A 115,343-nucleotide genomic window follows, 5' to 3' on the forward strand; every position below is an offset into this window, starting at 1 on the left:
TGCAATTCAGCATCTTTGACCATGCGGTCGATTTCTTCATCGGAAAGGCCGCCCGGTTTTTGGATGGTGATGGACTGCTTCTTGCCGGTGCCGAGGTCTTTGGCATCCACGTGAAGAATACCGTTTGCATCGATGTCAAACGTCACTTCAACCTGAGGAATGCCGCGGGGTGCCGGCGGAATGCCGTCTAAGATGAATCTGCCCAGTGTTTTGTTGCCGGACGCCACACTGCGTTCGCCCTGAAGAACATGGATTTCAACGGAAGTCTGATTGTTTGCAGCCGTTGAGAAGATCTGGCTCTTCTTGGTCGGAATCGTTGTGTTTCTCTCAATGAGAGGCGTGGAAACACCGCCGAGCGTTTCAATGCCGAGTGTTAACGGAATAACATCCAACAAAAGAATGTCTTTCACATCGCCTGTTAAAACACCGCCCTGAATTGCTGCGCCGACGGCAACGGCTTCATCGGGGTTGATGTTTTTGTACGGCTTCTTGTTGGTGAATTTTTCAATCAGTTCAACAACGGCGGGCATTCTTGTAGAGCCGCCGATAAGAATGACTTTGTCAATCTTTTCGATGTCTAATTTAGAGTCTTCCAATGCCTGGCGCATAGAGACAAGCGTCTTGTCAAGAAGATCTTCAGTCATCTTTTCAAATTGCGCGCGGGTAATGTCAACGTCCAAGTGGAGTTGGTCGCCGTCAGGCCCGAGTGCGATAAACGGTAAGTTGATGTTGGTTGTGGTCACGCCGGAAAGCTCAATCTTTGCTTTTTCGGCAGCGTCCTTCAAACGCTGGAGAGCGGCAAGATCTTTGGATAAGTCAGTGCCGTGGGATTTTTTGAATTCTGTCACGAGGAAGTCGACAATTCTGTTGTCAAAGTCGTCGCCGCCGAGACTTGTGTCACCGCTGGTTGACAAAACTTCAAAGATACCGTCGCCGATTTCCAAAATGGAAACGTCGAATGTTCCGCCGCCCAAGTCGTAAACAAGAATTTTTTGGTCTTTGGATCCTTCTTCCTTGTCAAGACCGTATGCTAAAGCAGCGGCGGTCGGTTCATTGATAATTCTTAAAACTTCCAAACCGGCAATTGTTCCGGCATCCTTTGTTGCCTGTCTCTGGGCATCGTTGAAGTAAGCGGGAACTGTAATAACGGCTTGGGTGATGGATTCGCCGAGGTAGGCTTCTGCATCTGTCTTCAATTTCTGAAGAATCATCGCGGAAATTTCCTGCGGTGTATATTCCTTGTCGTTTAATGTGACCCTGTAATTTGCGTCGCCCATATGTCTCTTAATAGACTGGACAGTGTTTTTGGAGTTGGAAACAGCTTGTCTTTTGGCGATTTGGCCGACGAGCTTTTCACCTTTTTTAGAAAATCCGACGACAGAGGGAGTTGTTCTGCCACCCTCGGCATTCGGAAGAACTGACGGCTCGCTGCCTTCCATAATTGCCATACATGAATTGGTTGTGCCTAAGTCAATGCCTAAGATTTTTGCCATATATATTCACCTTTTGTTTTTGATTTGTAGAGAATTTACGATTTATTGATTTTTTTTGAATTTATAAATTGGAAATTGAATGGAATGTGTGAAATGACTTGATAATGAAATGTGCGTCTCATTCATCAGGCTCAGTTGAAACCGTCACCGTTGCCGGGCGGATCACTTTGGAATGCAGCGTATAACCGGGTTTGAAAACTTCGACAATCGTTTCTTCAGGGCAATCCGCCATCGGAATTTGCGCGACGGATTCATGAAGATGCGGGTCGAATTCAGTTCCGGGTTCTGAAGATATTTTTGAAAGCCCGCTTGATTCAAGATAATTCATAAATTGGCGGTATGTGTTTTTCACGCCCTCCATCAATGAATCCTTGTCCGCCGATTCTTTTTCGGCAGAAGCAATCGCGCGTTCGAAATTATCGGCGACTTCGATCATGTTTAACATAAGCGGTTCGCTTGCAAATTTCTTAATATCTTCAATATGTTTTTGATTGCGTTTTTTATAATTTTCAAAGTCAGCCGCAAGTGTGAGATATGCAGAAGTTAAATCTTCCACCCGTTTTAATAAGGCGGCGTTTTCTTCCGATAAAGCATCGGATTGGACACCCTCGCTTTGTCCGATGTTGCCATCGGTCTCGGCAGTTGTTCCGCCGTCTTCTTCGGGGATGCATTCTGACATGAAAGAATCGTCTTCCGCCGATTCGGCAGAATCGGATTGAACGGCTTCATCATCATATTCTGTGTGACTCATGTTTTTCATCCTAAATTCCAAAGGAGTAATAATTGAACAAATCATAAATATGTCAAAGGTATATAAAGGTTTCTTGCATCGAGGCAATTTTTTGAAAATAAACGAGCTCGGCTGAAATAATAACCAATGGTTAGTATTCAAATAAGCCAATTTAACTGAACAAAATAAATTAGACAGATTGCATGAATAAAGCCCCGGTTATAATACATGATAGAAATGAAAAATAAGATTTACAGACGAACTGCAAATCAGAAATTTTCAAAGTATTTTAAAAGGATGACAGAGCCGATTAAACAAAATGCAACGGCCACTATGAATACATCCCCGCCGATACCTGCTACAGTTCCGTCGTAAGCCATAAAGACAAATTTAACGAGTGCCATAACCAAAATAGTTAAACAAAACGCAACCAAAAAAGCGACGACGACAGCAGTTGTTCTGCGAACGAAACGTGAATTGAAAAACTCATATCCGATGACGAATAAAACGGCAAAGATTAACAGAACCAACGCGATCGGAATCGGTTGTGCCCCTCGGTCGGAAATCATTCCATAGATACCATAGAGGGAAAAAGTCAAAAACAATGCCATTGCGAGTGAGATTAAAAACGTCCTTAAATAACTGTTTTTCAGTTTATTATTAAATGACGGAAGTGCAGGGAGACTCGATTTATTTTTCTCTGTATATTTTCTCGGCGCTATAAAAACACCACCTATTGAATTGTGTGAAATAAAACTAAAAGCCGGCAAATATGGCGAACCGACAAGTGAAGTAAAGTAATTGATAGAAATACAACTATTAAAAATTTAGCCTTTATATCATTGATTCATTTTTCACTTCCAATCAAGACGGAGATTTTTCAAACGCATTTGGAAAAACAATTCTGCAATAAACTTTAAATCATAAGATATCTTTTCAGAGTCATTATTGCAGACATTCAGGCTGACGGCTTTCATGCCTGCAGTCTTATGAATTCTAATTATTCTTAATTTTATCAATAATTAAACAGGAGATAGAAGATGACTAAAGTCGATAACTGTACAACATGCGGCAAAAATCTCGTCGAAGACGGAAGCGTCAGATTCCCCTGCCCGAAATGCGGCGAAGGAATCGGAAGATGCCAGAGTTGCCGTGTCCTCGCCAACACCTACGAATGCACAAAATGCGGATTCGTCGGACCCTGAGCGAGATTGAAGAGAATTAAAAACATACAAATTATTAAAAAAGGTGAAATTATGAGCGGTGTTGCAGCAACAATTAAAGTTATGCCGGCAGATGCTGACACAGACTTAAACGCACTCAAAGAAGCAATCAAAGCAGCCATCCCTGCAAGCGGAAAACTCAACGGTGAAATCATTGAAGAACCGATCGCGTTCGGCTTAAAAGCATTGATGGTGACCGTCATCGTTGAAGACGATGAAGGCGGCATTGAACCCGTCGAAGATGCATTAAACGAAATTCCCGAAGCGGAAAGCGTGAGTGTCATCAACCTCGACAGAATTTAAGATTAATACAAACCAAATTACTGAAATCGGATTATCCGGTTTCACTCTTTTTTAATTTTTAAGACAGGAAAGAAGACATTCTTTAGTTTTATGACTTTTTTGGAATGGCTTTTATTTATGATTGCGGCATCCGTCGCGCGCGAGACAGGATTTCCCGAAAATATTAAAAGAATAGTCCGATTGAAAATAAAAAGAAGAAAAGAACGAAAATAAAAAAAGAGTGAAGATAAAGAAAAAGCGAAGATAAAGAAGAGTGAAAATAAAAAAGCAGAGATAACAGAAGAACGAAAATAAAAAAGAGAAGAGTGAAGACTCAAAAGAGTCTTCAGTCATGATTTTCGATTTATCATTTATCTGCGTTCGTTCATTTGCGGCGGAGCCATGCCGTTGTAGGTGGCGGCCATATGAGAAGCCGGCGCATCCGGAATTTCACGCGTGACGGTTGCGCGAAGCATGTCATCAATTCTGAGAATCATAATTGCAGCTTCGGTTGCGGCTTTAATTGTGTTGGCTTTAACGCGGTACGGATCAACAACGCCTGCTTCAAGCATGTCCGTGATTTTTCCGGTGAACACATTAATTCCCGCATTTTTGTTTTTCGTGTGTTCGGCGCGAAGTGCCAATGAAAGATCAATGACATCCAAGCCGCCGTTGCGGATAAGCGTCTTCGGGAGTTCTTCCAATGCGTCTGCGTATGCGGAAATGACACGCTGGTCGTAACCGCCTGCCTTCGGGGCGTAAGCGGAGAGGCCGAGTGCGACTGCCATTTCGCTGGCACCGCCGCCGGCAACAATCTTGCCGTCTTCGATGACGGATTTGATGACCCAGAGCGCATCGTCAAGTGCTGTGTCAACGCTGTCAGCGTGCTGAAGCGTTTCACCGCGGACAACAATTGTCGCAACCGTTGAGTTGTGACCGCCGCGAATGTAGGTTTTGCCGCCGCCGTTTCGTGTGTCGCGTTCAAGCAAATCAGCACTGCCCAAATCATTTTCTGTGATTTCTTTAGGGTTGCGGATGATTTTTGCGCCTGTTGCGTAAGACACGTTTTCGATATCTTTTTCTTCCATCGGGCGGGAAACGAAAACATCATGCTTTTCAAGGTATTCCAAAACAGGACCTCTGACAACTTTCGTTGAGAAAACAGCGGTTGCGCCGGTGTCAACGATTTTCTTGGCAATTGCGGTCAAATCGTTTCTTTCGCCGTCAATGATTTTTTGGCGTTCTTCAGGAGAACTGACAACCATGACGGAATTGGCTTTCGTTTTATTGGCAATGATTTCCGTATCCAAAAGCGCGATTTTCGGGTTTTCGATTCTTTTCGGTGCTTTTCTGCTGAGCGCGCCGGTGTTTAACGCGATGCCTTCAATGACTTCGGATTCGTCAATTCTTCTCTGAAGCTCGACAACACGAATAATTTTAGTTCTGACATCCACAAAACCGTCTTCTTCAACGATTTCTGCGGCTTTGACACAAAGGTCTGCTAAGAATTCTTTGTGAACATCAGGTGCTTTTCCGGTAATGGAAGTCATAGCGACTTTCTTTAAGATGTCTGCACGATCGCCTTTTGCCACATCAATAGCAGAGTTTTCCAAAAGCTCAAGCGCTTTGGTTTCGGCGATCCGGTATCCCTTAACAATTGCGGACGGATGAATTCCTTTGCGAACAAGTTTTTCGGCTTTGTCCAAAAGCGCGGCGGAAAGGATAACAGAACTTGTTGTTCCGTCGCCTGCTGTAGATTCAACGGATCGGGCAACTTCGACAACCATTTTAGCTGCCGGATGTTCGATGCCGATGTCTTTTAAGATATTGACGCCGTCATTTGTCATGCTGACTTGACCCATTTTATTAATCAGCATTTTATCCATGCCTTTGGGGCCGAGCGTACTCTGAACAAGACCGGCCACCGCTTTTGCGGCGTTGATGTTCATAAAGAGCGCTTCGTTTCCTTTTGTTCTTTCTTTTCCCGGGTCTAAGACAATAATCGGACCTGTTTTTGCCATTCTTATGTCTCCTGATTTTGAATAATAGAATAATAATTAAAGTTAAAACAAACTTTTCAAGATGCATCGCGATGTTTTAAAAACAAAAATAACTTGAAAAAGATGAAATTTCAGATAGAAATCTAACAAATAACTGATTAAAGTTCTATAAAAAACCATCGGTCTCAAAAAACAGATGAGCGGCAGGTGAAGAGAGTATAAGAGCCGCAAAAGAGCAGTAAAAGAGCCATAAAAAGAAGCGCACAAAAATGATATTTTCATTCATCGTTTTCTCATATTTTTCTTTCATGAAAAAATGAGATCACCGTTTTTCTCAAAATAGATTAAACCCGAAACAACCGACCGCTAATTTACATTCCGAATTGAGTGAAACGAAATGAGGAATGGAAATTTGCGGATTCGTACTCATCCGATACAGCAAAAATGAGAAACAGTTTTTCAAGAAGTTGACTTCATTTACAGCATTTGTTTTACAGCATATATTTGATTTGCAGCGTGCGTCAAGTTTGCGACATTTAGTTTGCTGTGTGCATCCGATTTGCCGTATGCATCCGATTTGCTGTGTGCATCTGATTTGCTGTGTGCATCCGATTTGCCGTGTGCATCCGATTTGCCGTGTGCAGTTGGTTTGCTGCGTGCATCTGCTCTTTCTTAGCACACCCGTTCGCTTACGCGAACGGAACCGCCGTCACCCGTCGTTTGAGTTGCTGCTTGTGTCTGCCTTGCCGCGCGCGAGCCGCTCCAGTCGTATAAAAAATAAAAACGCTAACCCGAAATTATAAAAAATAAAAATCGACCATGAATTATAAAGAAATAAGAAAAAGAAACGAACTCGAATTATAACTCGAATTATAAACGGAATAATTCATATATCAAAGGAAGCGTTTAATAAATCCGATTCATTGAAATTAATCATATTTCTATTATTATTCTACTCTACATTATATCTAAATTCATCTTTCAAATCTGATTCATTATGCCTGTTATTACTGTTGATTCAAAGGATCTGGAGACGCTTTCCGGCATTGACCGGCAGAAAATTATTGACAATGTCTCTATGATCGGTGCCGAAGTCGAACGTGTCGAAGAAGAAACAATCGATATCGAATTTTTCCCAAACCGCCCCGACCTTTACAGCGTTGAAGGCGTTTCTCGTGCAATGAAAGCGTTCTTCGGCATGTCGCCCGGCCTTAAGAAATATACCATTAACCCGCCGCAGATTGAAATCACGATTAAAAAAGAAGTCAAAGATGTACGCCCCGTTCTCGGCTGTGCTGTCGTCCGCGGACTTTCATTCACTTCCGCATCCATTAAGTCACTCATGGATTTGCAGGAAGATCTGCACTGGGCACTCGGTCGCGGCCGCAAAAAAGTTTCAATCGGTGTCCATGATATGACCGGCATTACCGCGCCTTTTACATACACAACAGAATCACCGGACTATGCATTTGTTCCGCTGGATCATACCGAAAAAATGACAATGACGGAAATCTTGGAAAAGCATGCCAAAGGCGTCAAGTTTGCCCACCTTGTTAAAGATATGACCAAATATCCGATTATCAAAGACGCGAACGGAAATGTTTTGTCATTCCCGCCGATTATCAACGGAACCTTGACAACCGTCACCGAATCAACGAAAGAATTATTTATCGACGTTACCGGCACGAGCAAAGAAGTGTACACGGCATTAAATATTGTCGTTGCCGCCCTTGCCGAACGCGGCGGCATTATTGAAGCCGTTAAAATTATTGATGAAAGCGCAAACAAAAAAGAATCGGAAACAATTCTTCCGAACCTGGAACCGTTGGTACAGATTATTGCGCAGGAAGAAATCGAAACCCACCTCGGATTTAAATTATCAGCCGACGAAGTGATTCAATCCCTTGCGAAAATGGGATTTGACGCGACCTTGATTTCGAAAAATCCTGCCGCTTTTGAGGTTTTAATTCCGGCATACCGCGCTGATATTTTGCATAAATATGATGTGATTGAAGACGTGGCAATCGGATACGGCTACGCCAACATTCCGGCAAAGCTGCCCGAAAATTACACAGCAGGCAAATCCAATCCGCTTTCAGTTTCAAGACTTGCCGCAAGCGAAGCGATGATCAGTCTCGGCTACAGTCAAGTTATGCCGTTTACGCTGACGAGCGAAAAGATTCATTTTGAAAACATGCGCCGCCCCGTGACAAACGATGTGACGTACGTGATACATCCGATCAGCGAAGACCAGACAATGATTCGAACAACGATTTTGCCCGGTCTTTTGGAAATTTTAGCACTCAACCGTCACAGAGAATTACCGCAGAAGATTTTTGAAGTCGGCGAAGTGGCTGTCAACGCTAAAAACAAACAAAAAATCGCGGCGGTTTCAATTCACCACGCGGCCAACTTTACGGAAATGTCTGAAGTTGTGGATGCGTTTTTAAGAGAAACGAAAACGGAATACGAAATCAAAGAATCCGACGATCCGGCTTTCCTTCCGGGAAGAGTGGCAGACATTTACGTCGGCGGCAAAAAGGTCGGCGTTTTCGGCGAATTGCATCCCGGCGTTTTAACAGCGTTTGAACTCGGATACGCCGTTATCGGTTTTGAAGCGGATATGTCTTTGATTTTCTGATATATTCCTGACTTTTTTTAATATTTTTTAAAATTTTTATTTTTAAATTGTTTTTTAATTAGATTCTAATTATTTTTAATTATTTACGAATTATTTTCCGGTTATTTAGATAATAATTAAGAAAGCGGCAGCTTTGAATTTTTCAAAGAGAAGCATGGTTGGAAAACGGAAACGGCCCGGATATTTTGTGAAAGTGTTTTTGAAAATATTGTGAAAAATATAAAAAATGAAAAACTCAATTTTAGTTGAATATCAAAAAACCGATAAATAAATAGAAAAACGAATAATGCCGACGAATATCGAAAAAATAATCTGAATTTTTGAAAAGAAAGAAGGATTAAAAGCTGTCGACGGAGTGTGTTTTGGGGATTTCCCGCCGACAAATAAAAAGAATCAAAATGTTGTTGGGGGTCAACATTTTGTTTAACGGTTTGATAAGGATTGTTTTACGGAGGTTGTGTCGTCAGACAAAAAAGTGTAAAACAACTTACGTTTACCTAACCCTATTTCTTTCTAAATATTTCAGGTGTATATATAGTTATCGGATTTTTGAAACCGCCGACCGCTTTTAAAAAAACGATAAAACAGATACAGCAGATTATATGAAAAAGAAGGCATGGGTCAAACAAAAACATAAGCGGTCGAAAAATAAATTGTAATAAAAAATCGAAAAGAAAAAAAGTAAAGAAGAAAAATAAAAGAAAAAAAGTAAAAGAAAAAATAAAGAAAAGAAAAAATAAATTTAAGAAAAATGCTGTCTCCCGACTTCTTCGGCGCGTTGAAGAACGGTTCGAAGCGGCAATCCTGTCTCAGCGGCGATTTGTTTACAATTATCATATTCTGCCGTGACAGTAATAAGTTCGCCGTCGGTGAACCGGGCGATTTTAAACGGAATTTCGTAAGACTTGTTGTCGATTGAAACCGGTATTGAAACAATTTCGCGTTTGACAGACAATCTGTGTTTGGTCGGCATAACGCGAACGCCTAATGATCCGGTTTCCCGAATAATTTGCCGCGCCAATTTTTCAGAATCCCCGACTTTTGAAATGACTTTAATCATGTGAGCCGGGCGACCTTTTTTCATATAAATCGGAAAAACGGAAACATCCAATGCGCCGGCACTCATTAAATTTTCAACCAAATTCCCGAGAACTTCGCCTGTCACGTCATCCACATTTGTTTCCAAGACTTCGATTTGATCTTTTTGAAACGGCAGGCAGCCCGAATAATCAATCAGCGAAGCACGCAAAACATTCGGAGATTCTGTTTCAGCATCACCCGCGCCGTAACCGATGCAAACAGTTTTGCTTGTTTGAAGTTGCGCCGGCGCGGCAAAATGAGATAAAATCGCAGCGCCCGTCGGTGTCAACAATTCACGGCTGCCATCAGAATAAAAAGAAAGACCGCCGGATTTTAAGATTTCAAGCGTTGCCGGTGCCGGAACGGGAAGTTTGCCGTGGCAGCAATTCACAAAGCCGCCACCGACATTAACACCGGCACAGATGATTTCATTGTAAGCGGTTTCGGGGTTTTGTTTGAGATTATAAAAAGCGAGACACACGCCGACAACATCGGCAATCGCGTCGTCCTGACCGGTTTCATGAAAATGTAATTTATCAAGCGGTTTTCCGTGAACGACGGATTCGGCTTCTGCAATGATTTTAAAAACGGCAAGCGCGTTTTGTTCAACTTCTTTCGGCAAGCCTGCGCTTGAAACGATATCGCAGATTTCGGAAAAATGGCGCTCGTTGTTTGGTGAATTTTCGGAAATCGAAACATTTGTCGCGGCAATGCCGCCCTTGTTGACTTTTTCAACAGTCATTGAAACATTGGCAAGCGATTCAATATGTTTTTGAATAAAAGATGCTGGTGCTCCTAAATCAATCAGAGTTCCGAGAATCATATCGCCGGAAGCCCCCGAAAACGGCTCGAAATAAATCGCTTTCATTGATGTTCACCACCGCGTTTGCCGGCTCTTGCCGCTTGCATGCGGTTGGCAATTCTTGCTGCGTATGCGCCGGCAACAAATCCCGCATCAATGTTGACGACACTGATGACGGAACAGGATTGAAGCATAGACAAGAGAGCTGCTTCGCCGTTTGCACCCGCGCCGTATCCGGAAGAAACCGGAAGGCCGATGACAGGCGCATCAATAATTCCCGCAACAACTGTCGGGAGTGTCCCCTCACGTCCGGCGGCAACAACAATCGCATCAGGACGCGCTTCTTTTAATTTTTCCATTTCCAGAATAAGACGGTGATATCCGGCAACGCCGACATCATAAATTTCAATCGTTTTGCAGCCCATTTCTTCCGCTGTCATTTTGGCTTCTTCGGCAACTTTAATATCAACCGTTCCGGCAGAAATAATGGCAACCGTGCCGCCCGTCCTCGGCGGTTCGGGATACGCGTCAGAATGAACAACACAAATTGTTTGAGCGCGGCTTTTTTGGACATGATTCGGGAAAACCGCTTCCAATTTTTCCATTTGGGGTGCGGAAACGCGCGTCACCAAAACGCGGCCGACAGCGTCAACGTGCGCGCGGACAATCGCCGTCAAATCTTCATCCGTTTTGCCCTCAGCCAGCACCGCTTCCGGAACGCCGGTTCGCTTGCAGCGAAAAGTGTCAACACGCGCAACATCCGAAACGGATAAAAAACCCATTGCGCGAATGGATTCCTCAGCCTCTGTTAAATCGATTTCGCCGCGGCGGTATTGCTCCAATATTTTTTGAATATCCATTTTTAAGCCTCAAATATTGATATCAGCCTCATGAATTGAGTCTTTTTTTGACACCAAAATGTTTCGGAAATATAAATATTAGATACTATACCTGATGGTATGATAAAAATTCGCTCGGCCCCCCGCATTTTTATGCGACGGCGCACTTGAAACTTGAAAACAGTGCGCAACTGCTTTGATTTGCTCATGCTGTGTCGTATTATGCCGTGTTTGCCGTGTTGTGCCGTGTTGTGCCGCACTGTGCCGTGCTGCGCTCGTAAACGGGACAAAATTTAAAAAAATAAAAAATAAGTTCGCATTTTTCAAAAAAATAAAAAAGAATTATTTATAGAATAAATCAATCATGATATATTTCAGTAATATTTTCAAAATCAAAAAATAACTCACTGTGATTTTTGTTTCGTATTGTCAATATAAATTATGATAAATAGCGGCGTTTTTTCGTCCTATGGGAAGACTTTTAAAGAAGTGAGATTTTTTAATTTTGTAAATTAAATGTTTAACCGATTTGTTTCTGCAAGATTTCGGAGAAACGATTCAAATTTATCTGTATTTTTCTATTGTATAAATAAAACCGCAGAAAGAGGCTCAATAATTATGTTACCCGCAGAAGATCTCAAGCTTGTTGTTGAAAAATTAGGCCGTCAACCGAACGAATTGGAACAAAGCATTTTCTTGAACCTTTGGAGTGAACACTGCTCCTACCGTTCCAGTTGGCCGCTTTTGAAAAACTTTAAAACGACCGGCGAAAATGTCATTATCGGACCGGGCGATGACGCAGCCGTTGTTAAATTCGACGACGAATACGTCCTTTCCATCGCAATGGAAAGCCACAACCACCCTTCTTATATTGATCCTTACAGCGGCGCAGCCACCGGTGTCGGCGGCATTGTCCGTGACGTGATTTCGATGGGAACACCACCGGTTGCGGTTTTAGCTCCATTCTATCTCGGCCCGTTGGATTCCGAGAAAAACAGATGGATTTTTGATAACATTTTACAAGGCTCGGCCGACTACTCCGAAACAATTAAAGTGGCCGGAATCCGCGGTGAATCTTACTTCGATGAAAGATACAATGGCAACCCGCTCGTAAACGTTGTCTGTGTCGGCCTCGGCAAGAAAGAAAATATCATGACTTCAATTTCTAAAACCGCCGGCAACAGATTTGTCCTCTTCGGCTCAAAGACCGGCAGAGACGGCCTCGGCGGCGCAGCATTCGCATCTGCGGACATGTCAGAAGACGACTCTCCCGCCAGAGAAACAATTCCGTCCGGTAATGCCGAACTCGAAAAACGCGTCATTGATGCCACACTCGAAATTATTGAGAAAAAATTGGTTGAATCCTGCCGTGACCTCGGCGCATCCGGTCTTTCCGGCGCAAGCATCGAAATGGCTGAAAAAGGCGGCTTCGGCTTCCACTTAATTGCTGACAATGTGCCGCTGATGTTTGACAATTTAAACATTAACGAAATTATGCTTTCCGAAACTCAGGAAAGAATGCTGGCAGAAATAAAACCTGAAAACATGGGAACGGTCATGGAAATTATGAAAAAGCATGACGTTCCTGCCGCTGATGTCGGCTGCTTAACCGAAGGCGGCATTTTCAAAGTGGAATACAAAGGAAAAATCGAAGCCGAGCTCCCGGTCGACTTTGTCGTCAGCGGTGTTCCGAAAAGAGAAATGCCTTCCAAAGCACCCGAAGCCAGAAGCGAGGTGTTGATTTCCAAGAAACCCGAGCTTCCGGCCGACATGAAAGCTTGCGTTCTTACAATGCTTTCTTCTTACAACCTCGCCTCCCGCAAATCGGTTTGGGAGAAATACGCCAAAACAACGCTTCCTGCGGTCTGTGGTGAAAGCGGCGGCGATGCCGGCATTATTAAAGTGACCGACAAGAAAGGCGTTGCGATGACTTGCGGCTGTGAGCCTGCCGTCGGCCTTTTGGACCCGTACACCGGCGCGGTTATGACAGTGATTGAAAACGCGATGAATATCGCAGTCAAAGGTGCCACCGGCCTTTGTTTAGCGGACAACCTGAACTTCGGCAATCCGAATAAGCCTGAACAATATTGGTACCTCAAGCAGTCCGTCCTCGGTCTTTCCGATGCCGCTAAAAAACTGAATATCCCTGTCGTCGGCGGCAATGTTTCACTTTACAACGAAAGCGCTGAATTTGACACAGCCATTCTTCCGACGCCCGCAATCGGCGTTCTCGGCATTGTCAGCTTTGAAAAACCTGTCCCGTCCTCCTTCTTCAAAGAAACAGAGGAAACCGTTTTCCTGATCGGCACAACCCAAGCAGAACTCGGCGGCAGCGAATACTATCGTGTCGCAAACATGGAAAACGCAGGAAAAGTCCCGACAGTTCCCGAAAACTACGACAAGATCATTGAAGCCATTGCCAAAGCCTGTGCGACCGGTGATGTGACAAGCGCACACGACATTGCACGCGGCGGCCTTGCAAAAGCACTCGCTTCTATGCTCACCGATGTCGGCGCAGAAGTTGACTTAACAGCCCTCGGCATTGACCGTACTGACGACCTCTTGTTCTCCGAATCCCCGGCCAGAGCAATCCTCACCGTGAAATCAACCGACAAGATTGCCGACATCATGAAAGGAATCCCCTGCGTTGCAATCGGTAAAACCGTCAAAGGCGGCGACCTGAAGATTAAAACAGGAAACGAAGAACTCACATTCACGAAAGCCGAAATTGATGATGCTTCCGCATCCATCGAAAAAGCAATGAAAATCGGCTACAAATACGAATAATTTAGATTCCGTGCGAATCAGAAATAAGATATTGATTAATAGTTTCAATATCTTGTTTCCTTTTTTTCTTTTTCAAAATTAAAATCCGATTAACTTTGTTTTTCATTTTTCAAGAATTACGCATATATGCAATAACATAAAGAGAAGACGCTTTTTGGGAATTATTTAAACCCGACACGACCACCCGCTAATTTTCGTTTTCGATCTGAACGAAGTGAAGAGAGAAAACGGAAGTTTGCAAAAATTGCTCGCTTCGCTCACAATTTTTCATGAGCTGAGGGGAAGTGGTGTTTGCAGAAAATCGCTTACGCGATTTTCATCAGCTTCGCTGAAACCCCAAACAACCACCCGCTAATTTACGTTCCGAACTGAGCGAAGCGAAGAGAGGAACGGAAATTTGCGGATTCATACCCTGCCGATACAGCAAAAACAGAAAAACAACTTTTAAATTAATGCATTTTTTTGTTGCGCCTGTTTGCTACGTTTGTTTTGTTCCCGTGTGCTTTTTTGCTAATGCGATTCGTTTTGCTACATGCATCTGCTCTTTCTTAGCACACCCATTCGCTTGCGCGAACGGAACCACTGTCATCTGCCGTTTGCACTAGTTGTCTGCTGCTATCCGACACCGCACAGTCGCTACCCCCCACCGCGCGCGAACTGCTCCGCTTTTCAATAAATTAAACGAAAAAGGTATTGCGTTTTAAAATAAGAAATAAAGAAAGCAACCGCGTTTTTACAAAAAAGAAAAGAGAAAATGAAAAGAAGCGGGATTATTCAACATCCGCTTCCGCTAATTTTTCAATCAATCTCGGAATCACGACATCGGCCGCGCCTTCCACAAACTTAATGCTGCCGACAACCAAGTGGCCGCCGCCGTTCACACCGCTGCCGATGAGTTCTTCGCGGAGTTCTCGGACGATTTGCGGAATGTTCATTAAGACTTTTTTCGATCTGATGACCGCGAAATCGGGACCGAGCCCGAGCGTGATGACCGGCTTGTCGGGATATTTCTGATTGCACATGATATCGTGGATTTCGCCGGATGTTTTTCCGGGCGGCGGGAACGTGAATTTGTGAGCGAATTTTTCAACGTCAATTGTATTGAGAATCGCGCCGCTTTTGAGTTCCGTCATTTTGACATTCGGAAGACACACTTCAAGCTGATCTTTAATCATGCCTGCTGCCTGGTCGGTGAGCATGTCAATGAGGCGAAGATGCGTGTCGTGGTCGCGAAGGTCTAAGATGTCATCAACAATTCCGACACCGCTTCCGAATTTGAGCCAATATTGTTCATAATCTAAAGACAATGCCATCTTTTTGAGATGTTCAAGCGTGTATTTGTCGGAAACCATTTCGATGTACTGCGCGCACTCGGGTGACTCCGAGCGGTCGCCGACACCGGCAACGGCTGCCAGGTGAACGATTTCATCGCTGACTTCGGGGCGAATCATACGCGCCACTTCCGTACACAGCATACCGGCTGTGAGACCGAAATCGCCGCCGACATGATACGGATTGACGTGCGCAATCAAATATTCGTCTGCCGATTCGTGTGGGTGGTGGTGGTCAATGACAACGACATCCATACCGTACACCTGCGTGTGTTTATATGCCGGAACATCTTCGTCGGTTGATCCGTTGTCCACCATCACAATGAGCGGCATCGGCTGACCGAAGCGGATTTCATCTTCGACCGCATAGGAAACGTCTTTCACGACGTCCATCAATTCGTAAAAAGGCGCCTTTGAAGGCGATCTTCTATAAGCGCGGTGTTCGGCATCGGGACCGCCGGTTTCACGGATAAGCGGTAAAATGGCGCGCTCGATGGCAATCGCGGATGTAATGCCGTCAGCGTCAGCGTGATGGCGCAGAATAATCGGGCGTGAGCGCAAAATTGCTTTTCGGATTTCTTTAGCGGCCTGAAGCATGGCCGGTTTCAATTTTTCCAAAACATCACTTTCGACAAGGAACGGAATATCAGACGCTTTGGCGCGTTCGTCGATTGCGGCTTCAATCTTTTGAATCAAAGCGGCTGTTTCATCGGCCGGCAGCGGTTTCAAACTCATTAATTCAATTTGAATGGCACCGTCGCGAATATTGACTTCGCCGACAGCGGAAACGGCCATTCCGGCATCAATATCCGGATAAGAACGCTGACCGGCTGTTGAAAATCCGGCGCACGGGACAGATCCCGTATCATCGGAAATCGTAAAAATCGTCGGGCCGCCGGTTTGTTTCACTTGAAGAACTTCGCCCGCGAATTTGACGGTTTTGCCGTTGTCTTTTGCCGTCATGTTACCGACAGAGGTCAACGGGAATTCTTTTTCGACTTCGACGAGTTCATATTTGGCAGGTCTTTTCGGAACCAAATCCAATTTCACATCGCGGCCGGAGCGGTTGATGTTTTTAATTTGAATAATAATTTCATCGCCTTTGGTTAAAGAAGAGCAGGCACTGTCAAAGTTTTTCTCATGGAGAAGCCCTTTGATGCCGTCATTGAGTTTGACGAAAGCGCCGAGATTTTCAACAACGCCGTCAACGCAGCCGATGTAAAGCTTGCCGCTTGCCAAATCATTGTAGTCGCAGGAGTTGTCAAGCTTGTGAACGCAACCGGACGACAGACAAGCGTTGCAGATTTCTTCACCGTTGTCATTGAGATACGGAATTTGTTTCCCGCAGCGTGTGCAGTGGTAAATTTCACCTTTTCCGCGGCATTCTTCACATTTTTCTTTTTTCTCGTAAATGCCAGTTCCGCCGCAAGTGTCACAGACACCGCTCACGAAAGAATCAAGATTTTTGTCGGAAAGATCCATCAGATTAATGGATTTCGGCTTTCCCGTGCCGACAACGCCGCTGCATTTCGGGCACGGGCCGGTTTCTAAAATATTGAAACCCTGACCGTAACAGTTAGAACATTTTTCACTCATAATTTTTCACTTGGTGATAAAAAACGGATTTTAGAATATAAAGTATTGCAAAAGAATGTGAAACAAAAAAAAGGAAAACGGAAAGGAAAAAATGAAGAAGAGCAAAAGGAAGAAATGAAATAGATGAAAAGGATTGACATTTCTGATGATTGAAATAGCGCGCGCCGACCAAATCAACGAGATTGCCGAAATTTGGCTGACATCTAACATTCACGGGCAGGATTTTATTCCGGCCGAATATTGGAACCGGCATTTTAAATCGGTCAAAGAAATGCTGCCCGCCGCTGAAATTTACATTTATATCGATAACAATAAAATTGAGGGTTTTATCGGTATTATGGATGAGAAATACATCGCCGGCCTATTTGTTCTGCCGACACGGCAATCACATGGAATCGGGCGTCAGTTGATTGAAGAATGTCAAAAAAGATATCCGTTTTTGGAACTGGACGCTTATTCAAAAAACTCCCGTGCCGTTCACTTTTACTTAAAAAACGGATTTCAAATCATTTCCGAGAAAATTAATGACGAAACGAACGAACTTGAATATCGAATGGTTTGGAAAAAAGAGTGAGAAGAACATTATTTCTTTTGTTCTTCCAAAAGCTGTCGAATTGTTTTAACTTCGGAAATCAGCGCTGACATATCGTTTGAAGAGGCGGAAACCGTTTGTGAAGCGGAAGAAACGGTCGAATCTTCACCGCCCGTGACAGCGGTAACCGGCGGCACGCCGCGAACAAAATCCATAATGAAAGCGCGCAGCGGTTCTGCATCTTCCATTCCGATGATTGAAATTTCAGAACCGGCTTTGCCGCCCGAATTTCCGGCGGTTTGAATTTGAAGATTGGAAATCTTAAAAATTCTCATTACCGGACCTTGAGAAATATCAACATTTGTAATTCTGTTGTACGGAACGATGCCGGTTTTTCTGAACCAGACGCCGCGCCTCCATGTCATTTCAGTGTCATTTAAGTGGTAGACAATGGATTTGTAGTAGAGCCGGACCCAAACGAGAACGAAAGCGACAACAAGAAGCAAAATGATGACAAAAACAGTTATTGCCACGCTCGTGGTGACGTAACTTGTAAAAATTGTCGCGGCTGGAAAAATAAGCCAGCCAAATGTAAAAACATAAAGCACAGCTGTAACGGCAATTGTGTAAATCGCTAAATACGGTTTGTATTGAGGCGACGGTTTAAAATCTTCTTTGAAAGGAATCATATTCATCAACCAGCAATAGATGTCGGTATAATAAGTAGATTTCTAATGAGCCTCATCTTACTTTTTCCACCAAATATGCGCGTACAATCCGTCTTCGGGCAAAACAAGTCCTTTCCCTGAAACTTCTGTCATCTGTTCTTTCAAATAATCTTCAACCAATCGAATCTGCCAATCTTCTGTTGCTGCCAATCTGTCAACATATTCATCAAGCGCTTCTTCAAATGATTCATAATAATGAGAATCTTTCAGCGGCAACACTTCCAAACTCGCATAAATGCCGGTCTGATACAAAGCGTTCCAAACCAAATCGGCAAGCGGGCGACCGTAATAATCTTCGCCGTGGAGTTTTGTCCAAAGCGCTTCACTGATTCTGCCCCACGGCGGATCTGTCAGGAACCAAAAAATATGAACTTCTTTTCGGGCAACATCATTCATTTTCAAAAGCGCGTCTTTCAAATCGGGAACGGACATCGCAAAAGAAGAAACAACATAATCGAATTGACCGATTTCATCGGGAGAAACATCCTCCCAAACTTTCGGAATGATTGAAATGTCAGCGTCAACGCCTTTTACTTTTTTGTATTCCGCAAGTGCCGCGTGCATCGGCGGCGCAGGCTCAACGACAGTCACGTTGCAGCCGGCAGCGGCCAGCGGCACGGCAAGCGTTCCGGGTCCGGCACCGATGTCAAGAACGGTTGAGCCGGGCGGAAACGGCAGGCAGTTGAGCTGATCTTTGACACGCTCGACATTTCCCTGAAGCAGATTTTGAAGCATCTGATCTGTATTTTTTTGAACGGAAAAACGTTGAGCGCCTGTTTGAAAATTCGTCATTTTCTTTTGTTTGGAAAAATGTTCATTCCATTCGTGATTTGCGTTGTTCATATTTTCAAAAAGACATTCGTTGTTTAATACATTTTTGATGATTTGTAACAACTTTGAAATGGAATGCACTCACATTGATAATTGTCGATATAGACAAGTATAAATATCAAAAAAGAATTGAATAAATTAACACATAGACAAATATCAATATGATTTGAAAGGAGAAACAAATTTTGATAGAACAATATCTGCCGCTGATTGAAGAAACGTTGAAATCGTTTATCACATTAGGACTTGAATTATCGATATTATTTTTTGCGATCAGCGGACTTGTCGGTTTGGTTCAGCAATATGTTCCCGAATCAAAAATTAAATCCGTTTTGGGCGGAAAATACGGAACGGGATATATTTTCGCGGTTCTTCTCGGAATGCTGACACCGTTTTGCAGCTGTTCCACAATTCCGGTGCTGCGCGGTTTGATAAAAGCGAAAGCCGGATTCGGCCCGACGCTTACATTTTTATTCACATCCCCTCTTTTGAATCCCGTTGTTGTCGGCCTGTTTATTGCGACATTCGGTTTGAGAGTAACAGTCACTTATGTTTGTATTGCCATCGTTATTGCCATTGTTTCCGGATTCATTTTAAGCAAATTCGGTTTTGAAAAGTATATCATTCCGGAAAATGAAGACGTCCCCGTCAAATGTTGTGATTCGCCGGCCGGGAAAAAGCCGATTACTTTGACAACGGTAAAAACCTGTTGCCCCTCCCCCGAACCGATTGTGATTGATAAAAAACCGACTTTTTGGATGAATGTCAAAACGGCATTTAAAGGAGCGGCAAAACAATTCAAGAATTTATTCCCGTATTTATTGCTCGGTGTTGCGATCGGCTCCGTTATTCACGGTTTTGTGCCGGGAGATTTCATTGCGAAATACGCCGGCGACGATAACCTGCTCGCCATTCCGATTGCGGCAGTCATCGGTATTCCGTTGTATCTGCGTGTTGAAACTTTAATTCCGCTCAGCGCCGCTTTGGTTTCAAAAGGAATGAGTCTCGGGGCTGTCATGGCATTAATTATCGGCGGTGCCGGCGCCAGTCTGACAGAAGTGATTCTTTTGAAATCAATGTTTAAAACACCGATGATAATTGCGTTTTTGACGGTTGTTCTCGGGATGGCCGTTTTTGCGGGTTATTTCTTCCAACTCGTGTTTTAAAAAAGACAAATCTGAAAACAGAATATTAAAAAAAATAACAAAATGATAAACACGGATAGAACAATTATCAATTAATTAAAAAATTAAAAATTAAAATGAAAAAATTAAAAATTAAACAAAAATAAAAACAAAAATAAAAGGAGATAAAAATGACATATTCAACCGCCGAATACGCGTTATTGTTCAAGGCGCTCTCGGATGAAACACGTTTGAGAATTATCAAAATGATTTCGGGAACCGAACTTTGCGCTTGCAATCTGCTGGAAGAATTCAACATCACGCAGCCGACGCTTTCGTATCACATGAAAATTTTAACGGACTGCGGATTGGCGGTTGCCAGAAAAGACGGGTCTTGGATGCGTTATACATTGAACGATGAGAAAGTCGCCGAAATGGCGGCTTTTTTGGCAGACGCCGTTTCAATTCCCGAAAAGGAAGAGAAATGCGGCTGTTGCTGACATAAATATTGAAATAAAATAAATAGAGGGCGAATTGGTTTGTTAAGAGGTGTGTGCTGTGGGAATTGAAAACAATGTGGGAATTGAAAATAGTGTAAAAGAAAAGAAAGAAAAAGCCGGTATCGGTTTTTTTGAAAAGTACTTGACGGTTTGGGTTTTGGCGTGTATGGCTGTCGGCATTCTTGTCGGCAAATTTCTGCCGGCAATTCCCGATACGCTCAATCGGTTTGAGATTGCAAATGTTTCCATTCCGATTGCGATTCTGATTTGGATTATGATTTATCCGATGATGCTGAAAGTGGATTTTCAAAGCATCAAAAATGTCGGCAAAAATCCGAAAGGATTGTTTTTGACATGGGTCGTGAATTGGTTGATTAAGCCGTTTACAATGTTTGCAATCGCCGCTTTCTTTTTTTATGTTGTCTTTAAAGCGCTCATTCCGCCGGAATTGGCAAAAGATTATTTGGCAGGCGCGGTTCTGCTCGGCGCAGCACCGTGTACAGCAATGGTTTTTGTCTGGAGCCATTTGGTGAAAGGAAATCCGGCTTACACGGTTGTTCAGGTCGCGACAAACGACATTATTATTTTGATTGCGTTTGCGCCGATTGTGGCATTTCTGCTCGGCATCAGCGATATTTTCGTGCCGATGGACACGCTGATTTTATCGGTTGTTCTGTTTGTCGTCATTCCGTTGGCGGCGGGGATTTTAACAAGAATGTATGTTCTTAAAAAGAAAGGATCGGATTATTTCCAAAATGTCTTTTTGAAAAAGTTTGACCACATCACAATTGTCGGTCTTCTTTTGACGTTGGTTATTATTTTCGCATTTCAGAGCGAAGTGATTTTGGCAAATCCGCTGCATATTGTATTAATTGCAATTCCGCTGACGATTCAAACATTTTTGATTTTTGCCGTTTCTTACGGCGGCGGAAAACTTTTGAAACTGCCCCATGACATCGCCGCGCCGGCCGCGATGATTGGCGCGTCCAACTTCTTTGAATTGGCAATCGCTGTCGCAATCGCGTTGTTTGGAACAACATCGCCTGTTGCGCTGGCAACGACGGTCGGCATTTTAACGGAGGTCCCGGTCATGCTACTGCTTGTGAAAATCGCGAATCGGACAAAGGATTGGTTTGGAGAAAAAAATAAGAAAGTTAATGAAAATAACTAAAAATTAATGAAAAAAACAATGATGGGACTCATGAAACGGTTTAATCAAAATCAACCGTTCCCTCAATGCCGTCTAAAATTCCCGGCACCAATTCCAAAATCATAACATTTTCGTCGGGAATGTTTTGTTTATTTTTAATATTAAATTCGGCGGCGGAAACAAAGCCGAATCTTTCATAATATTGCGGGTCGCCGACAAGAATGACAGCGGCGTAACCTTCGGCTTTGGCGCGCTTTAAGCTGTCCCGAACCAAATCGGAACCGATGCCTTTGTTGCGGTAATCAATATGAATGGCCAGCGGCGCGAGAAGAAGAATTTCAAACGTGTTTTTCGGCATGGAAGCAACGCCGTGAATGCCGAATTTTGTCAGCATGATGTGGCCAATGAGTTTATCGCCGGGTTCATCGCCTGCATTTTCATCACCTGCATTTTCATAAACAGTGTCATCAATCATGACAAGAGCCAATTCCGGAATATAATTGCCGCTGCTTCTTAATTTATTGATAAAATCTTGTTCAGAACCGTCAGATCTTTTTGCGGTTTGAAAAGCTGTTTTGACAAAATCATAGATTTGCGGGAAATCCGTTTCGGTTTCTTGTCTGATAATCATAAGTTGAAAAGGTTTCCGTGGTATATATTATTTGAGAATTAGAAAAATGGCAAAGGTGATAAACAAAAATCGTCTAATGAATATGGGAATGGAAATAAAGCCAATAAATAAAATTTAAAAAGGTAAAAAAATGATTCACATCGTCAAAGAATATGAACGCGTCGTCATCTTCAGATTGGGAAGATTAAACGGAGTCAAAGGACCCGGACTTTTTTTCACGACGCCTTTTTTAGACAGAACTGAAAAAATAGATATGAGAACAGTAACGATTGACGTTCCGAAACAGGATATTATTACAAAGGATAACGTCACGATTACGGTTGACGCAATTGTTTATTACAAAGTGATTGATCCTGAAATGGCAATTACAGAAGTTGAAGATTACAAATACGCAACGGCCATGCTCGCTCAAACGACCTTACGCGATGTTTTGGGTCAAATGGAATTGGACGAAGTTTTAACACAGCGCGAAAAAGTCAACACGGATTTGCAAAGGCTTTTGGACAGAGACACCGACCCGTGGGGTATTCGCGTTACATCCGTTACCATTCGCGATGTCAGCTTACCCGATTCCATGCTGCGTGCCATTGCCAAGCAAGCCGAAGCCGAAAGAGAGAAGCGTTCCAGAATTATTTTAGCAGAAGGCGAACATATATCGGCAACAAAAATGCGTGATGCTGCCGCTTTGTATGATGAGATTCCGGTTGCAATCCGCCTCAGAGAACTGCAAACACTTTCTGAAATTGCGCGTGAGAAAAATATGATTGTCGTTACAAACACAACCGACACCGGCGATATGATTGCAATGGCAAACGCAACAGCGGCAAGAAAACAAAACCGATAACGTGCCAGACGATAAAATAAAAGATATGAGATGAAAAATCATTTCATATCAATTTCATATTATTTCATAAAACATAATTGAATAGAGCATCCGCTCTTTCTTTTTTAAAAACGAAAAATAAAAGAAATAATGATAAAACGTGGGGCCGGTGAGATTTGAACTCACAACCGACGGGTCTCTCCGAATTGCCGATTTAAACGGCACTCTTACAAACGCACTTCAGCGCTCCAACGGTTCCTCATCGCATCTTCCCGTCGGAAGTTGCTCGGTTGACCCGTTGCTCATCATATATCCGCTGGAGCCCATCGCCCTACCAGGTTAGGCCACAGCCCCTCGACTGTTTTATCATAAATTCTGCCGCCAAAGCAAGCAGGAAACATAATAGGAAATTCAAAAGTAATAAAGGTTTTGAATCTGCGACTGCCATAAACAGAATAATTAAATATAGCCTTAACGGTCATAACAAGTGAAATCGAGTGGTTTTGAAAAAAATAATTCAAAATACGAGGAAAAATTATGGCATTCTGGGAAACATTTACTTGGATCGACTGGATTTTAGTCCTTTTGATCGCCCTTTTCCTGATCATGATCATCAGAAACGTTTACAAACTGATGAAAAGAAGAAACGAATATATGTCGCTTAAAGAAGCGCAAGAGCAATACGCTCAAGAACATAATGAACGCGTTCAATCCAAAGCGCACGCGGTTGACGCGGAATTTGAAGACGAAGATGACGAATAATTCTTCATAAATTTTTATTCTTTTTTATTAATTTAACTCGAAAACGAATTGCTGTTTTGATTTTAGAAAATATCATTTATAAAAATGACAGATTACGGCAAGATTTATAAACACCCTGATTTTACATTAAACATGGTGAGCTCAATGCTTATTGTCAATGCAGTAATCAAAATCAAACCCGGAACGGAAAAGGAATTCCTTGAGAAAGTTCAACCGCTTTTAAAAGCGAGCAGAAACGATGAAGGATGTATCAGCTACGGCCTTTACAAAAGCGCTGAAGAAGAAAACTCATTCATGATGATTGAACAGTGGACAAGTCCGGAAATGCTGGACAAACACACCAAAGAGCCGCATTTTATTAAATTCGGCGAAGACGCGGGACCGCTGATGGCAGCACCGCTTGACATTCAAACTTATCCTGTCGCAGAGTAACAAAAGTGAAGTGCGCAGAATAAAACACTAAATAAAGAATATTTAAAAAACAGTATTGTGAAACACCAATACAAAATTGAAATCGAAAACACTATTAGTAGCAAAAAACGAAAAAAAATAGGCGAGCCGGATTTCTCCGGTTCCGCCTTTTTTTAATTAATTTTGATCTTTTTAATTTTAAATTACGCTTCTTGGATTTTATCTTTGAATCGGGTGTAAGACCAAAGCTGATAAATCAGCACGATCGGCACGAAAATCAAAGCCGCGTAGAACATCAGCGTAAGCGTCAATTCACTTGAAGCCGCCGCGAAAATGCTGACACCGAATTCCGGATTAATTGTCGACTTTAAAATGTACGGGTAAAGCGACACGCATCCCGTTGCTGCGCCGAAGAAAATCGTGCCGAGGTTTGCAACGAATGCAAAAAGCGGCTTATCGGATTTCTTAACCGCCAAAGCGATACAGGTCAAAGCGAAGATAACCGCAATCAACGGAACCGCGTAAAGAATCGGATACACGTTGTAGTTGGCGGCAAATCCGTCTGTGTTGAAGAGCGCGATGATGTAAATCAAAGCAACCACTGCAACGCCGATTGATGTTTTCTTGCCGAAGCCGTTGCATCTTTCCGAAATCTCGCCAGTTGTTTTGTGCGCGACCCAGAAAGCTCCGGAGGTCAAGAAGAACAAAACAAACAGCAACGCGCCGAGCAAAGCATGAACGCCGAAGAGTCCGAGAAGTGTGCCTTCGTAGACGTAGCCCGCATTAATCACCATTCCTCTGAAGAAGTTGGTGAACGCGACACCCAAAACGACTGTGATGAGCAAACTGCCGAGTGCCCAGCCGTAGCGGAACACCTGCTGAAGTTTTGCGTTGTCGTCGTGGTAAATCAGCTCAATGCAGATGCCGCGCAAAATGATTGCGACCAGCAAAAGCATCATCGGAATATAAAGCCATGTGAACATCTTAGAGAAGATGAGCGGGAAAGCCGCGAACGTGCCGCCGGCTGCCAAAATCAGCCAAACCTGATTGCCGCCCCAGAACGGGCCGACGGATTTAGCTGTTTGAAGCGTTTGAGCCATGTTTTTCGGCAAAAAGGCCGCCAGCATTCCTGCACCGAGCGGGAATGAATCAGCGACCAAATAGATTGCCCAAATAACACACCAAAGAACAAACCAAATGTTAATGAGAAGTTCATAATCAAGCATGTTCCTTCACCTCCGGTCCTGCTCTGATTGCTCTGACCATCAAGTAGAGGAAGAGGAAGAACAAAAGCAGGTAGAAGAGTACTAAGAGTCCCATCGAGAAGATGATTTGAACCGCCGGAACAGCGGAAATCGCTTCTCCTGTTCTGTAAAGACCGTACACAATCCATGGCTGGCGGCCGACTTCGGCGACTGCCCACCCGAATGCGATTGCAAGGTACGGAAGCGGAATGCTGTAAAGCATGAGTTTCATGTATTTATTGGACTTGGAAGACTCCAATGTCGGATCTTTGCGAATCAAATAAAGACCGGCCAAAGCTTCCAATATGAAGATGATTCCCAAAATCACCATGATTCTGAAACTGAAGAATGTAATTGCAACCGGCGGCCGGTCTTCTTCGGCAATGTCATTAAGTCCGGTTACCTCACCGTGCGGATCTCCCGTTAACAAGAAGCTGCCCACATACGGAATGCCGATTGCCTGAACAATGTTGCCGGAGTTTGACGGAATCTGAATCAGATACATCGGCTTATCGGATCCGCTTTCCCAAACAGACTCCATTGCTGCGGCTTTGACCGGTTGGACTTCGCCGACATAGTGGCCGTAAAACATTCCGAGACACGGCAAAAGGATTGCTGAAATAATCAAAACGTAAACGCCGAGCTTCATAGATGAGCGGAAGATGTCTACGTTTGATTTTTTGAGCAGGAAGTAACCGCTGACTGCGACCATGAAAAGGGCGGACAGCAAGTAAGCTGCGATGAGCGTGTGAATCAGCATGTACCACAAATACGGGTTTGTCAGAACCGCGCCAAAATCGGAAAGAAGGATTTTGGAACCGTCTGCCGCCATTTCATACCCGACGGGGTTTTGCATGAATGCGTTTGCCGTAATAATCCAAATGGCTGAAATCATGGTACCGACAGAGACCAGAATCATTGAAACCGCTTTAAGAGCGGGTTTTTTGTGGCTGGTAAAGAGCCAAATACCAAAGAATGTAGCTTCCAAGAAGAAAGCGATGAGCGCTTCAAGAGCGAGCGGAGAGGCGAACACGTCACCCATGAATTCGGCGTAAGCGCCCCAATTTGTTCCGAACTGGAACGTCATGGCAAAGCCGGTTACGATACCGAATGCGAAATTGATTTTGAAGAGGTTGCCCCAAAATTGAGCCAACTTTTTCCATTTTTCTTGTTGTGTTTTCCAATATTTGACTTCAAAGCCTGCAACCATCGCGCCAAGACCAATGGTCAACGGAACGAAAATAAAGTGGAAGAAGACAGTGATTGCGAATTGAAGCCGACTTAATAAGACGATATCTTCTATCATAAATGTCACCCTGTTTCAATCATAAACAGCCAATACAAACAATTTTCAATTTACTGAAGTCGAAATTGTATGAATTAAATATATATTCTGAAAAAATATATATCAATTAATATTATGCAGTATACATATTTATATTTGTTTTCGACTTTCGTAAATCATTCCAGCTTAAGAATTTCACATAAATTAGAAATTCTTGCTTAATAGTAATTATTATTGATATATAAATATCTAATCCTTTGATAAAATTAAAAAAGAGAAGACTGAAAAAAGATAAAATTTTGAGAAGTGAATGTCAAAAATTAATAAATTATCTAATAAAATTATCAAAAAAAATAGAATAATAATTCTAAAAAAATTAAAATCATTGGATTAAACATTAATTTTAAATAGTAATTATTCCTATTATCTATTGTAAATTCAGTCCTGAATTTCAACGGCGTCCGGAAAAAAACGATTAAACGGATAATCTCCACATTTAAAAACGAATATTAAAAAAACGAATAGTATTAGAACCCAACCCCAAAAATTCATTCTAAAACGAACCAACCGTGAATATCCAAAGCATTCCGGATGCTTTTTTTAATAATTCAACTTTTTTAAACAAATAATTTAAGATTAAATTTATATTTAACTCTGTATTAAATAAATATGAAATCATCATATTGATGACTCGGAGGAAAAACACATGGATTTTACGTCTTTATTTAAAGCTCCCGAAACAGAAGGGAAAGAAAAACACGTCCCGGTAATTGAACGCGGAAACGGTCACAACGGCACCCACGACAATGTCGTTATTGTGACAGTCGGAAAAGAAACACCGCATCCGAACACGCTTGAACATCACATCGTTTGGATTGAACTCTATGGCATCAAAAAAGAAAACGATCAGGTTGTTTATATCGGCCGCGCTGATTTCGCGCCGACAGTTACCGAACCGGTCGCAACTTTCAAAACACTTGATTTAAAACAATTCAAAGCACTCGGCGCCGTTTCATACTGTAATCTTCACGGTGTCTGGAAGAATACTTTGGAACTCTGATTCCGCCGTGTTTGGAAAACACATTGGACCTTTAATTCACTGTGTTTGGAAATGAATACATAAATCTTAAATTTACTTTTCGATTTTAAATCTGCGGATTTAAAATCATCTTACACTTTTTTTGCCCACATATAATTTTTATAATAATTAGAAGATAATTAATATATTGACACCGCGCTGACCGCTGTGCCGATAAGGAGTTATCGAAATGACAAAAAAAATAAAAATTATAAAAAACGGTCCTTACGAGGTCAGCCCTGAGATTCCGCTGGTGCAGTCCGTTATTGTTGTTGATAATGACGGAACATCAATGAGCTGGAAAACGGGGAAGAAATATCCGGACCAAACCGAACCGTATTATCTTTGCCGTTGCGGGCGTTCTGACAATAAACCGTATTGCGACGGCGCGCATGAAAAACCGGCAGGACTTATGAAAAAAACATTTGACGGCACGGAAGTCGCAACGCATGAAAGCGATGAGAAAAACACGCGCATTTATGAAGGACCCGAACTGACTTTGATTGATGAAGAAAGCTTATGCGCTTCGTTGCGTTTCTGTGACCGCGGCCCGCGTATTTGGGATGCGGTTCTTCATTCCGACAGAGATTATTTGAAACAGATGGCAATCGAAGAATCATGTGATTGCGCCTCGGGCCGATTGACAGTTGTTGACAAAGAGGGAAATGTTTACGAACCGAAATCGGATCAGGAAATCGGATTGGTGCAGGACACAGCGTTGCAAATCAAAGGTCCGCTTTGGGTGAAAGGCGGCATCCCGGTCGAAGGCGCTGACGGGAAGCAATATAAGATCAGGAACCGCATGACACTTTGCCGCTGCGGGGAATCGAAAAATATGCCGTTTTGCGACACGTCACACAGAAGAAGCAAAAACATGTACGGACTTGACAAATAAGAACGGGTTTACCGTTTTATTTTCTTTTATATTTTTCATTTCATTTTCGTTTTCCCTTTCATTTTCGTTTTCATTTTCTCTTTCATTTATTTCATTTTTTCATTCTCTTTTTTATAATTTATTTTTCATTTCTCTTTTTAAAAATTATTTTCATTCATCTTTTTCTTTCTTTTTGAGTTATATTCACTGAAAACGTAAACCATCAAAAATAAATAAAGAGCGGATTATAACAATCGTATTTACCGTAAATATGAATGTATATGGATGACTGTATTCGATTGATTGCGTCATTCTTTTCGAGGAATTTTTATGAAAGTTACGATGGACATTGAATTAAGAGATGAGCCCGGGCAGCTCATCCTGGCGCTTGAGCCTGTTTCGCGCAACAAAGCGAACCTGATATCTGTCTTCCACTACCACAAGACAAATAATGCAACAAAAACAGGCAGCGGCAAAGTTCAAGTCCAGCTTGTGCTTGATGCCAAAAGCCCGGTGATTGCTAAAATAAAAGACGACATGGAAAAAACCGGCATTCGCGTTCTTCGAATCGGCGAAGAAAAATACAGAGAAACGATTACAGTGATTATGATCGGACATGTCGTAAACACGGATATTCGGGATACAATCAGCCGAATTGATGAAACAGGTATTGCCGAAGTGACAGATATGTCGCTCTCCATGCCGGAAATTGATGAACCGACTTCCGCCGCGATTACAATTAACGCTGTCGGAAAAGATGAACTGAAAAAAGTGGTTGCGCTTTTAAAGGAAATTACGAAAGAAAAGGACCTTCTTTTAGTGCTGCCGATTGAACTGGAGTGATGAAAATGAAAACAGTAAAAGCATCAATTATCGGATTCGGATCGATCGGTCAAGGCGTTGCACGCGTTCTTTTAATGAAAAAAGAAGATTTGAAAAAGGAAGGCATTGAAATTAAAGTCGTTGCAATTACGGATTCCAAAGGCGCTGTGATTGATGAAAACGGATTGGATTTGGAGAAATGTTTGGCTGTTAAGGCTGAAAAGGGAACGATTGCCGAAAAAGCGATGACGGGAATTGATGTCGTTAATCAGGTGGAACATGATTTGGTGATTGAAGTTTCCCCGACAGATGTCATTACGGGCGGCGCAGGTCTTTTGAATATGCAAGCGGCTTTTGAAAACGGCAGAAGTGTCGTGACATCGAATAAAGGGCCGCTGACTTTAAAGTTTAAAGAATTGAACGAAACGGCTGAAAAGAACGGATGCGCTTTCCGCTACGAAGCAACTGTCGGCGGCGCGATGCCGATCATCAATTTGACAAAAGAAGTGATGGCAGGCAACGAAATCAGCAGTATCAAAGGCATTTTTAACGGCACCTGCAATTACATTTTAACAAGAATGCTGGAAGAAAAATCCACATATTCTGAAATATTAACCGAAGCGGTCGACTTGGGAATTGCCGAGACCGATCCGACATACGATGTTGAAGGAATCGATACCGCCGGAAAAGTTGTGATTTTGGCAAACGCGGTTTTCGGGATGAACAAGACAATTAATGATGTTGACCGAACCGGCATTACTCAAATTACATATGAAGCACTTGAAATGAGCGCCAAGAACGGCAAAACGATTAAACTCATCGGCGAGGTCAGAAAAGACGGCACTTTAACGGTGTCGCCGAGACTTGTTCCGATCGGACACCCGCTTTCTGTCAGCGGCACGTTGAATGTCGCGTCAATTCAAACAGATTTGGCCGGCGAAATTACGGTGACGGGAAAAGGCGCGGGTTCCATTGAAACCGCCAGCGCGATATTGAGTGACATCATTTCCATTTACAAACAGGACTGAGCGAATAACATGACGCAGTTTTCAGAATTCACCGACATTTGCATTAAAGTCGAAAGCATTCCGGGCTCATTGGAGATGACGGATGTTTTCGCCGATTTTTTAAAAAATGTGGATGATGATGAGCTGGCGGTTTCATGTTATATGATTATGGGCGAAATTTTCCCCGCCTGGACCGGCAAAAAGCTCGGGCTCGGCCCGAATCTTCTTTATTCGGCACTTTCAAAGGCGGCCGGGATATCCCTTGATAAAATCAAAGCGCTTCTTCGCGAAACGGGAGATGTCGGCGAAACAACGTATCGGGCACTTTGTGATGATAAAAAAAGCCAATCGACTTTTTCAAGCTTTTTTGTAGCGGAAGATGATGAGAACGAAGAAGGAAACGGCAGTGCTTGCGGAACGAAAGGACGGTTGTCGATTCGTGAAGTTTATGACCGCCTCAAAGAAATTGCCGACGCTTCCGGCAAAGGCGCGCAATCTCAGAAAATAAAAAGTCTTCAATTTCTGTTTGCCGAGTCTTCGCCTGTTGAAGCCAAATATATTTCAAGAATCGCGCTTGAAGAGTTGCGTATCGGAATCGGTGAAGGAATTGTCAGAGACTCCATCGCCAAAGCGTTTGATGTTCCCGTGAATCAGGTTGAATTCGCATTCATGGTGACCAATGATTTGGGCGAAGTTGCCGCAGCCTCGAAGCGGGGCGGCGCTGACGCGTTGTCTCACCAGAATATTCAGGTCAACCGTCCGGTCAAAATGATGCTGGCGCAAGTGACAACGAGCATTGAAGCGGCTTTTGCCGAATTGGATGAAGCGGCGGTTGAATGGAAATTCGACGGCGCGCGTCTTCAAATTCACAAAAACGGTGATGAAATCGAATTATTCACGCGCCGATTGGAAAATGTGACAAATTCCCTCCCCGATGTCGTAAAAGCAGTGTCTTCCGCGGTGACTGCGGAAAATGCCGTTTTGGACGGTGAAGCTGTCGCGATTGACGAGAACGGAAACCCGCGCCCGTTCCAGGACATTTTACGCCGTTTCAGACGAAAATATGATGTTGAAACAACGTCAAGAGACATCCCGATTCATGTGAATTTATTTGATTTGCTTTATGCGGACGGTGTCAGCTATATTGAAAAACCGCTGACGGAACGAAGACAAAGACTCTCGGATATTGTCAAAACGGATGCAAAAGGCATCAGCGTTGATGAATTACAAATTACAAAAGATCCCGAAGTCGCGGCTGACATTTATCAAGCGGCATTGGCCGCCGGCCACGAAGGAATTATGATTAAAAACCCGACTTCGCCGTATTCGCCGGGAAAGCGCGGCAAAAATTGGCTGAAGAAAAAACCGGTAATGGACACGCTCGATTTGGTTGTTATCGGCGGCGAATGGGGTTCCGGGAAACGCAAAAACAAAATCGGATCCTACGTTTTAGCCTGCTTTGACAACATTAAAAATGTGTATTTGGAAATCGGACGCGTCGGAACCGGCCTCAGCGACGAGCTTTTGGACACTCTGACGGAACAGTTCGCCGACCTGATTGAAGCCGAAGACGGCGTGACGCTGAAAATAAAACCGGAAGTTGTTTTTGAAATCGCTTTTGAAGAAATCCAAAAAAGCCCGAATTATCCCGCAGGATACGCACTCCGTTTCCCGAGACTTGTTCGTGTTCGCGATGATAAAACAATTGAAGAAATCGATACGATTGAAAAAATTGATCGGATGTATCAAGGACAGAAGGAATGAACGCGGTCCGTTTGCGCAAGCGAACGGGTGTGATAAGAAGGCGCAGATGCACACAGCAGAAAAATGCCCCCCTTGCGCGCGCGACGCTGCATGATCTTAAACACGTATTGTAACTTGCCGCGTAATAAAATTATTGAAATTGATAAAAACGAAATCTCATTTTTCTAAATCTTCTTTCGAATATCGAATCAACGGTTTTGACAAATGCCGTCTCGCCGACGGCGGCACTTCATAATATCTCGGACGGATTTTTCGGGGGATATGAATTTCAATTTTGGAATCCGCTTTTGTTTTACATTTTTTGCAACGGAATCCTTGTCCGATTCCGGCCGATTCCATGCGCTTGCCGCAATTGAAACAAATCGGATTATCAAGTTTGAAATCATCGGCGAGTTCCAGGATTTTAATTTTTTCAAGATTCAGCGTTTCATTTTTGAAACTGCCGTAAACACGGATTTCGTCACCCGGAATCAGTTCCCGAATAATATGACGGAAATTTCCGGTCGGCTCGTAGGCGGCACATTCTAAAAGCGTACCGTTTGAATCTTTCAATTTAAAAATATCGTGACCGCCTTCAATTGTTTCAGCTTTTGAATCAACAGTCCCTTCCAGAATATAGGAATGAAGCGGCTGCATTTCTGAAACAGAATGAATTGAATTAATTGAATTAATTGGATTTGTTGGATTGATTGAAATCAGATGAGCATCAGTTCCCTGATTGGTTTGAAAAATTTGAAACCGTTCAACTTCTTCTGAAACAACAAACTCAGCCGCCGTTTTTACCGCGTTAGCGGAATTGCCTCGAATGCCGAATAAAACAGGGTCATTGCCGCCCGGGACACAAACCGGAAACGGTTTTGTCTTTTTATCGTAATCAATCGTATCCCATGTTTCAGGCGTTGTTTTTTGATCGACGGAAATCAGGCTTTCGGGATCAACAAAACGCTCAGGCCCGCCGTTGCTGCCCCAATTTTTCGGCAGGCGGTAAGCCAAATATTCGTAAGTGGATTCCCATCCGGGATTGAGCATTGCGCCGCAAACGGCAAGCGCTCCAATCAAACCGCGGCCGTTTTTCAATGAAAAATGAAAAACGGAATCCGGAAATTCGGATTCAAATTGATTTAAGATCGCGGCCGCTTCTTCAATTTCAATAACATCGGTGACCGCCTTTTTGAAAAAGTCGTAAAGCAGCAGGCGCAAAGATTCCGATTCACACGCGCCGTCAAAAATAAAAACCGCGCCGGGATTTGTTTTTTCACAAGATAAATCAGAATATTCATTGATTTTTTCAGTAACAAAAGAAATCAAATCCCTTTTTGTTTCCGGATTTTCATCAAACATCGAAAAATGAATCCCGAGAGCCGCGTTGCCGCGTGTTTTGTAAGGAATTGTCGGGTTCAGGCGAACAAGATAAGGAAAGCCGTTGACGACCCCGAAAGCCTTCAGCTCCTCCGCCAAAAGCGCCGCCAAATAAGTCGTACACATACCCTCATTTGAATCCGTATCGTCAATTCCAATCAGCATCAGATGTCAAAAAGAACGGCAAATTATTTTTAGATTCTTATGAGCAAAATAGACTGAAAAAAGAAAGACCGAAAAGGAAGGATTGAAAAGGAAGAATTGAAAAAGAAGGACAGAAAGGGATGGAAAATAAATGAAAAAACAAAGCAACCGCCTCCAACGACGCGTTTCACGAGCGTCAGCGAGTGAAAGAAGGAGTTGGAGATTCTTCTCCTGCGATCAATAAAAACATAAGCAGAGAAGATGTAAATTGGAGATGTTCAGCCATTAAAAATGGTTTCATTAACGGAGGGGAGCAATCCGCAATTTTCAATTTCATTCGCTCCGCTCATGAAATTTCAATTGCGGTCGTATTTGAACTTTTCTTCAAATTAAAACAAAAACAAACATCGAATTTGATAATATTTCGATAAACCCGAACGCCCATTTAAATCCTAAAATAAAAAGCGGTTTTTGAATTTGGGTTTTAATCGGCGTTCGGTTTTCATTTTCTTTTGAAAAAACGATGTTTTGGCTAATTGTAAAAACAAAAAATGAAAGTGAAAAATAAACATAGACAAAAAGTAAACGAAAAAACCCGAAAAGAAAAAAGAAAAACAAAAAGAAGAGAATTGAAACAAATGTTTCAATTCGAATCGGTTTCAGATTAAAACAACAATGAAGACAATGTCACATTGTCCGGATAGTAAAGGGAATAGCTGTTGATTTCGGCCAGTTCCGCTGCTTTGTCGGCGGCGACATAAAGATTGCCGTAATCGTCAATTAAACCGTATTTCAAAGCGTCTTCGCCGACATAAACTCTGCCGTCGGCAAGTTTTAAGACTTCTTCACGCGTCATTCCGCGACCTTCTGCAACATCGTTGACGAAAGTATTGAAACTGACATCAATAATGTGCTGCCAGTATGCTTTTTCTTCAGCCGTTAAACTACGGTAATCCGAGCCCATGTCTTTCATTTCACCGCTTTTGAAAACAGTGATATTGACACCGTTTTCTTCATAGATGGAAGAATTGTCGGCGTGTCTGCCGATGACACCGATTGAGCCCGTTGTTGTTCCGGGGCTTGCATAAATGTAATCGGTTTGGGAAGCCACATAATAAGCGGCACTGGTCGCCTGATCGCCCATTGAAGTGACAACCGGAATGCCTTTGTCGCGCGCGCGCTGGATTTCCATGTTAATTTCCTGGGAGCATGAACCGGTACCGCCGGGACTGTCGATTCTTAAAACAATCGCTTTGACACTGTTGTTATCAACGGCGGAACGGATATGACCGCAAATGGCGTCTGAGCCTGCAATTCCGGAACCGTAAGCGTAATCGCCGGTATACATGTATCCGTTGATATGAATGACAGCAACTTTATTGCCCGAGCCGACACCGGATGCCCCTTCCGCTGCGATATAAACCGCAGAAACAAGAACAAAAAGGACGAGAACAAGACCGACAACGATCCATAATCCTTTATTGGATTTTTTCTGAGGCGGGGTCGGCGGAGCAGACGGCCGCGGAGCCGGACGAGCGGCAGGCGCAGACGGTGCGGATGACACAGGTCTCGATACAGGTCTCAACACCGGTGCGGAAGATGCGGGAGGTGCTTTATCAGCAATGTTTTCTTCCGGTTTTGTTTCAGACACGTAACTGTAATACGGCCGATAACTGGAACCGGAGGGGGATGAACCCGCGGGAGTGTTTTGATTCAATTTAAAAATCCTCCTATGATTACCAAAAACAATTTAAGAACGATGAAAACCAAAAGGTTGTTTTGAATTAAATATTTCTCTGTTCAGCAAATACGTATACAAAATTTTATAAATTCGGGAGGACTTCATAACACCCTCTCAACGAAATTGAAGATGAATCAAAATCATATTTATCTCATTTTCAATCATTTATCAAATATATTTATCAAAATCGAATAATTATCAAATTTATCAAAACTCAAGACTTGAGGAATCACAAAATGAACAAAGACACAAAACCGATGATTGTCACTTGCGGGCTTCCGTACGCAAACGGAATGGCACATCTCGGTCACATGCGCACTTACGTGCCGGCGGACATTTACGTCCGTTCCCAAAGAAAACAGGGACGTGAAGTTGTCTTCATTTGCGGCTCCGACACGCACGGAACACCGGTTGTCGTCAACGCAGAAAAAGAAGGCATCACACCAAAAGAACTGGTGACGATTTATCACAAACACTTTTCGGACATTTTCACGCGCATGGGGGTTCGTTTTGATGCGTACGGCACAACGGATGACGAAGAAAACCATGTCAGAACCACCGACATTGTTCAAAAACTCATTGACGGCGGTTATGTTTATTCCAAAAATATTGATATTGCTTATTGCCCGCACTGCGACCGTTTCCTGCCGGACCGTTATGTGGAAGGCATCTGCCCGCACTGCAGCGCAATCGCGCGCGGCGACGAATGTGACCAAGGCTGTAAGAAACCGCTTTTCCCGGGCGAATTAATTGACCCGAGATGCGCGGTTTGCAAAAATCCCGCAGAATACAGAAGCCAGGAACATTATTTCTTCAAACTTTCCGAGTTTGACGGGTTTTTAAAAGATTATTTAGAAACATTAAAAGGAACGGACAACGCCGTCAACTACGCTAAAGGATGGGTGACACAAGGGTTGGAAGACTGGTGCATTACCCGAAATATGGATTGGGGCGTTAAGTTCCCGGGCGTTGACGGTCTTGTCGTTTATGTTTGGGTGGATGCGCCCATCGGCTACATTGCGTTTACCGAAGAGTGGGCCAAATCCGCCGGTGACTCTTGGGAGAAATTCTGGAAAGCCAACACAGACGGAACGTTAGCAACACAAGATTCTGAGATTGTTCACTTTATCGGCGGCGACATTGTCTACCATCACTGTATTTTCTGGCCGGCAATGTTGAAAGGTGCCGGATATTCTCTCCCGACAGACGTTGTGGCTTCGGGAATGGTTAAAATTGAAGACAAGAAATTCTCAAAGAGCCGCGGTTATGTTGTTTGGGTCGGCGAGGATTATTTGGACCAAGGATTCCACCCGGATTTGCTCCGCTTTTACTTAGCCGGCTACACGTCCCACACCAAGGAACTCAATTTCGGTTGGGACATGCTTCAGGAAAAAATTAACTCTGAACTCGTAGCCGTTCTCGGAAACTTGTTTTACCGGTCACTTTTATTCGCGTCCAAAAACTTCGGCACGATTCCGAACGGAACGGTTGACCCGGAAATTTTGGAAAAGATTAAGCAGACAACGGCTGGCGCAATCAAGGCACTTGAAGAATATGAATTTAAAAAGTATTCCGACACCGTCATGGAACTCGCGTCTTATGCCAACACGTATTTCCAGTCACATGAACCGTGGGCGCTTATTAAAACCGACAAGGACGCATGCGGCGAAGTGGTGTACAATTGCCTTCAGCTTGTGAAAGCGTTGGCTGTTCTTTTTGAACCTGTGACGCCCGGCAAAATGCAGGAAGCGTGGATTCAGCTCGGTCTTGACGGAAATGTGGCGGATGTTCTTTATGACGAAGCACTTGTGCCGCTTGTGCCGGGATCGGATCTTGGTAAGCCTGAAATTTTGTTTACGAAATTAGAAGATGACAAGATTGCGGAAATGGATGAAATCGCCAAGAAGCGTGTTCATTTGGCAATGAAGGAAGCCGGTTTGGTGCCGGATGAAGAAAAATTAGTGGAAAACGCAAAGAAAGAAAAAGGCGGCAAAAACGCGCCGAAATGCGCTTGCGCCGCGGGTGAAAAAATGGATGCAGAAAACAAAGCTGAAAATGCAAATGAACCGGAATTATTGCCTGAAATTACGATTGATGATTTCTTCAAAACACAAATCAAAGTCGGAAAAATCATTTCCGCTGAAATTATTGAGAAATCAGAAAAGCTTTACAAAATCATGGTCGATGTCGGCGAGCCTGAACCGCGCCAAATTGTTTCAGGCATTCGCGCATACTACACAACAGAAGAGCTTGTCGGCAAAACTGTTTGTGTGATTGTCAATTTGAAAGCGGCAAAATTGTGCGGCGTGAAGTCGCAGGGCATGATTTTAGCGGCCGATGACGGCAACGGCAAAGTTTCTCTTTTGATGCCGGACCAGGATTTGGAACCCGGATCTGACGTTTGCTGATTATGAAAGCGAAACGGGAAATCCGTTTCATTTCTGTTTTATTTTAAATACGTATCGCGTTTTGTTTGTTTTTTGAAAAGCGGAGCGGTTCGCGCACGGCGGCAACCGCAAAAATCGAGCCTGCCATTGATCTAAAGTGGTCAAATTCGACCACTTTAAAATCAGGGTTGTAAATTGTTTCCCATGTTCCTAAAAATTCGAGAGTATTTCTATTTCTCATCCAGTTTTTAATGATATCAGCCGGCCTTGAAAGATTTGATTTTGCATTTGCAATATCGGTTATGCAAATAAAATCTTCTTTATCAAAAGATGAAACTGAGATTTCAATATCATTCACTGTAATCGTTATATTTTTTCCATTCACTGTATCTTCCCTCTGATCTGCCATCAACCAAATTTAAAGAGATGACAACCTAAAGCGGAAGATATGTAAAATAAGAGGATTTTGTAAAAATAGAAAACTTTTTATTGGTTTTTTGGGGAAAGGAAAGGATTAGTTCTTCAAATCGTCTCACTTCTTCTCAGGCACTTTCCGCTCTTCAATCGTCTCAATCAGATCTTCCGGCCCGCTCATTTTCACAAGTTCTTTTTTCTCGATGAACGCGGTGCTTTCAACGGATTTGACTTTGGAATTGCCGTTGATTAAGAAAACGGCATCTGTTTGCAAAACATCGGAGATGCTGCTCATCAAATGCGCGCGCTTGAGCGTGGAGGCGTTGTATTTGCTGACGCCTGTTAAAATGACGGAATTTTTGTCTTTGGAAACGGCGCGGAAAGGCGCGTGAGCGGTTTCTTTCACGTCAAAGCCGAGCGTTGAGACGTAAGTCAATAATTCATTTTCGGCGACGGTTTCTGAACTCGGCGGTTTGTTTTCGCCGGAAATTGAACCGCCGACTTTAACGGGATTCGGATTGGACGGTTCTGCCGTCGTTTTTTGGTTCATCAAAACCGTCGGGTTTAAAATATCAATCGGCTGCGCCAGTTCAATTTGAAGCAAATCTTCGAGAATTAAAACAGTATCAATTGACGCGTGCATTCCTTCTTCTTCATACTTGCTGATCGTGCGGCGGGAAACGCCGATGATGCCGGCAAGCGATCCGAGTGACAGGTTGTTTTCGATGCGCGCTTCTTTGAGTGCGTTGCCGTCAATCGGCACGTAAAGTCCGCCGGGTGATGCTGAGACTAATGGCGGGATGCCTTCGATGAAATAATCGTAAAATGTGTGAATGTTGACGGCTGTAATTTTGTAGCGCATATAAATGACGTTATCTTCCAGCGGCTGATCACGTGTTTTTTCGCCGATGACAAGCGGCGTTCCGCCGAGAATTTCTGAGAGAACGCGCATTTCGTTTGCGGTTTCTTCCGTCAAACCGTCGAGATTGAGTAAAATTTTGCATAAAAGCAAGGTGTCTCCTCGGCGGGCAGCAATATCAAAACTCCGGGGGCGAATATCGCAGCGGTCAGAGACCATAAACCCGGCGTGCCGAAGCACTTCAATTGTCTGGTCGACAAGGATATCTCGAGACATTCTGATTCCAAATTATGAATGCGGGTCTATATAAAAGTTCTTAAAAAGGAAAAAAGAAAATAAAAATAGAAACAAAATTAGAAGACAATAATTACCGGAAAATGCAATAATATAATAAGTTGAAAATTTAAATATGATTTTATGAAAAACACCGGTCGTTTACAAGAATTAAAAAACCGATTCAAAAATCTGTTATCGGGAGATATTTATCATATCGGTTTTGAAATCGGTATTCTTCTGAAAGGACTCAACGGCGTTTTTCAAATTGTCGGCGGCGTTTTAATGTTGTTTATGAGCCCGGCAAGAGTTCAGGAAATTATGGTTTGGCTGGCTCAAAGCGAATGGGCGGAGGAGCCGACCGATTCAATTGTCAAAATAATCATCGGGCTCAGTCAAAATTTCTCAATTGATCTTCAGAATTTTTTCATATTGTATCTTCTCTCACACGGAATTGCAAAATCATTCATCGTGTACGCACTTCTGAAACGAAAATTGTGGGCATATCCGCTTTCGATGATGCTTTTAATCGCGTTTATCATCTACCAGATTTACAAATACACGATTACACCGTCTGTATTTTTGATTCTGTTGACGATTTTTGATATTTTAATGATCGTGTTGACATACATCGAATACACCCGCGTGAAAAAAAGACAGCGAAGCGAGATAAAATTCAATGAAACAACCGATGAAAAGAGATGAAACAAAAGAAACAAAACCAATGAAACAAAACTGATGAAACAAAAGAAATAAAACCGATAAAACAAAAATGAAATAAAAATGAAATAAAAATAGCGCCCGATGCAGGATTTGAACTTGCGCTCTTCGAAGAAGAAGTGGTTTTCGAGACCACCGCCTTACCACTAGACTAACCGGGCATGAAAATACAATGAAAACTGAGAGAAAACAACTCAGCGTTCTTTGTTAATACTGTTTTTCATATAAATACTTTTAAGTTTTATGAAAAAACGAATAGTTTCACCTTGACACCTTTCAATATTTATCTGAAAATATTCATTGTTCAGACAGAAATTTAAAAAGGTTTATCATAGGATTGAAACATTTACTTCTTTCCAATTTATTGTAATTTTCTTTAAAATTCGGTGACATCATGGTTGTTGACGAAAAATGGAATAAAAAGTTAAAGGACTTCTTAAAGCGGTACCATCAGGACGACATTTTGGAACTCGCGAACAGCTATCCCGATAAGCGCAGCCTAACTGTCAATTACGACAAACTGGAAGTTTTCGACCGTGACATCGCGCGCGATTTGATGGAAGATCCCGAATCGGTGATTCTTTCTTTAGAATTCGCGCTTAAAGATATGGATTTGCCGACATCGAAAAACATGGAAAATGCGCACGTCCGCGTCATTAATATTCCGAACAGGATTCCGATTCGTGATTTGAGAAGCAAACACCTTTCTAAATTTATCGCCATTGAAGGCATGATTCGACGGGCAACGGAAGTCCGCCCGCGCATTACAAAAGCAGCATTTAAATGTATGCGCTGCGACACGATTACATATGTTGAGCAGCCCGGAAACAAATTAGATGAACCGTATTCCGGCTGTGAAAATGAAAACTGCGGCAAACGCGGCCCGTTCAAACTCGTGATTGAGCAATCCGAATTTATTGATTCCCAAAAAGGACAAATCCAGGAATCACCGGAAAGCCTTAAAGGCGGCTCGAATCCGCAAAGCATTGAAATCAATTTCAATGACGATTTGACGGGACAAATTTCCCCGGGTGACCGCGTGATTGTCAACGGCATTCTGCGATCCGTTCCGCGCGCGCTCCGTGAAGGGAAATCTACCTTTTATGACTTGGTTTTGGATGCCAATTCCATTGAACGTCTCGACCAGGAATACGACGAGCTTGACATTACCGCTGAAGAAGAAGAACAGATTTTAGAGCTCAGCCGCGACCCTGAAGTTTATGACAAAATTGTCGCGTCTATCGCGCCGACCATTTACGGCAACGAGCATGTGAAACGCGCGCTCATGTACCAGCTTTTCTCGGGCGTTGTTAAGCAGTTCCCGGACGGAACGCGAACAAGAGGCGATATTCACGTTATTCTTGTCGGTGACCCCGGTGTTGCAAAAAGTCAGTTGTTGAGATACATCGTCAAACTTTCTCCGCGCGGTGTTTTTGCATCCGGCAAAAGTGCTTCTGCGAGCGGTTTGACGGCAGCGGCTGTTAAAGATGACATGGGCGACGGACGCTGGACAATTGAAGGCGGCGCGCTTGTCATGGCTGACATGGGTATTGCGGCCGTTGACGAAATGGACAAAATGCGTGACGAAGATAAAAGTTCGCTTCACGAAGCCATGGAACAGCAAACCATCAGTATTGCAAAAGCCGGCATTATCGCAACCTTGAAATCAAGATGCGCATTGCTCGGCGCGGCAAATCCGGTTTACGGCCGTTTCAACCGTTATGAAAGTTTGGCGGATCAAATAGATATGCCGCCGGCACTTTTGTCCCGTTTCGATTTGATTTTCCTTTTACTCGATGTTCCCGAAAGCCAAATGGATACCAAAATCGCCGAACACGTTCTTCAAACCCATTACGCCGGCGAATTGATGCAGCACAAAAATAACATTTCCTCTTCCGATATTACGCAGGAATACATTGATTCGCAAATGACCAACGTCATTCCCGAAATTGATCCTGACCTGCTTCGAAAATACGTCGCGTATTCCAGAAGAAACGTGTACCCGATCATGGACGATGATGCCAGAATGCATTTGGTTGATTTTTATACCAGCCTCAGAAAGCAGGGCGAAGGCAAAAACACGCCCATTCCCGTGACCGCGCGTCAGTTAGAAGCACTGATCAGACTGGCCGAAGCAAGCGCCCGCGTTCGCCTCAGCAACCGCGTGACGATGGATGATGCGATCCGAACAACCGATATCACAATGGAATGCCTGAAAAATGTCGGTATTGACCCGACGACCGGCATGCTGGATGCAAGCATTATCAATTCCGGCGTCAGCCAATCCCAGCGAGACAAAATCGGCGTTGTAAAAGATATTATCCGAACAATTTCCGAGAGATCACAAGGCGGAGTCGCATCTCGAAAAGAAGTGCAGGCCGAAGCTGAAAAATCAGGAATCAGTGCTGAAGAGCTTGAAGTGTACATCCATAAAATGAGCAGCAAAGGGGACATTTACAGCCCGCCGGGATCTGACGGTTACAAACTTTCGAGTAAATAAGAAGGGTATAATGAAGAGGGAAATGAGGGAAAACATGTACGTTAAAACTTATAAAACCGAAAAACATTTCATGGTGGCGGCCTGTGACAAAGAGCTCATCGGCCAAACCCTTAAAAATGAAAAATGTGAAATCAAAGTCAACGCGTCATTTTATCAAGGCGAAGAAACAACGGAAGATGTTCTTGAAGATCTGCTGATGCGTGCGACAACCGCCAACCTGATCGGCCAAAAAGCAGTTGCCTGCGCAGTCAGATGCGGGATTGTTGATCCAAACACGGCAATCTACTTTGATGAAATTCCGCACGCATTGTATTTTACACTGTGATCAGACAGCAAAACAGAGTCAAAGCATTTAAATAATTCAAATTGAATCTTATCCAAAAAAAATGAAAGATAACGTCTGTTTTTTCGAAACGGCGGCATATAAAACCGGAACAGAAAAACCCTCATTTTTTGAATCAAAAACAGTAATTGATTTTCAATAATTTTCGATTGAACGCTTTTACATTTATTATTTAAATTATTATTTAAAATTAGAAGACAATTAACTTCAATAAACTAAATTAAAAAATACAAATAAAAACGCGAGGTCGCATAACTGCAGAATGTGACCGCCGTTTTTCAAAGAGTATTGCCTTTTCAGGTGATAGTGTGCAAACTGAAGAAATCAGAATCTTAGAACGAAATGAACTCATTTCTGCCGTTGTTGAAAAACACGAACGCTTAATTGCGGAATATCAGGCAGAATTCGATGCGCTGACAACAACTTCCACCGGTTTGGAAACGGAAATTGAAGACTTAAAAACGCGCATTGCCGATAATGAAGAAAAAACCGGTGTTTTTGACGAGAAAAAACACCACTCCGGTCATGAAGCGGCAGAAGAATTGAAGAAGTTGGACCTCAAGCCGATGGATGTTGAAAAGATCGAAGCCGGCATTACCGCTTTGAATTCCGACAAAACCTCCGACACCGCAGAGGAGAGAAAAGCCGTTTATGAAACATTACGCTCGGACATTAACGCAGCAGAAGGCGGCGACAAATCCGCACTTTTGGCAAAAATTGATGCCGCTTACCAAGCTTATGTTGAAGAATACACTTTAAAAGAAGCATTGGACGCTGACAAAAAACTCCTGGTTCAAAAACAGGGAGAAGTCACGGAAAACAAAAGAGCGGACTGGCTTTCCAGAAGAATTGACAGCCATAAAGAGTCCTTGGAATACTGGAAAGAGATGAAGTGAGGACTTAAAATGACTGAAGAAAATACAACTTATACGGAAACCCCGGTCGAAACAGAAAACGTTCCCGAAGCGGAAGCTGTTGCGGAGACCAACGCTGTTGCAGAGACTGAGGCCGTTGCAGAAGCAGACCCTGTCACTGAAACAGAATCGGAGCCTGTCACAGAAACGGAATCCGAATCTGTCGCAGAAGCTGAACAAACGACGGAAGCTCAATCTGAAACGCCCGCTGCCGAAGATAAAGTGGTCGTTGCAGATGAAATCGCTGCCGAAGAAAAGGCGGAAGAAGAAATTTTGAAGGAAAATAAAGAATCGGTTGAAAAGCGTTTGGAAGATTTGCAAGTTGCTGTTGCCAACATGACGGAGCAGGAAGCAAAAAGCAAGTCCAATCAACTCAGAAACACGCTTGAACACGATGAAAGAGCTTTGAAAGCGATTTTCCGCGAATTGAAAACTCACAGAGCTGACGGCGACGAATTAAAAACCAAAAGAGACGAATTAAACGCCCAGGTTCGCGAAATCTCAAAAACCGCGCAGGAAAGCCGTGCTAAGAGAGATGAAGTGAATCAGAGAATTGCGGTTTTGAAAGCGGAAAGAAGCAAGGAAATGGAACAAACCAAATCCAAATCTGATGAAATCAATCAGCTCAAAACCAAGAGAGACGAATACAATAAGATTTCAAAAGGCACGTATGACATTTTGATGAAAAACTACAGTGAGAATTTGAGAAAATTCCTTGAAGACGACATCAATTTGGATCACGAAAAGAATCTTTTCGAGCGTTTGACCGACCTCACAGAACGTGTCAAAGCAACAAAAGAAGCCAACGAACTTCACGGCAAGATTCAGGAAATTTACAACGAAAACAAAGGCATGTACACCAAAAGTGACGAGCTTTCCGCTGAAATCAAACAGCTTTCCGAAGAATCTCAGAAGTATCACGTTGAAATGATTGAAGTTTTCAGAAAAGTGGACGAGTTGAGAAAGGAAGCTGACGGCTACCACAAACGCCTCACCGAAAGATACGCTTTAATCAAGCCGACAACGGCAAAAATCGACCCGCTGAAGAAGAACATCGCAATCACCAGAAGAGAACTTGACATCTACTTAGACAGATTGAAAGACTTCCAAAATGAAAGAGATGAAAAGCGTGTCGACAAGATTCACTCCAATGCCCAGGAAAAATTAAAGAAGAACGGCCGCCTCAGTTTGGAAGACCTCGGCGCTTTGATTGAAAAAGGCGACATTGACTTTAACAAAGAATAAACGAATTCAAACAAATTCAAAAACGGAAACTTGTTTTCCGTTTCCTTTCTCTTTTTTGATATTATATCCGATACTTTAGATTTTATCAGAAATATTATAATAAATAATTGTATTTTATTTGCATTGATAAATAGCAATAGAACGAATAGGTTGATAAAATGCAAAAAGACGATTTTTTTAAATTTGAAAGCGAAACCCCGGATTTTCCCTTCTATAACGAGAATCCGCGCATAAGCACCGGAAAATGGACTGTAATGATATTATCAGTCATCTTAACATTGGTTTTGATTATGGTTTCGGATTTTCTTTCCGAATTAGGAACATTCAGAAGATTAGTGTATTTTATCATCCCGGTTCTCGGATTCGGATTTGCAATAAATTGGAAATACGGTTTAATCTGCAAAAAAATTAAAAAAAGTGATATTAAACTCATCGTGATATTATTAATTTCGCAACTCGCAGTTACACTTTTTTTGTCCACTGTTTTAACTTATTTGGGTATTGTCGCTCAAGATAATCCGGTTACTTCCGAATTAATGTTAATTTCAACATGGCTGATTTTTCCGCTTCAACTTTTCGGCGAAGAACTGATAAAAATTATACCATTTATCTTCTTTTTGACAGTGTTTTATCATTTCACAAAGAACAGAAAAATGAGCATTGTTATCGCAACCGTATTAACATTGATTCTCTTCGCTTTGCTTCATTTGCCGGCATATCAAAATCTCATCTCGGTTTTAGTTCTTCAAGGATTTTGTTCCATCTTCACGATGTACGGATATTTAAAAACAAAAAACATTTTCGTATCTTACGCAATTCATTTTTTGTTAGACACATTCATCTTCATGCTTGTGCTTATTTCGCCCTAACGCAAATGATGTAAAACCGATTAGACAGATTGTATAAAACAGATGATGTAAAACAGAATTCAATTGAGATGAAGTGAATTTTTAAAAAATAAATAAACGAACATAACCTGACAGAAGAATGAATGAAATAAATTTAAAAAAAGGATAGAAAGAAGAGTAAAATTACTCTTCTGCGGGTGCTGCATCTTCTGCCGGAGCTTCTTCTGCAACAGGTTCTTCTTCGGGTTCAAGGCCGAGCAATTTTTCAATTGATTTGTCGCCGTAGCCGATGAGTTTTGCGTTGATCTGGGAGGTGTCAACGGAAATTTCGTTGCCGCGGATGAACTTTCTTCTTCTCTGACCGTTGATTTTAGGGGAGAAACCGATACCGGATGCACCGAGAATTCTTCTTTTTGCAGGGCCGGGGAGGTCGCCTTTCATGACGAAACCGCTTTTGTCGGTACCGCCTGTGATTTTCATCTGGTAGCCGGGGAGACCGACGATTTCAGCGTCCAATTCCATGCCGATTGCTTTGCCCAACATGTCTTTTTCTTTTGCTGCGTCAAGTTCGATCTTGTAGGATTTACCTGTTTTCGGGTCTGCGAGGACCATTTTCATTGCCATTGATATAACTCCGTTAAATTGTTAATTTAATGAATGATTTAAATTTAAGTTAAGATTCCTTTCGAATACGAAAATAAAAAATGTATTCAAGCGAAATAATGAGTATAAAATTGAGCGTTTAAAACCGGATGCAATTGAGGTGAAATCAGTGAAAATGAGATCGGAGCCGAAAAATCCGATTCATAAGAAATCAAATACAAGGCAATCTGCCGGTTTGAAACAATTTTTCCGAGATAATAATACCGTCGTCGTGTATGGAGTAAATCGCTTCATCATTTATAAATGTTATTCGTAAAAACCGTGTCATTTTAAGGATGATTATATCGATTTCTCCCGAACATGCGCTAAAATGTTTTTTTGAAGCGCAAGACCGCCGGAAGCGATATGATCCGCCAAAACGAAATCATCCCATAGATCATTAATTTGAAGTTCCAAGTCTTCCAACGCTTTTTTGAAAGATTTATGGGAGGAGGAAATTTCAAAGAGAGAACTTTCGATAATGAAAAACCCTTCATTAAAATAAGCCGTTAAGGAAAGCGGTTTAAACAATTCCAATTTTGATTTGGAAGAAAACTGAAGCATTTCAAAATGGCCGCCTTCTTCCAAAATCCAAATTTTCGTCTGGTCCAAAACGCAATTGGTTTTCGTTTTATTTCGTTTGAAAGTGACAGCGGTTCTTTGGTTGCCGGTTTTTTTAGAAAGGCTGAACGTTCTTCGCGCCATTTTATCTCCAATTTTTTTTAAAATTTTATTTTGAAAATGAAAAAAATCAATTTGAATCATTTAATATTTCCAGTTTTTGTTTTTCAATTATTTCCATTTCCTGCTCGTAGATTTGATGAAGTCTGTCTTTCGTCAGCGGGCAATTAACCAAATCTTGTAATTGCGAAGAATTCAAATGAAGCTGCTTCATTAGACTTGACAAGAGTCGACCGCTGTATTCGGGATTGCCGTGACTGACCCGAGTTTTAAGAAAAGTATAACCGGATTCATCAACAAAATAATAATGTTTGTGGTCCCCGTTCCGAACTTCAATGAATCCTTTCTTTTTGAGTGCCGATTCGATTTCGCGACTTTTAAATCGCATCTTTTTCCCTCAAATATTTTTGAAGCAATTTCTTAAGCACAATGCCGCTTGATGCCAACCGTTTTTCATCAACTGAAACAAAGTCCTCCCAAAGATCATAAAATTGAATTTCAAGATCTAACAAAGCGTTTTTGAAAGATTTATCAAATGAGAATATTTCGAAGAGATCGCTTTCAACAATATATAAACCGTCATCAAAATAAACAGTCAATTCCAACGGATGAAGAAGAACTAAACGAGAATCAGCCGACAACTCCGAAATTTCAAAGATGTCACCATTTTTAGAAACAGAAACGGAATCATAGATCAGCAAATCTTGAACAGAATTTGCGCCTTTGAAAATTACAGGAAGATTTTCTGCAGAGTTTTCGGGAACTGTCAATGCCATACACCCGTATAGAAGATGATTATTAAAATAAATTTTTTAATTTTTTAAAATTTAAAAGTAAGAAAAAAATAAAAATAAAATATATCGAAATTACAAATTTCCAAAAAATGTTAAAAAATTAATAATTTCGATTCATAATGAGTTATTTCACCAAATTATTTATTTTCCCCAAAACGGTTTGTCTTTTCTGCGGATAGCAAGATATTTGTCAAGCGTTTCCTGTTCATCAGACGTTAATGTGTCAAAAATTTCAAACTCCAAAACTTTGGAATCGCTCTCGGGAATGTGAACGTATAAGATGTCTTCTTCCTTGATTTGGCGGCCGACCGTCACGCCGTCAATTGCCATTGCCACTTCCATGCCGACAGTTGCTTTCGGAATTTTTTTGCCGCTGAGTTCGAGACCTTTCACGGTTCCGACAACGGTTCCGTCGGGAAGCATGACTTCGGTGTTGTTTTTCACAACGCCCCCGAGAATGCGAACACCGACGACAGCCGGCTTGCTTTGTCTGAAAACGCAACCCGGCAAAATCTTAAACTGTCCAGGTTTGATAAGCGTGTCAGCTTGCAGTTGCTCTAACTCTTCTTCCTGTTCTTTGACAAAGTCCTGATATTCCTCTAAAATACGGTAAATAACATCGTTTTTAAAGATTTTAACATTGTGAGCAACCTTTTGTTCCATCAATTCCTCAGCGTCCGGATTAACTTTGACATTGAATGCCAAAATAACGGAATGCATCGGATCGTTGATGGTAGACGCTTCCATGATATCGCGTTTTGTAATGTCGCCGACTTCCGCTTTTTGAATCATGACATCCGCTTTCTTAAATTCGTGAACCATCGCTTCCAAAGAGCCGATTGTGTCGGCTTTAATCATAACGCCGTCGGTATCTGTTTGAATTTGAACATCATCAATTTCGGATTTGACTTTTTCAATCACTTCATCCAATGTTTCAGGCGTTGCCTGAATGACGGGCGCGCCGGCAAGCGCGTCACCGATATCGGGCGCGGAAATTTTAACACCGGCCGCAGCCGTTACTTTCGGAATCGGCTGGAATTTGCTCTCGTATCGGATTTCGCTGAGTTCACGCGGTTTTAACAACGCTCTGACTTTCGTGACAATCGGCTCACCCAGGCAGCCGATGACAATCGTATCGCCTTTTTGAAGAGAGCCGTCATATAAAATCACGTCAACCGTTGTTCCGAGACCCTTTTCTTCCTTAACTTCCAAAACGGTACCGACTCCGGGACCGTTGACATCATAATGAAGAGAAGATTCCAAGAAACGCTGTGCCAAACCGAGAAGCACCATTAAAACGTCCGGAATACCCTCGCCGGTCAACCCGCTGATCGGAACGACACCAAGCGTTTTCTGGAAATCCGTGACGCGATCAAAGCGGTCGGCACTGAATCCTTGCTCATAAAGGTGGCCGATGACATCATAAAATTTCTGTTCGAAAATGCCCTGAACTTCGGGCGTTTGTTTTTTGTAAGTGGATAAGAAAGATTCTCCCGGATGGGATTTCCAGTTAAGGATTCTGTCAATTTTATTCGTAACGACAATAAAAGGTGTCTTAAAGCGTTTGAGAATGTTCAAACTTTCAATGGTTTGCGGCTTGAATCCTTCATTAATGTCAACGACAACGATTGCCAAATCGGCAAGAGATCCGCCGCGGCTTCGAAGTGTTGTAAAAGCATGGTGACCGGGCGTATCAATAAACAAAAGTCCGGGGACGATAAATTTGTCAGCCAAACGCTTGTCCCCGCATTTTTCAACAATCACATCAATCGGCACTTCCGTTGCGCCGATGTGTTGCGTAATCGCGCCCGCTTCACCCTTAACGATAGCCGTTCCGCGAATTTGATCTAAAAGCGTGGTTTTGCCGTGGTCGACGTGTCCCATCACGCAAACAATCGGCGTTCTTAAATTCTTATTCTCCTCTGCCATAAAAATCACCTCAACCGAAAGCGAAACAACCGCGCCGGCGAATAATCAAAATTGAGTCAGGTTCGCTGCTTCGCACCGCCCTGAAATCAAAACTCTATTTGAATGAAATTTGGAATATACGATAAAGTATGCCTTCGAAGTATAAAAATCTTTGAAACGGCAACGTATCGAATTACTGAAACAGAATAACAGCAACGGCTTTCCGATATAAAAAAGTCACTGTTCACGGCATTGAGATAAAAATGCAAATGAGAGGCAAATGAGAAACAAATGAGAGGCAAATGAGAGGCAAACGAGCGGAAAAAGAGAGGAAAAATAAACGCTGAAAAAAGAAAGCATTTAAAATGCCGGAACAAGCCGGCATTAAACACCCATTGAAAAATTTAAAAAATCAAATTGCAGTCCAGCCGCCGTCAATGTTAAGCAGCTGTCCGGTTGTGTATGTTGACGCGTCTGATGCGAAATAAATAATCGCGCCGTCCAATTCGCCGGCTTTTCCGGCACGGCCCATCGGACAATATGTATCCAAAATTTTTGTAAATTCTTCTGCTTTCAAAATATCGCTTGTCATTTCGGATTCGAAATAAGCAGGGCCGATGGCATTAACGGTAATTCCTTCACGCGCCCATTCGTTTGCAAGCGCTTTTGTCATCATGAAAACAGCGCCCTTTGTGGTCGCGTAAGCCGTCATCATTTTTGAGAAAGGCATGGCGACTCTGGAATGGATTGATCCCAAATTGATGATTCTGCCGTATTTGTTCTTTCGCATTATTTTGCCGACTTCGCGGGCAAAGAAATAAACGCCGTCGATGTTGGTCTTCATCATTCTGTCCCAAACCTCATCCGACATCGTGTCTGCCGCCTCGCCGATTCCGAGACCGGCATTGTTTATCAAAATGTCAACCGTTCCGTAATGGTCAACGATTGCAGAAACCGCTGTTTTGACGGATTCCGAATCGGTCACATCACAAATCTGCGTGAATACTTCCATGCCTTTAGATTCCAATTCTTTTTTAACGTCTTCTAATTTATCAGCCCTTCTTGCAACCAAAGCAAGTTTTGCGCCCTGATTTCCTAAAGCGTTTGCGAATTGTACGCCTAAACCGCTGGAAGCGCCGGTGACAATCGCGACTTTACCTGTCAGATCAAAATAGTTTTTCATAATGATAAACCTCCGAATTTATCATTATTAAACGGTACATTAAATAAGTTTGCATTTTTAAAAAGCAAAGAATGACAAATAAAGAAAGAGAATCAGGCAATTAAATTTAGGGGTAAATTTAGGGACAAGTTCAAAAAAATGATGTTGCTCACGCGTGCAGCCGCCTGAAACAAAAAAAAGAAATAAAAACGAAAAAGTGAGCCGAATAATTCAGCTCAAATAAATCAAAAAAATTATTCGTAAAGACAGTCGTCGTCGCATCTCTTGTAAGTCAAGGGAGCGCAGTCACCGAAGTGGATCTTGATTTCACGTGCTGCTGCCTCGGGGGAGTCGGATGCGTGGACAAGATTTCTGCCGGTGTCGACTGCAAAGTCACCGCGGATGGTGCCGGGTGCGGCTTCTGCGGGTTTTGTTGCGCCGTTGATGGCACGCATGATCTTGATAGAGTCGTTTCCTTCAACGATCAAAGACAAAGACGGAGCGGAAGTAATGAATTCGACAAGACCTGCGAAAAACGGTCTTTCGGCGTGTTCTGCATAGTGCTCTTTGGCTTTGGCTTCTTCCATGACGGCAAACTTCATGCCGACGATTTTAAGGCCTTTTTTCTCGATTCTGCCGAGAACTTCGCCCATCAAACCGCGTGCAACGCCGTCGGGTTTAATCATAACATATGTTTGTTCCATAAAAAATCACCATTCATGAATGTAGAATTAATAGAATAAGTAAAAATAAAAATAAAAAACAGAAAATAAGTCAAAGACTTACTTTCTCTTCTGTTCGGCGCGGCCCTTTTCGGTCCAGATTGTTTTTCTCGGGAGTCTTCCCATTGTCAAATTGTTTTGGCATTTGGAAGAGCATAAGAAAAATGTTGCGCCGTCTTTCTTGACGTAGAGTTTACCGGTACCGGGTTCAACCATTTTCCCGCAAAAACTGCATTTTCTTTGTTCCATTTTGAATCACCGATTATCTCATGCTTAATTTCTTGGCTTCACGTGATGTTTCAATCAACATCAAAATATCGCCGACGCGGACAGGACCGACACAGTTTCTTGTGATGACACGGCCTTTGTCACGACCTTCTAAAATTTTGCACTGGATCTGACTGGCTTCACCGTGCATACCGGTGTTTCCGATGATTTCAATCACTTCGGCCGGAAAACCGTTTGCGTTGTTAAATTCTTCTGCCATAATTCATCTCTCCTATTTGCTTGCGCTTAAAATCAGTTTTTGAGAGCGGCAGCCTTCTGTGCGACATCGTCAACCAATTCGGATGCTTTGCCTGCGTCTGTGATTGCGACAGCGGCGCAGCCGACGGTGAGACCGCATGCGGCACCGAGGTCTTTCTGTTCTTTAACGAAAATATATGCGGCACCCTTTTCTTCACAGAGCGGGCCGAGGTGAGCAATGATTTCAACGGGTTCAACGTTTTCAGCAATGACAACGAGCTTTGCAGTTCCTCTTTCGATGGTTTTGGTTGCTTCGTTGGTGCCTTTCTTAATTTTACCGCCGTCTCTTGCTGCTTCCACAGCTTCTAATGCGCTCTTTTGAAGTTCTTCAGGGGCTTCGAATTTTGCAATTGCCATATAAATCAATCTCCTTCAAGCCGGCAGTTTTTCAGAATTAACGTTTGAGAGGCAAAGCCTGCACAAAACGAAAAAGAGAAAACAACTCCCAACTTTCATTATTCATAGTTGTTTTATTGACTAAAATCTTGAATCGTAATTGAATTTGCTTAATTGATTTAAGCATCTGTAATCGAAATCAAGTCTCAGATTAAAACAGATTTTAGAGGCAAATATCGGATATAAAGGTTTCTGAAAAACTGATTTTGTTTTTTAAATCATTTAAATTCTTGTTTAATTAAATTCTTGTTTAATCAAACTCTTGTTTAATCATGATACCAAATATCTTCATTTTTCAATAGTAAAAACAAACCGCTTACACTTTTTAAAAATAAAAATCAAACAGCTCACACTTTTCAAAAATAAAAATCAAACAGCTCACACTTTTCAAAAATAAAAATCAAACAGCTCACACTTTTCAAAAATAAAAATCAAATTGCTTACACTTTTCAAAAATAAAAATCAAACAGCTTACGCTTTTTCAAAAAATAAAAACAAAAAAGAATCCGCTCCTTTCGGAACGGAAAGCAAAAATAAATTAAATATTAATAAAATCCGATCAGGCGGTGCTGTTTGCCTGCTTTGTATGAGTGGAAATCAACTGGTACAAAGCATTTGTATCTTTCATGAAAGTTGTGTAGTCGGAACCGTCAACATATGTTTTCATGACATTGCCTTCTTCGGTGATGGTGAATTCAACACCTTCAGTCGCGTTTGCCGCGAGATTGCGGACATCCTGCTTCATGGCGTCATTCGGGTTGAGAATGATGGATTCCAACTGGAAAGCAAGCGTGAATGTCGTTGTGTTGACATATTGGGACGAGCGCTGATAATATTTGTCATAGTCGCTGCCGTCATTTGCTTTGTAAACGATGATTTCATCATAGGTTTCCGTATCGTCGGCGTGAGCCAAAATGTCGTTCAAATTTGTAGAACCGGACGCTTTGCCTTCGAAAACGTCAACAGCTTTCTTGGCCAAAGTGTTTTCAGTGTAATTGAAGAAAGAAGCGATAACAATCGGACTGCCTGCAATAACACGCTGGTACGGGCTGATAAAGACAATGTTGTATCCTTCATAATCATCGTATTGCGGTTTGCTGTTGTTGATGACCATGCTGACGTTGCTTTCATTCTCAACCGGATAATATTCCAACATTCCGGTTTGGTAAGAAGCGGTCATCACTTTAGAAGAAACGGCTCCCGGGAAATTTTCCTGAACCTTTTGATCAATTGTATCATTGCTGTAGATTTTAAGAATATTAATGCTCAAAACACCTTCAGGGACATGCTGTGCGCCGTCTTTTGCATTCTTAAACGTAAAATTTGTGTGCGTTCCGGGAATATCTGTGAAAGGATATTCTGTTGTTGTGTTATCGTCGCCGGTTAAACTGTCCCAGCCGTAAAGAATTCCGACAAAAACGGCGGAGCCGACCATGATAAGGATGGCGAAAATGGCACCGAATTTAATCCATTTGTTTTTTTCTTCTTGCATAATTACACCTTAATAAAAAATGAATTTGAAAAATTTGAAAAATAATGAAAGCCTCGAATCAAGTTGAATAAACCTTTCACCCATGTAAACTATACAGCAAAATCATTTTTCTCCTATAAAAATATTGACTTGTGAAAAACAATAAAAAGAGACTCCGACAAGAGTTAATGATGAAAAATAAAAAGGGGGGAATTATTCCCCTTTGTAGATTTGAATGGCTTCTTCAATCGGAACGCGTTTGATGGTCAGCGCGTTGATGGCATTGCACATGCGGACAGCTTCATCCAACGGTTTTTGGTGAATGTTTCTGCCGGTTGCGTTTCCTGCGGCTCCGCTGACGTTTAACTGTTTGTACAATTCTCTTAAGAAATCTTCGGGAGCGGCGTTGGATCCGCCGGCGCAGACGACTTTTGTTCTGCCTGCTGCCTGAACCGCTTCTTTGAGCAAAATCGCAGAGTCCTGTCCGTCTTTTGAGCGCGGCGCGTTGACTTTAACAAAATCAGAGTTCAAACAAGCAGCGACGCCGGTTGCGCCTGCGATGAGATGAGCGTCTTTTTCATCAATCACAGCTTGGCCGCGGGGATAAATCCATAAAACGGTGAGGAGACCGAATCTGTGGCATTCGTAAATCAGTTGCGCGGCTTCGGCAAGCATGTCGGATTCATATTCGCTGCCGAGATAAATGGTGTAGCCGACACCGACAATGTTGAGGCCGCTGTTTTCTTTAAATTCCATCAGCTGGTCAACGCTGTACAATTGACCGCTGTAAGGATCGGCTTGTGAGGTTTTGACGAGATGTGTTTTAGAATTCATTTTGACCAAATAGGCCAAGTCGGGATAATCCATGCCGTAGCGTGCGATTAATCCGAGCTGCGTTGCGAAAACACCGATTTCGGCATTTTGCGCGATTCTGAATAAGTGTTCGGGATCGTTGTCTTCTGCGGGAATATCATCGCCGTAAAAGTCATCGTTTAAGTGTTCAATTTTCTGGTCGCCTGCAAAAAGCATTAAACGGCCTGTGTTTTGTGTTGCGCGGAGATAATTGGCGATATAATCATCACGAAAATCAGCGAGCACATCTAACGGAACTAAAACGTCTTTCTCTGTTATCATAAACATCTTCAACCTCAAGTCTAAGAATCGAAATAGAAATAGAAAATTTTGAGATATGGACTAAAGGAAGATTAGATTATTAAGGTTTTGGAAAAAAGAATAAAAGAGAAGCGCCGCCGATAAATCCAAATTTATTTCAAACGACAAAGATTAAACATTATTAAAATTGATGAAAGCTGTTGAATTAAAACTGCCGAAAGCTGCTGAATTAAAGCCACGGAAGCGTTTAAGGCGCCGTGCTTTTGTCGGGCACAAACAAATGAGACATATCAACGGATTCATGTTCAAGCAATTTAATTTTTTTATCAATGCCGCCGGCGTATCCTGTCAGGCTGCCGTTTGATCCGACAACGCGGTGGCAGGGAATAATAATCGAGATGGGATTATGACCCACTGCGCCCCCGATTGCCTGCCCCGACATGCTTGCTTTATTCATGCGGACGGCAACAATTTTTCCGATTTCGCCGTAAGTCATGACTTCGCCGTACGGAATTTCACACAAAACATCCCATACCGCCTGACGAAACGGCGTGCCTTGAGGAGATAACGGTAATTCGGAGACGAACGGTTTTTGACCGGCAAAATATTTGTCCAGCCAATTTCGGGCAGCGGCAAATACCGGCAAATCCGGATTTTCAATCAATTCTTCCGTCACGGTTCCGGCAAAATATTTTTGTCCTTCAATCCATAAACCGATTAAATGATCACCGTCGCTTGCAAGCGTAATTAAACCGAAGGGGGAGGGGTATTGCGCTGAATAAAACATATTTTTCTTCCTTATTGAATATTTGACAATGTTTTGCAAAGTTTATAGTTTGTTGTATTTATAAAAAAAGGCAGATCAGTTATGGAAATAAAATAAGATCAATAAAGAGAGGATGAAAAATCATTTGCAGAAGAAGACAAAATCATCTAAGAGGGAGATAAATTTTAAAAAAGAAAGAATAAGCGCCGCCTACAGGGCTCGAACCTGTGACATTCTGGTTAACAGCCAGACACTCTACCATCTGAGTTAAGGCGGCATAAGCCGATTTGAAAGATTGTTGTATTGTATATAAATTTTATGACCGAATTGGTTTGAATTTGTTTTCGGATAAACGTTGTATTACCAACAGTTATAATTCATACATTTCATTATGAGTATATAAGGTTTTTGAGTGGGCCTGACAGGATTTGAACCAGTGACCGCTCGGTTATGAGCCGAGCACTCTAACCGCTGAGTTACAGGCCCGTGTTGCAACGTATTAAAACAATACATTGGATAGCGTTTTGACATTAAAATACTTTCGAAAAACTGAGCAGAATTTTTAAAAAATTTTTAAAAATGATTTGAAACAAACAAATTCATCATAAATCATAATAAAATTAAAAATAATGAAAGAATAACGAAAATATATTAAAACACGAAGCGCCGCCTACAGGGCTCGAACCTGTGACATTCTGGTTAACAGCCAGACACTCTACCATCTGAGTTAAGGCGGCTCACGTTCTTGAAGCGAAATATTCAAAGCGTCCGATTATATTTAAACATTTTGAAAAAAGAAAGCGTATTCAATTGGAAAAAGAATCAAAAAACAAAAAACAAAAAACAAAAACCATTTTAAATTCAGACTTAAAACCCAAAGCAACCGCCCGCTAATTTACGTTCCGAACTGAGCGAAGCGAAGAGAGGAACGGAAATTAGCGGATTCGTACCCAGCCGATACAGCAAAAATGAAAAAACGCTTTTTATTCAAATTTTGCTGCCCGCATTTGCTTTGTTCTTGTTTCAGTCTTGCTGCGTGTCTGTTTTGCTGCGTGTATCTGTTTTGCTGCGTGTCTGTTTTGCTGCGTGTATCTGTTTTGCTGCGTGTGTCTGCTCTTTCTTAGAACACCCGTTCGCTTGCGCGAACGGATCCGCTGCCACCTTACGGTTTATGTTGCCGCTGCTACCTTACGGTTTGTGTTGCCGCCGCTACCTTACGGTTTGTGTTGCCGCTGCTACCTCCCATTTGTGTTTACCGCGGCAACACCTGCCGCGCGCGAACGGCACAAATTTAAAAAAGAAATAAAAAACGAACCCTGCGTTTTAACAAAAAATGAAAACGGAATCACGTTTTTTTAAAAAGAAAAATAAAGTCTGAGTTTTTGTTTTTATTCCTCAAACCTCAATCAATTCATATTCATGCGTCCCGAGTCCGATTTCTTCGCCGTATTCGATTTGGCGCCAACCGTTGACATCTTTCCAAACGCCTTTGAATTTGTCTTCACCGGGATTGTGATTGTGCCTCAATTTGCTGTTTTCAAAACCAATGCTTTGGTTGACTAAATCATAACAGGCTTGATCCAATGCAATCGGATCATCGGATGCCAAAATGCCGATGTCGGGAACAATCGGCGCGTCACTCCAGGAAGCGCAGTCGCAATCGGGCGTCACGTCCATTACAAAAGTCATGTAACAGACTTTTCCTTTTTTATTTTTCACGGCGCCGTAAGCATATTCGGTCATGCGGTCGATGAATGCGGGCACACGACCCCAGTCATGGAAAATCGCGTCTTCCGGACAAATCATGCAATGACCGCAGCTGAGACAGGTCGCGCCGATGATGTGCGCGCCGTTGTCCGTCATCTCAATTGAGTTTGCCGGACAAGCGTCCATGCATGCGCCGCAGGAGGTGCATTTGTCGGGATTGACTTCCGGCTGAGCCGCTTCATGCTGCTCCCATTTGCCGCGAACAGAAGCGCATCCCATCGCCAAATTTTTCACCGCGCCGCCGAAGCCGGACATGATGTGTCCTTTGAAGTGCGTCAAAACAACCATAGCGTCAGCGTTGACGATGTCGGCTGCGATTTTGACTTCTTTGAATTCTTTCAGATTTACGGGAACGGAAATTTCGTTGTCGCCCTTTAACCCGTCAGCGATAATGACCGGAACGCCGAGCGCCGCGTAATTAAAACCGTGAAGAAGAGCGGTTTCGATGTGGTCAGCCGCGTTTCTGCGGTAGCCGATGTAAAGCGTATTCGTATCGGTGACGAATGGAGACGCGCCTGTTTTTTTAATGCTGTCCGTGACGGCGCGGACGAAAACCGGATTGATGTAACCGTCGTTGCCGCGCTCACCGAAATGAAGTTTAACGGCTGTCAAATCGCCTTTTGACAACATACCGTCAAAACCGGCTGCCTTGAACAAACGTTTGATTTTACAGACTTTGCTGTCAGATGTTCGACGCGCTCTGAAATTTGTAAAGTAAACTTTTGATGCCATTATATCCCTCTCTGAATAATGATTAATGATTAAAAGAATGATAAAAATTATGATAAAAATAAAAAGATAAAAGTAAAAAGAATAAGAACAGAAAGCTTAAAGCCGTTTTCCTTTCAAAACGATCAGCTCTTCAAAAGAAACCTTATCTGTCCCGACGACTTCGGCAAAAAATCCGTTTTTCTTCATTTCCGCTGTAACTTCATCCAATCCCGTAATGGACGAAATGAGAAGCAAAAAGAAACCGCCGTCTTTGAGATAAGCGCCGACTTCACTTAAAAACCGGTCAATGCTGTCGCGCCCGGAAATTCCGCCGTCAAATGCATAATTAAGCATGCCGCTCACTTTTTCATCATCAGATGTCGGCAAATAAGGCGGATTAAATAAAATCATATCAAAACCGAGCGGCTGTTTTTCAAAAATTTCAAACATATCGGATTCAATCGCGCGAACGCCGTTCATTTGAGCGCAGAGGACAGCAGCCGGATTAATGTCAACTGCCGTCAGATGCAAATCAGGAATATTGTTTTGAAGAAATGCGGAAACAAACCCGGACCCGCAGCCGACTTCTAATACAAAATTTTCGTTGCCGTTTTCATTCAATTTATCAGACGATTCCCTGCCGACCACATTTGATTTATTAACAGTTTGAAATTTTGAAAATTCAGAAACGGCACATTCCGCCATCAAAAAAGTATCTTCGGCGGGTTCGTAAACGTCTTCCAAAACAACAACTTTTGTTCCTTTGTATTCCGTTTTTGTAACAATAACGGGCTGACACGCGGCAGTGTTTTGAGTCATTCGAATTCCGACCCCCCCTCTTGATTTTATGATTTTTGGCGGTAAAGCATATTTGAAAAATGTGCGATGTCTGCCGGCGACAATTCTTCGGCGCGCATGGATAAAATATCGCCGACGGTTTTATCTTGAAGTGATTCAGAAACGGCATCGTTTGCAAACGGCTGCTCATACATTGTTTCTAAAATGTCTTTCAGATTCGGCATTTCTGTTTTCAGCGGACTTCCGAGAAGTGTATTTTTGATTTTCTTCCGGCGCTGGCTGAACAATGCTTTCGTGACCGAGAAAAAGAATATTTCATCGTCAACCGAATAAGCAGCCGGCCTCGGCTTAAGGAGAATGACTGCGGAATCCACTTTCGGCGCGGGCTCAAAAGATTCTTTCGGAACTTTCAAAATCAAAGACGCGTCTGTTTTGTATTGGACATGAACGGAGAGACGCCCGTATTCTTTGCCACCGGGTTCCGCTGTTAAACGCTGCGCGAATTCGTATTGATACATGAGAACAGCGAGATCGAAATCGTGTTTCAGAAACTTCAACGTGATGTCAGAAGAAATTGAATACGGCAGGTTGGCAACGATTTTATTGAACGGCAGATTTGATAAATCGATATCCATGACGTTTCCTTGGATGATTTCAATATTTTCGTAGACGGAAAGGCGTGATTTGAGAACGCTGACCATTTGAGGGTCGAGTTCAATGATAATGAGTTTGGAAACGCGCGGCGCAATCCGTTCACTGAGATTACCGATGCCGCCGCCGATTTCAAGAACAATATCGGACGGTTCCAGTTGAGCAGCGTCAACAATTTCATCTAACGCAGCGGCATCCGTTAAGAAATGCTGATCCATTTTGCCGCCTTTGACGCCGTATTCTTTGAGAATTTGATAAACCATAATACATCTCGTTTTGATATTTTAAAAATGTTAACTTTGATATTTTATTTTGATATTTTATTTTGATATTTTAAAATGAATTTGAAATTTTAAAATGATATGGAAATTTTAAAATAAATTTGAAATTTTGATTATAATTCTGAATAATTTTGATTAAACTTTTGAATTTTAAAAACAGAAATAAAAGAGATCAAAATAAAAAGAAAACGGGTGAAAATCACCCGTTGTTTATTGTTGTTTTTAATATTTTTGATGTTGTTGGGAATTGAAATTAATCTCTTCTGCCGTAACCGCCGCTGCGGTTGCCGCCGTCGCGCCCGCCGCCATGCCCGCCACCGTGGTTGCTGCCATGCCTGTTGTCGCGGTTACCGTGACCGTGCGAACGACCGCCTTCTTCGTGCGGCTGTGTCAGCGCGCGAGACGGCTGAGCTGCAAAGACGTAGTATTTTTGATCGCCTTTCATTTCTTCAATAATGCGCTGAACAATCAATTTTTCAGGATTATGAAGTGCCGGAACACGGGTTTTTAAGTCGGCGAATCCTTCAAACGGTCCTTTTTTGGATTCTTCCAAAACATCCAGCATCAATTTTTTACCGACACCGGGAAGCAATTCCAAACTGTTCTGACGCATGGAAAGCGGTGCTGCTTTGCTGAAAAACTGAATGAAACGTTCTTCGTTGGCAATCACATAGTCTTCTAAAACCAGCGGCAGTTCCATTTTTGCGCCGTTGGAAAGATCATCGTAAGGAATGCGTGATTTGACGCGTTCGACATACTCTTCGTCTCTTCCGCCGATATGTGTTTTAATATGGACCGGCGGGATTTTGCCTTCAATCGGAATGAGTTCCATCAAAATGAGTTTGTTGTCGCCGAGTGCGTGAATGAGCGGCTTTTTTTGGTAAACGGGACGGTTATCCGTTTCTCTGCCGTACGGGAGATAATCCAAAACCCAAACCCATTCTTCGCGGTCATCGCGTCCGCTCTCTTGCTTGCGGTCGCCATGGCGTCTGTGCTCAAACGTGGGATCTGCTCTCGGTCTGTTCGGGATTTCATCAGTCATAATATATACTCTCCGTTATTGTGATTGAGATGACGGTTTCAAATGTGCCGATGATTGACACTGGTCACTCTTTATAAGTTATAAATCATCTCGGATTTGTTCAAATACAATTCTAATTTTTATTCAGTTGTTTATATAGTTAACACCTTGTGTTGTTTAATAATCAAATAAGCATATGCCCTCGATCGAAACCCGATTCACGATCGGATTCCGATTTTTATTTTTTATAAGATATGTCTAACTCAATAATGATTCTATTTATTCACTTCAAATATAAATAGGAGACTCATATAAAAGAAAAAGAAACAAACAGTAAAGAAAGAAAAAGAGATTAAAAAAAGTAAAAAGGATATTAAAAGAGAATAAACGGTAAAAAATATGTTCGAACTTATTCAACTCATTCAATCCTTTGATTTTTACATAATTCTTCAAATTTACCAGACCGGCGGAATTTCATTTATAGACACGGTCGCCGTCCTTTTTTCTTATGCAGGAAGCCTTCGCCTCGGCGCGCTTTTTCTCTGCCTCTTTTTTTGGATGAAAAAGGAAACCCGCCCGATAACATTCATTTTATTTTCAGCCGTTTTACTCAGTGCCGGCATCACATGGATCATAAAAGAAATCATCGACCGCCCGAGGCCTTACATTGAACTCGGTTTAACAGCAGCGGACATGCTGATTCGAACAGATCCGACCGTTTCGTTCCCGTCCGGTCACACCGCAACGGCATTTACAACCGCGACGGTTGTCGCCCGATATTTCAAAAAATGGGCGATTCCCGCTTTATTTTTAGCATGCCTCGCGGGACTTTCCCGAATTTATTTATTAGTCCACTACCCGTCAGATGTTGTGGCAGGCGCGCTGATTGGGATCATGTCGGCTGTTTTTGTAATATATTTCTATCAAAAAATAATTCAAAGAATGGAAAATGAAAAATTGAAAATCCCGTTTTTTGAAAAATAAAAACCGAACGCCGATTAAACCCTAAAAAATAAACCAACTATTTGTTTTGGGTTTTAACGGGCGTTCAGGTTTGATAAAATAAACAAAAACGGATTTTGGTTTTGTTTAATTTGAAGAAAATCTCACAAACGACCGCAATTCAAGATTTTACGAGCGAAGCGAGTAAAATTGAAGAATTGCGGATTATTCCCCGCCGTTGATAAACCCGATTCGACAAATAATTTAGTCAATTACAATTTAGCCAATTTACGATTTAGTCAATTTAAAATCTAGCCAATTTAATCAATTAAATCCGACAGAATCTGTTGTTTATTCAACGAATGGGACGAATCTCCAACTCCTTCTTTCACTCGCTAACGCTCGTGAAACGCGTCGTTGGAGGCGGTTGTTTTGGTTTTTCAATTATATTGCTAAAACCCAAACATCGCTTTTTTTGAAAATTAATAAAAAATGAACGCCGATTAAATCTTAAACTCAAAAATCGGCATTTCATTTCGGATTTTATCGGGCGTTCGGATTTATTGAAAAAAAATGAAAAACGATGTTTGGTTTTTGTTTTAATTTGATGAAAAGTTCAAATACGACCGCAATTGAAATTTCATGAGCGGAGCGAATGAAATTGAAAATTGCAGGTTATTCCCCGCCGTCGCTAAACTCGATTCCACGAATAATTTGATTAATTTACAATTTAGCCAATTTACAAAAATCATAACAGAAATAAAAAACGAAAGCATCCGCTTTCAGATTTTAATAAAATAAAAAAGAAATGAAAAGTAAAAAGAATGAAAAAGAAGTCTCGAATTATTCGAGAACTTCAAGAATGTGGGTGGTAATGTTAGATTTACCGCCGGTGCTTTCGGATAAGGTTCTGCCGCAAACGTTGCAGACGACCTTTCTGCTGGCACTGCCGAAGATAATCTGTTCATTTTCACAGTCGTTGCATTTCACGCGCAAGAATCTGCTTTTGGGTTTGTTTGTATAATCTGCTGCCATTGTGCTCACTCCACGAATTCGAATTTCTTTGCTCTGAAGCCTTTTCTCTGGTGTGCTTTTTTGCACTCGTTACATCTGTATTTCAATGCAACTTTCTTGGTCGGTTTGTCGCCGCCGGGAACCTTAGAGAATTTACCGGCGTTACCGATACCGGTCTGTCTTTTCTTTTGTCTGGCAATCATTGTAAGAGAGGAGGCTTTGCCTTTCTTAACTCTCTCCAAAGAGATTTCCGTGTGCTTTTTGCAGAACGGGCAATATGTTTTAATGGTCTTGGGCATCTTCATGATGTTTCACCTGCGATTCCTTAATAACATCCAACGGGATAAGCCCCGCCGAATTCAAATAAAGTACAAAAGGATCCGTTGCCGGAATGACATCATCGGTCGCGCGCTTCTGAACGAATCAGTACGCCGTTTCTCACAATAAATATCGGGACGCACATCCCGGTCAAGACATAAGATGCAGAAAATGAATAATTCATTCCCGCAACATCAGGACTCAGGATTGCCTTCGGAACTGCCGGTTATACCTTGAGCGACACCGCGTTTAATCAGCAAATTCGCATTCGCGGCCGGCAATTCGACCTCATCCTGCGCTTTTAACTGATAAGTACGCTTATCTTCGCCCATAAATTCAGGTAAATCCTTTAATATTCGGACAAAAACGTAATTCTCATTTATAACATTTGCGGAAGATGCAGGTGCCTGATTTGTGGTGGGTGCGGCAGGCCTGTCAGAAACGGCTGTCTCTTTGGCGGGCGGTTCCTCCGACTTTGGCTGAGATTTCGGCTCACTCTTTTGAATCGGCATCTGACCTTTTGATTCGGTTTTAAAAACGGGTTTTTCCGATTCCTCTTTGTCCGCATCTACCAAATCAGCAATCAATGCGGTGCGCGCTTTTAAAATTGCGCGAAGAACATCTTCATAAAGTTCCTGTTCCGCCGGCAATAATTTGTCGACATCTTTTTTCAAAAGAATATTTTTAGAATTCGTAAAAGCGCCTGACGTTGCGCGTTCCACCACTTTGCCGGCGCGCTTCATGAAAACGGTTTCAACATCCGTGACAAGACCGGAAAGTTCGTCTTCCAGCATCTTGTATTCAACAGACCTCGGGCGACCGATTTTTACCATTTCGGATTCCAGTTCTTTAGCGGCTGCTGTCGCCGTCGAATAGAAATCTGACGGAATAGGTTTCAAATCGCGGGCCTTCTCCCTGCGAACCGTTTGTTTAACCTCTTCAAGCGTTTTATCAATATCCATAATTTGCAACTCCCCTGCACATCAAGTATACAGCGGCGTATTCGGGAAGTTCTTCCTTCCCTTCGACCACGGAAAATTCCTGTCCGTTGAGCAGGAACGAAAACGGACGCTGAATTCGAACCTTTGTCGGTTTGTCATCAAACGCCAGCGAATTCGTTAGCGGATTATAATCAGGCAGCTGATCGAATTTCAGTGTCTGCACTTCAAAGCCCGAGCCGCCGTGAAGCGATCCCGGGAAACGAATCAGTCTCTTAATGTCACCCGTCACCGGCTCGTCAACACTGGCGCCGGCATCGACACCGAATTCCGCGACGGTTTTTTGAATGATATACTCAATAATTCCTTTAAAATCTTTGACGGGAAAATCCAATCGTCCTTTGTCTGTGATTTCGGAAAGCAAAGACTCATCCGATGCAAACCCTGCCAGCTTTTTTAAAGTGGCATCACCTGCTATTTTATTCTCCTTTAAGTCTTTAAACATTTCCTTAGGATTGTCTTTTCCTTTCTCAGCTTCAGTTTTCAAATAATCAACGACATATCCGGCGATGCGTTTGCCCCAGCCGTTTTCATACCCTTCCAAAACCCATTTCGTCGGAATTTTGCCGCGCTTGCCCATGAATTCTTTAGAACCCGAGCCGGTATCGCCGACCATTGCGACTTCTTTAAAGAAGAATTTGAAATCCAAATCGCGCCCGCTGATGTAATTCACAATTTCACGGCGCTCGGCACTGTCCAGTTGAGAGATTTTGTCATCGTAAACGTGGAAGTGATAACCGCGGCCGCCGGAAAAGACGAGTTCGATGTTGTCTTCGGAAAACCCGAAATCATCCGTTAAAAAATCGGCGAGCTTGAGCGACTCCGCTTTCACGTGATCCAGCATATCGGAATACGTCATTTTCGCGCCCGGCAAGTGATCGGCATCCAAATCGAAAATCAGATCCGCGCCTTTCCACCCTTTTTGATCCATGCGCGGCGCGCCCGGCATATCGTAATAAGCAACAGAATAATAAACATGCGCCGGTGCCATGCCGATTAAATATTCGGAAACTTCATTGAAAGAGCCGAAATATTTGTGGCGTTTCATAATGACATCGGGCATCGGGTCAAATGAAATAAATCCCCATTCCCGCGACGTGAAAGAGGGCGGAAGCTGGAGATTTAAATTTTTATAATGCGCTTGAAATTTCGCCTTTAAGAAACGCTTTGTCAGCTCGTCCATTTTCACACCGGTTTGATAAAACAATAGAATTCAGAGATAATAGAAATAAAATTCAGATTTAGAAACTCTGAATGTCGATAATATTTATAGACATTTTGTTATTATATATCTTTCAATGAAACAAGAAATGACGAGCGCGGATGTGGCCGCGATTGTTGCGGAATTAACAACCGGAGAAACAACTCTTCTCGACGCGAAGATCGAAAAGATTTACCAGCCGGATGAAAATGAGATCCGGATTAACTTATTTGCCAGAAACCGCGGCCGAGATAATTTAATTATCGAAAGCGGCAGACGCCTGCATATGAGCAAATATCTGAAAGAATCGCCGAAAGTCGCGCAAAGCTTTCCGATGCTTCTTCGAAAATACATCATGGGTGCCAGAATTATCTCAATCGAACAGCACGAATTTGACAGAATTATCAAAATCGGACTTCTGCGCGGCGGTGAAGAAAGCATTCTGATTGCCGAGCTTTTTTCCAAAGGAAACATCATTTTGACCGACAAAGAAGGAAAAATCATCCTCCCGATGAAGCCGGTCACGTTTAAAGAGCGCCGCATTCGCTCGGGCGAAATTTACGAACTGCCGAAAAATCAAATCAATCCGATGAAAACAAGCGTTGAAGAAATGAAAGAAATTCTTTCAGCGTCCGACAGAGACGCGATTCGAACGCTTGCCAATCAATTCAATCTCGGCGGCCTTTATTCGGAAGAAGTTTTCAAGAGATGCAGTGTTGATAAAACAAAACCGGCCGCCGAATTAACGGATGACGAAATTCAAATTATTTATGATACGATTAATGAAATGCTTGACCCGATTCGAAAAAGCAGTTTCAGTCCGAGACTGATTTTAAAGGAAAAGAAAGAGAACGGGAAAACTGATTCAAATTCGAATAAAGGAAATGGGGGAGCGGTATCTGTTGCGGCCGACGCGCCGGCAGACAACGGCACGGCAGCAGGCAGCGATACGGCAGCAGACGGCAACACCGCCGAGCCGGCACCTGCCTTCACGCTGCCGCCCGGAATGGAGATTGCCGATGTTGTGGCACTCAATTTGGCGCAGCATAAAGGTTTGCCTTTTGTCGAATTCAAAACATTCTCGGAGGCGTTGGATGAAGCATTCGGAAAAGCGGCGCTCAAAGAAGTTGAAGTGAAAAAGGAAGAAATCAAGCAGGATAAAAAACTCGGGATTTACGAGCGCCGCTTGAAACAGCAGACGGAAACGATTGAAAAATTTGATCGTGAGATTGAAAAGAATACGAAAATCGCCGAGTCGATTTATTCCAATTACGCTTTTGTCGAGTCGATTTTAAATGTTCTCAACGGCGCGCGTGACAGTGGTCGCTCCTGGGATGAAATCAAGAAAATCATTGAAGGCGCCAAAAAGGAAAATTCAAACGAAGCCGCCAAAGCGATTGTTTCCATTCAGCCGGCAGACGCCTCCGTGACGGTGGATTTGACGGACTACAAAGCCGTTCTTGACATTCGAAAAACAATTCCGCAAAACGCCAATGTCTATTACGACCAGGCGAAAAAGTTTGAGAAAAAGAAAGACGGTGCCATCAAAGCACTCGCCGACACGCAAGCGATTATTGAAAAGAAAGAAAAAGAGAAGAAGGAAGATAAATCCAAAGGCACCGACTTTGTCCTCAAACGAAAAAAGCATTGGTACGACCGCTTCAAGTGGTTCACATCCTCTGACGGATTTTTGGTTGTCGGCGGCAGAGATTCCGATTCCAACGAAGAAATTTTCAAAAAATACATGGAAAAACGCGACTTCGTTTTCCACACCCAACACCCCGGCGCGCCGCTCACCGTCATTAAAACGGAAGGAAAGGAAGTGCCTGAAACAACGCTCTTTGAAGCCGCAACGTTTGCCGTTTCCCACTCCACACTCTGGAAAGGCGGCAACGCATCCGGCGATTGTTACATGGTCAAAGGCGACCAGGTGTCAAAAACGCCGGAATCAGGCGAATACGTCCCGAAAGGATCGTTTATCATCAGAGGGGAGCGCCGCTACTTTGAAGACGTGATGCTTGAACTCGCCGTCGGCTTAGAGTTAAAAGCCGAGACGCGCGTCATCGGCGGCCCGATTTCAGCCGTCACGAAAAACGGCACATACGTTTGCGAAGTGATTCCCGGAAAATTCAATCAAAACGATTTGTCGAAAAAGATGTACCGCCTTTATACCGATGTTTTCCCTGATCAGAAATTTTTGAAACAGATTGCATCGCCTGATTTAATTGCGATGGTCATGCCGCCGGGTGAGTCAGATATCAGAAAAGGACCTGACGGTGTAAAAGCGAAAAAAGAATCTGAAGAATAAAAGGAAAGAGAAGGGATTGAAAACAATGATCGGCGTTGAAATTGATATGATTGTCTCTGACAGCCTCAAAGCGTTGGAATTATACGAAAAGATTTTTGAAGTCCAAAGGATTGAGGCAACAGACCTTGAAAAAGGATTAAATGAAGCCGTTTTCACGATTTACGGCACACGTTTTCATTTGTTGGACGAAAATCCCGCATACGGCATGATCGCCGCGAAACCGGAAGAGACGAAAGCCATTTGGTTCAATATTATTGTGCCCGATATTGCAGAAACGTTCAAAAAAGCAACGGATGCGGGTTGTACGGTCATTCAGCCGATGACAGAGATGGAAGAAATGGGCGTTATCAACGCGATGTTTTCAGATGCGTTTGGAACTGTTTGGATGCTTCATCAAATTGTAAAAGAAGTCAGTTATGAAGACCGGGTGAAAGCGATGGAAAACATGAAATAATTTTGCAGTATTAAGCAAAAACTTAGCAAAATCTCAGTAAAACTTAGCAAAAATAACAGATAAAACAAAACGGGCGGATTGAAAATGAAAGTGTTAAAAAAAGATCTGAAAGGCCGAAGCGGCGAAATCGCGCTGTTAGCGGAGACGTTAGAGGATCTTTGGCACTTGAAATACATTATCGATCCGAATGATTTGATTTTCGCACTCACCAAAAGAAAGCCGGAAGGCGCGAGTGATAAGATTCGCCCGGAAAAACTGGAAAAGGTAACGGTTCGCCTCGGCATTCGCGTTGAAAAAGTCGAGTTTCACAAATTCGCGAACCGCTTGCGTATTCAAGGCGTGATTGAGCACGGCATGGATACCGGAATGCATCACACGCTCAACATTGAAGAAGGCATGAATCTCTCAATTATTAAGAATGAATGGAAAAACGACCAGCTTGAGCGTATTAAGGAAGCGGAAATTGCCGGCAAACGTCCGTCCGTCATTATTGCAGGCATTGAAGAAGGCGATGCCGACATCGGTTTGGTACGTCATTACGGCATTGAACCGTATTCTCACATTCGCCAGTCTTCCGGAAAAAGAGAAAACGGGCTTCGCGATGTTTTCTTTAAAGAAATCGGCGAACAATTGAATTTTGTATATGATGAAAGCGCGGCAATCGTTGTCTGCGGCCCTGGTTTTACGAAAGATGATTTCATGGATTATTTCAAGAAAGCGTATCCGGAAATTGCGTCTAAAACAGCGGTTGAAGACAGCACAATGATCGGGATTCCCGGCTTTTTGGAAGTCCTGAAAAAAGGTTCCATTGATAAAATCATGCAGGAGTCACGCCTTTCTCGTGAAGCCGCAATGATGGATGAATTGCTCAAAGAAATCGCAATCGACGGCAAAGCCGCGTACGGCCCGGCAGAAGTCAAAACCGCCATTGATTACGGTGCCGTTGAAACACTACTCGTCGCCGATGAAAAACTGCGCGAAGAAAGAGAAACAGCGAACAGCGCATCCGATTTATCGATTGAAAAAATGATGAAAGACACTGAAGCGGGACAAGGAAAAATCATTGTCTTCAGCACGGAATTTGAGCCGGGACAGAAATTGAATTCACTCGGCGGCATCGCGGCGATTTTAAGATATAAATTGGCGCAATGAGTCACGATTTTTAAAAATTAAAAACGAAAATACTTTTTTGGAAATAAGTAAACCCGAAACAACCACCGCTAATTTTCAATTCCGATCGGAGCGAAGCGCAGAGAGGAATTGGAAATTTGCGGATTCGTACTCAGCCGATACGGCAAAAATGAAACCAGATTTTGTCAATATTTAATTTTGATATCTTATGTTATTGAAGAAATTCGATTACTGCATGCATCAGCGTGTAGCATTGTGTTGGTGTGCTGCGTTGTGTTGGTGTGCTGCGTTGTGTTGGCGTGCTGCATTCAGCGTTGTGTCGGCGTGTTGCGTTGCATCTGCTCATTCTTATCACATCCGTTCGCTGACGCGAACGTGGCTGCTGTTACCTTGCCGTTTGCGTTGCGCTGTTACCTGCCGTTTGCGTTGCGCTGTTACCTGCCGTTTGCGTTGCGTTGTTACCTTGCCGTTTGCGTTGCGCGGTTACCTTGCCGTTTGCATTGCTGTCTTGCACATCGGAGCCGCTTCGCCGCGCGCGAGTGCCGCAATTTTAAAAATATGAAAAAAGAACCCGTGTTTTAAAAATATAAAAAATAAAAAGAAAAACGAAATTAAATTAGAGATATTTTTCAATCTCGACTTCTAATTTCTCTTTGGAGGTCAGGCCGACAAAACTGCTGACCAATTCGCCGTTTAATAAAATCGCGATTGTCGGAATGGCGTGAATTGAATATTGGCGAGCCAATTCCTGATTTTCATCAACGTCGACGACGCTGAATTTCACTTTGTCTTTGTATTGGGTTTCCAATTCTTCAATAATCGGTTTCTGCATTCTGCAGGGACCGCACCAGGCCGCTGTAAAATCAATAACTTCCAAACTCATTTTTCTCACCTGTTTGTTTTTTAATAATCGAAACAAGATAAAATAGATCTCGCTTCTAAATAATCTTTGTGTTTTGAATAACTTTTCAAAAAAATTAGACGCTGCCACTCTTTTTCAATACGCCCCAATACATGCATTCCTCGGGAGAAATCGTTGTGATTCCGAATGCCTCCGAGTCAAAAACGGCATTCGCGTTCCGAATCAAAGCAAAAGGCGTACTTTCATTGCTTTCGCCCATGACAGCTTCTGCCGCCGATGCCAAATTATCAGCAACCGCGACGCGCGTAACCGCCAGCGGGCGACCGAACAAATCCGTTTCTCCGCGTTTATCAACCGTTGCCAAAAAACCGGCAGCTCCAATTGCAACGCCTGTGCATCCGAGGCGAAGCGGCTGTGTTCGGCTGTCGGCAATAATCACACCGACATGAACACCGAATTCTTTCAAAACAAATTCGGCAATTTTTCGGGCACTTTTTGTCGGATTTTCAGGATACAAAATAACGCAGCCTTCCGGCGCATTGGAATTATCAATGCCGGCATTCGGACAGAGCATACCGTCTTTAAGCGTTAGCAAAACCCCGAAAACGCCGCCGAAAATAACATCGGATTCCGAGATGACAAGTTCAGCCTCGCGGGCATCGATTTGATACAATTTTTCATATTCCAAGGCGGCAACACTCGGCTGAATATCATCCAACAGAACAACCCGATTTTCAGAGGTCGCCAAAGCGGATTCGGCAATCACAAGAATATCATTTGTTTGAGGCAGCAAATTCGCCTGCTCAAACGCCGCCCTGATTTTTAAAAGAATATCCTCACCGGGACAAATCAAATCACTTTTTAAGCCGAAGATTTCAAGCGGCAAATCAACCGGCGAGCCGGGCTGTGAATTTTGAGCGGGAGGGACAGACATAAAGATCCTTTTTTAGAAATTGAATAAACAGTAAACAATAACAAAATCCGTTCTTCATTAAAAGAATTGCGGAAACAAAAGGAAAACAAAAAAAGGAAAACAAAAAAAGGAAAACAAAAAAAAACGGTAAATGAAAAACAGTAAAATGAAAAACGGTAAATGAAAAAACAGTAAATGAAAAAACGATAAATGAAAAAACGATAAATGAAAAAAGCGTTACTTTATTCAAGAACATGCGCTTTTTTCAGAATTTTTTCAGTATAAGTATGTGCGCCGACAGGCATCATATGAATTCCGCGGCAAATCGGTTTGAGCCGCATGATTAATTCCGCTGAAATAATCATTCCTTCGGAAACCGGATCGTCTGCTGCTTGAATACGTTCATGAATTTCATCCGGAATTGAAATGCCCGGAATATTATTGTCCATGTAACGAGCCATTTGAACCGACCGGATCGGAATAATTCCGGCAATAATCGGAACGTCCGTTTCTACTTTTTCCAAGAATTCCTTGAATTTTTCAATGTCAAAAATCGCTTGCGTTTGAATAAAATCAACGTCAAAAGAAAGTTTTTTCTCAAGCTTCATGATTTGGAGCCGCTCATTCGGATCCGCGTTGGACACGACACCGACACAAAAATCAGGTGCGCCGGTGAGGTTGTTTCCCGAAAAATCATATCCTTTTTTGAGATGATTAATTGTTCTTAACAGTTGAACAGAATCTAAATCATAAACGGGTTTGGCTGTCGGGTGGTCGCCGCATTTCGGGTGATCGCCGCTCATGACAAGAAGATTGGGAATACCGAGTGCCGCTGCGCCGAGTAAATCCGCCTGAAGTCCGATTCTGTTACGGTCACGGCAGGTCATCTGCATAACCGGATCAGAATACCCGTTTTCAATCATCAGACGTGCAAACGCCATGGACGACATATGAAGCGTTGCACATTGATTATCAGTAATATTAATCGCATCAACAAATCCCTGAATGGATTTCATATTTTCAATTGCCGGTGAAAAATCAATGCCTTTGGGCGGTGAAACTTCTCCTGTCACAAGAAACTGCGATGATTTTAATTTCTCTTTAAATGTACCTTTCGAACCCATATTTACCCCGGGATGCGAGACGTTTTTAGAGATCGTCCTCGGAATTATTTTAGTTGCCATTTTATCCCTGCATTCCATAATCATTAACTTTTAACACGTTTCAAATTAGATGATTTTTCGGCATTTGAATGTCAGAGAGTGTCGGAATCAAATGAATTGAATCCATTTTCTGTTCAATCAAATACCACACACACTCGTTTTCGCGGGAAACTTCGCATTTTCCGTTTTTAGAGCCGCCGCACGGCCCGTTCATTTGAGACTTCGGACAGCGCGCATTCGGACAAATGCCGCTGAAGTCGCCGATATTGCACTCGCCGCACAGGATACAAAGATGTTCGGAAGGATGTAACCCTAAACATCCGCCAAGCGATACGGTTTCGTTTGTGCCTGTCACGGGAACATTTGTAACGGATGAGACAACAGACGTTCCGCTGCCGCAACCCATCACCAAAATACAATCGGCGTCTTTGATTTTTTCATTTTTCGCGACCAGATGATCAAAAGAGCGAACGCTGCACGCTGCTGTCGGCAGTGCCCAGCCGATAATCGGATGGCCGGCCTGCTCTAATCGGTCGGCAAGCTCCAAGACTTCGGGCTCACCGCCGGTCCTCATTTTAGCGGCGCAGACATTACAGCCGATGATGAAAATACTTTTTCGACCTTCCACGAAAGGCAGAATTTCTTCAAACGGCTTCGCTTTGGTAATAATCATAGCAAATCGAAAATGGTTTATTAAAATCGTTTTTATTCGAATTTCATGAACGGCATCCCCCAATAGACGCTGTCATTCAATAAAGTCGAAAATTAAGAATATCATGATATATGCTTTATTTGTATATAAAGTTAAAAGAAAATCAGAAATTAACATTAACATAATTAATACAAAATAATCATGATTAATACAAAATAATCAGAAAAACGAAGGGCATTTTTACCGAAAATAACAAAAAAAGATGCAGATCACGCGCGATGACTCGCGGTGACTTCAGGCAGCAAACGGAATCGGCAAGATAGCTGTACAATTACTTTTACGTTCAGCAGGTGCATTAAATAGTAAAAAAATGCAAAATTCGGAAGTGGCTTTTGTTTAAAATGAAAAAATGAGACATACCCCACATTTATTTTGAAAAATGGTGCGACTCGCGCGCGGCGATGGCTGTTGAAAGTAAAACAGAAATAAAAAAGAAAAGTGAAAAATAAAAAAGCAGAAAATGAGTAAAAACCCATTTTCATTTTCAAAAATCAAAAAATGTTTTTGATTATTTTCTTCTCATGAACAAAGCGCCTGCAACGCCGAGACATGCAATAATGCCGACAACACCGATTCCGGGAATGCTGCTGTCATCGTCGCCTGTATTGTTGCTGCCGGAAGACTGCGGCAAAACAGGAAGCATGTAAACGATTTGATAATTATCGCGGTCTTCGCCGAGATCTTGATTTAAGGCAACAACCGACCAAACGCCACTGTCATTGAATGTGAAGGATTTTGTCAAGTTTGCATCCAAATGCGTATAAATTCCTTCGGAAGGCCCGTTTGCTTTTAATTCATACGGATTGACATACACTTCCGCACGAACCGGAAACGGATTTTTAACAGGCGCGGGGTTTTCAACTTCATTTTCAAACCAGCTTAAATTGCCGTCGACTGAGAACGTTAATGAACTGTTTTCTTTGATGTTGTTCGGATTAGATACCGGATAGATTGTTACAGGAATTCCTGCGGTGTGACCGTAAGTCTTAACATTATCCCAACCGGCTGAGCTGCTGCCGACATAGAGCGGCGCAACTGTGTATCTTTCGCGCGTCATTGTTCCGTTATCATCAAATCCTTTTTGAGAGCCTTTGACATAATAAACGCCGTCCTGATCAAATTTAACTGATCCGACATACCAGTTTGCAGTAACAATTGAACCGTCAATGGTTTCATAACTGACATTGCCGGATGAACGCTTGATTGAAACGGGTGTTTCCGTTCCGTTTGGTGCAATCAATGTCATATTGATTTGGAAATTTTCACCGATTTCAGCAAAATTAGCGTCGGTCGGATGAACGATGTACAAATAGAGATTTGTTGAATCTCCCTTTTCGAAATAGAAGCTTTCTGCGGTTGCATTTATTGATCCAGCCTGAGAAGCGCCCGGAAAAATCGTCACATAGTGAGCGGAAGCGGGCAAAACCAATAAAAGAATCAGCAAGAAAGCAATTGAGAATGAAATGATTTTATTTGTCATAATAATCCACTGCCCCTGAATATAAGGATTGAAAGCATATTCAGAAAATAATAAAAAGTAAAAATTTAAATTTACTTCGTATTACGAAAATTGAATATCGTAATAACATTATATATAATTGGTGCTGAAAGATTAAAAGAGGCAAAGTACCCGCATAAAAAAGCAAATAAAAGAATCGGATAAGGATGAATTAAAAAACAGACAGAGAAGAACTGAAATAAAATAAAAAGAAGAAGCAGAAAATGAGTAAAAACTCACTTTCGTTTTCAAAAACTAGATTATTTTCTTCTCATGAACAAAGCGCCTGCGACACCGAGACATGCAATAATGCCGACAACGCCGATTCCGGGAATGCTGCTGTCATCATCGCCGGTACTGTTGCTGCTGTTGTTGTTACTGCTGTTGCCTTCATTTCCGCTGTTGGAACTTGCAGAAACGGGCATAACGTAGACAGCCTGGTAGTTGTCGCCGCCGATTTCTCCTTCTTCATTCACACCCATGAATGTCCAAATACCTGCTTTAGACACGGTTGCGGTAAAGGTTGGGTTTGCGTTGGATTTAACGTGGGTCGTTGTAAGAAGTCCTTCGCCGTTTGCTTTCATTTGAGACGGGGTAATGTATTCTGCGACTTCAACGGGGAGCGGGTCAAGGACATCTTTAGAGTCGATGACTTCCTGCGCGAAGAAGCTCATGTTTCCAAGGAAAGTGAAATTGACAGATGCGCCTGCTTTAATGTTGCGGGTGTCTGTGTTGGGTGTAAGAACAACGTTAGCGCTTGTGTTCAGACCGATTTTTTTCAAGTTGTCCCAGCCGGTTGAACTGTTGCCTGCATAAAGAACTGTGACAGATTGTCTTTCTCTGTTTTGTGTGCCGTTGTCATATCCTTTTTGGATGCTGGTGATGTAGTAAACGCCTTCCTGATCGAGTTTGATGTTGGAAGAATACCAGTTGGTTGTCACAGAGTTGCCGTTGCCTGTGTCGTATGTAACGTTGGAGGCGGAGCGTGTCAATGTCACGTTTGCGATGCTGCCGTTCGGGTAGATGACCTGTTGAGTCAAATTAAAAGCGGGACCGATTTCAGCGTAATTGGCTTCTGCCGGGTGAATGATGTAGAGGTAAAGGTTTGCGGTGTCGCCGACTTTGAAATAAAAGTCATCGGCTTTGACGTTAACGGATGCCTCCTGTGAAGCGCCCGGAAAAACAATAACCGAGTGCGCTGCGGCCGGTGCAACCATGGCGAGCATAAATAATAAGACGAGAGTCAGTGAAAATATTTTTTTCATATAATCAATCCTTTTTCCGGAAAATATGTGCTTTCAAGGGAATGAAAAATTCCGGAAATTTAAACAAAACCGTTTCAGAAAGAAACGAGATTCAACCGGCCCTATGAAAACCGATTGAAGAGGGGTGTAGAATTTGATGAAGCAATAAAAAAGCAATCAATCTTTGTTACAGATTCTTATTTTTTTATAACTTCATATGACAAACAAAAATTAAACCAATTATTAATATAAAAAGTTGACGAGATTTCGCCATACCAAAAACAAATAAAATTGATAATTTGAATAAATAATAGACGAGAAGAATACAAAAAGAGAATTAAATATAGAAAAAAAGAAAAATAAATTACATTTTTTAAAAAAGGAATTGGCAGAATGAAACCGAATCAAACGAAAACTTTTCGGCGAAAAAATAACGGAAAACGAACATTTTTTGAGATGTTTTTTCATAAAACCAAAGATAAAAAGGATTAAAACGGAATCTGAAAAGATAATAAGCGGAAGTGAAAAAGAAAACAGGCACAGCGTGTTAGTACAGATTAAAAAATAAGAAATATTAAGTGTTTTCAAAAACACACAAAAAATGACGCGTCGTCGCGCACGCGGCCGATTCACAACATCACTAAACAAAAACAGAATAAAAATAAAAATCGAAAAAGAGTTGAGGACCAAGCCGAAAAGAATTCAGGATTTAACCGAAAAGAATTCAAGGTTAAACCGAAAGTTTTGCGTTTCTGACAGCATAAACGACTTTCATCGCGTCAACGGTTTCAGAAACATCATGCGTTCGAATGATATGACCGCCTTTGTAAGCGGCGATGCTTGCCGCAACCAAGCTCGGGATCAATCGCTCTTCAGCCGGTTTTTCAACCACGGAATTTAAGAATGATTTACGAGAAACAGCAACCAAAATCGGCATTTCAAAAACATTAAAATTTTCAAACCGGTTAATAACATCAAAATCATAGTCTGATGTTTTTTCCGGAGTCCAGTGCCCGATGGCAGGATCCAGAATGATTTTCTGCGGATCAATGCCGGCGTGTTCCGCATTTGAAATGGCGTTGGACAAAGAAGACATGACCGCGTCCATGCCGAGCGGGTCGCCCGGAATCTTTTGCGTTGCCATTAAAACCGCGCAGGCATCGTGATCGGCGATGACTTTTCCCATTCGCGCGTCTGCTTTTAAGCTGGAAATATCGTTAATGATTTCAGCGCCGCGGTTCAGCGCGCCTTCCGCGATTTCGGCATACATTGTGTCCACCGAAATCGGAACGGAAATGTTGCCGGAGAGTTCTTTGAGTGCTGAAAAAAGGCGGTTTTTTTCTTCTTCAACGCTGATTTCTTCCGCCCACGGCGATGTGGACCGCGCGCCGACATCTAAAAGCGTTGCGCCGTCGTCAATCATTTTTTGAGCGGCTTCCAAAATTGAAGACGAATCACGGACAGATTTTTTGTAAAACGATTCCGGGCTGAGATTCAAAATACCCATCACATGCGGCGGATGACTGCCGCCGAAAGTTAAGCCGCACATATTTACCGAAAATGTCATGAAATTCCCCGGAATCGCTTACAATATTTTTAAAATTTTTATTTTTAATTTTTTTGTTTATTATTTTTTAGTTTCCGCAATCATCTCGGCGCATTTGATGACGTGCTGCATCAAAATCGCAATCGTCATCGGCCCGACACCGCCCGGAACAGGCGTAATGAGGGAGGCTTTTTTAATCACATTTTCAAAATCAACATCCCCGTAAGTTCCGGTTGAATCTGTCGTAATGCCGGCATCAAAAACGGCAACGCCTTCTTTAACCATATCTTCTTTAATCAGATGCTTGACACCGGTGCCGACAACCAAAATATCGGCTTCTTTGGTGTACATTTTCAAATCTTTTGTGAAAACGTGACAGACGGAAACGGTTGCGTCCCGATTGAGAAGCATGGCTGCCATCGGTTTGCCGACAATATTGCTGTGGCCGACAACGACGGCGTTTTTGCCTTTGATTTCAACATTGTATTCTTCCATCAGGCGAATAATGCCCTTCGGGGTACACGGAACAAGGCCTTCTTCGTTAATCATCAGGTTGCCCATGTTGAACGGATGGAATCCGTCGGGATCTTTCATCGGCGAAATGGCGTTCATAATCGTTTGCGCATTGATGTGCGGCGGAAGCGGCAGCTGAACCAGAATGGATGAAACGGAATCATCTTCGTTTAAGCCGCGGATGAGTTCTAAGAGTTCGGCTTCAGTGATGTCTACAGGCGGCAGGCTGTCTTCTGCCAAAATGCCGACGCGTTCGCAGGCTTTGTGTTTCATGCGGACATACATTTGAGATGCCGGATTGTCACCAACCAAAACGGTGACAAGCTTGGGGGAAATTCCTTTTTCTTTCAGTTTTAAAACGGCAGCTGTTGCTTCAGCTTCCACTTTGGCTGCAACGGCTTTGCCGTCGATAATTTTAGAAGTGTCGATTTCAGACAAAAAATCACCTTAAAATAAAACCGGAATGTCCGGCGTTTAGAAAATAAAATTAAAAAAAGAAATCAAAAGATTATTTGTAAACGGGGAAACGTTCACAAAGTTCTTTGACTTCCAATCTGATCTTTTCGAGTTCGGCGTCATTTCCTGCGTTTTTAATGGTGCGGGAAATTGCGCTGCCGATGAATTCCATTTCTGTTTCCTTCATGCCGCGGGTGGTGGCTGCCGGCGTTCCGACGCGAATACCGCTTGCAATGAATGCTTTTTGTTTGTCGAACGGAATGGTGTTCATATTCAAAACGATGCCGGCTTTTGCACAAGCGGCTTCGGCATCCTTTCCGGTAATGTCAAAAGAAGTTAAGTCAATAAGCATTAAGTGGTTGTCCGTGCCGCCGGAAACGATTCTGAAACCGTTTTCAGAAAGCGTGTCGGAAACGACTTTCGCGTTCTTGATGGTTTGGAACTGATCTTTTTTGAAGTCTTCGGAAAGCGCTTCTTTAAAGGCGACTGCTTTGGCTGCAATCGTGTTCATGAGCGGGCCGCCCTGAATTCCCGGGAAAACGGATTTGTTAATGGCTTTTGCAAATTCTTCTTTGCACATAACCATGCCGCCGCGGGGACCGCGAAGTGTCTTGTGAGTTGTCGTTGTCACGAAATCGGCGTACGGAACCGGGCTCGGGTGCGCGTCGGCAACGATAAGGCCTGCAATATGCGCGACATCAGCCAACAAATAAGCGTCAACAGAGTCTGCGATTTCTTTGAATCTCTTGAAATCGATTGTTCTGGAATAAGCGGAAGCACCGCAGACAATCATTTGGGGTTTGTGTTCTTTGGCGAGTTTTTCGAGTTCGTCGTAGTCGATCATTTCGGTTTCACGGTTGACGCCGTACGGAACGATGTTGTACAACTGACCTGAAAAACTGACCGGACTGCCGTGAGACAGGTGACCGCCTTCAGACAAATTCATGGAAAGAATGGTGTCTCCCGGTTTCAAAACGGAGAAGTAAACCGCCATGTTGGCGCCGGAACCGGAGTGGGGCTGAACATTGACATGGTCAGCGCCGAAAAGCTTTTTGGCGCGCTCAATTGCAAGAGTTTCCGCTTCATCGACAAACTCGCAGCCGCCGTAGTATCTGTTTCCGGGGTAGCCTTCGGCATATTTGTTGGTCAAAACGCTGCCCATGGCTTCCATCACCGCTTTGCTGGCATAATTTTCGGAAGCGATTAAATCCAAACGTGTTTCCTGGCGGTTGAGTTCTCTTTCGAAAACGGCTGCCATATCGGGGTCTTCTTTCTGAATGTAAGACATAAACATCCTCTAACTTTTAATTTTCAGTACTGAAATTCCTGCCGCCGTCAATTTCGGCAAGCAAGGAAAAAATGGAAAGTAATTGGTAAAAATTGATTAAAATATAAATAAATGACCGCAAAAACCGAAATCAAATTTTGACAAATATAAAAACCGATCAGATTTTATTATTTTTTTGAAATCGGAACGGCTCGCGCGCGGCGGCAGCCAAGCAGATGCAAATACTGCTTGAACACTGTATTTACAATGGCGAAGCCGCAAAAAAACGCACAGCGATTTTTCACAAACATCACTCCCTCACGGCCCTGAAAAATTCCGAGCAAAGCGAGGATTTTTTAATTTAATCAAATCGCTTCATACGTTTTCTTCATCAAAAGCGCATCGTCTTCGATGTTCGGGCTTTCACAAATAATTGTGCCGCACGCTTTGAATTCTTTGAAAACTTTCATGAGATCTTTGTAATTCATATCGGATTCTTCTAAAATCAAATGGTTGCGCTCGCCTTTCGCAGAATATTCAATGCCTGAAATGTGACAATGCATTGTTTTGAGTCCTTCTTTTCCGAGCGTTTTTTCGATTTTTTCAAAGATTTCTTTGAATTCTTCGTAAGTATTGTGCTTGCCGTCACGGGCGTGAACATGTGAAAAGTCAATGCAGGGCAAAACGCCGTCGATTTCCGCGGAAATGGAAAGCAATTCGTCGATGTCCCCGAATTGCGTTGCTTTTCCTGTTGTTTCCGGGCGGAGCGTGACGGGAATATTTTCATCCTCCAATCGCTTGGCCAACGATTTCAGCAAATTAAGAACACGATCGTAAACGATTTTATGATCGTCTTTGAGATAAAAAGCAGGATGGAAAACGATGTTTGTCGCCGAACAGATATTGCCGATGCGGGCGGAGTCATAAATACGCTGAACACTGGCATCCAGTTTTTCTTGCTCGGCAGCGTTGAGATTAATGTAATAAGGACCGTGAACGCTGAGCGCAACGTCGCTCCTAGCGGCGGCGGCATTTACTTCTTCAGCCGTTTTCTCGCCCATGCGAACGCCTTGAACGAATTCGAGTTCCATGCAGTCGAGCCCGAGTTCGCGGACGCGGCCGATGCCGTCAATGGTGCTGCGCCCTTTGGAACTGACGGGAACGCCGGCGGTTCCGAACAGTAATTTGTCGTGCATTTTCAATTTTTTTGTGTTGACCATTTATCCCACAATCCCGAGGTGGTGCGTGATTTCTTGGCGTTTGTCAAAAGATATTTTTTCTTCAACCAAATCCAAGAAGCTTTCCATGTCTTCTTCATCCAAACTTGTAATTTCTTCCTGATTAGACAAAACCAAATCCGCCAAATATTCGATTTCTTCGGCATCCAACCGCGAAAGCCGTTCTCTGAAATCTTCGCCGCTTTCGGCAAAACGGTGTGAAATCGGCCTCAATATGAATGGGAAAGAATGCCCTGCGCCGGAATCCGTGCTGCCGCCGGCTTCAGGTGCCAGTTTGTTGAAAATACGATTATCGGTTTCTGAAAAAACGCGACCCATAGAAGATCCTCCTGTTTTTAGATAAATGAGTTGAAATTGTCAATAAACCTGTCAATAAACCCAAATAAAAATTCTAAATAAAAATGAGACACGCTGCTATATTAATTTTTCATTTCTTTTTTTGGAGATGACCGTTTTTATCGATTTCACCGTTATAAATCCGCGTTGTTGAAATCGGAATTGTGTCTTCCGCCAAAACAAAATCAACCACCCGGACAGTGAGTTCGGAAAGTCCGTTCTGACGGCGAATTTCATTGATTTTTTCAGCACCGCCCCGAGTTTCGGGAGAGACGACAATATAATCGTAATCGCCGGAAACAGAAGGACCGAACGAGTCCTCTAAGCGTGTAATCAGATAAGAATCAGCCGGCAGATTCATTTCACTCAAAAGCCCGGAAATAAAATCGTTCAGCATTTTTTCGCGGGAAATATAATCGGAAACAGCATGATTTTTGCCCGACGCCATTTCATCGGAAGTCAGCCCGATGTGAACGACACCGTCGCCGGCTTCTTTTAAAATTCCAAATGCTTCTTTGATTAATTCGGAATGACCGGCATGAAGAGATTCGAATGTTCCGCCTAAAACGATTCTGACCATAGACGAAAAAACAGCATGAGAGATTATTAAGTTTGTGCCAATTAGATTTAAAAGATTTATATCAGTTATAGAAAAATTTAAAAAAATAGAAATAGGGCACAGTTCATGCAATCAGACAGTTCAAAAGATGAAAGCAAACGATGAAAGCAAAAGATGAAAGCAAAAGATAAAAGAACCGGAATAATTTTGAAGAGAATTAAAAATTAAAAATTAAAACGGAATGAATGATATCGGCTGCATTTGAATTCATCCAAAAACCGAATACTTTCACTTTGCTTACTGCGGCTATTTATAACGAACAGGTGTTTTAGGGATTACAATGCACCTGCAAAGAATTATACTTATAAAAATAGAACATCTTAAACTTAAATCTTAAACTTGAAAACTGTGCATCTGTAGGAGAATTATACATGACTGAAATACTTTTAGAAGACCTCCCCGGCGTCGGACCGGCAACGGCTGAAAAATTAAGAGAAGCAGGCTTTAACACCATTGAAGCCGTCGCTGTCGCATCCCCGGCCGAACTCGGCGCAACCGCTGAGATCGGAGAAGCAACCGCCGCCAAGATCATCAACGCTGCCAGACAGGCTGCCGACATCGGCGGTTTTGAAACGGGAGACATGGTCTTTGAAAGACGCCAGCACATCGGAAAAATCAAAACAAGCTGTACAGAATTTGATGAAATGATGGGCGGCGGCATTGAAAGTCAGTCTATTACGGAAATTTACGGCGAATTCGGCTCCGGAAAAACACAGGTTGCGCACCAACTGGCTGTGAATGTTCAATTGGACCAAGAACAAGGCGGCCTCGGCGGCTCCGTTATTATTATTGACACGGAAAACACATTCCGCCCCGACAGAATTCAGCAAATGGTTGAAGGCAAAGCCAACGAACTTGGAATTGAATTGGATTATGAAGAATTCTTGAAAAATATTCACGTCGCACGCGCTTTTAACTCAAACCATCAAATTTTACTCGTCGACTCGGCAATGGACCTCGCCAACGAATTAAAAGACTCCGACAAACCGGTTCGTCTCTTAATCGTCGACTCTTTAACCGCTCATTTCAGAGCAGAATACATCGGCCGCGGAACGCTTGCCGACCGCCAGCAAAAATTAAACAAACACCTTCACGGACTCCAGCGTTTTGCCAACCTCAACAATGCCGCCGTTTTGGTGACAAACCAAGTGATGTCAAAGCCCGACGCGTTCTTCGGCGACCCGACAAAGCCCATCGGCGGACACATTCTCGGCCACACGGCAACATTCAGATTGTACATCCGCAAATCCAAAGGCGACAAGAGAATCGTCAAACTCATTGACTCTCCGAATTTGCCGGAAGGCGAAGCGGTGTTGGCAGTTACCAGAGACGGAATCGTTGACGCTTAATTGATGTCAATTTTAATTATTTTTAAAAGTGGAAGCGATCTTCGCTTCCATCTTAATCACCCTCTTTTCTGATTTTTTGTTCATATATTGATTTATTGATTTTAATCTGAACTTACTCTTGATTTTGTTGATTTTTACTTGATATTTTTATTTGATTATTTTACTTGATTTATCCAGGATATTTCAAACCCGGCATACTCTTTTATATAATTCAAACACCAAGTTAGACCAATGTCTCCGGAAGAACTTGCATTATTTCCTTTTTTAACGGAAACGTCAGAATATGTCGAAGAATTGGATTTTTCTCTTGACTCGCTGATGACTTCCATCGCTTTTGAGTCGGTCAGAAGGCGCGGCTTTGAGCGTGTCATGCAAGCTTTTGACGGAGAAGTATCCAAACCGTCTTTCGGAAACGACAAAGAAGTTTTGTCGGAGCTTTTATCTTACCCGTACGCGCGCATTTTGGTTTCCTGCGTCAACGAGCCTGCGTTTACCCGCCGTTACGCGCTTGCCGAAGCAACCGCCGTACATTCCATCATGAAAAAAAGGATTGAAAAAGATCCGGAATTTGTTTTAGATATCGGAAAAGATTTCGGTGTTTCCGCCGTTCAATCCGAAGAACATATCCGCATTTACTTTTCGGATTATATTCGCTATTCACTGTCGATGAAAGATTTGTCGTGGAAATTAATTAACCGCCATTTGGAACACGGTTACGTGACGATTCAGCGCGAAGAGTTTGCGCGCCTGCTTCAGGAAGCGGTTCGAAAAAGAATTGAAGGATCCCTTCCGATTCCCGAAATTCCGGATGAGATTCGAAATGCTTGTGACGCTCAAGTGACAGAATTGAAAGCGAAATACGAAGAGCAGCGTCAAAATCTCGGCGACGCGGATTTGGGCGAAGTGGACTTTTCCATGTTCCCGCCGTGCATCAACAAAGCGCTTTCCAATGTCAGAGAAGGTGTCAACCTGGCACACTCCATGCGTTTTGCAATGGTTTCATTTTTGCTCAACGTCGGCATGCAAACCGATGATGTTGTGAATGCATTCAACGTATCTCCCGACTTCAGTGAAGAAAAAACGCGCTACCAAGTGGAACACATCGCAAACAATCAATACAAAACACCATCCTGCGCGACAATGCAGACTTACGGCAACTGTGTCGGCAAGGATAATATGTGCGCGAAAATCCGTCATCCGCTGAGCTATTACAGTGCGTTGAAGTTTTTGGCGGCGAAGCGGCAGGCGGAAGAAGAAAAATACGGCAAGGATGAAGAAAAAACTGCAAACGAAAATAACAATTTAGAAAATAATGAACCAGGTTGATGCTATGAAAAAACTCAATAAATTTGAAAAAATTCAAAAACAAATGAGAAATAGAGCATATTTAAGAAAATTAGACCGATCAATTCAGCAATTCAAAGAAGGAAAAATTGTTGTAAAAACGTTGGAAGAACTGAAAGAATTTGAAGAAATAAGTTGAAAATGTATTTTGGAGAGTTGAATGTTCGATATTTTATATACTGTTGCAATTGATGAAAAAGGAAAAATCATAACAGTAACGGATGCAGAAAAAGGACAAAAATACTCATGTCCTGTTTGTAAAACGGAATTAATACTTCGCAAAAGCGGAAAAACCGGAAAGGGCTCAAAAAGGCCACATTTTTCACATAAAATAATAACTCAAAACTGTACGGCAGAAACCGCCTTACATTATTCATTTAAAAATTTACTTGCGAAAGAATTGGAACTTTATGTTACAACAAATTATGAATTTAATATTACATGGAATTGCAAGTTATGCAATTCAAACCATTCGGCAAATTTATTAGAAGATGTAAAATTCGTCCGGACGGAACATGATTTAATTTTGTATCGACCCGATATTGCATTACTCGATAAAAATGAAAAGGTACTAGTCGCAATTGAAATTGTAGTTTCCAATCCTACTGCTGAGAATAAATTATTATTCTACAAGGAAGAGAACATAAAATATATTCAAATAAATTTACAGTCGGACACAGATATTGAGAACATAGAAGAAAAAGCATCATTTCCTGATGATGTAGATTTTTGCTTGCAAAGTAAATGTGACATATGTAAATCTGACCAATTTAGAAAAATACTTCACGTCATCGAAAATAAATGTTTAGAATGCGGATTACCAGTAAAAGCAGCAATCATCTCAATTGAAAATAAACAGGGATCAGAATACATATATCCGAAAGATTTTGAAGCAGAAGAAATAAATTGTGCAATTTCTTAGGGTGTCCATTTTAAAAAGAGATGTGAAACACTAACAGATTTCTATTTTACAAATTTTTGTGTAGGATGTAAAACGATTATTAAGAATCGCCAGTTATATCGCTGGTATAAAATTTCCACTTTAGATGGAAGACTGCATCATGAAAAATTTGAAATTGATCAATATTGTAAAAAATGATCTGAAAGAAAAATCATACAGAAGAAAAGACTAAAAAGATTAGAAAACGGAATAAAGCCGTTCATCTTACTTTCTCTTATTAATTCTGCATTTTTCAACAAAATCTGCGACGGGGAATGATCCCGGGTGCATTTGCATATAACCGGCCAGCACATTGTATTCGTGCAATCCGTCTTTTTTATCGGCAATTCCTTTTCCGCGAAGCATTTCGTATGCGAATTTTGAATCATTTTCGGGTTCGGTTAAAGAATAATGGAATTCGTGAGCGCGAATGTTTTTAGAGCCGAATTCGGAGGAGAGGGGTTTGGCTTCGGCGTAACCGAGTCCTTGAAGTTTCTTTGTGATTCTCGATTCTGCCGGAAGAATGCCGGCCATTTTGAATGTGCCGTCTTCGGTTTCATAGGATTCGCAAAGGTAAGAAAGACCGGCGCCTTCGCCGAACATCGGAATGCCGTCGGCGGCCAAGTCTTTTAATTTTCTTGTTGCCGGCGATTCGGAAAGGGCTTTGACGTGAAATTCAGGATAGCCGCTTGCGAAATAATAACCGTCAGCTTCGGGAAGTTCACCGGCTGTCGGGCTGAAAAATTCAATTTCTGCGCCGGCTTGTCTGAGCGCATCAAACATGGCAGGATAATGGAAACAAAAAGACGGTTCACGAGCGACGCCGATTTTAACATCCGCCTCATGCGTTTTGATTTCTTTCGGCGCAGGGCGTTCTTTTTCATAATCAGCAGCGATTTGGAGCATCAAGTCGATGTCCATGTTTTCTTCGATGAAATCGGCAAGCTGAGAATAATCTAAATCTTTTTCATCGGGCAGGTGAAGACCCATGTATCTTTCGGGAACGGCGATATCTGAATTTCTCGGAAGCGCGCCGACGATCGGAATTTTGTCATCGAGCGCGCCTTTGATGAGTTCCAAATGTCTGGGACTGCCGATCTTGTTGAGAATAACGCCGGCGATGTGAACGTCGGGATCGTATTCGGCATATCCTTTCAGCATGGCAGCAGTGCTGCGTGACATGCCGTGCGTGTTAATGACTAAGAAAACGGGAACGTCAAGTGTTTTGGCGACATGCGCCGCGCCTGAAATTTCGGTGGAATCCATGCCGTCAAACAGTCCCATGACGCCTTCGACGATGGAAATGTCAGACCCGACAGAGGCTGACATAAATTGATCGACAACGCCGTCGGTTCCCATCATATAGGTGTCCAAATTGTAAGACGGGCGACCGGAAATAACGGTATGATAAGCAGGGTCGACGTAGTCGGGACCGGTTTTAAAGCCTTGAACGATTTTGCCGCGCTTTTTGAGTGCTGCCATCAATCCCATGGAAGAGGTTGTTTTTCCGACACCGCTTCCTGTTGCCGCAATTAAGAATCCTTTTGTCATTGTTTCACCATTTTCGAAAGATTCGTGAATGAATTATTTAAAATCTCTAAAAAAAACTTGTTGATTCGAGCAAATAAGCATTTCCCCTTAAAGAAAAAAGAAGAGAAATCGAAAAGAAGAAATGATAAATTGAATTTTAAAAAAATGTTATGCATAGAAGTAATAAAATTGATTAATAAAAATTAATTGATTTAATTAATAATGATGAATTCGTTTTGATATTTGAACTGATTTGAAAAAAGATTAAAATTTTTAAAAAAATCAAAAAAATCTGTTCGATTTGAGGGAACAAATCAAGCCCAAACATCTGTTTATAAAAACATAAAAAACGAACGCCGGTTAAACACTAAAACAAAAGCAAGTTCCCTATTTTCAGATTTTAAAGGCGTTCAGGTTTTCAAAAAATAATAAAATTGATGTTTGGATTCGTTAAAATTAAAGAAAAGTTCACATACGACCGCAATTGAAATTTCATGAGCGAAGCGAGCAAAAATTGAAAATTGCGGATATTCCCCACCGTTGATGAAACCTTCGCTACCGATCGGATATATTTTCGATTTTTACTGCCACTACTTTGTTTTTTATTAATTGGATGGGGCGAATCTCCAACGCCTTCTTTCACTCGCTACGCTCGTGAAACGCGTCGTTTGAGGCGGTTATTTTGGTTTTTCACTTACAGTTCATCCCGAAACATCCGTTTTCAAAAATAAAAAAACGAACGCCGATTAAACCTTAAAATAAAAACCGGTTTTTATTTTTGGGTTTAAATGGGCGTTCGATTTTTAAAAAATATGAACAAACGATGTTTGTTTTTGTTTAAATAAAAGAAAAGTTCAAGTACGACCGCAATTGAAATTTCATGAGCGAAGCGAATGAAATTGAAAATTGCGGATTACTACCCGCCGTGAATGAAACTCTTTTTTCGGCTGAATATGTTTAACCTTTAACATCTCTGCTTTGTTTTTTATTAATCGCATGGGGCGAATCTCCAACGCCTTCTTTCACTCACTACGTTCGTGAAACGCGTCGTTGGAGGTGGTCGTTTTGGTTTTTCATTTACTTTTCAAACCGAAACATCCGTTTTCAAAAATAAGAAAAAATGAACGCCGTCTAAATCTTAAAACAAAATCGGTTTTTATTTTTGGGTTTAAGCAGGCGTTCGGTTTTAAAAAATATGAAAAACGATGTTTCGGTTTAAAAATAGAAACAAGCGAAATGAAAAAAGAATTAAAAATAAAACCCAAAAAAAGTAAAAAAGGTAAATGAAAAGGAAACCTCAGAGGTATCCTTTTTCTTTGAGCAGCTCGGCGTTTAATACGCTGGCACCGGCGGCACCGCGGATGGTGTTGTGGCCGAGCGCGATGTATCTGATGCCTTCTCTGATTCTGCCGACGGAGACGCTCATGCCGTTGCCCATATCTCTGTCAAGTCTCGGCTGCGGTCTGTCGGGCTCGTCACGAACGATAATCGGGTGCTTGGGTTCGGTCGGGAGATGAGAAAGCCCGGGGTCGAATTTCAGGAAAGCGTCGCGGACGTCTTCGGGTTTCGGGTTTTTGGCAAGCGTTGCCCAAACGGCTTCGGTGTGACCGTCAATGACCGGCACGCGGTGGCAGGAAGCGCTCACCTTGAAAGGCGCATTCTTGACTTTACTGCCGTCGAAGTCGCCGAAAATTTTCAGCGTTTCGCTTTGAATCTTTTCTTCTTCGCCGCCGATATACGGAACAACATTGTCATAAATGGACATCGCGTAAATGCCATTGTAGCCGGCACCGGAAATGGCCTGCATCGTCGCGACATTGATGGATTCAATGCCGAACTGAAGAAGCGGCTTTAAAGTGACCGCCATCATAATTGTAGAACAATTCGGATTGGTAATAATGCAGCCGTCCCACTTTCTGTTCTTTTTCTGAACATCAATGAGTCCCAAATGATCGGGATTGACTTCCGGAATAGCGAGCGGAATGTCCTCTTCCATACGGAATGATGCGGCGTTGCTGGCAACAACAAAACCTTCCTGCGCGAAAGCCGGTTCAATCGTCTTTGCAAGATCAGCCGGGAGAGCAGAAAAGACAATGTCGGCATCAATTTTTTTCGGGTCGATTGTGACAACTTCAATATCTTCGACGGCTTCAGGAATTTCAGTACCGATTTTCCAGTCGGCGACTTCGCCATATTTTTTGCCTGCGCTTCTTTCGGATGCGGCAAGCGCTGAAATTTCAAACCACGGATGGTTGTCCAATGCCTGAATAAAACGTTGACCGACATTACCGGTTGCGCCGAGAACACCAACTTTAATCTTTGCCATTCAAATGACCTCTCTTTATTAATTTCACCAATAACAGTATAAACAGTATAAGTGCGATTAATAAAATTGATGAGATTATTAATGTTTCGCTGAAAAGAAAAACACAAAAAAAGCAAGTCAGCCCCGAGATAAAAACGGATTCAAAAGCGAAACGGATTAAAAGAAAATGAGTTAAAAAGTGAAAAAGAGTTAAAAAGAAAATGAATTAAAAAACAACCATGAATTAAATAAAACGAGTTAAAGTGATTCATAAAATGAATCAACTTTAAAATGTACAAAAATATACAAAAATCAGCTTTCGGCGATTGCTTCTGCCGGACAGGCGGAGATGCAGTTGCCGCAGTCTGTGCATGCATTTTTGTCAATGACGGAAATACCTGCGTCATCTAAGGAAATTGCGCCGGACGGGCAATCATCAACACAAATACCGCAACCGGTACATTCAGTTCTGTTTACAACGGGTAACATGTTTTAATCCTCCAAATTAACTTGAAATTGTTCCAAAAAGGAACAAGATAGTTGATAAAAGCTGAAAGAGTATAAAAGCATTTTCGCAAAAATGTAACGGTTGACACGATTTTTATTGATTGCTCGAAAAAACAGCGGTAAAACAAAAAATTTTTGCAATAACAAAAAAGAAAACAAAAAAGAAAACAGACATCTTGTCTGTGTTTCTTAAAATCCGCCCTTTTCAAAAAAAGGGTGAATTTTTAAAAAATTGAAAATATTTAAAATTTTAAAGAAAACGGTTTTACAATGTAATAGCTGCAACGGGGCAAACATCAACGCAAGCACCGCAGTCAACGCAGGCATCTGCGTCAACGGTTGAGAGTCCTTCAGCATCTAAACTGAGTGCTTCAGAGGGACATTCGTCAACACAAAGGCCGCAGCCTGTACATTCATCTCTGTCAATAATTACTGCCATAAGTTTTTCCTCCTAAATGATGTGAGAAATAAAATTTAATTTTTCAAATTTTACAAAATTAACGTATAATCCGACATTGTTTTTGGTTAATATTTCTCGTTTTTGATTATTATTTTTAATGAATGCCTCTCACATAACCCTCGTCTTGCCCGACCAAGATAATTAAATCAGAATCGGTTGAATGAATCAGCATGTAACATTCATTATGCTTCACAAAGCTTCATGAAATAACACAATTTAGGTATATAACTTTTAAGAAAAGAAGAAGATTCATCTCACTTTTTGTCATTGACAAGAAAATCAAATCGCTTCCCGGTATCTAAATTAAAACCGACAGAGAAGAAACACACGCCACCGCCTTCAACCTGCACCCGGTGCGTTTTCCAATCACCGACCGGACGGCAAAACAAATTAATCCAAAGACACCGGTCGCCTCTTTCATTCAAATACGGGAAATATTGACGATAATACCGTTCAAGTTCAATAAAAAGATCCGTCTGCGCCCAATTTGACGCCGGATTTTCCGCCATAAAAGTTACAAAATCCTCTGACCGTTTTTCATTAAAAACCGCGACCGCCTTTTCCAAAAGCTTTTCTGCCGCTTCAAATTCATCCTTTTCAAATACTCTCGGCTCCCCCTCACGCCGATATGAAATCGGCAATTCGGAAAACGAGAGCAAAGCATATTTTGAATCGGAAAAATTGAAGTCGGAAAACATAATGCTCACCAACGATTATTCAGACGGCGCAGATCCTTTGTCTGTTATAAGCACCTTATCAATGCGGGCCGAATCCATATCAACCACTTCAATTTCATAGTGAAGCCATTCAAGCGTATCGCCGACACCCGGAATTTTACCGAATTTATCCAAAATCATGCCGCTGAGCGTGTTATAAGGGTATTCGTTGCGGTAATCCAATAAATCGAAATATTCCAAAAAATCATAAAACGGATACTGCCCGTCAATAAGCCATGTGTTGGGAGAACGTTTGAATATTTCATATTCTTCATGAGACGGGTGGGAGGAAGTATCGCCGACAAGCGCTTCAAAAATGTCACTGAGCGTGACCAAACCGATAATGCTGCCGAATTCATCGGTAATAATTGCATATTCATGCCGCGCTTCGCGGAAATTTTCCAAAACGGATAAAATCGTCATATTGTCCGGCAAAAAATTAACGGTTTGCATAACGTTTTCCAAATGGAAATCCGGATTGTTGATTTCACCGACCAGCTCTTTGACAAGCAAAACACCGACAATGTTGTCAATACCGCCATCCGTGACGGGATAAACAGAAAAAGGTGTTTTCTTAATCGTCGCCAGAACATCGGCTTGCGTTGCCGAAACTTCGATGAAAATCAAATCGTTTTTGTGCGTAATCAAAGAACTGACTTTACGGTCATCCAAACTGAAAATACGCTCCACCAAATCCTGTTCGGTTTCGTCAATTGCCCCGCCGTCAATGCCTTCCTGGACAGCGGCAATAACATCTTCTTCGGTTGTTGCCGGTTCATATGCTTTTATGCCAAAAATCTGACTGACAAAATTCGCCGAGCCATTCACGAACCAGGTAATCGGTGACAATAAAATGGAAATCCAGTTCATCGGGCGGGAAATAATGCTCGCGATGGATTCCGGGCGGGAATAGCCGATTTTCTTCGGGATTAATTCCCCGAGAACGATTAAGAAATAAGTAACAACTAAAACGACAACTAAAACGGAAAGCGGCCGAGCATAATCTTCAATAATTCCAATGCTCGAAAAGATTTCAGCCAAACTGCCTGATAAAGAAGCCCCGGCATAAATACAGATAAAAACACTGATTGTTGTGATGCCGATTTGAACCGTTGATAAAAATCGCGACGGATCTTCGGCCAAATCGAGTGCTTTCTGAGCACCCGGTTTTCCGTCCTTGGCTGCGCTTCTCAAACGTGATTTGCGCGAAGATGTGATTGCAACTTCTGATAAAGACAGAAGCCCGTTAATCAATATTAAAACAAGAATAACAATAATTTCAGTATAAGCCATGATGTATCAAACCGATGCTTAACCATTTTGTTCGACTTTGGTCTTAAAGCTTTCTTAAAAATATGAAATAAAATAATCGGCCGAAATGCTGAAACATTTCGGTCAAAATGTATTATTTGAATTATGATTTGTCCTCAGATTTTGAGTTTGATTCAGATTCGGTCGTGAATTCAGCACCGGATTCAGATTTTGAGTTCGATTTTGAATTCGATTTCGAGTTTGACTTTGATTCTGATTCGGACACCGACACGGAACAGTTGCGAATACGTTTTGTCGTCATAAACGGTTTACCGCGGGAGAGATAGAAATAGCCGACTACAGAAACAATGAGCGCGCCGACTGTATCCACAATCAGATCTTCCATTGTATCAATGATGGCGACGTTCTGATAAGCCGGATTTCCGGTCAAATACAATGCAGCGTCTTCATCCCAGCATTGCATTGTTGTCCCAAACAGCCAATCCAATGTGTATTCCCCGATTTCCCAAAGCGCGCCGACGGCGACCGCAAATGTAAATGAGAAAAGCGCGACATAGAACGGATTTAATCTCAAAGTTGATTTTTCGGAATCGTTTAAAGCAGATGTCAGTGCGAACGCGATTAATCCCAAAATGATGCCGGAAATGGTGTGAAGCATTGTGTCCCACCACGTAAAACGGTCAAAGAAGCTGAAAGCTTGACCGAGGAAAGATCCTGCGAAAATGAAAAGAGAAATCACAATGATTAAACGCGGATCAACAACAAATCCCATTCTTTTTTGAACAAAACCGGGAAGCGCTAAATAAATCAGCGTCATGATGATGAAAAAGAAGTAATAGATGTTTTCTTGAAGAAGATTATCGATTGTGACGCCGTCCTCAAGACCGATAAAAATCTGTAAAACGATTAAAGCAATACTTGCCAATAAAACAAATAAAACGAAATATCGGATGTAGCGCGAAATCCGGGGTTCTACGACGCCGATCGCATAATGTTCCGATTTTTCATACTGTTTGGTTTCTTGTTTTTTCCCCATTATAATTACCTGCTTAATGTTCCAATCAATTTTACAATAGTCTCGTATAATATAAATTACTTAACTTGAATTAAATGAAAAAAGTGATAAAATATAAGAATAGCGTATAAATAAAAAGGGATATATAAATTGACGCTTATTTATAAAATAGGTGTTAAAAAATGAGCTATAAAAGTGAATCTCCCGAAAAAATTCAAGCCTTGATTTCAGAAAAAGATGTCAATTTCATTGATGTTCGATCACAACAGGAAAGAAATTCTGACGGATACATTGCCGGATCAACGGATATTGACATACGCAGCCCGGATTTCGACCAAAAATTGAATGCATTGGACAAGAATAAAATAATTGTCTTCTACTGCCGTGCCGGCAACCGCTCGGCAACCGCCTCCCAAAAAGCAAACAATGCCGGATTTAAAGATGTGTATATGATTGAAGGCGGCATTACAGCTTGGAAATCAAGAAAATTGCCGATTGAGAAGTGAAAGTCTTTTCACTTTTATTTTTAAAATTTACAATTTTGAAATTATATACATTTAACAAAAAAGGGTTTTCAGAAATAAAAAAAGATATTTATAACCAGGTGTCTTTTTTATAATTGCAAGTCGAAAGACTGTATATTACGGATGAATGCTCTCGTAATCATAACGGTGTAAACTGTTATGGAAATCTTCGTTTCTGATGTTCGAAGTAGAAATAAACACAGACCATTTTCTCCGTTTCCCGATGTTCGGAGTTGAAAAAAAGACGCGGGCACGGCATTCACGTCAGTCGGCATACGTAAAAGGAAAATGCCGGCACTTTCATTTTTAAGGAGGTTAATCGGTGAGCGAACGCTTTTATTTTTTATCAGACGATTTTTTTGAAAAATTTCCGGATGAAGAATTATTAAAAAATAGAAGTATTCAAAATCGAAGAAAAGGAAAAAGACCATTCTTTTTTTCATTTAAAGACCCGAATAATTCAGAAATATAGTGGATGATTCCGGTATCCTCTAAAATTGAAAAATATAAAACCATTTATAACTACAATATTAAAAAGAATGGAAGATGTGACATAATCCATTTTGATTATTTAGCAAACCGACAAACAGTTTTTATAATTCAGAAAATGTTTCCTGTGTCAAAGAGATATATTTCGGAAAGATATATCGATCGAAACGGCAACGATATGAATATTCAAAAAAAAGCGGAAGAAGAAATTATAATAAAATCGCGCAGGATTTTAAAATTGCATCAAAGAAAAATCAAAGTGATTACGCCAAACATTGATTTGATACTGAAAATCCTTATTGAAGAAATGAACGAAGAATAAAAAAGAGAAATGATTTTGAAAACACTCAAAATTATTCAAAATCACTCAAAATCAACTTCAACATTCTTTCTTTGAACTCTTTTCTGAATTTCACTTACCCCGACAACAAACAAATAAACAACGCTCATCACGAGAATAATCGTCGCGCCTGACGGCAAATCAAACTGATATGACAAAGCCAGTCCGATCAAACTCAAGACTGCGCCGATGACGCTTGAATAAACCATCATTGTTTTCATATTATGCGAAAACTTGCGGCTGATGGATGCCGGAATGGAAAGCATCGCGATAATTAAAATGATGCCGACGACTTTAATCATGGCAACCGTTGCAAGTGCAAGCAGACAAAGGAGCAGCAAATAGATTTTATCTGAAGATACGCCGACGACACGCGTGTATTCTTCATCGAAGCACATGGAAAGGAACTCTTTGAAGAAGAGAACGACAGTCACTAAAATGACAATGTCAATTCCAATCATGAGCCAGATATCGGAGGCGGGAACCGTCAGAATGTTGCCGAAAAGATAGGTCATTAAATCGGGCGCGTATCCCGGCGTCAAATAAATGAGAATTACGCCGATTGCAACGCCGAGCGACCATAAAATGCCGATGGCGGAATCCTCGGAAACTTTTGTTTTTTTGCTCAAGAAACCGAGCGCGCCGGCGGATAAAATACTGAAAGGCAATAATCCTATGAGCGGATTGAGACCGAGATAAAAACTGAGGCCGATGCCACCGAAACAAGCATGAGAGATGCCGCCTGCAATGAAAACTATTTTTTTGGTGACGACATAAACGCCGATGACACCGCAGGCAATGGATGTCAAAATCGTTGCCAGAATCGCGCGCTGAATGAAGGTATATTGAAGCGCATCTAAAATTTCAAGCATTATTTTGCCTCCTTTGTTTCATCCTTTTGACCGGCTGCCGGTGTTTCGGCGGCGAGATCTGAGATGACAAGAGGCGTGCTGCCGCACCCGCAAGTGCTGCCGTCCGCGCCGTGTGCGTACGGGTGCGTCCCAAGAACGCGATGCGGAACACCGTGAGCGACCAGATCAATGGAACAGCCGTAAGCGGCGATGAAGTCTTCGCGTGACATTTCTTTGCTGTCATGGAAAAAGAGGCGGCGATTCATGCATGCGATTTTGTCCATGTGCGCGGAAACAGCACCGACATCGTGACTGATGACGATAATTGCCATTTCCTTTTTGAGATCAGCCAGAATGCGGTAGAGCTCATCCTGCATGAATGTATCCAAACCGGTATTCGGCTCATCCATGAGCAAAAATTTGGGGTCGTTTGAAAGCGCGCGGGCGATGAAAACACGCTGGCGCTGACCGCCGGAAAGTTCGCCGATTTGTTTGTCCTTAAACTCCGCCATGCCGACGGTTTCAAGTGCTTGCATCGCCGCTGCCTTGTCTTCTTTAGAATAACGGTGAAACAAACCGGCACGCTTCAGACGGCCTGTTAAAACGACTTCCAAAACGCTGATCGGGAAATCATAATCGTATTTGTTGTACTGCGGCACGTACCCGATATACTGCCGCGCTTTTTCGGGCGATAAACCGAAAACGGAAATTTCGCCCTTTGAAATCGGGATTAAGCCGAGAATAGATTTTAAAAATGTGGTTTTTCCGCCGCCGTTGGGACCGATGATTCCGAGAATTTCACCGGGCCCGGCAATTTGAAGTGAAACATCTTCCAAAACGGTATGCGCGTCATAGCGGACCCAGAGATGTTGGACATCTAAGACGGGCGCGTTTGAATCAAATTCTTTTGAATTCATTTTGATTTCACCATTCCGTTAAGCCATGTTTTCAGCCAAAACCTGACCGACTTTTCTCATGTTTTCAACATAGTTTTTCGCAAGCGGATCAATGACATAAACACTGCCGTTGAATCCTTCGGCAATGGCGGTTGCGCCGCTGACGCTGACTTGTTCCTGAACGAAAATGACGGAAATGTTGTTTTCCTTAGCCAGATCAATGAATTTCACAATATCTTTGGGTGCGGGCTCTTTGCCGTCAACCTCAACGGCGATTTGCGTCAAATTGTAATCGCGGGCGAAATATCCCCAAGCGGGATGATAAACCATAAAATTGCGGGAGCTCAAATCGGAAAGCTCGTTTGCCAGCTCGGCATCTAATGATTCCAATTCCTGAATGTAAGCATCGGCGTTTGCGCGGTAATAAGATTCGTTGGCAAGGTCAACAGAAGCAAGGCCCATGTAAGTATTTTCAACCATTACGATTGCGTTTTTCGGAGATGTCCAAATGTGAGGGTCGGTTGAGTTGTTTTTTTGAATGAGCGTTATGCCGGCGGAGGAATTCATGACAGTCATATTTGAATTCAATTCCGTGAATGTTTGCATGTTGTTCGTTTCAAACGGTTCACCGGAGTTGAGTGCCATATAAAGATCGGCTTTGGATAAATCTTCCAGCTGACGCGGCGACGGATCGTAAGTGTGACCGGCACCCGGCGGAATCATTGAAATGGCAATCACTTTGTCGCCGCCGACTTTTTCAACAAATTCCGTTTGCGGAACAACGCTGACGGCAACTAAAATTTTGCTGCCGTTTAAAACCTGATTGACGGATTCATTGTCAAGCGGGTCGTAGGTTGCGTTTGAATCGCCATGGTCGTGATCATGACCGTCGCCGTCGAAATGATCATCGCTGTCAAGACATCCCGACAATGAAACGGCGGCGATTAAAAGAACGGCTGCAAGCGTTAAAAAAATTAGATTCGCTTTTTTGAATTTCATATTATGCTCTCTTTTGTTTGATTTTGAAAATAATTGATAGTTGAATAATTTGGATTAAATTGATGTGATAAATTTAATGAAACTTGGGAGGATTTGACAAATTTGATTATTTTTTGGCATAATACCAAACTTTTAGAGTTGAATAAACAAACCTCACCAAATGAAGATGAAAAGAATGAATATTCGATTTTAAATAAATAAAGAATTACGGTTTTAGAGTTTTACAGTTTTTTAATCAAATTCGGCCGCGACTCATGGAAACAGGAATCGTGGTTGATTTGACGCGCTTCGCCCGGCTTAACGCAGCATGATATTGTCGGGTGACCCATAGAAGAGCACATCCGATCGACCGCTTTTTTTGAAACAAACGTTTCAATGCGCGACGTTTCATCACAGGATTCGTCAGGCGTTAAACCGTAATGAGAAAACATCAGCCCGAGAATCTGATGACGCTTGAGACAGAATTCGGCGTAAACTTTGCCGGCTTCCGTTAACGTAACGCCGCGGTAAGGAATGTGATCCAAATAACCGTCATCGGCGAGTTCCGCAATCAGTTTTGTCACTGTCGACGGGTCGACATCAAACGCTTCTGAGATTTCAGTTGTTCGAACTGTTTCTCCTTTTGTCAGCAGAAATTTAAGATAAGAAACCTTACGCGGGCTGAGTTCAAGCCCGCTGATTTCAACGTTTTTAGATTTGTTTTCAGTCATTAAAAAAGAAAGGAGTTTTTTTATTTATAAAAGTATTGGAAACGAACCAAAAAAACAGTGAATTTTTGGCATGGTGCAAAACTTTTGAGATTCGTAGAAACCGGCGTTGGTTATTGTTGCCGATTGGAGTCGGGTGTTTAAGAAAAATCGCTTCGCGATTTTTAGCGGCTTCGCCACCAATCGCCGTCGCGCGCGAAACACTCCGTTTTTCAAAAAAGAAAAAACTTGAGACCGCGTTTTCAAAAAAAGAAACAAAATTGGGACCATGTTTTTAAAAATGAAAAGAAATTCCCCGGGGTTTAATGATTTTCAAAAACAGAAATGTTTAAGAACAAATCCGATAATAGAGCCGTTTATGACACTCACGCCGATGAAAAAAGCAAACCTTTTGCTGCTTTTGGTCGTTTTCGTTTGGGGGCTGTCATACTTGTTTACAAAAAGCGGATTGCAGACACTTCCGCCGTTTACCTTTTTAGCTCTTCGGTTCGGTCTCGGTTTTATTGTCGCGGCACTTGTTTTCATCAAACATTTCTCAAAGATTAATAAAAAAACACTCATCGGCGGCTCAATTCTCGGACTGTTCTTATTCCTGACATTGGCGTGCGTTTATTTCGGCCTTCAATACACAACAATTTCAAACGCCGGTTTTCTCGGCAGCTTGACCGTGATTTTTGTCCCGATTCTCTCGTCAATCGTTTACCGGAAACTGCCGGAGAAAAAGATAATCATCGGAAGCATTACCGCAACAGTCGGTATTGCGCTTCTGACACTGGAAAGCAGAACCGGATTCGGCATCGGTGATTTTATATGCATTTTAGCGGCAGTCGCCTACGCCAGCCACATATTAATCGCAAAACGCCTGACAAATAACAAAGAAATCGACGCGCTTAACCTCGGCATCGTTCAACTCGGATTTACCGCGCTTTACGGAACGATTTGCGCCTTCCTTTTGGAAACACCGCATCTGCCGGCAACAGAGAGCGCATGGACGGCTGTCCTCTTTTTAGCGTTATTCTGTACCGCATTCGGGTTTGTCGGGCAGGTTGTCGCGCAGAAATATACGACACCGGCACATGTCGGTTTAATTTTTGCGCTTGAACCGGTTTTCGCGTCTGCTTTCGCTTACCTTTTTGCGTCAGAAGAATTGCTGCCGATACAAATTGTCGGCGCTGCAATTGTTTTCATCAGCGTTTTATATGTTGAAACCGACATCAAAGAGCTGAGAGGAAAAAGCAAAAGTGAAGCGGAATGACCCGTCTATATATTTTTTGGATTTTACGAAAATCTTTATAAATTAATGACGACGATTTAGAAATATGCTGTCCCGAAGAAAAGCGGATTTCATAATGGTTATTGCCGTTCTTTTTTGGGCACTTTCCTATGTCTTAACGCGTTACGGTTTAACAGACCTGGAAGTCTTTAACTTCATGGCCATCCGCATGGCGCTCGGCTTTTTAATCGCCGCGCTTCTGTGTTACCAAACGTTTTTGAAAATCAATAAAGAAACAATATTAGCCGGTTCCGTTTTGGGCGCGCTCTTATTTTTAACATTGATTGGAACGAACTACGGCCTGACAATGACATCCATATCGAATACGGTGTTTTTGATCAGCATGACAGCGATTTTTGTTCCTCTTTTTTCAACGATTATTTACAAAAAACTGCCCGAGAGAAAGATTATTGTCGGCACAATCGGCGCTGCAATCGGCATTCTGCTGCTGACAGTAACCGGCATTGCAGGTCTCGGCATCGGTGACGCGCTGTGCATCATCGCCGCTGCCGTTTATGCGGTTCACATCATGATTGCAAAGAAATTTGTCAGCAGCGAAAAAATTGATGCCTTGAATCTCGGCATTGTTCAGCTCGGATTTGCAGCCCTTTATGCCGGAATTTGTTCATTTCTCTTTGAAACGCCGAGCTTCCCGGAATCTCCTGACGTTTGGTTTGCCATTTTCTTCCTTGCAATTTTCTCAATCGCGTTCGGCTGTGTCGCTCAAGTTGTTGTTCAGAAATACACATCCGCCTCGCATGTCGGATTGATTTTTGCGCTGGAGCCGATTTTCGGCGCGATTTTTGCTTACTTCGCTTACGGCGAAATTCTGCTTCCGCTTCAGATTCTCGGCGGCGCTTTTGTCTTTTTCAGCGTGATTTGGATTGAATGGGATTGGAATGATTTCAGAAGCAAAAAACGAAAGACGAAAGAAAAATAAGAATCTGAAATTAAGAACTTTACAATTTTGCGCGGCACGAATCAACACAGTCGGGAACAGTACAGCCAAGAGCAACATAGTCGGAAGCAACAGGTTGCATTCCGCTTGTATCTTCTTCTCTCTATCACATCCGTTCGCTTACGCGAACATGTCACCGCTACCTGCCATTCGAGTTTCCGCTGCCACCTGCTGTTTGAGTTTTTGCCGCTACCGCCGACCCCGCGTCGCGCGAGCTGCACCGTTTTACAAAAATATTGCGAAACCGAGAGAGAGTTTTTTAAAAAAGTAAAGAAGGGATAACGGATTATGCATGCAAAAGAAAAAGAGAAAGAAAAAGCGATGTTGAAATCGCTTTAAATGATTATTTTTCTGCAACCTGCGCCGCCAATTGTTTACCGTAAGCCATGGAATCATTTTTGGACGGAACGGGCGTTTCTTCACACGCTTTGACAAACGCGCGGATATTTTCAAGCGGTGTCGTTTCAGGAACATCACAGGCGGAGCCGGCAATGTTAATTCCTTGGCGGATCACTTCGGCGGTTGCGTTGTAAACGTCATCCGGCGTTCCGTTCGGGAACAATTCAATGACATCCAAATTGCCGTAAGCGGAAACGTTTCCGAGTTTTTGCTTGGCGTACCAAACCGGAACGGCTTTGTCAAATGAAAAAGCGTCAACGCCGGAGACAGCAATGTGTTCAAGCATCGGTTTTGTGTTGCCGCAAATATGCAGAATTGTCGACGCGCCGGTCCCTTTTTTCATCTTTTTGATGGAAGGCAGAACAAATTCAGCGTACATGTCGCCTGACAACAAATCGCCGGACGATGTCGGATCAATCGCGAAAAGAATGTCAGCGCCGTGTGCGGCCATCAATTTTTGATATTCGATCACGAAGCCTGTGATTTTATCGACAAGTGTATGCACTTTATCAGGATCGCTCAAAATCCACATGAACAAATTATCAACGCCTGCCATGTGTCCTGCAATCGTAAACGGACAAACGGTTGTCGGCAAAATCGCCAAATCTTCACCGTATTTTTCTTTCAAAATGTCAATCGTTTTCAAAACAACCGGAATACGGCCCAGCTCTTCGATTTTATCGGGAACCGTAAAGTTGTCAGGATCATTGACAGGGCTTGTTTTAATCGGCGGGCGGTCGACTTTGCGCCAATCAAGTTCGGCACCCAGGATTTCCGCTTCAAGGGACATGTCAAATGGAAATGTTGTCCCGTCAACCCCACACATTTCATGCGCGGCAGCTGCCATGTCAGCCATCATCTGCGGGTTGTGATGTGCTTCGGGATAAGTTGCGCCGACGGATTTCATCATTTCAACGGTTGTCATAATAAGACCGGCCGCGGACGACGTACGATCTACCTCTTGGCCGCGAACGGCGGCAAGTGCTCTCTCTACTGCTGTCATTTGTTTAACCATATTATAACACACTCCAATTTTTACATAAAGTTTGAAATGTTTATTTGATTGTTTTAAAATAGTACACACAAAAATCGCAATTGACAGGATTACTCCCAAAACGTCCGAAGAAAAATCAAAATACTTTTTTTTGGAGAGAATTTTAGTTTGTCGGCGATTTTTTCTACAATATTAAATGGGGTTTTTGGATATTTAAAGATTATTAGTTTTTTTGATGAAAAAAGTGGGAGTGAGTGAACTTTTTTTGAATTAAAAAAAGGATTTGAAAAAAGTTCACCGATGAATCACCGATGAAACATCAAAGAATTACAGAGAATCACCAAATAAACGGAAAAATCCGATATTTGACTTTCTCTGTGTATTCCAAATAGCCGTCCAATTCTTCTTTAAGCATTTTTTCTTCCCCCGGAACGCGAATCATGAAAAGAATCGTAAGGAATATTCCAAGAGCCAGTCCGAGAATTGACCCCATTAAAAACGGTGCACCAAGCATGATTGCGGCCATTCCGAGATACATCGGGTGCCTGACAAAACCGTAAGATCCGGTTGTGATGACTTTTTGTTTTCGTTCCTCCTGAATACGAACAGCGGGAGAAAGAAATGTATTGTCTGTGACCGAACGGTAAAGGAAAACAAATGAGATGAGCAGCAACACGCCCCCCAACACGCGAACGGCAATCGGCACATCCGTAACCCACCCGAGGCGGCAGACTTCAACCGGCATGATAAAGAACCAAATGAAATAAGAAACAACAGCAATCGGAACAAATATTTTGTCCCACCCTTTTTGGTTTTTGAAGCTACCGAAATCGGACCGTTCTCTCAAAAGGGCAGGATCTTTTTTCCAAAGATACCAAGTGACAGCCCAGGCGAGAAGTGTGTACCAAATATTGAAAATCCAGCCTTCGGGGAAATTTAATGTGCCGGCGGCGAGGAAGAAAACGGCGGCTGTTATGAGAGGGGAGAGGATGAAAGTGAGGAGGCGGAGTTTTGATTTGTTTGCTTGTATTTCTTCCATAAATAATCACCAAAATAACAAACAGATTATACCTTAAATTATTTTAGAAGATAAGTCAGAAATTATATTACAAAATAAGATATTACTCATTGTATGTTAAATGAAGGGATCTATGAACAAATTATCAATAATAAATTAAGACCGAAAATTGAAGAATTAAGAGGTTTGGAATACTCCATTGGAACAGAACCAATAGATGTTGAAGAGGCAAGAAAAATATTATCAGCATACATTTCAGAAGTAACCCGCAAAGCTTTGAAAATGATTCGAGAGAATGGTGAGAATGATGCGATTTTGAACCAAATCGAAACATGTAATGATATAATAGAAACTCTTGCAATGAAATTGGATGACGAAGAGTTCAAATCGTTAAAAATTGAAGAGAATGGAGAAATATTAACTCACATTTATTCGAAAATGAATCAGATAAAAGAAAAAAAAGTAATTCGCCCAGTTACACCATTATCCCAGAGTTCTCTTTTTACAGGTTCAATATCAGAACCTGACATGATGAGCGAATTGAAAAAAGAAATTTTATCATCAAACTCCATTGATTTTTTAATTTCATTTGTAAAGTGGAGTGGATTGCGTTTATTGTTAAATGAATTGAAGGAATTCACAGAAAATGGTGGAAAATTAAGAGTCATTACAACAACCTATATGGGTGCAACAGACCCAAAAGCAATCCTTGAACTGAGTCAATTAAAAAATACAGAAGTTAAAATATCATACGATATCGAAAGAACCAGATTACATGCAAAAGCCTACTTTTTCAAGAGAGAAAGCGGTTTTACAACAGCTTACATTGGTTCATCCAACTTATCAAATGCAGCGATGACATCAGGACTGGAATGGAATTTAAAAGTCACTGAAAAAGATTCTTTTGATGTGATTCAAAAATGTGAGGCAACATTTGAAAGCTATTGGAATGATAAAGAATTCAAAACATTCAATTCTGAAAACGAAGAAGATTTACGCCTATTAGAGATTTCACTCAAAAAGAATCAAATACAGAAAGAGGGAATTCAATTTAATTTTGATATCATCCCATACAATTATCAAAAAGAGATATTGGAAGCACTAAAAGCTGAAAGAGAAATTTTTGGTAGAACAAAAAACTTGCTTGTTGCTGCAACAGGTGTTGGAAAAACAGTCATATCTGCCTTTGATTACAAATATTTCAAAAAGGAAAATCCAAGTGCAAAACTTCTTTTTGTTGCTCATCGAGAAGAAATCCTTGAACAAAGCCTTGCCACATTTCGAGCGATTTTAAAAGATAATAATTTTGGCGAGATTCATGTTGGAAAATACACTGCAACGAATCTGGACCATCTATTCATTAGCATACAGAGTTTTAACTCTTTGAAATTGGATGAAAAAACAGAATCTGATTATTATGACTATATTATTGTCGATGAATTCCATCATGCTGCCGCCCCATCATATCAAAAACTATTGAAACATTACAAACCAAAAATTCTGTTGGGCTTAACAGCAACCCCTGAAAGAATGGATGGACAGAATGTTTTAGAGCATTTCGAAAATACAATTGCAGCAGAAATGAGATTAAAAGAAGCAATTGACCGAAAATTGCTTTCGCCATTCCAATATTTCTGTATAACAGATAGTGTTGACCTTTCTCAATTGAAATGGACAAAAGGAAGTTATGATGTTTCAGATTTAAATGAGATTTATGTGAATGATAAGTCAAAAGCAAAACAAAGAGCAAACGATATTATCACAAGTCTTGACAAATACATAACAGACATTAACGACGTAAAAGGACTGGCATTTTGTGCAAGCGTTGAACATGCAATATTTATGTCAGATTTTTTTAATTTTTCAAATATTCCTTCAATTGCTTTACATGCGAATTCAACAGATGAAGAAAGAAAAACTGCAAAAGATAAACTTCGAAATGGAGAAATTAAATTCATTTGCGTGAGAGATCTTTACAATGAAGGTGTCGATATTCCAGAAGTGAACACCGTTTTATTTTTGCGCCCGACAGAAAGTCTAACAATATTCATTCAACAGCTGGGAAGAGGATTAAGACTTTCAGAAGACAAAGAATGTTTAACTGTTCTGGATTTTGTTGCTCAAGCCCACAAAAACTACAATTTCCAAGAGAAATTTCAAGCGCTTGTTGGTAAATCAAATCATTCGATTGAATATTTTGTTGAGAATGGATTCTCAAACTTACCAAAAGGATGTTTTATTCAACTTGAAAAACAAGCTCAAGAATACATATTGAGGAATATAAAAGATTCAAAAAATACGCGAAAATTCTTAATTCACAGGATAAAATACTTCAAACAAGATACGGGTAAAGAGTTAACGCTTTCAAACTTTTTAACACATTACAATTTAAAACTTTCAGATTTTTATGGACCGGCTTGTGATAGAACATTAAGACGAATGATGGTTGATGCAAATATTAAAGAAGATTTTGAATGTGAAAACGAAATTGCATTAACAAAAAGACTTTCAGGGATTTTCAAAATAAATTCCGTCCAATGGTTGAAATTTTTAATTCATTACATTGAGAATAAACCTAAAATAACATCAAAAACCGACCAAATGATGTTAAATATGCTTTATTATACGATATACCAATCCAAACCCGAAAAAGAAGGATTCGTGTCAATAGAGGATGGAATTTGGAATTTTTTAAAATGTGAAGAGATAAAGGAAGAAGTCTTAGACATTCTCAAATACAACTATGAGCAAATCGATTTCATCCCTGAGAAAAACACCTTCAGTTTTGACTGTCCTTTGGATATTCACTGCAGCTATTCAATGGCACAAGTAATGGCTGCATTTGATTATTACAATGAAGAAAACCGCCCCCCATTCCGAGAAGGTGTCAAATACTTCGAGGATAAAAAGTTGGATATTTTCTTCATAACACTCAATAAATCTGAAAAGGACTTTTCTCCGTCTACGCTTTACGAAGATTATGCAATAAATGAAAACTTATTCCATTGGCAAAGCCAAAGTCGGACAAAAGTGGATTCTACCACAGGACAGCGATATATCAATCATAAGAAAACAGGGAATAAAATCGCTCTTTTTGTAAGAGAATATAAAAAAGAAGAAAATTACACAGCAACATTCACATTCCTTGGCGAATGTGAATATATCAGCCATTCCGGAAGCGAGCCTATTAGTTTTGTTTGGAAACTAGAAAATGAAATTCCTCCAAAACTCTTGGAAAATGCAAATAAAACGATATTGATTGATTAAAATGAAAGATTAAAAGGTGTAGACTTGAGAAGGCAAAAAGAATTATCATTTCTATTGATGGATTATTTAACAGATTGGACAGACATCGAAGAGGATTGTTTGGCTATTGAAGAAAGCATCACAGAAATCGAATTATATGGAGTTACTTTCAACGAATTAAATGATGATTTGGTGAAAGCAGCACTTCGTCATTTCATAGGTGTTATAAATCCATGGAATAAAGATGCAGTTCCTGAAATTCTACAAGGTATTGGTTTTTCAGAAATAGAAATTGAACGATATTGGGAACAGCTTTACAGCAATTAAAACAAAAGAACAGAATTCAAAAAGAATTCTGTATAGATTAAATAAAAACTTAATTTCGAATATTAATTTTAAATCGAACATATGATTCAAAACAATTATTCCTGAATAGTACTAAGACCGCAATATCCTAAAATTGAATTAACTCTTTTTAACCTCGAAGATTTTGATTTCGTTTGAGATTGCATTGAATTACTATATTCTTCAACATGTTTATTTTTCTTGGGGACAGATGGACTTCTCAGTTCTGAAAAGAAATCATTCAACTTTAAAGAATAATCATTATTGTTATTAGTTTTAAATAACACCCATGAGAAACACCAAAGGCCATACAGGTGGGAAACGCCATCAATTTTAAATGTTTTATAATTCAAGTTTAATTTCTTAAGAATGTTAGTAATAGAGTTAAAATCAGAAATACATTTGTCAATATCTGTCTGCGTTAAGTAATTGTCAGAACAATATTTTTTATATAAATCATCGATATAACGGCTTTTATCTCTGGTTTTACTGCCGGATTTTGGAATTTTGTCCTCTAAAATTACAAACACTAACTCGGATATAAATTCAACATCATCATACCGATTAATTTTCAAGTGGGAAAGATTAATTTTCCAAAAATTTGTAGTAGACAATTGAGTAACCATTTCATAGAAAGGAGCAGAATTGTACTTTGCTTTTCGGAGTTCTTGGCCTGTCAGTGGTTCTCCATTCCGATTTAACCGGTCGAAAATATTGTCAATTATTTCATCTTCATCTGAATCAATATATTCGATGGTAACTTCATATCTCCAAAATTCTTTTTTCCATTCTCTTAAACGATCAATATCCAAATCAGCAAATTTTGCACCATTCAATAATTCACTCCCGAAATCGTCTTCGGAAAAGTTATCTGGCAATGAAATATCACCATTAATGAAAGAAATTATTGATGTTAACCTTTGTTTTCCATCAATTACATCATACATAGTTTTACCATTATCATCGATCTTTTGACGGAGAAAGATAGGGGGCATCGGATAATTTTTGAGGATAGTGTCAATTAAAAATGATTTTTTGTTTTCACTCCAAACATCCCCTTCTCTTTGATATGGAGGTTCAAAATTAAATTTATTTAATTGATAATATTCCCAAAATTGAGCAATTTTCATATTATTAGAGCTTCGGTTTAAGACATTCATTCAATCACCTAAATTATTGCAAGATGTATAAAAAATAACATTTTTAAATAAAGTGGTTATAACTGCATTTAAAGATCTATTAGGACGAGGATTAACAAGCTTTACACAATCTAATTCGGGCGGAATTTCTGTAAGCATTGAATCGATTTCTAACCGGTCAACGGGCCAATAAGAAAGACCACAAATGATTAGTTCATCCCTTTTTTCTAATTGCCTTGCTTTTTCCTTGATTTCGTCTTTGATACATTTTGACCATTCATAAGTTAATCGATTTGAATCGCCGGCAGGAGGGATAATAGCACATATTGATTTGTAATCTTCTAAATCTGTGTAACATACATTGAAATCAGCAATTTTTAAATCAGGTGTTGGATCTGAAACTTCAATATTGTATGCAGTGCAATCACTTTTGCTTTTATGTTGAAAACTGATTGAACCATGAGGTTTATAAATTTGAAATTTCGTATTTTTATTATCGAAACAAGATATATTAAATTCAATTCCTAACTTCATTAGAACTTTTTCTAACCAAATATCATAATTTAAGGTAACAATAGATACATTGTTAATGGTTTCATCCAGAGATAATTGTTTAAAATATTTCCCCCAAGACCAATCGTCAAGATTAATTTCATCAAAATCTAGTTTATTGTCATAATAGATAAAAAGAGAATAGAGATAAGCAACCAGTTCAGCATTTGCTCTTATATAAATTGGAGAATTATTTGTGTAAAAAACATCTCTTTTGTTTAAACTCCATGTTGTAAAATATGTATTAGAACAAGTAATAATGTCTTCAATTAAATTGTTTGATTCATCGATATTTAAGAACGGTCTAGCTCCAAGAGTCCATAAATTTGGACAATATTTATAGGATAAAAACCCGGGAGTATCATCTACTGGCCAAGGGACATTTTCACCATGACGGAAGAGATTTGAAACATCAATTATATTTTCACCGATATTTAAATGAGTTAAAAAATCAATAGTAAATCCATTACCTAAAATAATCATAACCGATTTCATCAAGAATAATAATATAACAAGATATATAAGATTACAATACAAAAAATTAGATATAAAGAGTAAATATTATTATTTACTCTATTTTTTACTTTAAATTCTCCTTCGCCCAATCAAATCCTGCCTTCAAAACAGCAAGATTCATATCAATCAACTTAGGCTTATCCGAAAATGACTCGGAAACAGCATCTTCAAACTCTTTCTGATTCAAACCGGTCGCGCCCAAAGCCAAAATAACACCGAGCATTGCCGTGTTAACAGCTTTTGCAGAACCGCCTTTTGTTGCGATCTCCAAAGCCGGAACGCAGAGCGCTTTCACGCCTTCAGGAGCGGTATAATTTTCGATGGATGAATCGTAAATCAAATAACCGCCTTGTTTGACATCTTTATCGAATTTTTCCAAAGACGGGCGGTTGAGCGCAACCAAAATGTCGGGCGTGTAAACAATCGGGGAACCGATCGGATTGCCGGACAAAACAACGGAACAATTGGATGTGCCGCCGCGCTGTTCGGGTCCGTAAGACGGGTACCAGGATACATTTTTGCCGCCGGAAATGCCGGCTTGAGCGAGAATGATGCCCATAGAGAGAACGCCCTGACCGCCGAAGCCTGCGATTTTGACAAGACAATCCTTAAAGTTCGAGTCGGGTTTCGCCGTATCAACGCCTGCGCTGACGCTGAAAATTTCTTCCAGCTTTTCTTTGGAGAAATCGCTTGCCGGACGAATGAGCGGGGCGACTTCCGCAGTTCTGTCACGGAGGTTGCCGAGCGGGAATTCTTTTTCCATTTGCTCGTTGATGAAATCAATCGATCCTTTCGCGTCCTGTTTCAAATTGTTCGGGCAGCCCGACAATATTTCAACAAAAGCGTAGCCTTTGCCGTCACGCTGGATTTCAAGTGCTTTTTTAATCGCGATTTTTGCTTTTCGAATGTGTTTGATGTCAGACACCGAGACACGCTCGATGAAAACAGGCGCGGTCAAGTTGTTCAAAATTTCGCACATATGAAGCGGGTAGCCGGCAAAGTTCGGGTCGCGTCCGTCTTGACAGGTCACGGTTTTTTCACCGACAAGCGTCGTCGGTGCCATTTGACCGCCGGTCATGCCGTAAACCGTGTTGTTGACGAAAAAGACAGCCATTTTTTCACCGCGGTTGGCAGCTTGAATCGTTTCGTTCAAACCGATGGATGCCAAATCGCCGTCACCCTGATAGGAAATGACGACAGCGTTGTCCTGCGCGCGGGAAATACCGGTTCCGACGGCGGGCGCGCGGCCGTGAGCGACCTGAACGTTTCCGAAATCAAAATAGTAGTAAGCAAAAACAGCGCAGCCGACGGGACTGATTAAGACGCTGCGGTCCTGAATCTCAAGATCGTCGATTGCTTCGCCGATGAGTTTGTGAATCACGCCGTGACCGCAACCGGGACAGTAATGCGTTGCTGTCGGCGCAGCACCGCCTTTTCTGAAATAAACTTCATTCATGCTCTCGGGTCTTTTGAAAACCTTTTCCTGACCGCCGGAGCATCCGCATTTTTTAATTTCGCCGGACATGATTACACCTTCCTGTTTGCCGCAACTTCGCGAATCTTTTCCATGACTTTACCGATTTCAATGATGTTTCCGCCGAGACGGCTGACCAGCTCGACCGGACGCTTGCAGCGAATTGCAAGCATCAAATCATCACGCATTTGTCCTGCGCTCATTTCAACGGCAATGAATGTGCAGTCGCGCTCAGCGATTTTCTGCAATTCCTTTTCCGGGAACGGGAACAATGTAATCGGACGGAACAAACCGACTTTCAAGCCTTCCTTGCGGGCTTCGTCAACCGCGCTCTTGGAAATGCGGCTGCTGATGCCGTAAGAAACCAAAATAATTTCCGCGTCATCCGTCATATATTCTTCAAAGAGCGGTTCTTTGTCGGCGATTTCCTGATACTTTTTCTGAAGCTTCATGTTGAACGCTTCCTGCTGCGCGAAATCCAGGAAAATAGACGTGACAAGATTCGTTTTCGTGTCTTCCGTCCCCGAGACGGCCCAGGTAGTATCAAGAACAGGTTCAATCGCTTTTTCAGGGAAAATCACCGGCTCCATCATTTGACCCAAAACACCGTCGGACAAAATGATAACCGGGTTTCTGTATTTGAACGCCAAATCAAATCCTTTGTACGTCAAATCGCACATTTCCTGAACGGAATTCGGCGCAAGAACAATGTTTTTGTAATTGCCGTGTCCGCCGCCCTTAACCGCCTGATTGTAATCAGCCTGCTCGGGACCGATATTTCCGAGACCGGGGCCCGCACGCTGAATATCAACAATAACCGCCGGCAATTCCGCGCCGGCCATGTAAGAAATGCCTTCCTGCTTCAAGCTCATGCCGGGACCTGACGATGCCGTCATCACGCGGTGACCGGTTGCAGCGGCGCCGTAAACCATATTGATTGCCGATTCTTCGGATTCGGCCTGAACGAATTTGCGTCCTGCTTTCGGGAAGTAATGAGACGCCTCATGCAGAATTTCACTGGCAGGCGTAATCGGATAACCGAAATAACAATCACAGCCGGCATACATCGCGCCGATAATAACGGCTGTATTTCCTTTAATTAATTGAACAGACATAATTCAGGCCTCCGTCTTTTCTTTTTTCGGAACGTGAACTTCAATCGCGTTCGGCTCGGGGCACATATAATAACAGTTGCCGCAGCCGCTGCAGCCTTCTCCCTTGTAGACCGCATACGTGTAACCGCGTTCGTTCAAAACCGTTCCCATTTCCAAAACCTTTTTCGGGCAATCCAAAATGCACCGGCCGCAAGCCTTGCACTCAAGCGCATGAATCACCGGATAAGGAGACTGTTTTTCTTGTAATTCAGACATTAATCCACCTCTTAGAAAAATAACTCGAAGAGAATAAACTCATTCATTTGACATTATTGGAAGAAATGACTGTATTTATAATTAATGAAGATGAGGGACGAAAAGAGCGAGTCTGATGACAAATAGAAGAAAACGAAGAATGTTTTAATTGAATTCATAAAAGCCATACAGCTCGCGCGCGATGGCAGACAAAAATGAAAAAAGAAGAAAAGGAAAAAGAAAAAAAAGAAAGAAGAATCACTCTTCTTTCTTCACATGTTCATCTTCTTCACGAATTTCGATTCTGCGAATCTTGCCGCTGATTGTTTTCGGAAGTTCATCAACGAATTCAATGATTCTCGGATATTTGTAAGGGGCCGTGATCTTTTTCGTATGATTCTGAAGCTCTTTTTTGAGTTCATCCGACGCTTTGTCTTTGTACTCTTTTGTCAGAATAATTGTCGCTTTCACAACTTGACCGCGGACCGGATCGGGAACGCCTGTGATTGCGCATTCCAAAACAGCCGGATGCTGAATGAGCGCGCTTTCGACTTCAAACGGACCGATTTTGTAGCCGGAACTTTTGATGATGTCATCCGTTCTGCCGACAAACCAGAAGTAGCCGTCTTCGTCTTTCCAGGCGGTGTCACCCGTGTGGTAATAGCCGTCATGCCAGGAAGCATTGGTTTTTTCGTCATCAAACTTGTAGCCGGAATAGAAACCCGGTGGCAATGCCGAAATGTTTTTCGAGCCGGGATTTTCAGCGACTTTGACAACGATTTCGCCTTCTTCTCCGACATCACATTCGTTGCCGTCGCGGTCAATGATTTTAATATAGTAGAGGGGAACAGGTTTTCCCATTGAACCGGGTTTCGGTGTCATCCACGGAAGCGTTGCGATACAAACAATCAATTCCGTCTGACCGTAACCTTCCATGAGCTGCATGCCCGTGAATTCTTTGAATTTTTCATACACTTCAGGATTGAGCGGCTCGCCTGCGACGACACAATATTGAAGCGTGCTGAAATTGTATTTGGATAAATCTTCTTTGATGAAGAACCGATAAGTGGTCGGCGGCGCACAGAAAGTTGTGACACCATACTGTGCGATTTTCGTCATCATGTTGCCCGCGTCAAAGCGGTCGTAATCATAAATGAAAACGGATGTGCCCCAAATCCATTGCCCGTAAATTTTGCCCCAGACACATTTGGCCCAGCCGCTGTCTGCCATCGTATAGTGAAGACCATTGTCACTGACATTTTGCCAGTAGCCGGCCGTTAAAATGTGGCCGAGCGGATAAGCGAAATTGTGGCAAACCATTTTCGGAAAACCGGTTGTACCGGATGAGAAATAATAAAGCATGTCATCGGTGTTTTGTGTTGCATCAGCGCCGGTCGGGCGAACGAAATCAGGTGAGGACTCAGCAAGTTCAGCTTCAAAGTCGAGCCATCCGTCAGCACCGTTTGAATTGCCGCCGACATTGAATTTCAGGAAATTGGTTTTGCCCATTTTTTGAAGCGCGGCATCAAAAATCAAATCTAATCCGCCTTCATTGATTCCGACAACACCGCAGGCACCGGACTTTTCAAGACGGTAAACAATGTCTCTTTCTTTAAGCATATGCGTTGCGGGAACGGCAACCGCGCCGAGTTTATGAAGCGCGGGCAGGCAAATCCAGAAAGTATAATGGCTTTTGAGCGTCAAAATAATTGCAGACCCCTTCTTAACGCCGTGTTTTTTGAAAAGATTAGCGGCTTTATCGGTTTCTGTTTTTAACGCGCCGAATGTCATTATTTTTTCGTTGCCGTTATCGTCGCACCACACAAAGGCGACTTTTTCGGGATCAATTTCTGCGTAACGGTCAAGCACGTCGTACGCGAAATTAAAATTCTCGGGAATATTGAGTTTGAAGTTTTCTTTAAAATCTTCGTAAGACTCAAACTCGGTTTTTGAAACAAAATCATGGATCAGATTACTCATAAATAACTCTCATAAAGGATAATTGTGATAGGACATTCAAGGATTAAAACGGCATCAGAGAATGATTGCCAGGAACTTTGCGGGCTTTCCGTCAAGCGCTTTCATGGCGTGCGGATAGTTGGAATCAAAATAAATCGAGTCGCCCGGATTTAAAATGACTTCATTGCTGTGAATGTAAATCTTTAAGCTGCCCTCTAAAATGTAGTTGAATTCCTGTCCCGGGTGAGAGTGAAGCGTCGGCTCTCCGTCTTTGGGCTCGGCCGTTACGACAAAAGGCTCCACTTTTTTGCCGATGAATTTTTCGGCAAGCGCCTGATATTTGTATTGGCTGCGGCGCTCAACAGAAACGCCCTTGCCGTCGCGCGTCACCGTAAAAACGTTCATGCGCGGGGACTCGCCTGTTAAAAGAAGAGACATGTCGACTTTGAAGAAATTGGCAATTTCTAAAAGCATGCTTGCCGGAATGTCCGCTTCCGCGTTTTCGTATTTCAAATAAGTATCGACAGAGATGTCCATAACGGACGCAATCTCTTCAGGCGCAATATCGGAAACTTCACGAAGCTCCTTAATGCGGTTTGCAATTTCAATAATTTTTTCTTGCATATATAACACCGAATTTATGATAGTGAAAAATAACAAAAGAGGCATAAAAAATAATCGGTGAATCGAAAATGAAATGATGGATTTAAGTTGCAATTTTCAATAACCCAAAAAAACCACCAGCTAAAATTCAATAACCCGAAACAACCACCCGCTAATTTTTGTTTTCGAACGAAGAGAGAAAACGGAAATTTGCGGATTCGTACCCAGCCGATACAGCAAACCCAAAAAACTGATTTATAAGGTTTTATTCTACTGTGTTTGCTTTTGCCGCGCTGTGTCTGCTTTTGCCGCGTTGCGTCTGCTTTTGCCGCGTTGCGTCTGCTTTTGCCGCGCTGTGTCTGCTTTTGCCGCGTTGCGTCTGCTTTTGCTGCGTTGCGTCTGCTTTTGTCGCGTTGTGTTTACTTTGCTGCGTTGCATCTGCTCTTTTTTATCGTATCCGTTCGCTTACGCGAACGTGGGTGCTGTTACCTTGCCGTTTGCATTTGCAACCGACTGCCGCCGACGCCGCCCGCCCGCGCGAGACCCGCCATTTAAAAATAGAAATGAAAAACGACAAACGTTTTTAAACAAAACAAAATTGAAAAACGACACACTGTTTTTGAAAAAAGAAAAGAAAAAGACAGAAAAACCGTTAATAATTCGGCCTTTCCTGTTTCAAATAATTAATCGGATTGTATGCCGGGAAACCGCGGCGTTCCAATTCATCAAGCGCCAATTTTCTGTGTTCTTCAAAGGACAGCGTAAAGGATGAAATGACATTGCCGGCCGGGTCAGCCTGTGTAATTTCCAAATCTTTTTTGCGTGAAATCAAATGCAAAATGTTGCAGGTTGCAGGCGTATTGACAGAGCGCAGGCGGTTGATTGCGGCAGCCGTTTCTTTGTGTGTGAGAATCGGCTTATCTTCACCGCTTTCATAACTGTACGTGAATCCGATGGCTTTAATGAAAGAGTTCATAACAGCGGCTTCAAAGCTGACAAGTTCGGAAATGCCGGA

At 42.0% G+C, this 115,343-nt stretch carries 112 protein-coding genes and 5 tRNA genes (2 of these 117 cut by a window edge); 42 read left to right on the forward strand and 75 right to left on the reverse strand.

Annotation, left to right across the window (positions count from 1 at the left end):
- The 3 genes from dnaK to C7391_RS03810 all read right to left on the reverse strand — a co-directional run.
- Window positions 1–1,493 carry the 5' portion of a molecular chaperone DnaK gene (dnaK, locus tag C7391_RS03800; RefSeq protein WP_133517231.1) on the reverse strand. It extends 430 nt beyond the left edge of the window, so 1,493 of the gene's 1,923 nt are visible here — the first part of the coding sequence; it begins with the start codon at window positions 1,491–1,493; its stop codon lies beyond the left edge, outside the window.
- Between the two features lie 118 nt (window positions 1,494–1,611).
- Window positions 1,612–2,244, reverse strand: a complete 633-nt coding sequence (locus C7391_RS03805; protein WP_166627396.1) for a nucleotide exchange factor GrpE — start codon at window positions 2,242–2,244, stop codon at window positions 1,612–1,614.
- A gap of 248 nt (window positions 2,245–2,492) precedes the next feature.
- Complete coding sequence (locus C7391_RS03810) at window positions 2,493–2,792, reverse strand: hypothetical protein (protein WP_133517233.1); 300 nt, start codon at window positions 2,790–2,792, stop codon at window positions 2,493–2,495.
- 471 nt (window positions 2,793–3,263) lie between these two features.
- On the opposite strand from C7391_RS03810, the gene C7391_RS03815 reads away from it, so the two are divergent.
- Entirely contained in the window at window positions 3,264–3,428 is a 165-nt protein-coding gene (locus tag C7391_RS03815; RefSeq protein ID WP_133517234.1) for a zinc finger domain-containing protein, read from the forward strand.
- A gap of 51 nt (window positions 3,429–3,479) precedes the next feature.
- Window positions 3,480–3,749 (forward strand): elongation factor 1-beta, encoded by a 270-nt coding sequence (locus C7391_RS03820; protein ID WP_133517235.1) that lies wholly within the window; start codon window positions 3,480–3,482, stop codon window positions 3,747–3,749.
- A 350-nt stretch (window positions 3,750–4,099) separates the two neighbouring features.
- Here C7391_RS03820 and thsA read toward each other — a convergent pair whose 3' ends face one another.
- Window positions 4,100–5,749: a thermosome subunit alpha gene (gene thsA / locus C7391_RS03825; protein WP_133517236.1), complete on the reverse strand. Its 1,650-nt coding sequence runs from the start codon at window positions 5,747–5,749 to the stop codon at window positions 4,100–4,102.
- A gap of 520 nt (window positions 5,750–6,269) precedes the next feature.
- Between thsA and C7391_RS08575 the strand changes: the two genes are divergently transcribed.
- Together C7391_RS08575 and pheT are read left to right on the forward strand one after the other, a co-directional pair.
- Complete coding sequence (locus C7391_RS08575) at window positions 6,270–6,404, forward strand: hypothetical protein (RefSeq protein ID WP_263295305.1); 135 nt, start codon at window positions 6,270–6,272, stop codon at window positions 6,402–6,404.
- A 321-nt stretch (window positions 6,405–6,725) separates the two neighbouring features.
- On the forward strand, window positions 6,726–8,369 hold the full coding sequence (gene pheT / locus C7391_RS03830) for a phenylalanine--tRNA ligase subunit beta (RefSeq protein WP_133517237.1): 1,644 nt from the start codon (window positions 6,726–6,728) through the stop codon (window positions 8,367–8,369).
- A gap of 742 nt (window positions 8,370–9,111) precedes the next feature.
- On the opposite strand, the gene larC is transcribed toward pheT, so the two are convergent.
- The gene (gene larC / locus C7391_RS03835) at window positions 9,112–10,317 is read right to left on the reverse strand and encodes a nickel pincer cofactor biosynthesis protein LarC (RefSeq protein ID WP_133517238.1); all 1,206 of its coding nucleotides are present in this window, start codon (window positions 10,315–10,317) and stop codon (window positions 9,112–9,114) included.
- Complete coding sequence (gene larB, locus C7391_RS03840; protein WP_133517239.1) at window positions 10,314–11,111, reverse strand: nickel pincer cofactor biosynthesis protein LarB; 798 nt, start codon at window positions 11,109–11,111, stop codon at window positions 10,314–10,316. Before larB ends, larC begins: the two co-directional genes overlap by 4 nt.
- A gap of 597 nt (window positions 11,112–11,708) precedes the next feature.
- Here larB and purL point away from each other — a divergent pair.
- Window positions 11,709–13,877, forward strand: coding sequence for a phosphoribosylformylglycinamidine synthase subunit PurL (gene purL / locus C7391_RS03845; protein WP_133517240.1), 2,169 nt, complete (start codon window positions 11,709–11,711; stop codon window positions 13,875–13,877).
- A gap of 770 nt (window positions 13,878–14,647) precedes the next feature.
- Here the strand turns inward: purL and C7391_RS03850 are convergent.
- Window positions 14,648–16,804 (reverse strand): DHH family phosphoesterase, encoded by a 2,157-nt coding sequence (locus C7391_RS03850; protein ID WP_133517241.1) that lies wholly within the window; start codon window positions 16,802–16,804, stop codon window positions 14,648–14,650.
- 145 nt (window positions 16,805–16,949) lie between these two features.
- On the opposite strand from C7391_RS03850, the gene C7391_RS03855 reads away from it, so the two are divergent.
- Window positions 16,950–17,378, forward strand: coding sequence for an N-acetyltransferase (locus C7391_RS03855; protein ID WP_133517242.1), 429 nt, complete (start codon window positions 16,950–16,952; stop codon window positions 17,376–17,378).
- Between the two features lie 8 nt (window positions 17,379–17,386).
- Here C7391_RS03855 and C7391_RS03860 read toward each other — a convergent pair whose 3' ends face one another.
- Window positions 17,387–18,025: a PH domain-containing protein gene (locus C7391_RS03860; RefSeq protein WP_208107056.1), complete on the reverse strand. Its 639-nt coding sequence runs from the start codon at window positions 18,023–18,025 to the stop codon at window positions 17,387–17,389.
- A gap of 57 nt (window positions 18,026–18,082) precedes the next feature.
- The gene (locus C7391_RS03865; RefSeq protein WP_166627397.1) at window positions 18,083–18,856 is read right to left on the reverse strand and encodes a class I SAM-dependent methyltransferase; all 774 of its coding nucleotides are present in this window, start codon (window positions 18,854–18,856) and stop codon (window positions 18,083–18,085) included.
- A gap of 224 nt (window positions 18,857–19,080) precedes the next feature.
- Here C7391_RS03865 and C7391_RS03870 point away from each other — a divergent pair, with 224 nt between their 5' ends.
- The 3 genes from C7391_RS03870 to arsB all read left to right on the forward strand — a co-directional run bounded on the left by C7391_RS03870 (window position 19,081) and on the right by arsB (window position 21,690).
- Complete coding sequence (locus C7391_RS03870) at window positions 19,081–20,061, forward strand: permease (protein WP_208107057.1); 981 nt, start codon at window positions 19,081–19,083, stop codon at window positions 20,059–20,061.
- 149 nt (window positions 20,062–20,210) lie between these two features.
- Window positions 20,211–20,519: an ArsR/SmtB family transcription factor gene (locus tag C7391_RS03875; RefSeq protein ID WP_133517245.1), complete on the forward strand. Its 309-nt coding sequence runs from the start codon at window positions 20,211–20,213 to the stop codon at window positions 20,517–20,519.
- A gap of 58 nt (window positions 20,520–20,577) precedes the next feature.
- Window positions 20,578–21,690, forward strand: a complete 1,113-nt coding sequence (gene arsB / locus C7391_RS03880) for an ACR3 family arsenite efflux transporter (RefSeq protein ID WP_279526726.1) — start codon at window positions 20,578–20,580, stop codon at window positions 21,688–21,690.
- Window positions 21,691–21,730: 40 nt separating this feature from the next.
- Here arsB and C7391_RS03885 read toward each other — a convergent pair whose 3' ends face one another.
- Window positions 21,731–22,300, reverse strand: a complete 570-nt coding sequence (locus tag C7391_RS03885; RefSeq protein ID WP_133517246.1) for a GNAT family N-acetyltransferase — start codon at window positions 22,298–22,300, stop codon at window positions 21,731–21,733.
- A 130-nt stretch (window positions 22,301–22,430) separates the two neighbouring features.
- On the opposite strand from C7391_RS03885, the gene C7391_RS03890 reads away from it, so the two are divergent.
- Window positions 22,431–23,144 carry a slipin family protein gene (locus C7391_RS03890; RefSeq protein WP_133517247.1) on the forward strand — a complete coding sequence of 238 codons (714 nt, stop codon included), beginning with the start codon at window positions 22,431–22,433 and terminating at the stop codon, window positions 23,142–23,144.
- A gap of 140 nt (window positions 23,145–23,284) precedes the next feature.
- On the opposite strand, the gene C7391_RS08275 is transcribed toward C7391_RS03890, so the two are convergent.
- Window positions 23,285–23,477 (reverse strand) — tRNA-Trp (locus C7391_RS08275).
- Window positions 23,478–23,660: 183 nt separating this feature from the next.
- Here C7391_RS08275 and C7391_RS03895 point away from each other — a divergent pair.
- On the forward strand, window positions 23,661–23,885 hold the full coding sequence (locus C7391_RS03895; RefSeq protein ID WP_133517248.1) for a hypothetical protein: 225 nt from the start codon (window positions 23,661–23,663) through the stop codon (window positions 23,883–23,885).
- A 144-nt stretch (window positions 23,886–24,029) separates the two neighbouring features.
- Window positions 24,030–24,317: a putative quinol monooxygenase gene (locus tag C7391_RS03900; protein WP_166627398.1), complete on the forward strand. Its 288-nt coding sequence runs from the start codon at window positions 24,030–24,032 to the stop codon at window positions 24,315–24,317.
- A 182-nt stretch (window positions 24,318–24,499) separates the two neighbouring features.
- Here the strand turns inward: C7391_RS03900 and cydB are convergent, their stop codons facing one another.
- Both cydB and C7391_RS03910 read right to left on the reverse strand, forming a co-directional pair.
- A complete protein-coding gene (cydB, locus tag C7391_RS03905) occupies window positions 24,500–25,522 on the reverse strand; it encodes a cytochrome d ubiquinol oxidase subunit II (RefSeq protein WP_133517250.1) in 1,023 nt (340 codons plus the stop codon).
- The gene (locus tag C7391_RS03910; RefSeq protein ID WP_223610985.1) at window positions 25,515–26,846 is read right to left on the reverse strand and encodes a cytochrome ubiquinol oxidase subunit I; all 1,332 of its coding nucleotides are present in this window, start codon (window positions 26,844–26,846) and stop codon (window positions 25,515–25,517) included. Before C7391_RS03910 ends, cydB begins: the two co-directional genes overlap by 8 nt.
- 685 nt (window positions 26,847–27,531) lie before the next feature.
- Here C7391_RS03910 and C7391_RS03915 point away from each other — a divergent pair.
- From C7391_RS03915 to C7391_RS03935, 5 genes are all read left to right on the forward strand, one after another.
- Complete coding sequence (locus C7391_RS03915; RefSeq protein ID WP_133517251.1) at window positions 27,532–27,885, forward strand: desulfoferrodoxin family protein; 354 nt, start codon at window positions 27,532–27,534, stop codon at window positions 27,883–27,885.
- A gap of 208 nt (window positions 27,886–28,093) precedes the next feature.
- Window positions 28,094–28,798, forward strand: coding sequence for a CDGSH iron-sulfur domain-containing protein (locus C7391_RS03920; protein WP_133517252.1), 705 nt, complete (start codon window positions 28,094–28,096; stop codon window positions 28,796–28,798).
- Window positions 28,799–29,107: 309 nt separating this feature from the next.
- Window positions 29,108–29,620, forward strand: a complete 513-nt coding sequence (locus tag C7391_RS03925) for an amino acid-binding protein (RefSeq protein WP_133517253.1) — start codon at window positions 29,108–29,110, stop codon at window positions 29,618–29,620.
- Between the two features lie 5 nt (window positions 29,621–29,625).
- A complete protein-coding gene (locus tag C7391_RS03930; RefSeq protein ID WP_133517254.1) occupies window positions 29,626–30,627 on the forward strand; it encodes a homoserine dehydrogenase in 1,002 nt (333 codons plus the stop codon).
- Between the two features lie 9 nt (window positions 30,628–30,636).
- Entirely contained in the window at window positions 30,637–32,370 is a 1,734-nt protein-coding gene (locus C7391_RS03935; RefSeq protein WP_133517255.1) for an ATP-dependent DNA ligase, read from the forward strand.
- A gap of 156 nt (window positions 32,371–32,526) precedes the next feature.
- On the opposite strand, the gene C7391_RS03940 is transcribed toward C7391_RS03935, so the two are convergent.
- Window positions 32,527–33,894 (reverse strand): tRNA(Ile)(2)-agmatinylcytidine synthase, encoded by a 1,368-nt coding sequence (locus C7391_RS03940; RefSeq protein ID WP_133517256.1) that lies wholly within the window; start codon window positions 33,892–33,894, stop codon window positions 32,527–32,529.
- 643 nt (window positions 33,895–34,537) lie between these two features.
- Entirely contained in the window at window positions 34,538–35,590 is a 1,053-nt protein-coding gene (gene sppA, locus C7391_RS03945) for a signal peptide peptidase SppA (RefSeq protein WP_133517257.1), read from the reverse strand.
- A gap of 260 nt (window positions 35,591–35,850) precedes the next feature.
- Between sppA and metG the strand changes: the two genes are divergently transcribed.
- Complete coding sequence (gene metG, locus C7391_RS03950) at window positions 35,851–38,022, forward strand: methionine--tRNA ligase (protein ID WP_133517258.1); 2,172 nt, start codon at window positions 35,851–35,853, stop codon at window positions 38,020–38,022.
- A 43-nt stretch (window positions 38,023–38,065) separates the two neighbouring features.
- Here metG and C7391_RS03955 read toward each other — a convergent pair whose 3' ends face one another.
- Both C7391_RS03955 and C7391_RS03960 read right to left on the reverse strand, forming a co-directional pair.
- The gene (locus tag C7391_RS03955) at window positions 38,066–38,410 is read right to left on the reverse strand and encodes a KilA-N domain-containing protein (protein WP_133517259.1); all 345 of its coding nucleotides are present in this window, start codon (window positions 38,408–38,410) and stop codon (window positions 38,066–38,068) included.
- A gap of 123 nt (window positions 38,411–38,533) precedes the next feature.
- Window positions 38,534–39,550 (reverse strand): transcriptional regulator, encoded by a 1,017-nt coding sequence (locus C7391_RS03960; protein WP_133517260.1) that lies wholly within the window; start codon window positions 39,548–39,550, stop codon window positions 38,534–38,536.
- A gap of 141 nt (window positions 39,551–39,691) precedes the next feature.
- On the opposite strand from C7391_RS03960, the gene C7391_RS03965 reads away from it, so the two are divergent.
- Window positions 39,692–40,252: a DUF2127 domain-containing protein gene (locus tag C7391_RS03965; RefSeq protein ID WP_133517261.1), complete on the forward strand. Its 561-nt coding sequence runs from the start codon at window positions 39,692–39,694 to the stop codon at window positions 40,250–40,252.
- 93 nt (window positions 40,253–40,345) lie between these two features.
- Here the strand turns inward: C7391_RS03965 and C7391_RS03970 are convergent.
- Window positions 40,346–40,428: transfer RNA gene (locus tag C7391_RS03970), tRNA-Ser, on the reverse strand.
- Between the two features lie 233 nt (window positions 40,429–40,661).
- Here C7391_RS03970 and C7391_RS03975 point away from each other — a divergent pair.
- From C7391_RS03975 to C7391_RS03995, 5 genes are all read left to right on the forward strand, one after another.
- Window positions 40,662–42,767, forward strand: coding sequence for a minichromosome maintenance protein MCM (locus tag C7391_RS03975; RefSeq protein ID WP_223610984.1), 2,106 nt, complete (start codon window positions 40,662–40,664; stop codon window positions 42,765–42,767).
- Window positions 42,768–42,801: 34 nt separating this feature from the next.
- Window positions 42,802–43,092 carry a DUF424 domain-containing protein gene (locus tag C7391_RS03980; RefSeq protein ID WP_166627399.1) on the forward strand — a complete coding sequence of 97 codons (291 nt, stop codon included), beginning with the start codon at window positions 42,802–42,804 and terminating at the stop codon, window positions 43,090–43,092.
- A gap of 326 nt (window positions 43,093–43,418) precedes the next feature.
- Window positions 43,419–44,006 carry a hypothetical protein gene (locus C7391_RS03985; protein ID WP_133517264.1) on the forward strand — a complete coding sequence of 196 codons (588 nt, stop codon included), beginning with the start codon at window positions 43,419–43,421 and terminating at the stop codon, window positions 44,004–44,006.
- A 9-nt stretch (window positions 44,007–44,015) separates the two neighbouring features.
- On the forward strand, window positions 44,016–45,269 hold the full coding sequence (locus C7391_RS03990) for a coiled-coil protein (protein ID WP_133517265.1): 1,254 nt from the start codon (window positions 44,016–44,018) through the stop codon (window positions 45,267–45,269).
- A 254-nt stretch (window positions 45,270–45,523) separates the two neighbouring features.
- Entirely contained in the window at window positions 45,524–46,138 is a 615-nt protein-coding gene (locus C7391_RS03995; protein ID WP_133517266.1) for a CPBP family glutamic-type intramembrane protease, read from the forward strand.
- A gap of 162 nt (window positions 46,139–46,300) precedes the next feature.
- Here C7391_RS03995 and C7391_RS04000 read toward each other — a convergent pair whose 3' ends face one another.
- From C7391_RS04000 to C7391_RS04075, 16 genes are all read right to left on the reverse strand, one after another.
- Complete coding sequence (locus tag C7391_RS04000; protein WP_133517267.1) at window positions 46,301–46,741, reverse strand: 30S ribosomal protein S6e; 441 nt, start codon at window positions 46,739–46,741, stop codon at window positions 46,301–46,303.
- A 318-nt stretch (window positions 46,742–47,059) separates the two neighbouring features.
- Window positions 47,060–47,464: a hypothetical protein gene (locus tag C7391_RS04005; protein ID WP_133517268.1), complete on the reverse strand. Its 405-nt coding sequence runs from the start codon at window positions 47,462–47,464 to the stop codon at window positions 47,060–47,062.
- Between the two features lie 46 nt (window positions 47,465–47,510).
- Window positions 47,511–47,828 (reverse strand): type II toxin-antitoxin system HicA family toxin, encoded by a 318-nt coding sequence (locus tag C7391_RS04010; RefSeq protein WP_133517269.1) that lies wholly within the window; start codon window positions 47,826–47,828, stop codon window positions 47,511–47,513.
- Window positions 47,818–48,216: a hypothetical protein gene (locus C7391_RS04015; RefSeq protein WP_133517270.1), complete on the reverse strand. Its 399-nt coding sequence runs from the start codon at window positions 48,214–48,216 to the stop codon at window positions 47,818–47,820. The genes C7391_RS04010 and C7391_RS04015 overlap by 11 nt, the downstream gene beginning before the upstream one ends.
- Window positions 48,217–48,375: 159 nt before the next feature.
- Window positions 48,376–50,163 carry a translation initiation factor IF-2 gene (gene infB / locus C7391_RS04020; RefSeq protein WP_133517271.1) on the reverse strand — a complete coding sequence of 596 codons (1,788 nt, stop codon included), beginning with the start codon at window positions 50,161–50,163 and terminating at the stop codon, window positions 48,376–48,378.
- Window positions 50,164–50,554: 391 nt separating this feature from the next.
- The gene (locus C7391_RS04025) at window positions 50,555–51,325 is read right to left on the reverse strand and encodes an SDR family oxidoreductase (RefSeq protein ID WP_133517272.1); all 771 of its coding nucleotides are present in this window, start codon (window positions 51,323–51,325) and stop codon (window positions 50,555–50,557) included.
- A 233-nt stretch (window positions 51,326–51,558) separates the two neighbouring features.
- Complete coding sequence (gene ndk / locus C7391_RS04030; protein WP_133517273.1) at window positions 51,559–52,008, reverse strand: nucleoside-diphosphate kinase; 450 nt, start codon at window positions 52,006–52,008, stop codon at window positions 51,559–51,561.
- 78 nt (window positions 52,009–52,086) lie between these two features.
- Window positions 52,087–52,275 carry a 50S ribosomal protein L24e gene (locus tag C7391_RS04035; RefSeq protein ID WP_133517274.1) on the reverse strand — a complete coding sequence of 63 codons (189 nt, stop codon included), beginning with the start codon at window positions 52,273–52,275 and terminating at the stop codon, window positions 52,087–52,089.
- A 13-nt stretch (window positions 52,276–52,288) separates the two neighbouring features.
- Window positions 52,289–52,513 carry a 30S ribosomal protein S28e gene (locus tag C7391_RS04040; RefSeq protein ID WP_133517275.1) on the reverse strand — a complete coding sequence of 75 codons (225 nt, stop codon included), beginning with the start codon at window positions 52,511–52,513 and terminating at the stop codon, window positions 52,289–52,291.
- Window positions 52,514–52,545: 32 nt separating this feature from the next.
- The gene (rpl7ae, locus tag C7391_RS04045) at window positions 52,546–52,908 is read right to left on the reverse strand and encodes a 50S ribosomal protein L7Ae (protein ID WP_133517276.1); all 363 of its coding nucleotides are present in this window, start codon (window positions 52,906–52,908) and stop codon (window positions 52,546–52,548) included.
- A gap of 598 nt (window positions 52,909–53,506) precedes the next feature.
- The gene (locus C7391_RS04050) at window positions 53,507–54,439 is read right to left on the reverse strand and encodes a hypothetical protein (RefSeq protein ID WP_133517277.1); all 933 of its coding nucleotides are present in this window, start codon (window positions 54,437–54,439) and stop codon (window positions 53,507–53,509) included.
- A 192-nt stretch (window positions 54,440–54,631) separates the two neighbouring features.
- Window positions 54,632–55,558, reverse strand: coding sequence for an aldolase (locus C7391_RS04055; RefSeq protein WP_133517278.1), 927 nt, complete (start codon window positions 55,556–55,558; stop codon window positions 54,632–54,634).
- A gap of 220 nt (window positions 55,559–55,778) precedes the next feature.
- Window positions 55,779–56,318 carry a methylated-DNA--[protein]-cysteine S-methyltransferase gene (locus tag C7391_RS04060; RefSeq protein ID WP_133517279.1) on the reverse strand — a complete coding sequence of 180 codons (540 nt, stop codon included), beginning with the start codon at window positions 56,316–56,318 and terminating at the stop codon, window positions 55,779–55,781.
- A 183-nt stretch (window positions 56,319–56,501) separates the two neighbouring features.
- Window positions 56,502–56,574 (reverse strand) — tRNA-Asn (locus tag C7391_RS04065).
- A 136-nt stretch (window positions 56,575–56,710) separates the two neighbouring features.
- Window positions 56,711–56,783: transfer RNA gene (locus C7391_RS04070), tRNA-Ile, on the reverse strand.
- 178 nt (window positions 56,784–56,961) lie between these two features.
- Window positions 56,962–57,034 (reverse strand) — tRNA-Asn (locus C7391_RS04075).
- Between the two features lie 308 nt (window positions 57,035–57,342).
- Between C7391_RS04075 and C7391_RS04080 the strand changes: the two genes are divergently transcribed.
- On the forward strand, window positions 57,343–57,603 hold the full coding sequence (locus C7391_RS04080) for a hypothetical protein (RefSeq protein WP_133517280.1): 261 nt from the start codon (window positions 57,343–57,345) through the stop codon (window positions 57,601–57,603).
- Between the two features lie 89 nt (window positions 57,604–57,692).
- Here the strand turns inward: C7391_RS04080 and C7391_RS04085 are convergent, their stop codons facing one another.
- The 4 genes from C7391_RS04085 to C7391_RS04100 form a co-directional block, all read right to left on the reverse strand.
- A complete protein-coding gene (locus tag C7391_RS04085) occupies window positions 57,693–58,796 on the reverse strand; it encodes a DUF362 domain-containing protein (RefSeq protein WP_133517281.1) in 1,104 nt (367 codons plus the stop codon).
- A 96-nt stretch (window positions 58,797–58,892) separates the two neighbouring features.
- On the reverse strand, window positions 58,893–59,594 hold the full coding sequence (locus C7391_RS04090; protein ID WP_133517282.1) for a HemK2/MTQ2 family protein methyltransferase: 702 nt from the start codon (window positions 59,592–59,594) through the stop codon (window positions 58,893–58,895).
- A 26-nt stretch (window positions 59,595–59,620) separates the two neighbouring features.
- A complete protein-coding gene (gene rsmA / locus C7391_RS04095) occupies window positions 59,621–60,487 on the reverse strand; it encodes a 16S rRNA (adenine(1518)-N(6)/adenine(1519)-N(6))-dimethyltransferase RsmA (RefSeq protein WP_133517283.1) in 867 nt (288 codons plus the stop codon).
- Between the two features lie 271 nt (window positions 60,488–60,758).
- Window positions 60,759–61,547 (reverse strand): DUF655 domain-containing protein, encoded by a 789-nt coding sequence (locus C7391_RS04100; RefSeq protein WP_133517284.1) that lies wholly within the window; start codon window positions 61,545–61,547, stop codon window positions 60,759–60,761.
- A gap of 378 nt (window positions 61,548–61,925) precedes the next feature.
- On the opposite strand from C7391_RS04100, the gene C7391_RS04105 reads away from it, so the two are divergent.
- Window positions 61,926–62,510, forward strand: coding sequence for a phosphatase PAP2 family protein (locus C7391_RS04105; RefSeq protein ID WP_133517285.1), 585 nt, complete (start codon window positions 61,926–61,928; stop codon window positions 62,508–62,510).
- A gap of 801 nt (window positions 62,511–63,311) precedes the next feature.
- Here C7391_RS04105 and C7391_RS04110 read toward each other — a convergent pair.
- The 4 genes from C7391_RS04110 to priS all read right to left on the reverse strand — a co-directional run bounded on the left by C7391_RS04110 (window position 63,312) and on the right by priS (window position 65,981).
- Window positions 63,312–63,503: a 30S ribosomal protein S27e gene (locus tag C7391_RS04110; RefSeq protein WP_133517286.1), complete on the reverse strand. Its 192-nt coding sequence runs from the start codon at window positions 63,501–63,503 to the stop codon at window positions 63,312–63,314.
- A gap of 5 nt (window positions 63,504–63,508) precedes the next feature.
- A complete protein-coding gene (locus tag C7391_RS04115; RefSeq protein ID WP_133517287.1) occupies window positions 63,509–63,787 on the reverse strand; it encodes a 50S ribosomal protein L44e in 279 nt (92 codons plus the stop codon).
- Between the two features lie 207 nt (window positions 63,788–63,994).
- Window positions 63,995–64,762: a DNA replication complex subunit Gins51 gene (locus C7391_RS04120; RefSeq protein ID WP_133517288.1), complete on the reverse strand. Its 768-nt coding sequence runs from the start codon at window positions 64,760–64,762 to the stop codon at window positions 63,995–63,997.
- Complete coding sequence (gene priS / locus C7391_RS04125; protein ID WP_133517289.1) at window positions 64,752–65,981, reverse strand: DNA primase catalytic subunit PriS; 1,230 nt, start codon at window positions 65,979–65,981, stop codon at window positions 64,752–64,754. Before priS ends, C7391_RS04120 begins: the two co-directional genes overlap by 11 nt.
- 115 nt (window positions 65,982–66,096) lie before the next feature.
- On the opposite strand from priS, the gene rqcH reads away from it, so the two are divergent.
- The 4 genes from rqcH to C7391_RS04145 all read left to right on the forward strand — a co-directional run bounded on the left by rqcH (window position 66,097) and on the right by C7391_RS04145 (window position 70,454).
- A complete protein-coding gene (rqcH, locus tag C7391_RS04130) occupies window positions 66,097–68,307 on the forward strand; it encodes a ribosome rescue protein RqcH (RefSeq protein ID WP_133517290.1) in 2,211 nt (736 codons plus the stop codon).
- A gap of 25 nt (window positions 68,308–68,332) precedes the next feature.
- On the forward strand, window positions 68,333–68,761 hold the full coding sequence (locus C7391_RS04135) for a VOC family protein (protein ID WP_133517352.1): 429 nt from the start codon (window positions 68,333–68,335) through the stop codon (window positions 68,759–68,761).
- 84 nt (window positions 68,762–68,845) lie between these two features.
- Complete coding sequence (locus C7391_RS04140) at window positions 68,846–69,913, forward strand: mRNA surveillance protein pelota (protein WP_133517291.1); 1,068 nt, start codon at window positions 68,846–68,848, stop codon at window positions 69,911–69,913.
- Window positions 69,914–70,127: 214 nt separating this feature from the next.
- Entirely contained in the window at window positions 70,128–70,454 is a 327-nt protein-coding gene (locus C7391_RS04145) for a hypothetical protein (protein ID WP_133517292.1), read from the forward strand.
- Window positions 70,455–70,508: 54 nt separating this feature from the next.
- Here C7391_RS04145 and trxA read toward each other — a convergent pair whose 3' ends face one another.
- From trxA to C7391_RS04205, 12 genes are all read right to left on the reverse strand, one after another.
- Complete coding sequence (gene trxA, locus C7391_RS04150; RefSeq protein ID WP_341777448.1) at window positions 70,509–70,883, reverse strand: thioredoxin; 375 nt, start codon at window positions 70,881–70,883, stop codon at window positions 70,509–70,511.
- Window positions 70,870–71,688: a coenzyme F420-0:L-glutamate ligase gene (gene cofE, locus C7391_RS04155; RefSeq protein WP_133517294.1), complete on the reverse strand. Its 819-nt coding sequence runs from the start codon at window positions 71,686–71,688 to the stop codon at window positions 70,870–70,872. Before cofE ends, trxA begins: the two co-directional genes overlap by 14 nt.
- 221 nt (window positions 71,689–71,909) lie before the next feature.
- The gene (locus tag C7391_RS04160) at window positions 71,910–72,791 is read right to left on the reverse strand and encodes a methylenetetrahydrofolate reductase (protein WP_133517295.1); all 882 of its coding nucleotides are present in this window, start codon (window positions 72,789–72,791) and stop codon (window positions 71,910–71,912) included.
- 100 nt (window positions 72,792–72,891) lie between these two features.
- Window positions 72,892–73,503, reverse strand: a complete 612-nt coding sequence (locus C7391_RS04165) for a methylenetetrahydrofolate reductase C-terminal domain-containing protein (protein WP_133517296.1) — start codon at window positions 73,501–73,503, stop codon at window positions 72,892–72,894.
- Window positions 73,504–74,050: 547 nt separating this feature from the next.
- Window positions 74,051–75,022: a hypothetical protein gene (locus tag C7391_RS04170; RefSeq protein ID WP_133517297.1), complete on the reverse strand. Its 972-nt coding sequence runs from the start codon at window positions 75,020–75,022 to the stop codon at window positions 74,051–74,053.
- A gap of 278 nt (window positions 75,023–75,300) precedes the next feature.
- Window positions 75,301–76,305, reverse strand: a complete 1,005-nt coding sequence (locus tag C7391_RS04175; RefSeq protein WP_133517298.1) for a hypothetical protein — start codon at window positions 76,303–76,305, stop codon at window positions 75,301–75,303.
- Window positions 76,306–77,014: 709 nt separating this feature from the next.
- Entirely contained in the window at window positions 77,015–77,851 is an 837-nt protein-coding gene (gene folP / locus C7391_RS04180) for a dihydropteroate synthase (protein ID WP_133517299.1), read from the reverse strand.
- A gap of 60 nt (window positions 77,852–77,911) precedes the next feature.
- Window positions 77,912–78,781, reverse strand: coding sequence for a tetrahydrofolate dehydrogenase/cyclohydrolase catalytic domain-containing protein (locus C7391_RS04185; protein WP_133517300.1), 870 nt, complete (start codon window positions 78,779–78,781; stop codon window positions 77,912–77,914).
- A 70-nt stretch (window positions 78,782–78,851) separates the two neighbouring features.
- Complete coding sequence (locus C7391_RS04190) at window positions 78,852–80,087, reverse strand: serine hydroxymethyltransferase (protein ID WP_133517301.1); 1,236 nt, start codon at window positions 80,085–80,087, stop codon at window positions 78,852–78,854.
- A 344-nt stretch (window positions 80,088–80,431) separates the two neighbouring features.
- Complete coding sequence (locus tag C7391_RS04195; protein WP_223610983.1) at window positions 80,432–81,286, reverse strand: TIM barrel protein; 855 nt, start codon at window positions 81,284–81,286, stop codon at window positions 80,432–80,434.
- Window positions 81,287–81,622: a hypothetical protein gene (locus C7391_RS04200; protein ID WP_133517302.1), complete on the reverse strand. Its 336-nt coding sequence runs from the start codon at window positions 81,620–81,622 to the stop codon at window positions 81,287–81,289.
- Between the two features lie 109 nt (window positions 81,623–81,731).
- The gene (locus C7391_RS04205; RefSeq protein ID WP_133517303.1) at window positions 81,732–82,220 is read right to left on the reverse strand and encodes a phosphopantetheine adenylyltransferase; all 489 of its coding nucleotides are present in this window, start codon (window positions 82,218–82,220) and stop codon (window positions 81,732–81,734) included.
- Window positions 82,221–82,630: 410 nt separating this feature from the next.
- Between C7391_RS04205 and radA the strand changes: the two genes are divergently transcribed.
- From radA to C7391_RS04220, 4 genes are all read left to right on the forward strand, one after another.
- Window positions 82,631–83,608 (forward strand): DNA repair and recombination protein RadA, encoded by a 978-nt coding sequence (gene radA, locus C7391_RS04210; protein ID WP_133517304.1) that lies wholly within the window; start codon window positions 82,631–82,633, stop codon window positions 83,606–83,608.
- A gap of 231 nt (window positions 83,609–83,839) precedes the next feature.
- Window positions 83,840–84,934, forward strand: a complete 1,095-nt coding sequence (gene priL / locus C7391_RS04215; protein ID WP_133517305.1) for a DNA primase regulatory subunit PriL — start codon at window positions 83,840–83,842, stop codon at window positions 84,932–84,934.
- 4 nt (window positions 84,935–84,938) lie between these two features.
- Window positions 84,939–85,091, forward strand: a complete 153-nt coding sequence (locus C7391_RS08280) for a hypothetical protein (RefSeq protein WP_166627400.1) — start codon at window positions 84,939–84,941, stop codon at window positions 85,089–85,091.
- Between the two features lie 21 nt (window positions 85,092–85,112).
- Complete coding sequence (locus C7391_RS04220) at window positions 85,113–85,874, forward strand: competence protein CoiA family protein (RefSeq protein ID WP_133517306.1); 762 nt, start codon at window positions 85,113–85,115, stop codon at window positions 85,872–85,874.
- 243 nt (window positions 85,875–86,117) lie between these two features.
- On the opposite strand, the gene C7391_RS04225 is transcribed toward C7391_RS04220, so the two are convergent.
- The gene (locus tag C7391_RS04225; protein WP_133517307.1) at window positions 86,118–87,443 is read right to left on the reverse strand and encodes a cobyrinate a,c-diamide synthase; all 1,326 of its coding nucleotides are present in this window, start codon (window positions 87,441–87,443) and stop codon (window positions 86,118–86,120) included.
- Between the two features lie 1,044 nt (window positions 87,444–88,487).
- On the opposite strand from C7391_RS04225, the gene C7391_RS04230 reads away from it, so the two are divergent.
- On the forward strand, window positions 88,488–88,709 hold the full coding sequence (locus C7391_RS04230) for a hypothetical protein (protein WP_133517308.1): 222 nt from the start codon (window positions 88,488–88,490) through the stop codon (window positions 88,707–88,709).
- Window positions 88,710–88,719: 10 nt separating this feature from the next.
- Here the strand turns inward: C7391_RS04230 and asd are convergent, their stop codons facing one another.
- From asd to C7391_RS04260, 6 genes are all read right to left on the reverse strand, one after another.
- Window positions 88,720–89,748, reverse strand: a complete 1,029-nt coding sequence (asd, locus tag C7391_RS04235; RefSeq protein WP_133517309.1) for an aspartate-semialdehyde dehydrogenase — start codon at window positions 89,746–89,748, stop codon at window positions 88,720–88,722.
- A gap of 291 nt (window positions 89,749–90,039) precedes the next feature.
- Window positions 90,040–90,216: a 4Fe-4S binding protein gene (locus tag C7391_RS04240; RefSeq protein WP_133517310.1), complete on the reverse strand. Its 177-nt coding sequence runs from the start codon at window positions 90,214–90,216 to the stop codon at window positions 90,040–90,042.
- Between the two features lie 283 nt (window positions 90,217–90,499).
- Complete coding sequence (locus tag C7391_RS04245) at window positions 90,500–90,673, reverse strand: 4Fe-4S binding protein (protein ID WP_133517311.1); 174 nt, start codon at window positions 90,671–90,673, stop codon at window positions 90,500–90,502.
- Window positions 90,674–90,948: 275 nt separating this feature from the next.
- Entirely contained in the window at window positions 90,949–91,392 is a 444-nt protein-coding gene (locus C7391_RS04250; RefSeq protein WP_133517312.1) for a hypothetical protein, read from the reverse strand.
- Window positions 91,393–91,407: 15 nt separating this feature from the next.
- Entirely contained in the window at window positions 91,408–92,703 is a 1,296-nt protein-coding gene (locus tag C7391_RS04255) for a hemolysin family protein (RefSeq protein ID WP_133517313.1), read from the reverse strand.
- A gap of 121 nt (window positions 92,704–92,824) precedes the next feature.
- Entirely contained in the window at window positions 92,825–93,718 is an 894-nt protein-coding gene (locus C7391_RS04260) for a hypothetical protein (protein WP_133517314.1), read from the reverse strand.
- A 161-nt stretch (window positions 93,719–93,879) separates the two neighbouring features.
- Here C7391_RS04260 and C7391_RS04265 point away from each other — a divergent pair, with 161 nt between their 5' ends.
- On the forward strand, window positions 93,880–94,203 hold the full coding sequence (locus tag C7391_RS04265; protein ID WP_133517315.1) for a rhodanese-like domain-containing protein: 324 nt from the start codon (window positions 93,880–93,882) through the stop codon (window positions 94,201–94,203).
- A gap of 493 nt (window positions 94,204–94,696) precedes the next feature.
- Window positions 94,697–95,032 (forward strand): type III toxin-antitoxin system CptIN family toxin, encoded by a 336-nt coding sequence (gene cptIN, locus C7391_RS04270; RefSeq protein WP_133517316.1) that lies wholly within the window; start codon window positions 94,697–94,699, stop codon window positions 95,030–95,032.
- Window positions 95,033–95,073: 41 nt separating this feature from the next.
- Here the strand turns inward: cptIN and C7391_RS04275 are convergent, their stop codons facing one another.
- The 4 genes from C7391_RS04275 to C7391_RS04290 all read right to left on the reverse strand — a co-directional run bounded on the left by C7391_RS04275 (window position 95,074) and on the right by C7391_RS04290 (window position 98,506).
- Window positions 95,074–95,913 carry a metal ABC transporter permease gene (locus tag C7391_RS04275; protein WP_133517354.1) on the reverse strand — a complete coding sequence of 280 codons (840 nt, stop codon included), beginning with the start codon at window positions 95,911–95,913 and terminating at the stop codon, window positions 95,074–95,076.
- Window positions 95,914–95,921: 8 nt separating this feature from the next.
- Complete coding sequence (locus C7391_RS04280) at window positions 95,922–96,818, reverse strand: metal ABC transporter ATP-binding protein (protein ID WP_133517317.1); 897 nt, start codon at window positions 96,816–96,818, stop codon at window positions 95,922–95,924.
- 18 nt (window positions 96,819–96,836) lie between these two features.
- Window positions 96,837–97,796 carry a metal ABC transporter solute-binding protein, Zn/Mn family gene (locus C7391_RS04285; RefSeq protein ID WP_133517318.1) on the reverse strand — a complete coding sequence of 320 codons (960 nt, stop codon included), beginning with the start codon at window positions 97,794–97,796 and terminating at the stop codon, window positions 96,837–96,839.
- A gap of 221 nt (window positions 97,797–98,017) precedes the next feature.
- Window positions 98,018–98,506 (reverse strand): metal-dependent transcriptional regulator, encoded by a 489-nt coding sequence (locus C7391_RS04290; protein WP_133517319.1) that lies wholly within the window; start codon window positions 98,504–98,506, stop codon window positions 98,018–98,020.
- A 355-nt stretch (window positions 98,507–98,861) separates the two neighbouring features.
- On the opposite strand from C7391_RS04290, the gene C7391_RS04295 reads away from it, so the two are divergent.
- Together C7391_RS04295 and C7391_RS04300 are read left to right on the forward strand one after the other, a co-directional pair.
- The gene (locus tag C7391_RS04295) at window positions 98,862–99,758 is read left to right on the forward strand and encodes a DMT family transporter (protein WP_166627401.1); all 897 of its coding nucleotides are present in this window, start codon (window positions 98,862–98,864) and stop codon (window positions 99,756–99,758) included.
- A gap of 64 nt (window positions 99,759–99,822) precedes the next feature.
- Entirely contained in the window at window positions 99,823–100,716 is an 894-nt protein-coding gene (locus tag C7391_RS04300) for a DMT family transporter (protein WP_133517321.1), read from the forward strand.
- Window positions 100,717–101,077: 361 nt separating this feature from the next.
- Here C7391_RS04300 and C7391_RS04310 read toward each other — a convergent pair whose 3' ends face one another.
- Complete coding sequence (locus C7391_RS04310) at window positions 101,078–102,136, reverse strand: MtaA/CmuA family methyltransferase (protein WP_166627402.1); 1,059 nt, start codon at window positions 102,134–102,136, stop codon at window positions 101,078–101,080.
- A 328-nt stretch (window positions 102,137–102,464) separates the two neighbouring features.
- Window positions 102,465–103,166: a methyltransferase family protein gene (locus tag C7391_RS04315; RefSeq protein ID WP_133517324.1), complete on the reverse strand. Its 702-nt coding sequence runs from the start codon at window positions 103,164–103,166 to the stop codon at window positions 102,465–102,467.
- 93 nt (window positions 103,167–103,259) lie between these two features.
- Here C7391_RS04315 and C7391_RS04320 point away from each other — a divergent pair, with 93 nt between their 5' ends.
- Both C7391_RS04320 and C7391_RS04325 read left to right on the forward strand, forming a co-directional pair.
- Window positions 103,260–106,412 carry a DUF3427 domain-containing protein gene (locus tag C7391_RS04320; protein ID WP_133517325.1) on the forward strand — a complete coding sequence of 1,051 codons (3,153 nt, stop codon included), beginning with the start codon at window positions 103,260–103,262 and terminating at the stop codon, window positions 106,410–106,412.
- A gap of 24 nt (window positions 106,413–106,436) precedes the next feature.
- The gene (locus tag C7391_RS04325) at window positions 106,437–106,718 is read left to right on the forward strand and encodes a hypothetical protein (RefSeq protein WP_166627403.1); all 282 of its coding nucleotides are present in this window, start codon (window positions 106,437–106,439) and stop codon (window positions 106,716–106,718) included.
- A 95-nt stretch (window positions 106,719–106,813) separates the two neighbouring features.
- Here the strand turns inward: C7391_RS04325 and C7391_RS04330 are convergent, their stop codons facing one another.
- The 7 genes from C7391_RS04330 to C7391_RS04360 form a co-directional block, all read right to left on the reverse strand.
- Complete coding sequence (locus C7391_RS04330) at window positions 106,814–107,896, reverse strand: DUF262 domain-containing protein (RefSeq protein ID WP_133517327.1); 1,083 nt, start codon at window positions 107,894–107,896, stop codon at window positions 106,814–106,816.
- Window positions 107,897–108,910, reverse strand: coding sequence for a hypothetical protein (locus tag C7391_RS04335; RefSeq protein ID WP_133517328.1), 1,014 nt, complete (start codon window positions 108,908–108,910; stop codon window positions 107,897–107,899).
- Between the two features lie 97 nt (window positions 108,911–109,007).
- Entirely contained in the window at window positions 109,008–110,468 is a 1,461-nt protein-coding gene (locus tag C7391_RS04340) for a 2-oxoacid:acceptor oxidoreductase family protein (RefSeq protein WP_133517329.1), read from the reverse strand.
- Between the two features lie 2 nt (window positions 110,469–110,470).
- A complete protein-coding gene (locus C7391_RS04345) occupies window positions 110,471–111,532 on the reverse strand; it encodes a 3-methyl-2-oxobutanoate dehydrogenase subunit VorB (protein WP_133517330.1) in 1,062 nt (353 codons plus the stop codon).
- A gap of 3 nt (window positions 111,533–111,535) precedes the next feature.
- Window positions 111,536–111,787: a 4Fe-4S dicluster domain-containing protein gene (locus C7391_RS04350; RefSeq protein WP_133517331.1), complete on the reverse strand. Its 252-nt coding sequence runs from the start codon at window positions 111,785–111,787 to the stop codon at window positions 111,536–111,538.
- A gap of 237 nt (window positions 111,788–112,024) precedes the next feature.
- Window positions 112,025–113,746: an AMP-binding protein gene (locus C7391_RS04355; RefSeq protein WP_133517332.1), complete on the reverse strand. Its 1,722-nt coding sequence runs from the start codon at window positions 113,744–113,746 to the stop codon at window positions 112,025–112,027.
- 54 nt (window positions 113,747–113,800) lie between these two features.
- Window positions 113,801–114,349: a helix-turn-helix domain-containing protein gene (locus tag C7391_RS04360; protein ID WP_133517333.1), complete on the reverse strand. Its 549-nt coding sequence runs from the start codon at window positions 114,347–114,349 to the stop codon at window positions 113,801–113,803.
- A gap of 254 nt (window positions 114,350–114,603) precedes the next feature.
- Between C7391_RS04360 and C7391_RS04365 the strand changes: the two genes are divergently transcribed.
- Window positions 114,604–114,915 (forward strand): hypothetical protein, encoded by a 312-nt coding sequence (locus C7391_RS04365; protein ID WP_133517334.1) that lies wholly within the window; start codon window positions 114,604–114,606, stop codon window positions 114,913–114,915.
- A 65-nt stretch (window positions 114,916–114,980) separates the two neighbouring features.
- Here the strand turns inward: C7391_RS04365 and C7391_RS04370 are convergent, their stop codons facing one another.
- A protein-coding gene (locus C7391_RS04370; protein WP_133517335.1) for a hypothetical protein crosses the window boundary here: on the reverse strand, window positions 114,981–115,343 show its end. Its footprint extends 1,302 nt past the window's final position; only the last 363 of its 1,665 coding nucleotides appear in the window; its start codon lies off the right edge, out of view — the gene reads right to left on this strand; its stop codon occupies window positions 114,981–114,983.

Source organism: Methanimicrococcus blatticola, from assembly GCF_004363215.1.
Taxonomy (GTDB): domain Archaea; phylum Halobacteriota; class Methanosarcinia; order Methanosarcinales; family Methanosarcinaceae; genus Methanimicrococcus; species Methanimicrococcus blatticola.

Excerpts from the sequence above, each read along its gene's own strand:
- cofE (WP_133517294.1), bottom strand. The coding sequence starts at position 71,688 with ATGTCTGTCCCTCCCGCTCAAAATTCACAGCCCGGCTCGCCGGTTGAT.
- C7391_RS03850 (WP_133517241.1), bottom strand. The coding sequence starts at position 16,804 with ATGAGTGAAAAATGTTCTAACTGTTACGGTCAGGGTTTCAATATTTTA.
- C7391_RS04190 (WP_133517301.1), bottom strand. The coding sequence starts at position 80,087 with ATGTCTTACATTCAGAAAGAAGACCCCGATATGGCAGCCGTTTTCGAA.
- C7391_RS03980 (WP_166627399.1), top strand. The coding sequence starts at position 42,802 with ATGTACGTTAAAACTTATAAAACCGAAAAACATTTCATGGTGGCGGCC.
- C7391_RS04300 (WP_133517321.1), top strand. The coding sequence starts at position 99,823 with ATGCTGTCCCGAAGAAAAGCGGATTTCATAATGGTTATTGCCGTTCTT.
- C7391_RS04055 (WP_133517278.1), bottom strand. The coding sequence starts at position 55,558 with ATGTTTATGATAACAGAGAAAGACGTTTTAGTTCCGTTAGATGTGCTC.
- C7391_RS04000 (WP_133517267.1), bottom strand. The coding sequence starts at position 46,741 with ATGGCAATGAAAATGGTCCTCGCAGACCCGAAAACAGGTAAATCCTAC.
- C7391_RS04255 (WP_133517313.1), bottom strand. The coding sequence starts at position 92,703 with ATGGCTTATACTGAAATTATTGTTATTCTTGTTTTAATATTGATTAAC.
- C7391_RS04290 (WP_133517319.1), bottom strand. The coding sequence starts at position 98,506 with ATGACTGAAAACAAATCTAAAAACGTTGAAATCAGCGGGCTTGAACTC.
- C7391_RS03955 (WP_133517259.1), bottom strand. The coding sequence starts at position 38,410 with ATGGCAGATCAGAGGGAAGATACAGTGAATGGAAAAAATATAACGATT.
- C7391_RS04310 (WP_166627402.1), bottom strand. The coding sequence starts at position 102,136 with ATGACAGCAGTAGAGAGAGCACTTGCCGCCGTTCGCGGCCAAGAGGTA.
- thsA (WP_133517236.1), bottom strand. The coding sequence starts at position 5,749 with ATGGCAAAAACAGGTCCGATTATTGTCTTAGACCCGGGAAAAGAAAGA.
- asd (WP_133517309.1), bottom strand. The coding sequence starts at position 89,748 with ATGGCAAAGATTAAAGTTGGTGTTCTCGGCGCAACCGGTAATGTCGGT.
- C7391_RS04060 (WP_133517279.1), bottom strand. The coding sequence starts at position 56,318 with ATGTTTTATTCAGCGCAATACCCCTCCCCCTTCGGTTTAATTACGCTT.
- C7391_RS03815 (WP_133517234.1), top strand. The coding sequence starts at position 3,264 with ATGACTAAAGTCGATAACTGTACAACATGCGGCAAAAATCTCGTCGAA.
- C7391_RS04265 (WP_133517315.1), top strand. The coding sequence starts at position 93,880 with ATGAGCTATAAAAGTGAATCTCCCGAAAAAATTCAAGCCTTGATTTCA.
- C7391_RS03960 (WP_133517260.1), bottom strand. The coding sequence starts at position 39,550 with ATGTCTCGAGATATCCTTGTCGACCAGACAATTGAAGTGCTTCGGCAC.
- C7391_RS03820 (WP_133517235.1), top strand. The coding sequence starts at position 3,480 with ATGAGCGGTGTTGCAGCAACAATTAAAGTTATGCCGGCAGATGCTGAC.
- C7391_RS03995 (WP_133517266.1), top strand. The coding sequence starts at position 45,524 with ATGATATTATCAGTCATCTTAACATTGGTTTTGATTATGGTTTCGGAT.
- C7391_RS03965 (WP_133517261.1), top strand. The coding sequence starts at position 39,692 with ATGAAAAACACCGGTCGTTTACAAGAATTAAAAAACCGATTCAAAAAT.
- C7391_RS04355 (WP_133517332.1), bottom strand. The coding sequence starts at position 113,746 with ATGAGTAATCTGATCCATGATTTTGTTTCAAAAACCGAGTTTGAGTCT.
- priS (WP_133517289.1), bottom strand. The coding sequence starts at position 65,981 with ATGGACGAGCTGACAAAGCGTTTCTTAAAGGCGAAATTTCAAGCGCAT.
- C7391_RS04100 (WP_133517284.1), bottom strand. The coding sequence starts at position 61,547 with ATGACTGATGAAATCCCGAACAGACCGAGAGCAGATCCCACGTTTGAG.
- C7391_RS04135 (WP_133517352.1), top strand. The coding sequence starts at position 68,333 with ATGATCGGCGTTGAAATTGATATGATTGTCTCTGACAGCCTCAAAGCG.
- C7391_RS04005 (WP_133517268.1), bottom strand. The coding sequence starts at position 47,464 with ATGGCGCGAAGAACGTTCAGCCTTTCTAAAAAAACCGGCAACCAAAGA.
- rpl7ae (WP_133517276.1), bottom strand. The coding sequence starts at position 52,908 with ATGGCAATTGCAAAATTCGAAGCCCCTGAAGAACTTCAAAAGAGCGCA.
- C7391_RS04335 (WP_133517328.1), bottom strand. The coding sequence starts at position 108,910 with ATGATTATTTTAGGTAATGGATTTACTATTGATTTTTTAACTCATTTA.
- C7391_RS04035 (WP_133517274.1), bottom strand. The coding sequence starts at position 52,275 with ATGGAACAAAGAAAATGCAGTTTTTGCGGGAAAATGGTTGAACCCGGT.
- C7391_RS03875 (WP_133517245.1), top strand. The coding sequence starts at position 20,211 with ATGACATATTCAACCGCCGAATACGCGTTATTGTTCAAGGCGCTCTCG.
- C7391_RS04025 (WP_133517272.1), bottom strand. The coding sequence starts at position 51,325 with ATGAAAAACTATTTTGATCTGACAGGTAAAGTCGCGATTGTCACCGGC.
- C7391_RS04245 (WP_133517311.1), bottom strand. The coding sequence starts at position 90,673 with ATGGCAGTAATTATTGACAGAGATGAATGTACAGGCTGCGGCCTTTGT.
- C7391_RS03805 (WP_166627396.1), bottom strand. The coding sequence starts at position 2,244 with ATGAGTCACACAGAATATGATGATGAAGCCGTTCAATCCGATTCTGCC.
- cptIN (WP_133517316.1), top strand. The coding sequence starts at position 94,697 with ATGATTCCGGTATCCTCTAAAATTGAAAAATATAAAACCATTTATAAC.
- C7391_RS04010 (WP_133517269.1), bottom strand. The coding sequence starts at position 47,828 with ATGCGATTTAAAAGTCGCGAAATCGAATCGGCACTCAAAAAGAAAGGA.
- C7391_RS04105 (WP_133517285.1), top strand. The coding sequence starts at position 61,926 with ATGTTCGAACTTATTCAACTCATTCAATCCTTTGATTTTTACATAATT.
- C7391_RS04260 (WP_133517314.1), bottom strand. The coding sequence starts at position 93,718 with ATGGGGAAAAAACAAGAAACCAAACAGTATGAAAAATCGGAACATTAT.
- C7391_RS03940 (WP_133517256.1), bottom strand. The coding sequence starts at position 33,894 with ATGCTGATTGGAATTGACGATACGGATTCAAATGAGGGTATGTGTACG.
- C7391_RS04170 (WP_133517297.1), bottom strand. The coding sequence starts at position 75,022 with ATGACAAATAAAATCATTTCATTCTCAATTGCTTTCTTGCTGATTCTT.
- C7391_RS08280 (WP_166627400.1), top strand. The coding sequence starts at position 84,939 with ATGAAAAAACTCAATAAATTTGAAAAAATTCAAAAACAAATGAGAAAT.
- C7391_RS04330 (WP_133517327.1), bottom strand. The coding sequence starts at position 107,896 with ATGAATGTCTTAAACCGAAGCTCTAATAATATGAAAATTGCTCAATTT.
- C7391_RS03865 (WP_166627397.1), bottom strand. The coding sequence starts at position 18,856 with ATGACGAATTTTCAAACAGGCGCTCAACGTTTTTCCGTTCAAAAAAAT.
- C7391_RS04090 (WP_133517282.1), bottom strand. The coding sequence starts at position 59,594 with ATGACTCAAAACACTGCCGCGTGTCAGCCCGTTATTGTTACAAAAACG.
- ndk (WP_133517273.1), bottom strand. The coding sequence starts at position 52,008 with ATGGAACAAACATATGTTATGATTAAACCCGACGGCGTTGCACGCGGT.
- C7391_RS04050 (WP_133517277.1), bottom strand. The coding sequence starts at position 54,439 with ATGCAAGAAGAAAAAAACAAATGGATTAAATTCGGTGCCATTTTCGCC.
- C7391_RS04360 (WP_133517333.1), bottom strand. The coding sequence starts at position 114,349 with ATGCAAGAAAAAATTATTGAAATTGCAAACCGCATTAAGGAGCTTCGT.
- purL (WP_133517240.1), top strand. The coding sequence starts at position 11,709 with ATGTTACCCGCAGAAGATCTCAAGCTTGTTGTTGAAAAATTAGGCCGT.
- C7391_RS04345 (WP_133517330.1), bottom strand. The coding sequence starts at position 111,532 with ATGTCTGTTCAATTAATTAAAGGAAATACAGCCGTTATTATCGGCGCG.
- C7391_RS04110 (WP_133517286.1), bottom strand. The coding sequence starts at position 63,503 with ATGGCAGCAGATTATACAAACAAACCCAAAAGCAGATTCTTGCGCGTG.
- C7391_RS04205 (WP_133517303.1), bottom strand. The coding sequence starts at position 82,220 with ATGGTCAGAATCGTTTTAGGCGGAACATTCGAATCTCTTCATGCCGGT.
- C7391_RS04320 (WP_133517325.1), top strand. The coding sequence starts at position 103,260 with ATGTTAAATGAAGGGATCTATGAACAAATTATCAATAATAAATTAAGA.
- radA (WP_133517304.1), top strand. The coding sequence starts at position 82,631 with ATGACTGAAATACTTTTAGAAGACCTCCCCGGCGTCGGACCGGCAACG.
- C7391_RS03990 (WP_133517265.1), top strand. The coding sequence starts at position 44,016 with ATGACTGAAGAAAATACAACTTATACGGAAACCCCGGTCGAAACAGAA.
- C7391_RS04140 (WP_133517291.1), top strand. The coding sequence starts at position 68,846 with ATGAAAGTGTTAAAAAAAGATCTGAAAGGCCGAAGCGGCGAAATCGCG.
- infB (WP_133517271.1), bottom strand. The coding sequence starts at position 50,163 with ATGGCAGAGGAGAATAAGAATTTAAGAACGCCGATTGTTTGCGTGATG.
- C7391_RS04040 (WP_133517275.1), bottom strand. The coding sequence starts at position 52,513 with ATGGCAGAAGAATTTAACAACGCAAACGGTTTTCCGGCCGAAGTGATT.
- C7391_RS03885 (WP_133517246.1), bottom strand. The coding sequence starts at position 22,300 with ATGATTATCAGACAAGAAACCGAAACGGATTTCCCGCAAATCTATGAT.
- C7391_RS04165 (WP_133517296.1), bottom strand. The coding sequence starts at position 73,503 with ATGATTATTACCAAAGCGAAGCCGTTTGAAGAAATTCTGCCTTTCGTG.
- C7391_RS04145 (WP_133517292.1), top strand. The coding sequence starts at position 70,128 with ATGCATCAGCGTGTAGCATTGTGTTGGTGTGCTGCGTTGTGTTGGTGT.
- C7391_RS04225 (WP_133517307.1), bottom strand. The coding sequence starts at position 87,443 with ATGACAAAAGGATTCTTAATTGCGGCAACAGGAAGCGGTGTCGGAAAA.
- C7391_RS04285 (WP_133517318.1), bottom strand. The coding sequence starts at position 97,796 with ATGAAATTCAAAAAAGCGAATCTAATTTTTTTAACGCTTGCAGCCGTT.
- C7391_RS03895 (WP_133517248.1), top strand. The coding sequence starts at position 23,661 with ATGGCATTCTGGGAAACATTTACTTGGATCGACTGGATTTTAGTCCTT.
- metG (WP_133517258.1), top strand. The coding sequence starts at position 35,851 with ATGAACAAAGACACAAAACCGATGATTGTCACTTGCGGGCTTCCGTAC.
- C7391_RS04350 (WP_133517331.1), bottom strand. The coding sequence starts at position 111,787 with ATGTCTGAATTACAAGAAAAACAGTCTCCTTATCCGGTGATTCATGCG.
- C7391_RS03935 (WP_133517255.1), top strand. The coding sequence starts at position 30,637 with ATGACGCAGTTTTCAGAATTCACCGACATTTGCATTAAAGTCGAAAGC.
- C7391_RS03900 (WP_166627398.1), top strand. The coding sequence starts at position 24,030 with ATGCTTATTGTCAATGCAGTAATCAAAATCAAACCCGGAACGGAAAAG.
- C7391_RS03860 (WP_208107056.1), bottom strand. The coding sequence starts at position 18,025 with ATGATTCCTTTCAAAGAAGATTTTAAACCGTCGCCTCAATACAAACCG.
- C7391_RS04220 (WP_133517306.1), top strand. The coding sequence starts at position 85,113 with ATGTTCGATATTTTATATACTGTTGCAATTGATGAAAAAGGAAAAATC.
- C7391_RS04195 (WP_223610983.1), bottom strand. The coding sequence starts at position 81,286 with ATGGTCAACACAAAAAAATTGAAAATGCACGACAAATTACTGTTCGGA.
- C7391_RS04250 (WP_133517312.1), bottom strand. The coding sequence starts at position 91,392 with ATGTTTTCCGACTTCAATTTTTCCGATTCAAAATATGCTTTGCTCTCG.
- priL (WP_133517305.1), top strand. The coding sequence starts at position 83,840 with ATGTCTCCGGAAGAACTTGCATTATTTCCTTTTTTAACGGAAACGTCA.
- C7391_RS03810 (WP_133517233.1), bottom strand. The coding sequence starts at position 2,792 with ATGATTTCCGACCGAGGGGCACAACCGATTCCGATCGCGTTGGTTCTG.
- C7391_RS04175 (WP_133517298.1), bottom strand. The coding sequence starts at position 76,305 with ATGAAAAAAATATTTTCACTGACTCTCGTCTTATTATTTATGCTCGCC.
- C7391_RS03920 (WP_133517252.1), top strand. The coding sequence starts at position 28,094 with ATGACAAAAAAAATAAAAATTATAAAAAACGGTCCTTACGAGGTCAGC.
- rsmA (WP_133517283.1), bottom strand. The coding sequence starts at position 60,487 with ATGGTTTATCAAATTCTCAAAGAATACGGCGTCAAAGGCGGCAAAATG.
- C7391_RS03925 (WP_133517253.1), top strand. The coding sequence starts at position 29,108 with ATGAAAGTTACGATGGACATTGAATTAAGAGATGAGCCCGGGCAGCTC.
- C7391_RS03915 (WP_133517251.1), top strand. The coding sequence starts at position 27,532 with ATGGATTTTACGTCTTTATTTAAAGCTCCCGAAACAGAAGGGAAAGAA.
- C7391_RS04015 (WP_133517270.1), bottom strand. The coding sequence starts at position 48,216 with ATGGCATTGACAGTTCCCGAAAACTCTGCAGAAAATCTTCCTGTAATT.
- C7391_RS04200 (WP_133517302.1), bottom strand. The coding sequence starts at position 81,622 with ATGGGTCGCGTTTTTTCAGAAACCGATAATCGTATTTTCAACAAACTG.
- folP (WP_133517299.1), bottom strand. The coding sequence starts at position 77,851 with ATGACATTTTCGGTAAATATGTGCGGCTTAACTTTCGGCGGCAGTCAT.
- rqcH (WP_133517290.1), top strand. The coding sequence starts at position 66,097 with ATGAAACAAGAAATGACGAGCGCGGATGTGGCCGCGATTGTTGCGGAA.
- C7391_RS04315 (WP_133517324.1), bottom strand. The coding sequence starts at position 103,166 with ATGGAAGAAATACAAGCAAACAAATCAAAACTCCGCCTCCTCACTTTC.
- C7391_RS03910 (WP_223610985.1), bottom strand. The coding sequence starts at position 26,846 with ATGATAGAAGATATCGTCTTATTAAGTCGGCTTCAATTCGCAATCACT.
- C7391_RS04240 (WP_133517310.1), bottom strand. The coding sequence starts at position 90,216 with ATGTTACCCGTTGTAAACAGAACTGAATGTACCGGTTGCGGTATTTGT.
- C7391_RS04115 (WP_133517287.1), bottom strand. The coding sequence starts at position 63,787 with ATGAAGATGCCCAAGACCATTAAAACATATTGCCCGTTCTGCAAAAAG.
- C7391_RS04160 (WP_133517295.1), bottom strand. The coding sequence starts at position 72,791 with ATGGGTTCGAAAGGTACATTTAAAGAGAAATTAAAATCATCGCAGTTT.
- pheT (WP_133517237.1), top strand. The coding sequence starts at position 6,726 with ATGCCTGTTATTACTGTTGATTCAAAGGATCTGGAGACGCTTTCCGGC.
- cydB (WP_133517250.1), bottom strand. The coding sequence starts at position 25,522 with ATGCTTGATTATGAACTTCTCATTAACATTTGGTTTGTTCTTTGGTGT.
- larC (WP_133517238.1), bottom strand. The coding sequence starts at position 10,317 with ATGAAAGCGATTTATTTCGAGCCGTTTTCGGGGGCTTCCGGCGATATG.
- C7391_RS04280 (WP_133517317.1), bottom strand. The coding sequence starts at position 96,818 with ATGAATTCAAAAGAATTTGATTCAAACGCGCCCGTCTTAGATGTCCAA.
- C7391_RS04120 (WP_133517288.1), bottom strand. The coding sequence starts at position 64,762 with ATGGATATTGATAAAACGCTTGAAGAGGTTAAACAAACGGTTCGCAGG.
- larB (WP_133517239.1), bottom strand. The coding sequence starts at position 11,111 with ATGGATATTCAAAAAATATTGGAGCAATACCGCCGCGGCGAAATCGAT.
- C7391_RS03890 (WP_133517247.1), top strand. The coding sequence starts at position 22,431 with ATGATTCACATCGTCAAAGAATATGAACGCGTCGTCATCTTCAGATTG.
- C7391_RS04085 (WP_133517281.1), bottom strand. The coding sequence starts at position 58,796 with ATGGCATCAAAAGTTTACTTTACAAATTTCAGAGCGCGTCGAACATCT.
- C7391_RS03855 (WP_133517242.1), top strand. The coding sequence starts at position 16,950 with ATGATTGAAATAGCGCGCGCCGACCAAATCAACGAGATTGCCGAAATT.
- C7391_RS03930 (WP_133517254.1), top strand. The coding sequence starts at position 29,626 with ATGAAAACAGTAAAAGCATCAATTATCGGATTCGGATCGATCGGTCAA.
- C7391_RS04340 (WP_133517329.1), bottom strand. The coding sequence starts at position 110,468 with ATGTCCGGCGAAATTAAAAAATGCGGATGCTCCGGCGGTCAGGAAAAG.
- C7391_RS04295 (WP_166627401.1), top strand. The coding sequence starts at position 98,862 with ATGACACTCACGCCGATGAAAAAAGCAAACCTTTTGCTGCTTTTGGTC.
- C7391_RS03975 (WP_223610984.1), top strand. The coding sequence starts at position 40,662 with ATGGTTGTTGACGAAAAATGGAATAAAAAGTTAAAGGACTTCTTAAAG.